At 59.5% G+C, this 101356-nt stretch carries 97 protein-coding genes, 1 tRNA gene and 1 riboswitch (1 of these 99 running past the window's edge); of the genes, 42 read left to right on the forward strand and 56 right to left on the reverse strand.

The window, feature by feature from the left end:
- Positions 1-1033 carry the 5' portion of an aminotransferase gene (locus C8265_RS06815; RefSeq protein WP_108483237.1) on the reverse strand. It extends 332 nt beyond the left edge of the window, so 1033 of the gene's 1365 nt are visible here — the first part of the coding sequence; it begins with the start codon at positions 1031-1033; its stop codon lies beyond the left edge, outside the window.
- Positions 1034-1394: 361 nt separating this feature from the next.
- Between C8265_RS06815 and C8265_RS06820 the strand changes: the two genes are divergently transcribed.
- The 3 genes from C8265_RS06820 (at position 1395) to C8265_RS06830 (ending at position 5787) form a co-directional block, all read left to right on the forward strand.
- On the forward strand, positions 1395-2285 hold the full coding sequence (locus C8265_RS06820) for a DMT family transporter (RefSeq protein ID WP_108483238.1): 891 nt from the start codon (positions 1395-1397) through the stop codon (positions 2283-2285).
- Between the two features lie 117 nt (positions 2286-2402).
- Positions 2403-3911, forward strand: coding sequence for a LysM peptidoglycan-binding domain-containing protein (locus C8265_RS06825; protein WP_126623150.1), 1509 nt, complete (start codon positions 2403-2405; stop codon positions 3909-3911).
- Positions 3912-3984: 73 nt separating this feature from the next.
- Positions 3985-5787 carry an ABCB family ABC transporter ATP-binding protein/permease gene (locus tag C8265_RS06830; protein ID WP_206050298.1) on the forward strand — a complete coding sequence of 601 codons (1803 nt, stop codon included), beginning with the start codon at positions 3985-3987 and terminating at the stop codon, positions 5785-5787.
- Positions 5788-5843: 56 nt separating this feature from the next.
- On the opposite strand, the gene C8265_RS06835 is transcribed toward C8265_RS06830, so the two are convergent.
- Both C8265_RS06835 and C8265_RS06840 read right to left on the reverse strand, forming a co-directional pair.
- Positions 5844-9470 (reverse strand): efflux RND transporter permease subunit, encoded by a 3627-nt coding sequence (locus C8265_RS06835; RefSeq protein ID WP_108483241.1) that lies wholly within the window; start codon positions 9468-9470, stop codon positions 5844-5846.
- A complete protein-coding gene (locus C8265_RS06840; protein WP_108483242.1) occupies positions 9467-10702 on the reverse strand; it encodes an efflux RND transporter periplasmic adaptor subunit in 1236 nt (411 codons plus the stop codon). The genes C8265_RS06835 and C8265_RS06840 overlap by 4 nt, the downstream gene beginning before the upstream one ends.
- A 213-nt stretch (positions 10703-10915) precedes the next feature.
- On the opposite strand from C8265_RS06840, the gene C8265_RS06845 reads away from it, so the two are divergent.
- From C8265_RS06845 to der, 3 genes are all read left to right on the forward strand, one after another.
- A complete protein-coding gene (locus C8265_RS06845; RefSeq protein ID WP_108483243.1) occupies positions 10916-11569 on the forward strand; it encodes a hypothetical protein in 654 nt (217 codons plus the stop codon).
- A gap of 80 nt (positions 11570-11649) precedes the next feature.
- Positions 11650-12966, forward strand: a complete 1317-nt coding sequence (locus C8265_RS06850; RefSeq protein WP_164512288.1) for an outer membrane protein assembly factor BamB family protein — start codon at positions 11650-11652, stop codon at positions 12964-12966.
- Between the two features lie 48 nt (positions 12967-13014).
- Complete coding sequence (gene der / locus C8265_RS06855; protein WP_108483245.1) at positions 13015-14493, forward strand: ribosome biogenesis GTPase Der; 1479 nt, start codon at positions 13015-13017, stop codon at positions 14491-14493.
- 51 nt (positions 14494-14544) lie between these two features.
- On the opposite strand, the gene C8265_RS06860 is transcribed toward der, so the two are convergent.
- Together C8265_RS06860 and serS are read right to left on the reverse strand one after the other, a co-directional pair.
- Positions 14545-15237 carry a hypothetical protein gene (locus tag C8265_RS06860; RefSeq protein ID WP_108483246.1) on the reverse strand — a complete coding sequence of 231 codons (693 nt, stop codon included), beginning with the start codon at positions 15235-15237 and terminating at the stop codon, positions 14545-14547.
- 78 nt (positions 15238-15315) lie between these two features.
- Positions 15316-16599, reverse strand: a complete 1284-nt coding sequence (gene serS, locus C8265_RS06865; protein WP_108483247.1) for a serine--tRNA ligase — start codon at positions 16597-16599, stop codon at positions 15316-15318.
- Between the two features lie 301 nt (positions 16600-16900).
- Here serS and yajC point away from each other — a divergent pair, with 301 nt between their 5' ends.
- The 9 genes from yajC to C8265_RS06910 all read left to right on the forward strand — a co-directional run bounded on the left by yajC (position 16901) and on the right by C8265_RS06910 (position 23111).
- A complete protein-coding gene (gene yajC / locus C8265_RS06870) occupies positions 16901-17224 on the forward strand; it encodes a preprotein translocase subunit YajC (protein ID WP_108483248.1) in 324 nt (107 codons plus the stop codon).
- Between the two features lie 26 nt (positions 17225-17250).
- Positions 17251-18912 carry a protein translocase subunit SecD gene (secD, locus tag C8265_RS06875; protein WP_108483249.1) on the forward strand — a complete coding sequence of 554 codons (1662 nt, stop codon included), beginning with the start codon at positions 17251-17253 and terminating at the stop codon, positions 18910-18912.
- Between the two features lies 1 nt (position 18913).
- On the forward strand, positions 18914-19876 hold the full coding sequence (gene secF / locus C8265_RS06880; protein WP_108483250.1) for a protein translocase subunit SecF: 963 nt from the start codon (positions 18914-18916) through the stop codon (positions 19874-19876).
- Positions 19877-19951: 75 nt separating this feature from the next.
- The gene (locus tag C8265_RS06885; RefSeq protein ID WP_108483251.1) at positions 19952-20305 is read left to right on the forward strand and encodes an Mth938-like domain-containing protein; all 354 of its coding nucleotides are present in this window, start codon (positions 19952-19954) and stop codon (positions 20303-20305) included.
- A 4-nt stretch (positions 20306-20309) separates the two neighbouring features.
- Positions 20310-20915, forward strand: coding sequence for a heme ABC exporter ATP-binding protein CcmA (gene ccmA, locus C8265_RS06890; protein ID WP_108483354.1), 606 nt, complete (start codon positions 20310-20312; stop codon positions 20913-20915).
- A complete protein-coding gene (gene ccmB / locus C8265_RS06895) occupies positions 20912-21568 on the forward strand; it encodes a heme exporter protein CcmB (RefSeq protein WP_108483252.1) in 657 nt (218 codons plus the stop codon). The genes ccmA and ccmB overlap by 4 nt, the downstream gene beginning before the upstream one ends.
- 133 nt (positions 21569-21701) lie before the next feature.
- Entirely contained in the window at positions 21702-22430 is a 729-nt protein-coding gene (locus C8265_RS06900; protein ID WP_108483253.1) for a heme ABC transporter permease, read from the forward strand.
- Positions 22427-22582 (forward strand): heme exporter protein CcmD, encoded by a 156-nt coding sequence (gene ccmD, locus C8265_RS06905; protein ID WP_108483254.1) that lies wholly within the window; start codon positions 22427-22429, stop codon positions 22580-22582. The genes C8265_RS06900 and ccmD overlap by 4 nt, the downstream gene beginning before the upstream one ends.
- On the forward strand, positions 22575-23111 hold the full coding sequence (locus C8265_RS06910; protein WP_108483255.1) for a DsbE family thiol:disulfide interchange protein: 537 nt from the start codon (positions 22575-22577) through the stop codon (positions 23109-23111). Before ccmD ends, C8265_RS06910 begins: the two co-directional genes overlap by 8 nt.
- A 272-nt stretch (positions 23112-23383) precedes the next feature.
- On the opposite strand, the gene acnA is transcribed toward C8265_RS06910, so the two are convergent.
- On the reverse strand, positions 23384-26167 hold the full coding sequence (acnA, locus tag C8265_RS06915) for an aconitate hydratase AcnA (RefSeq protein ID WP_108483256.1): 2784 nt from the start codon (positions 26165-26167) through the stop codon (positions 23384-23386).
- Between the two features lie 231 nt (positions 26168-26398).
- Here acnA and C8265_RS06920 point away from each other — a divergent pair, with 231 nt between their 5' ends.
- A complete protein-coding gene (locus tag C8265_RS06920) occupies positions 26399-27091 on the forward strand; it encodes a DUF1223 domain-containing protein (protein ID WP_108483257.1) in 693 nt (230 codons plus the stop codon).
- On the opposite strand, the gene C8265_RS06925 is transcribed toward C8265_RS06920, so the two are convergent.
- The 3 genes from C8265_RS06925 to purB form a co-directional block, all read right to left on the reverse strand.
- Positions 27039-27968, reverse strand: coding sequence for a lysophospholipid acyltransferase family protein (locus tag C8265_RS06925; protein ID WP_108483258.1), 930 nt, complete (start codon positions 27966-27968; stop codon positions 27039-27041). The genes C8265_RS06920 and C8265_RS06925 overlap by 53 nt on opposite strands.
- A 214-nt stretch (positions 27969-28182) precedes the next feature.
- Positions 28183-29280 (reverse strand): flagellar motor switch protein FliG, encoded by a 1098-nt coding sequence (locus C8265_RS06930; protein ID WP_240610999.1) that lies wholly within the window; start codon positions 29278-29280, stop codon positions 28183-28185.
- 420 nt (positions 29281-29700) lie between these two features.
- Positions 29701-31005: an adenylosuccinate lyase gene (gene purB, locus C8265_RS06940; RefSeq protein ID WP_108483260.1), complete on the reverse strand. Its 1305-nt coding sequence runs from the start codon at positions 31003-31005 to the stop codon at positions 29701-29703.
- A 78-nt stretch (positions 31006-31083) separates the two neighbouring features.
- On the opposite strand from purB, the gene C8265_RS06945 reads away from it, so the two are divergent.
- A complete protein-coding gene (locus tag C8265_RS06945) occupies positions 31084-31539 on the forward strand; it encodes a DUF6314 family protein (protein ID WP_240611000.1) in 456 nt (151 codons plus the stop codon).
- A 13-nt stretch (positions 31540-31552) separates the two neighbouring features.
- The gene (locus C8265_RS06950) at positions 31553-32158 is read left to right on the forward strand and encodes a biotin transporter BioY (RefSeq protein ID WP_108483261.1); all 606 of its coding nucleotides are present in this window, start codon (positions 31553-31555) and stop codon (positions 32156-32158) included.
- Between the two features lie 152 nt (positions 32159-32310).
- Here C8265_RS06950 and C8265_RS19460 read toward each other — a convergent pair whose 3' ends face one another.
- The 4 genes from C8265_RS19460 to gap (C8265_RS06960) form a co-directional block, all read right to left on the reverse strand.
- Positions 32311-32472, reverse strand: a complete 162-nt coding sequence (locus tag C8265_RS19460) for a hypothetical protein (protein WP_164512277.1) — start codon at positions 32470-32472, stop codon at positions 32311-32313.
- Positions 32473-32717: 245 nt separating this feature from the next.
- On the reverse strand, positions 32718-33719 hold the full coding sequence (gap, locus tag C8265_RS06955; RefSeq protein WP_108483262.1) for a type I glyceraldehyde-3-phosphate dehydrogenase: 1002 nt from the start codon (positions 33717-33719) through the stop codon (positions 32718-32720).
- Between the two features lie 134 nt (positions 33720-33853).
- Positions 33854-33994, reverse strand: a complete 141-nt coding sequence (locus tag C8265_RS19465) for a hypothetical protein (RefSeq protein WP_164512290.1) — start codon at positions 33992-33994, stop codon at positions 33854-33856.
- Between the two features lie 30 nt (positions 33995-34024).
- Positions 34025-35029: a type I glyceraldehyde-3-phosphate dehydrogenase gene (gap, locus tag C8265_RS06960; protein ID WP_108483263.1), complete on the reverse strand. Its 1005-nt coding sequence runs from the start codon at positions 35027-35029 to the stop codon at positions 34025-34027.
- Between the two features lie 130 nt (positions 35030-35159).
- Between gap (C8265_RS06960) and C8265_RS06965 the strand changes: the two genes are divergently transcribed.
- Positions 35160-35534, forward strand: a complete 375-nt coding sequence (locus C8265_RS06965) for a DoxX family protein (RefSeq protein ID WP_276308495.1) — start codon at positions 35160-35162, stop codon at positions 35532-35534.
- A 46-nt stretch (positions 35535-35580) separates the two neighbouring features.
- Here C8265_RS06965 and tkt read toward each other — a convergent pair whose 3' ends face one another.
- Positions 35581-37602: a transketolase gene (tkt, locus tag C8265_RS06970; RefSeq protein WP_108483264.1), complete on the reverse strand. Its 2022-nt coding sequence runs from the start codon at positions 37600-37602 to the stop codon at positions 35581-35583.
- 211 nt (positions 37603-37813) lie between these two features.
- Between tkt and C8265_RS06975 the strand changes: the two genes are divergently transcribed.
- The 3 genes from C8265_RS06975 (at position 37814) to C8265_RS06985 (ending at position 39398) form a co-directional block, all read left to right on the forward strand.
- Positions 37814-38272 (forward strand): hypothetical protein, encoded by a 459-nt coding sequence (locus C8265_RS06975; RefSeq protein ID WP_108483265.1) that lies wholly within the window; start codon positions 37814-37816, stop codon positions 38270-38272.
- Entirely contained in the window at positions 38265-38681 is a 417-nt protein-coding gene (locus tag C8265_RS06980) for a cell division protein ZapA (RefSeq protein ID WP_108483266.1), read from the forward strand. Before C8265_RS06975 ends, C8265_RS06980 begins: the two co-directional genes overlap by 8 nt.
- A 60-nt stretch (positions 38682-38741) precedes the next feature.
- Positions 38742-38888, forward strand: a riboswitch (FMN riboswitch).
- 75 nt (positions 38889-38963) lie between these two features.
- The gene (locus C8265_RS06985) at positions 38964-39398 is read left to right on the forward strand and encodes a 6,7-dimethyl-8-ribityllumazine synthase (RefSeq protein WP_108483267.1); all 435 of its coding nucleotides are present in this window, start codon (positions 38964-38966) and stop codon (positions 39396-39398) included.
- Positions 39399-39518: 120 nt separating this feature from the next.
- On the opposite strand, the gene grxD is transcribed toward C8265_RS06985, so the two are convergent.
- The 3 genes from grxD to C8265_RS06995 are packed head-to-tail and all read right to left on the reverse strand — an operon-like array spanning position 39519 to position 40248.
- On the reverse strand, positions 39519-39878 hold the full coding sequence (grxD, locus tag C8265_RS06990; protein ID WP_108483268.1) for a Grx4 family monothiol glutaredoxin: 360 nt from the start codon (positions 39876-39878) through the stop codon (positions 39519-39521).
- Positions 39875-40009 carry a hypothetical protein gene (locus tag C8265_RS19900; protein ID WP_276308496.1) on the reverse strand — a complete coding sequence of 45 codons (135 nt, stop codon included), beginning with the start codon at positions 40007-40009 and terminating at the stop codon, positions 39875-39877. The genes grxD and C8265_RS19900 overlap by 4 nt, the downstream gene beginning before the upstream one ends.
- Positions 40006-40248 (reverse strand): BolA/IbaG family iron-sulfur metabolism protein, encoded by a 243-nt coding sequence (locus tag C8265_RS06995; RefSeq protein ID WP_108483269.1) that lies wholly within the window; start codon positions 40246-40248, stop codon positions 40006-40008. Before C8265_RS06995 ends, C8265_RS19900 begins: the two co-directional genes overlap by 4 nt.
- A gap of 177 nt (positions 40249-40425) precedes the next feature.
- On the opposite strand from C8265_RS06995, the gene C8265_RS07000 reads away from it, so the two are divergent.
- Entirely contained in the window at positions 40426-40734 is a 309-nt protein-coding gene (locus tag C8265_RS07000; protein ID WP_108483270.1) for a putative quinol monooxygenase, read from the forward strand.
- Here C8265_RS07000 and C8265_RS07005 read toward each other — a convergent pair.
- The 11 genes from C8265_RS07005 to C8265_RS07055 form a co-directional block, all read right to left on the reverse strand.
- Positions 40720-41616, reverse strand: coding sequence for a NaeI family type II restriction endonuclease (locus C8265_RS07005; protein ID WP_108483271.1), 897 nt, complete (start codon positions 41614-41616; stop codon positions 40720-40722). The two genes, C8265_RS07000 and C8265_RS07005, sit on opposite strands and share 15 nt — an antisense overlap.
- On the reverse strand, positions 41616-42575 hold the full coding sequence (locus tag C8265_RS07010; protein ID WP_108483272.1) for a DNA cytosine methyltransferase: 960 nt from the start codon (positions 42573-42575) through the stop codon (positions 41616-41618). Before C8265_RS07010 ends, C8265_RS07005 begins: the two co-directional genes overlap by 1 nt.
- Positions 42576-42635: 60 nt before the next feature.
- On the reverse strand, positions 42636-43361 hold the full coding sequence (kduD, locus tag C8265_RS07015) for a 2-dehydro-3-deoxy-D-gluconate 5-dehydrogenase KduD (protein ID WP_108483358.1): 726 nt from the start codon (positions 43359-43361) through the stop codon (positions 42636-42638).
- A gap of 72 nt (positions 43362-43433) precedes the next feature.
- Entirely contained in the window at positions 43434-45086 is a 1653-nt protein-coding gene (locus C8265_RS07020; RefSeq protein ID WP_108483273.1) for a glycerol-3-phosphate dehydrogenase/oxidase, read from the reverse strand.
- Complete coding sequence (locus C8265_RS07025) at positions 45079-46617, reverse strand: FGGY-family carbohydrate kinase (RefSeq protein ID WP_108483359.1); 1539 nt, start codon at positions 46615-46617, stop codon at positions 45079-45081. Before C8265_RS07025 ends, C8265_RS07020 begins: the two co-directional genes overlap by 8 nt.
- Positions 46618-46677: 60 nt before the next feature.
- On the reverse strand, positions 46678-47133 hold the full coding sequence (derI, locus tag C8265_RS07030) for a D-erythrulose-4-phosphate isomerase (RefSeq protein WP_108483274.1): 456 nt from the start codon (positions 47131-47133) through the stop codon (positions 46678-46680).
- 11 nt (positions 47134-47144) lie between these two features.
- The gene (locus C8265_RS07035) at positions 47145-47915 is read right to left on the reverse strand and encodes a triose-phosphate isomerase (RefSeq protein ID WP_108483275.1); all 771 of its coding nucleotides are present in this window, start codon (positions 47913-47915) and stop codon (positions 47145-47147) included.
- The gene (locus tag C8265_RS07040; protein WP_108483276.1) at positions 47912-48883 is read right to left on the reverse strand and encodes a sugar-binding transcriptional regulator; all 972 of its coding nucleotides are present in this window, start codon (positions 48881-48883) and stop codon (positions 47912-47914) included. The genes C8265_RS07035 and C8265_RS07040 overlap by 4 nt, the downstream gene beginning before the upstream one ends.
- A 23-nt stretch (positions 48884-48906) precedes the next feature.
- Positions 48907-49839 (reverse strand): sugar phosphate isomerase/epimerase family protein, encoded by a 933-nt coding sequence (locus C8265_RS07045; protein WP_108483277.1) that lies wholly within the window; start codon positions 49837-49839, stop codon positions 48907-48909.
- A 1-nt stretch (position 49840) separates the two neighbouring features.
- The gene (locus tag C8265_RS07050; protein ID WP_108483278.1) at positions 49841-51352 is read right to left on the reverse strand and encodes a glycerol-3-phosphate dehydrogenase; all 1512 of its coding nucleotides are present in this window, start codon (positions 51350-51352) and stop codon (positions 49841-49843) included.
- Positions 51349-52923 carry an FGGY-family carbohydrate kinase gene (locus C8265_RS07055; RefSeq protein WP_108483279.1) on the reverse strand — a complete coding sequence of 525 codons (1575 nt, stop codon included), beginning with the start codon at positions 52921-52923 and terminating at the stop codon, positions 51349-51351. The genes C8265_RS07050 and C8265_RS07055 overlap by 4 nt, the downstream gene beginning before the upstream one ends.
- Before the next feature lie 233 nt (positions 52924-53156).
- Here C8265_RS07055 and C8265_RS07060 point away from each other — a divergent pair, with 233 nt between their 5' ends.
- The 5 genes from C8265_RS07060 (at position 53157) to C8265_RS07080 (ending at position 59077) form a co-directional block, all read left to right on the forward strand.
- Positions 53157-53801: a DUF2291 family protein gene (locus tag C8265_RS07060; RefSeq protein WP_108483360.1), complete on the forward strand. Its 645-nt coding sequence runs from the start codon at positions 53157-53159 to the stop codon at positions 53799-53801.
- Positions 53801-55342 carry a sugar ABC transporter ATP-binding protein gene (locus tag C8265_RS07065; protein ID WP_108483280.1) on the forward strand — a complete coding sequence of 514 codons (1542 nt, stop codon included), beginning with the start codon at positions 53801-53803 and terminating at the stop codon, positions 55340-55342. The genes C8265_RS07060 and C8265_RS07065 overlap by 1 nt, the downstream gene beginning before the upstream one ends.
- Before the next feature lie 23 nt (positions 55343-55365).
- Entirely contained in the window at positions 55366-56409 is a 1044-nt protein-coding gene (locus tag C8265_RS07070; RefSeq protein ID WP_108483361.1) for an ABC transporter permease, read from the forward strand.
- A 94-nt stretch (positions 56410-56503) separates the two neighbouring features.
- Positions 56504-57451: a D-ribose ABC transporter substrate-binding protein gene (locus C8265_RS07075; protein ID WP_108483281.1), complete on the forward strand. Its 948-nt coding sequence runs from the start codon at positions 56504-56506 to the stop codon at positions 57449-57451.
- Between the two features lie 171 nt (positions 57452-57622).
- On the forward strand, positions 57623-59077 hold the full coding sequence (locus C8265_RS07080; RefSeq protein WP_108483362.1) for an aldehyde dehydrogenase family protein: 1455 nt from the start codon (positions 57623-57625) through the stop codon (positions 59075-59077).
- A gap of 8 nt (positions 59078-59085) precedes the next feature.
- Here C8265_RS07080 and C8265_RS07085 read toward each other — a convergent pair whose 3' ends face one another.
- Positions 59086-61272, reverse strand: a complete 2187-nt coding sequence (locus C8265_RS07085; protein ID WP_108483363.1) for a fused MFS/spermidine synthase — start codon at positions 61270-61272, stop codon at positions 59086-59088.
- A gap of 211 nt (positions 61273-61483) precedes the next feature.
- Here C8265_RS07085 and C8265_RS07090 point away from each other — a divergent pair, with 211 nt between their 5' ends.
- Together C8265_RS07090 and C8265_RS07095 are read left to right on the forward strand one after the other, a co-directional pair.
- Positions 61484-61972 (forward strand): GNAT family N-acetyltransferase, encoded by a 489-nt coding sequence (locus C8265_RS07090; protein WP_108483282.1) that lies wholly within the window; start codon positions 61484-61486, stop codon positions 61970-61972.
- A 65-nt stretch (positions 61973-62037) separates the two neighbouring features.
- Positions 62038-62114: transfer RNA gene (locus C8265_RS07095), tRNA-Asp, on the forward strand.
- A gap of 110 nt (positions 62115-62224) precedes the next feature.
- Here the strand turns inward: C8265_RS07095 and mazG are convergent.
- On the reverse strand, positions 62225-63049 hold the full coding sequence (gene mazG / locus C8265_RS07100) for a nucleoside triphosphate pyrophosphohydrolase (protein ID WP_108483283.1): 825 nt from the start codon (positions 63047-63049) through the stop codon (positions 62225-62227).
- A gap of 61 nt (positions 63050-63110) precedes the next feature.
- Here mazG and C8265_RS07105 point away from each other — a divergent pair, with 61 nt between their 5' ends.
- The 6 genes from C8265_RS07105 to C8265_RS07130 all read left to right on the forward strand — a co-directional run bounded on the left by C8265_RS07105 (position 63111) and on the right by C8265_RS07130 (position 68737).
- Positions 63111-64274 (forward strand): M20 aminoacylase family protein, encoded by a 1164-nt coding sequence (locus C8265_RS07105; RefSeq protein WP_108483284.1) that lies wholly within the window; start codon positions 63111-63113, stop codon positions 64272-64274.
- A 120-nt stretch (positions 64275-64394) separates the two neighbouring features.
- Complete coding sequence (gene speB / locus C8265_RS07110) at positions 64395-65363, forward strand: agmatinase (RefSeq protein WP_108483285.1); 969 nt, start codon at positions 64395-64397, stop codon at positions 65361-65363.
- A gap of 36 nt (positions 65364-65399) precedes the next feature.
- Positions 65400-65861, forward strand: a complete 462-nt coding sequence (locus C8265_RS07115) for a DUF1499 domain-containing protein (protein WP_108483286.1) — start codon at positions 65400-65402, stop codon at positions 65859-65861.
- A gap of 81 nt (positions 65862-65942) precedes the next feature.
- Entirely contained in the window at positions 65943-66992 is a 1050-nt protein-coding gene (prfA, locus tag C8265_RS07120; RefSeq protein WP_108483287.1) for a peptide chain release factor 1, read from the forward strand.
- Positions 66989-67843: a peptide chain release factor N(5)-glutamine methyltransferase gene (gene prmC / locus C8265_RS07125; protein ID WP_420818847.1), complete on the forward strand. Its 855-nt coding sequence runs from the start codon at positions 66989-66991 to the stop codon at positions 67841-67843. Before prfA ends, prmC begins: the two co-directional genes overlap by 4 nt.
- A gap of 207 nt (positions 67844-68050) precedes the next feature.
- A complete protein-coding gene (locus C8265_RS07130) occupies positions 68051-68737 on the forward strand; it encodes a DUF4167 domain-containing protein (RefSeq protein ID WP_108483288.1) in 687 nt (228 codons plus the stop codon).
- A 3-nt stretch (positions 68738-68740) separates the two neighbouring features.
- Here C8265_RS07130 and rsmA read toward each other — a convergent pair whose 3' ends face one another.
- Genes rsmA through lptF form a run of 6 tightly spaced genes read right to left on the reverse strand, consistent with a single transcriptional unit; the run spans position 68741 to position 76211 of the window.
- Positions 68741-69592, reverse strand: coding sequence for a 16S rRNA (adenine(1518)-N(6)/adenine(1519)-N(6))-dimethyltransferase RsmA (rsmA, locus tag C8265_RS07135; protein ID WP_108483289.1), 852 nt, complete (start codon positions 69590-69592; stop codon positions 68741-68743).
- A 51-nt stretch (positions 69593-69643) separates the two neighbouring features.
- Complete coding sequence (gene pdxA, locus C8265_RS07140; protein WP_108483290.1) at positions 69644-70624, reverse strand: 4-hydroxythreonine-4-phosphate dehydrogenase PdxA; 981 nt, start codon at positions 70622-70624, stop codon at positions 69644-69646.
- A complete protein-coding gene (locus tag C8265_RS07145) occupies positions 70621-71850 on the reverse strand; it encodes a peptidylprolyl isomerase (RefSeq protein WP_108483291.1) in 1230 nt (409 codons plus the stop codon). Before C8265_RS07145 ends, pdxA begins: the two co-directional genes overlap by 4 nt.
- A 35-nt stretch (positions 71851-71885) precedes the next feature.
- A complete protein-coding gene (locus C8265_RS07150) occupies positions 71886-74006 on the reverse strand; it encodes an LPS-assembly protein LptD (protein WP_164512291.1) in 2121 nt (706 codons plus the stop codon).
- The gene (gene lptG, locus C8265_RS07155; RefSeq protein ID WP_108483293.1) at positions 73999-75093 is read right to left on the reverse strand and encodes an LPS export ABC transporter permease LptG; all 1095 of its coding nucleotides are present in this window, start codon (positions 75091-75093) and stop codon (positions 73999-74001) included. Before lptG ends, C8265_RS07150 begins: the two co-directional genes overlap by 8 nt.
- Positions 75090-76211 carry an LPS export ABC transporter permease LptF gene (lptF, locus tag C8265_RS07160; protein ID WP_108483294.1) on the reverse strand — a complete coding sequence of 374 codons (1122 nt, stop codon included), beginning with the start codon at positions 76209-76211 and terminating at the stop codon, positions 75090-75092. Before lptF ends, lptG begins: the two co-directional genes overlap by 4 nt.
- Before the next feature lie 134 nt (positions 76212-76345).
- On the opposite strand from lptF, the gene C8265_RS07165 reads away from it, so the two are divergent.
- Both C8265_RS07165 and C8265_RS07170 read left to right on the forward strand, forming a co-directional pair.
- A complete protein-coding gene (locus C8265_RS07165; RefSeq protein ID WP_108483295.1) occupies positions 76346-77809 on the forward strand; it encodes a leucyl aminopeptidase in 1464 nt (487 codons plus the stop codon).
- Position 77810: 1 nt separating this feature from the next.
- A complete protein-coding gene (locus tag C8265_RS07170) occupies positions 77811-78269 on the forward strand; it encodes a DNA polymerase III subunit chi (RefSeq protein ID WP_108483296.1) in 459 nt (152 codons plus the stop codon).
- A 6-nt stretch (positions 78270-78275) separates the two neighbouring features.
- Here the strand turns inward: C8265_RS07170 and C8265_RS07175 are convergent, their stop codons facing one another.
- The 3 genes from C8265_RS07175 to C8265_RS07185 are packed head-to-tail and all read right to left on the reverse strand — an operon-like array spanning position 78276 to position 81349.
- On the reverse strand, positions 78276-78851 hold the full coding sequence (locus C8265_RS07175) for a retropepsin-like aspartic protease family protein (protein WP_338065773.1): 576 nt from the start codon (positions 78849-78851) through the stop codon (positions 78276-78278).
- Between the two features lie 35 nt (positions 78852-78886).
- Positions 78887-79501: a MarC family protein gene (locus C8265_RS07180; protein ID WP_108483298.1), complete on the reverse strand. Its 615-nt coding sequence runs from the start codon at positions 79499-79501 to the stop codon at positions 78887-78889.
- Positions 79502-79504: 3 nt separating this feature from the next.
- Positions 79505-81349 carry an ABC-F family ATP-binding cassette domain-containing protein gene (locus C8265_RS07185; RefSeq protein WP_108483299.1) on the reverse strand — a complete coding sequence of 615 codons (1845 nt, stop codon included), beginning with the start codon at positions 81347-81349 and terminating at the stop codon, positions 79505-79507.
- Between the two features lie 132 nt (positions 81350-81481).
- On the opposite strand from C8265_RS07185, the gene ndk reads away from it, so the two are divergent.
- Entirely contained in the window at positions 81482-81904 is a 423-nt protein-coding gene (gene ndk, locus C8265_RS07190; RefSeq protein WP_108483300.1) for a nucleoside-diphosphate kinase, read from the forward strand.
- A gap of 68 nt (positions 81905-81972) precedes the next feature.
- Here the strand turns inward: ndk and C8265_RS07195 are convergent, their stop codons facing one another.
- Positions 81973-82302: a TfoX/Sxy family DNA transformation protein gene (locus C8265_RS07195; protein WP_108483301.1), complete on the reverse strand. Its 330-nt coding sequence runs from the start codon at positions 82300-82302 to the stop codon at positions 81973-81975.
- 343 nt (positions 82303-82645) lie between these two features.
- On the opposite strand from C8265_RS07195, the gene kce reads away from it, so the two are divergent.
- Together kce and C8265_RS07205 are read left to right on the forward strand one after the other, a co-directional pair.
- On the forward strand, positions 82646-83572 hold the full coding sequence (gene kce, locus C8265_RS07200) for a 3,5-dioxohexanoate:acetyl-CoA acetone transferase (RefSeq protein WP_206050301.1): 927 nt from the start codon (positions 82646-82648) through the stop codon (positions 83570-83572).
- Positions 83573-83646: 74 nt separating this feature from the next.
- Positions 83647-84117, forward strand: coding sequence for an Lrp/AsnC family transcriptional regulator (locus C8265_RS07205; protein ID WP_108483303.1), 471 nt, complete (start codon positions 83647-83649; stop codon positions 84115-84117).
- Here C8265_RS07205 and C8265_RS07210 read toward each other — a convergent pair.
- The 12 genes from C8265_RS07210 to uxaC form a co-directional block, all read right to left on the reverse strand.
- Positions 84114-85181 carry an ABC transporter ATP-binding protein gene (locus tag C8265_RS07210; protein WP_108483304.1) on the reverse strand — a complete coding sequence of 356 codons (1068 nt, stop codon included), beginning with the start codon at positions 85179-85181 and terminating at the stop codon, positions 84114-84116. The two genes, C8265_RS07205 and C8265_RS07210, sit on opposite strands and share 4 nt — an antisense overlap.
- Positions 85182-85186: 5 nt before the next feature.
- Positions 85187-85969: an ABC transporter permease gene (locus C8265_RS07215; protein ID WP_108483305.1), complete on the reverse strand. Its 783-nt coding sequence runs from the start codon at positions 85967-85969 to the stop codon at positions 85187-85189.
- On the reverse strand, positions 85966-86937 hold the full coding sequence (locus tag C8265_RS07220; RefSeq protein ID WP_108483306.1) for an ABC transporter permease: 972 nt from the start codon (positions 86935-86937) through the stop codon (positions 85966-85968). Before C8265_RS07220 ends, C8265_RS07215 begins: the two co-directional genes overlap by 4 nt.
- Positions 86938-86994: 57 nt before the next feature.
- Positions 86995-88104, reverse strand: coding sequence for an ABC transporter substrate-binding protein (locus C8265_RS07225; RefSeq protein ID WP_108483307.1), 1110 nt, complete (start codon positions 88102-88104; stop codon positions 86995-86997).
- A gap of 40 nt (positions 88105-88144) precedes the next feature.
- On the reverse strand, positions 88145-89197 hold the full coding sequence (locus tag C8265_RS07230) for an NAD/NADP-dependent octopine/nopaline dehydrogenase family protein (RefSeq protein ID WP_240611003.1): 1053 nt from the start codon (positions 89195-89197) through the stop codon (positions 88145-88147).
- Between the two features lie 4 nt (positions 89198-89201).
- Entirely contained in the window at positions 89202-89783 is a 582-nt protein-coding gene (locus C8265_RS07235) for a peroxidase-related enzyme (protein WP_108483309.1), read from the reverse strand.
- Positions 89780-90253 (reverse strand): hypothetical protein, encoded by a 474-nt coding sequence (locus C8265_RS07240; RefSeq protein WP_108483365.1) that lies wholly within the window; start codon positions 90251-90253, stop codon positions 89780-89782. Before C8265_RS07240 ends, C8265_RS07235 begins: the two co-directional genes overlap by 4 nt.
- Positions 90253-91740 carry an NAD(P)-binding domain-containing protein gene (locus tag C8265_RS07245; protein ID WP_108483310.1) on the reverse strand — a complete coding sequence of 496 codons (1488 nt, stop codon included), beginning with the start codon at positions 91738-91740 and terminating at the stop codon, positions 90253-90255. The genes C8265_RS07240 and C8265_RS07245 overlap by 1 nt, the downstream gene beginning before the upstream one ends.
- 48 nt (positions 91741-91788) lie before the next feature.
- Complete coding sequence (locus C8265_RS07250; RefSeq protein ID WP_338065774.1) at positions 91789-93126, reverse strand: MFS transporter; 1338 nt, start codon at positions 93124-93126, stop codon at positions 91789-91791.
- The gene (locus C8265_RS07255; RefSeq protein WP_108483366.1) at positions 93126-94586 is read right to left on the reverse strand and encodes an aminotransferase class V-fold PLP-dependent enzyme; all 1461 of its coding nucleotides are present in this window, start codon (positions 94584-94586) and stop codon (positions 93126-93128) included. The genes C8265_RS07250 and C8265_RS07255 overlap by 1 nt, the downstream gene beginning before the upstream one ends.
- A 117-nt stretch (positions 94587-94703) precedes the next feature.
- Entirely contained in the window at positions 94704-96161 is a 1458-nt protein-coding gene (locus C8265_RS07260; protein ID WP_108483312.1) for a mannitol dehydrogenase family protein, read from the reverse strand.
- On the reverse strand, positions 96158-97564 hold the full coding sequence (uxaC, locus tag C8265_RS07265) for a glucuronate isomerase (RefSeq protein WP_108483313.1): 1407 nt from the start codon (positions 97562-97564) through the stop codon (positions 96158-96160). The genes C8265_RS07260 and uxaC overlap by 4 nt, the downstream gene beginning before the upstream one ends.
- A gap of 148 nt (positions 97565-97712) precedes the next feature.
- Between uxaC and C8265_RS07270 the strand changes: the two genes are divergently transcribed.
- Positions 97713-98426: a phosphatase PAP2 family protein gene (locus C8265_RS07270; RefSeq protein ID WP_108483314.1), complete on the forward strand. Its 714-nt coding sequence runs from the start codon at positions 97713-97715 to the stop codon at positions 98424-98426.
- 79 nt (positions 98427-98505) lie between these two features.
- On the opposite strand, the gene rnk is transcribed toward C8265_RS07270, so the two are convergent.
- From rnk to C8265_RS07290, 4 genes are all read right to left on the reverse strand, one after another.
- Positions 98506-98943 carry a nucleoside diphosphate kinase regulator gene (gene rnk, locus C8265_RS07275; RefSeq protein WP_108483315.1) on the reverse strand — a complete coding sequence of 146 codons (438 nt, stop codon included), beginning with the start codon at positions 98941-98943 and terminating at the stop codon, positions 98506-98508.
- Positions 98944-99000: 57 nt separating this feature from the next.
- Positions 99001-99441 carry a GreA/GreB family elongation factor gene (locus C8265_RS07280; protein WP_108483316.1) on the reverse strand — a complete coding sequence of 147 codons (441 nt, stop codon included), beginning with the start codon at positions 99439-99441 and terminating at the stop codon, positions 99001-99003.
- Positions 99442-99751: 310 nt separating this feature from the next.
- Positions 99752-100768: a tRNA dihydrouridine(20/20a) synthase DusA gene (dusA, locus tag C8265_RS07285; protein ID WP_108483317.1), complete on the reverse strand. Its 1017-nt coding sequence runs from the start codon at positions 100766-100768 to the stop codon at positions 99752-99754.
- A gap of 389 nt (positions 100769-101157) precedes the next feature.
- Positions 101158-101356, reverse strand: a 199-nt coding sequence (locus tag C8265_RS07290) for an integrase core domain-containing protein (RefSeq protein WP_164512292.1), incomplete at its 5' end; no start/stop codon positions are given.

Here is a 101356-nt window from a genome sequence, read left to right on the forward strand (position 1 = left end):
CGTTTTCCACCAGATCAATTGCTTTCAGCGCAATGGCACAGCCAACCGGGTGGCCCGACGCGGTGAAACCGTGTGGAAATTCCTCGATCGTTTCAACGGCCGCTTGCAAGCGGTCGCTTAACTCGGGGCCCAGAATCACCGCGCCCATGGGGAAATATCCGGCGGTCAGGGCCTTTGACGATATGATCGCATCTGGCATGAAACCATAGGTCTGACAGCCCCACATTTCGCCGGTGCGGCCAAATCCGGTAATCACCTCATCGGCCACCAACGGGATGCCGTGTTTCTTCAAAATCGGCTGGATCGCCTGAAAATATCCATCGGACGGCGGAATAACGCCGCCCGCCCCCATTACCGGTTCGGCGACAAAGGCGGCGATGGTATCGGCACCTTCGCGCGCGATCACGTCTTCCAACTCCTGCGCCAGACGGGCGGTGAATTGCGCTTCGGTTTCGCCCTCGGCACCGTACCGCCAGTAATGCGGGCAGGTCAGGTGGTGAAACCCGTCCAACGGCAGGCCAAACACCGAATTATACGGCTTGCCGGTCATGCTGGCCGATACAACCGTCACCCCGTGATAGCCGTTGATCCGGGTCAGGATTTTCTTGCGCTGCGGCGCGCCTTCGGCAATGCCCAGAAACCACAGCATTTTCACCATGGTATCGTTCGCCTCGGACCCCGAGTTGGTGTAAAACACCTTGCCGCGCTCAAACGGTGACACTTCGATCAGCTTTTCAGACAACATCACCGTTTGGTCGGACATGCGCCCAAAGAACGAATGATAGCCGGGAAACCGGTCATATTGTGCCTTGGCGGCGGCGGCCATTTCGGGATGGTCAAACCCGGCCACCATGTTCCACAATCCGGCATTGGCATCCAGATAGCGTCGGCCGTGTACGTCAATTACATAGGGGCCTTCGCCATGGGTCAGAACCACGGTGCCGCGTTGGGCAATGGTGGGCAGGTCGGTAAAGCCGTAAAATGAATGGGCCTCGGCCCGGGCTTCCCAGCTGTTGGGGGCATCATCGCGCATGGCGAAACTCCTTTTGAGATTGCGCCGACGCTACGCCTGTGCGCGCGCAGGATCAATCGGGGTTGGCGCGGGGTGGCCAAATTTCTTCTGCGGTGGCGGGGATTGCACCATCACATTCGGTCACGTCCCCGTGTGCGGTGGTCGGGCGCGGACGCTTGACCAAACGTGCCGGAATGCCTAGATCAGGGGAAGATCCGCGCGCGATGGCGTCGCGCGCCATGGTCTTCACCCTGCCATCCTGGACGCCCGGATTTTCACCGCCCTTCGGTGGGCGGTTATGATTTGTTGAGGTTTCATCATGTCTCACACTCCGAGCTTGCCCTTTGCCCAGCCGATTCCAGCGATAAAGCCGAGCGCCGGAATGATCTATATGATCGCCGCGATGATGCTTTTGCCGGTGGGCGATACCTTTGCCAAACTGCTCAGCGAAACGTTGAATCCGCTGGGTGTGACCCTGTGGCGGGTTCTGGCGCAGGCGGCATTTCTGGTTCCGGTCAGCGTGATCTTGCGGCGGCGTTTGCAGGGGGCGATGCTTTCGCCCATCGTGGCGCTGTCGGGCGGGCTGTTGGTGATATCCCTAACCAGTCTGATCGCGGCATTTTCGGTGATGCCGATTGCCACCGCCATCGCGATTTTCTTTGTTGAACCTCTGATCCTGACTGTTTTGGCCGGGCTGTTGCTGGGCGAAAAGGCCGGGCCACGGCGTTTGATTGCGGTGGGGGTGGGGTTGATCGGGGCGCTGATCGTGATCCGCCCGGGATTTTCCAGCCATGGCTGGGCGACGGTGCTGCCGTTGATTTCGGCCACGGCCTATGCGTTGAACATGATCGTGTTGAAAACAGCCACGCGCACCCGGTCGGGCCTGACGGTGCAATGTGGCACCACGATCTATGCGGCGTTTGCGCTGGTGATCCTGTCGGGCACCTTGGGTTTGAACGGGTTTTCCGGGTTTACGCCGGCTGTGGGCGATACGGCCACGTGGCTGTTGGTTCTGTGTGCCGGGGCCGTGGCCGCGACCAGTTTCGTTTTCATCGCCGAAGCTTACCGCGCCGCTGATGCCACCGCCCTTGCGCCGTTTCAGTACCTTGAGATCATCATGGCCACCGCTCTGGGGTTCCTGGTTTTCGGAGATTTCCCGGACGCTTTGACGTGGCTGGGTGTGGCGATCATTCTGGGATCGGGCATTTACATCTTTCACCGCGAGGGGCAGTCCGACACCGGCGCGCCGCGGCGCAAACGAGGCGGGCGTTAGGCCCCGGGAAAACCCGGTTTCAGGGCGGTGCGTTTACTGTTTTGACCCCCCCACAGCCTGTTGTTAAGGTGCGCAGGAACACGCGCGCCGATCGGGCGGGCCTTATGGGAAAATATGATGGCAAAGTTTGCGGGCCTGGGCAAAGCGAGCGCGGCGATAGCGGCCACTGCTGCGTTGGGTATTGCGGGATATGTCGTGTTTAAACCCGTCAATCTGGCCGTGCCGGATGCCCCGATGTCGGCGCTTGATCCGGCCCCTGAAATCCCCGGATCGGGGGCTTCGGCGGTACCGCCCCGCACTGGCGGCGATGCCCCGCAAATGGCGGCGCGCCCTGTCGCCCTTGCCCCTGCGCCCCCTGAGGGGGGCGCGCCCCGTATCACTTTGCCCACGCAGGAACCCGAAATCGCATTGATGCCGGATATGGCCCCGGTGCGCCCCACTTTTGATGTGGTGCGGATCGAACCCGACGGCAGCGCGCTGATTGCCGGGCGTGCGGCGCGCGATGCCTTGGTTACTGTCTTGTTGGACGGGGCCAGAATTGCGGTTGAGCAAGCGGATTCAAAGGGCGGCTTTGTGGCGCTTGTGTCCATCGCGCCGGCGGCTGCGCCGCGGGTTTTGTCGTTGAGCGCAAAACTTGGCACGGTTGAAACCGCGTCGGATCAAACGGTGATCGTCGCCCCCGCGATGCAAGAGATGTTGGCATTGGCCACAGCCCCGGCCGGGGCGCCAGAACCGCCCGCCGGGCCGCGCCCGCCCGCCCGGGTAAACGCACCACCGCCAAGCCGCCCACAGCAGGACAGCCCGCCAGATTCCGCGCCCGAATTGGCCGAAACCGCGCCACGATTGGCGTCTGTCGACGCGCCCGAACCCGGGCCAACGCCAACAGCCCGCATTCCCGATCCGGCACCGGCGCCGGTGCAGAGCGGGGAATTGCCAACGCCCGGCGCAGGCCCCGCGCCAGATACCACAACCGCTGTACCCGGCGGTGTGCGTGCGGGGCGCGCGCCCATCGCGCCACCCCAAGCCGTGATGAGCGATCCGATCACCGGGCCAAACGCCGACATCGGCCCGATGCTGACCGCCCAACCGGCCCAGGCCCCGCGCCTTATCGTGGCTGATCAGCTGGGTCTGCGGGTGATACAGGATCCGGGCGATGCGCCACAGGCGATGGATAACGTATCGATTGATACCATTACCTATGATCCATCGGGCGCGGTCATTTTGGGCGGGCGTGGTGCGGCGGCGGCCTATGTGCGGGTGTATCTGGATAATGATCCTATCCGCACCACCCAGATCAACGAAGACGGCCAGTGGCGCGCGCAATTGCCGCAGATCGACACCCGGGTTTACACCCTGCGCGTCGATGAGATTGAGGCCGACGGCGCCGTGATATCGCGCACCGAAACGCCGTTTCAACCCGAAGCGCCCGAAACCGCGATGGCCGCCGCACACACCGACACGCCGGTGCAGGTTGTCACGGTGCAACCGGGTTTTACCCTGTGGCGGATCGCCCGTGAAAATTATGGCGAAGGGCAATTATATGTGCGGGTATTTGAGGCGAATACTGACAAGATCCGCGATCCCGATCTGATTTATCCCGGGCAAATTTTCACCGTGCCGGAATAAACTCACCGCCTCTGGCCAATGGTGGCCGCGCGGCCTAGATTGCGCCGGTTCCAAACATTTGCGCCGAGGCCCCATGAGCACATCGCCCGATCCCGAAACCAGTGGTATCAATGTGATCCGCCGCGTTATCCCGTATCTCTGGCCAGAAGGGCAGGGGTGGGTGAAACGGCGGGTGATCTTTTCGTTGATCGTTCTGGTTCTTTCAAAACTCATCGCCGTCGGCACGCCGTTTTTCTACAAGGCGGCGGTTGACGCGTTGTCGGGCGATGGCACCGATGCGGCCTGGATGCTGGGCATGGGGGCGGTGGGGTTGACCGTGGCCTATGGCGTGGCACGCCTGCTGAGCGTCGGGTTTCAGCAGTTGCGCGATGTGATTTTTGCCGCGGTCGGGCAACGCGCCCTGCGGCAATTGGCGTTGGAAACGTTCAACCACATTCACCGCCTTTCCATGCGCTATCACATCACCCGCAAGACCGGCGGGTTGAGCCGGATCATCGAGCGCGGCGTGAAGGGCGTGGAATTCCTGTTGCGATTCTTGCTGTTCTCCATCGGGCCGCTGGTGTTGGAACTGTTGATGATCGCGGTGGTTTTGGCCTGGGTGTTTGACATCTGGTATCTGGTGGTCGTGTTTGTGACGATCGCGCTTTACACTTGGTTCACCTTTGCGGTCACGGAATGGCGGGTGAAAGTCCGCCGGATCATGAATGCCCAGGACACAGATGCCAACCAAAAGGCGATTGACAGCCTTTTGAATTTTGAAACGGTAAAATATTTCGGCGCCGAAACCCGCGAAGCAGAGCGTTACGACAGCGCCATGGAAAAATACGTGGCCGCGGCGCTGACCACGTCCTATTCGCTGGCATTCCTGAACTTTGGCCAATCGGTTTTGATCACCGGTGGTTTGGTGGCGGTCATGGTGATGGCGGCCATGGGGGTGTCCAGTGGTGCGTTGACCGTTGGCGATTTTGTCATGGTCAATGCCTATATGATTCAGATCACCTTGCCGCTTAATTTCCTGGGTTCGGTTTATCGCGAAATTCGCCAGGCTCTGGTGGATATGGGCGAAATGTTCGGCCTTCTGGAACAGCCCGCCGAGGTTCAGGACAAGCCCAACGCCCCTGCGCTGAACGTCAGCGGCGGCGCGGTTTCGTTAAAGGACGTGACATTCGGCTATGACGAGGCGCGCCCGATCCTCAAGGGGATATCGCTTGACGTGCCGGCGGGGCAGACGGTGGCGATTGTCGGCTCGTCGGGGTCGGGCAAATCAACCATCGGGCGGCTGTTGTTCCGTTTTTACGATGTGAACGCCGGCAGTCTGACGATTGATGGCCAGGACGTGCGCGATGTGACGCAGGACAGCCTGCATGCACAAATCGGCGTGGTGCCGCAGGATACCGTGCTGTTCAACGACACGATCCGCTATAACATTGCCTATGGTCGCCCCGAGGCCAGCTTTTCCGAGGTTGAAGACGCGGCAAAGGCGGCGAAGATCCACGATTTCATTCTCAGCCTGCCCGATGGGTATGACACCACAGTGGGTGAGCGTGGCCTGAAACTTTCTGGTGGTGAGAAACAGCGGGTGGGCATTGCGCGCACGCTGCTGAAGGATCCGCCGATCCTGTTGCTGGACGAAGCCACCAGCGCCCTGGACAGTGAAACCGAACAGGATATTCAACACGAATTGAAAGGGTTGGGCCGGGGCCGCACCGTATTGGTTATCGCACACCGTTTGTCGACGATTGCCGATGCCGATCAGATTGTGGTGTTGGAAAACGGGATCATCGTGGAACGTGGCACCCATGACGCGCTGCTGGCGGCGCAAGGGCGCTATGCCTCGTTGTGGTATCGTCAGGAAACCGAAGAAGACGCCGCCTGACGAGCCATGCAGGGGGCGGCGATTACTGCCCCCTGCAAACGATCCGGTTGCGCGACCTATTCCGCCGCGCGCAGAGCCGGGGTTGGGATGTCGTGCACCGGCGCAGGTGCGTCGGTTTCCCAGATGATTTCGGGCGCGCGGATTTTGCGGGCGGCGCGATTGTTTGACAGATCGCGCGCCGACTGCCCCCGCCGCCGCGCCAAAGCGCCCAGACCGCGCACCGAGCGATACGCGCCCTCGGAAATCCAGACCCGCAAGGCCAACATCGACGGAGTGAACACCAACGTCAGCATCGTGGCAATGCCAAGGCCAAACACCACCGCCGTGGCCAGTTGTTTCCACCACAGCGCGGTTGGGCTGTCGATCGAATAGCCGCCGCCGATGAAATCCAGCGACAGTCCAAACATCATCGGGGCAAGCCCGGCCATGGTGGTGATCGTTGTCAATAAAACCGGGCGAATCCGGTCTTCTGCGGTGCGCACGATTGCCTCGATCCGGGGCATATACCGGCTGTATTCCTGATAGGTATCGATCAGCACGATGTTGTTGTTCACCACGATCCCGGCAAGCGCGACAATGCCGGTGCCGGTCATGATGATCGAAAACGGCTGGTTCATCACCAACATGCCAATCAGACAGCCGGCGGTTGACAGAACCACCGCCAACAATACCAGAACCGAATTATAGATGCTGTTGAACTGCGCCAGCAGGATGATGAACATCAGGCACAGTGCGCCCGCAAATGCCTTCATCAGGAATGCACCGGATTCGGCTTGATCCTCCTGTTCGCCGGTCCATTCCCAATCAACCGAGGCGGGCAGGGGCGTTTCGGTTTCCAGCCATTTGGTCAGGGTTTCAATACGTTCGTTTGCATTCATCGCCACGTCGCGGCTGGCACCGCCATCATCGGTGACGGTTTTGGTCAGGCCGGGTGCAACATCGGCCTTTACGTCAAAAAACCTCTGCTGGCCGATCCGGTCGATCTGGCCCAGTTTTGCCACGGGTTTGCGGGTGATGAAATTGGACAGCGGAATCAACCCATCGGCGGTGCGCACCTTCAGGTTGTCCAGGGTTGACAGAACCCGGTCCTTTTGTGGCAGACGCACGCGAATTTCGATTTCTTCGTCTGATGTGGGCACGCGCATCGTATCAAGCAATATCCCCCGCGTCACCAATTGCACCATGCCGCCCACGGTCACCACATCGGCGCCGTACCGCCCGGCCTGTTCCACATCGACATCAATCTGCCAGTCGATCCCGGGCAGGGGGCGGCTGTCTTCGATATCGGTCAGCCCTTCGGTTGTTTCAAATTTCGCCCGGGCCAGGGCGGTGGCGGTTTGCAGCTCTTCCCAGTTGTTGCCGCTCAGGCGCAGATGCACCGGTTTGCCCGATGCCGGACCCATGGCAAGGTTCAGCACCTCGGTCTGGATGCCCGGAACGGTGGCGAGCCGTTTTTGCAGATCGGCAATGACGGCGTCACCGTCCAATTGATCCAAGGTTACGTCGCCGGGGTGGGTGCGGGCGTATTCTGGCCGGTCTTCCCATGGGATCAGCTCGATCTGAATCTGACCGATGGCATCCAGCGGTGTCGCCGCCCCGCCATTGTTCGAACTCAGCCCGCCTTCGCCCGCAAAGGCAAAGGCGTTGTCGATCCCTTTGGTTTCAAGTGTGATCGCCTCGACCTGGCGCAGCAATTCGTCTTTTTCGGGAAGAGACAGATTGCCGCGTGCCTTGACATAGACGATCGCCTGTTCCGGTTCGGATTCAACAAAGAACTCAACGCCGTTGTTGTTGGCGGCGAAATAACCAAAGGTGGAGATCACGAAAAAGATCACTGCGCCAATCGTCAGCACAGGCATCACCGGATTGCCTGTGATGAATTTGATCGCGTGGCCAAACAGCGTGCGTTTGCGCCCCGACGCCACGCGTTTGGGCGCGCGGCGAAATTTGACCGAATCCAGCAGAATACCCGTAATCATTGCACCAGCCACAAACAGCAGCGGCCCAACTGCTTTCATCAGCGCGCCGGGCAGGGTGGCCGATTCCCACGGCATCACAGCGAGATTTGGAAACAGATAGGTGGGGTTAAGCGTCTGCATCGCGCCGCTAAACACCAACAGCCCCGCAGGCACCAACAAGGCGGCGCGCACCACCCATGGCAACAGACCGCGCAGGATGGTCGACGCGCCATCAAACTGGCGCGATATCCGGCCCGCAACGCCACCCAGCACCGGCAGATAAATCAGCGCCACCACCAAAGAGGCAGACAGCACAAAAATCAACGTCACCGGCAGCATGCCCATGAATTCCCCCGCCACACCGGGCCAGAACAGCATCGGCAGGAACGCGCAAAGGGTGGTGGCGGTCGAGCTGACGATGGGCCAGAACATCCGCTTGGCCGCTTCGGTAAAGGCCGCCATCGGGCCTGCGCCCTCATCAATCCGGCGGTCGGCATATTCAACCACCACAATGGCGCCATCCACCAACATGCCCACGGCCAGGATCAGGCCAAACATGACGATGTTGGAAATTGTGATGCCCATGGCGCCCAAAAGCACAAAGCACAGCAAAAACGATGTGGGAATCGCAAATCCGACCAACAGGGCCGAGCGGATTCCCAACGCGGCCAAAACCACGATCATCACCAGGGCAACGGCCGTTAGAACCGACCCTTCCAATTGCGATACCATCGATTCAACCTGACGTGATTGATCATTGCTGGTGCCCACAGTGATCGCTTCGCGCAGATCGCTGGGCCATTCGGCGCTGACTTTTGCCACCTCTTCCTTGACCAGGGCCGAGGTGTCGATCAGGTTGAACCCCTTGCGTTTCACCACCTGAAGCGCGACGGTTTTCTGGCCGTTGAACCGCGCTGTGCCGGTGCGGTCTTCAAATGTCAGGCGAATGTCGGCCAGATCGCCCAGTGTCACCACACGATCACCGTTCACCTTGACCGGCAGATTGTAGATGTCTTGCTGTTTCTCGAATGACGACGGGATTTTCACCGAAAACGCGCCGTTTTCGGTTTCAACTTCGCCCGCTGCGATCAGTTGATTGTTGTTCTGAACAACCGAAATCAACTCATTCGCGGTGACGTTATATGCCTCAAGCCGCAAAGGATCGATGATCACCTCAAGCATTTCATCGCGATGCCCGGCCAATCCGGCCTCAAGCACGGGTTCCAGAGATTCCAGCCGATCCTGCAAATCGGTCGCCACGCGCAACAGCGTGCGTTCGGGCAAGGCCCCGGTGAGATTGACAATGATGATCGGAAATTCGGAAAAGTTGATTTCATTGATCGAATATTTATCGGCCCCGGTCGGGAACCGTGCCTCGACCGTATTCATCCGGTCGCGCACATCGGCCAGAATCTGGGATTTGTTCCAGCCGAATTCAAACTCCAACGCCACCCCGGCATAATTTTCGGCCGCGGTGCCGGTGATTTTTTTCAAACCATCCAGATCCGACAATTCGGTTTCCATCGGTTTGACCAACAGTTTTTCGCTGTCCTCGGCGGAAATGCCGGGAAATTGCACCGACACGAACAGCGCCGGAATTTCGATGTCGGGCTCGCCCTCTTTGGGCAGTTGGCTATAGGCCAGACCACCCGCAACGAGCGACAAAACGATAAACGCCAGGACCATCCGCGCGCGGGCGGCGGCCCAATCGATCATACCGGTCATTGGCCCACCTCGGCCTGATTGGCACGATATGTGGGTTTGATCGCCACACCGTCGGTCACATATTCCTGACCCACCACAATTGCGGCAACCGTATCGGGCAGGCCGGCCACCCAAACCCCATCAACCGTGTCGCGCAACACGCTGACAGGCACGAATTTGGCGGTGTCGCCGATATCGACAATGCGCAGGCCCAGATCACCATTATCGTTCAGTGTCAGGGCCGAGGGCGGCATCAGATGCGCCATGCGCCCATCGGATTGAATGATGATCTCAACGGTTTGTCCGTCGCGAATGGTCAGGTCGGGGTTGGGCACTTCAACCTCGGTGCGAAATGTGCGGGTATTGGAATCAGCGCTGCGCGACAGGAACGTGACACGCCCCACCACATCAATTCCCGACGCCAGCCGCGCCCCGGCCATCGCGCCAACGCGCACCTTGGCGACTTCGGTTTCGGGCACAAAGCCAACCAATTTGATCGGGTCCAGTTGGATGACCGTGGCGCAAAGCGCGCCGGGTTGCATCAGGGTGCCCAATTCGGCGGTATCGGTTTCCAACAGCCCCTCGAACGGTGCAAAGATGCTGAGGCGCTCGATCTCTTTTCGCGCGGCGGCCACTGCGGCTTCGGCGCTCTGCACCCCGGCGCTGGCTGATTCCAGGCCAGATTTTGCCGCCTGCACCGCGGCCCGGGCCGATTCGACCGCGGCGGCGGTTTGCGCCACCCGGGTTTGCGAGGCAAAGCCGCCCTCACTCAGTTTGCGCGCGGCGTTGTCGTTGATCATCGCCTCTTGCAGGCGCGATTCCGCTTCGGCCACGCGCGATTGCGCCTCGGGGCCGCGGGCGCGCGCCTCGCTCAGGCGGGCCTCGGTTTCGGTCAGTTGCGCCTCGCGGGTGCCGGGATCAAGTTGGCACAGCAACTGGCCTTCGGTCACGAACGCGCCTTTGCGCAAGGGGGCCGAGGTGATGCGCCCATTGGTTTCGGCGCTGACCGTGACCTGCCGCGCGGCTTCGGTGCGGCCCCGCAATAAAACGGCACTGTCAATTTTTTGCGCGGTTGAGCGTAACGCCACAACAGAAACGGCGCGGGCGCCTTCATCGGGGGCGTCCCCGGCTGTGGCGGTGTCTACGGCAATAGCTTCGTTTTGGGCAAATGCCAAAAGCGCGGGACGTTCGAAAACCAATAAATACAGCGCACCCGCAACCAGCAGTGCAGTGAGGATCGAGAAAAAACGCATCAAGGCCTCGTTCAGATCATAACAATTTAAAGTATGGTGGGGGGCGTTTATGCCGTTGGGTGTGTTATCTAAAGGGGTGTACGCTAAACTAATCGGTTCAGATTAATGTTTTCTGCATCCGTGCACAACGTTTAACGCCCCGCTGCTTTGGGGCCTTGGCAATGATGCCCCCGTCGCGGTAAGACACCCGCGACCGAAAACGGGGGATCCTGCGTGAGCAACACTGACAGTTTCGTTGAAGAGGTAACCGAAGAGGTGCGCCGTGACCGCCTGTTCGGGCTGATGCGGCGCTATGGCTGGATCGCGATTACCCTTGTGGTTCTGCTGGTTGGCGGGGCCGCCTATAACGAATGGCAAAAGGCCCGCACCCAGGCCGCGGCACAGGCGTTTGGCGATGGTATCCTTGCCGCGCTTGAGAAAAACGATCCTGCGCAGCGCCGTGCCGCCCTGGCCGATGTGGCCACGGCCACGCCACGTCAGCAGGCGCTTGTGTCGATGTTCATGGCGCAAGAGGCCGAACAGGACAGCAGCGATGTAACCACATCCCTCGCCGCGCTGGCGGATGAGGCGGATTTGCCGCAGATATACCGGGAATTGGCGCTGTTGAAATTCGTGATGCGCGCCGACAGTGGGTTGACCCCGGATGACAAGATTTCACGCCTGACCCCGCTGACCATTCCCGGCGCGCCCTATCGCCTGTTGGCGCTGGAGCAAATCGCGCTGGCCGAGGTGGAAAAAGGCGAATCCGATGCCGCATTGACCCGGCTTCAGGGGATACTGGCCGAAGATCAGGTCAGCCAAGGCTTGCGCCGCCGCGTTTCTCAGTTGATTATCGCACTTGGTGGGACGCTGGACGACGCGGCCTGAACGACGGCCCGCACAAGGGCCGCAGCACATTACGGCGCAGGGGCATTTCCCCGCCGCGCACGAGGGCAGGAGAGGCACAGATGGGACTGAGCAAACCGATGCTGGCGGCACTGGGCGCGCTAGGGTTTTTGGCGGCCTGTGGTGATCCTGAATTGATTCTCACGGGCGAACGTCTTGATCCCCGCGCCGATCTCAGTGGCGATGCCATGGTCGATGCGCCCGCACCGTCAACGGCGATCACCCTGCCCGCACAGGTGGTCAACGCCAGTTGGACCCATACCGCAGGCAGCCCGAGCCACACCATTCAACATCCCGCCCTTGGCAGCACCCTGAACCGGGCCTGGAGCGTGAATATCGGCGAAGGCAATTCGCGCCGTCACCGCATTACCGCCGCCCCGGTCGTGGCCGACAATCGCGTGTTCACGGTGGACAGCCGCTCGACCGTATCCGCCCACACGACATCTGGCGCGCTGCTGTGGTCGGTCGATCTGACCCGGGCGGGTGAAAACACTGACGATGCGTCCGGCGCGGGCCTTGCGATACAGGGTAACCGTTTGTTGGTTACCACGGGCTTTGGCGATTTGGTGGCGTTGAACGCTGCCACCGGCGCGCGCGACTGGATTCAGGAGCTGGATGCCGCGCCGGCAGGGGCGCCAACCGTGGTGGGTGATCTGGCCTATGTGGTCACGCGCGACGCCATCGCCTGGGCCATCGATATCAACACCGGCCGAATCGCATGGACATTGCCCGGCACACCCAGCGCTTCTGGTGTTGTCGGAGGGGCCGCGCCTGCGGTGACCGACCGTCTGGCGATCCTGCCGTTTGCCAATGGCGAACTGGTGGCGGCGCTGCGCGGTGGCGGCACCGGTGTCTGGAACAGTTTCGTGGCCGGTCAGCGCAAGGGTCAGGTATATGCACGGGTGTCAGACATCACCGGCGATCCGGTGGTCAGCGGCGACCGCGTTTACGCAGGCAGCCCGTCAGGGCGCACGGTTGCCGTGGATCTGACCACGGGTGACACCCTGTGGTCGGCGACCGAGGGCGCCATGGGCCCGGTCATTGTTGCCGGTGGTGCCGTGTTTGCGGTGTCGGACAAGGCCGAACTGGTGCGTCTGGATGCAGAAACCGGCACCCGGGTCTGGGGCACCGAGCTGCCGTTTTTTGTCAAAGCCGCAGCGCGCAGTCGCAAGGCAATCGTGGGCAATTATGGGCCGGTGTTGGCCGGTGGCCAGCTTTGGGTCGGGTCGGGTGACGGGCTGTTGCGCGCGTTCAATCCCGAAACCGGGGCGGAAACCGGGCGGGTCGCGCTGCCCGATGGGGCGGCGAGCGCCCCGATCGTGGCCGGTCGTACTTTATACATTGTTTCTCAGGACGGGATGCTTCACGCTTTCCGTTGACTGCGTTAGGGTGTAGACGGCGTTCTTCCTTTCCGCCGTGAGGGCATTATGAATTTTACCCTGGCCATCGTTGGCCGCCCGAATGTGGGCAAATCCACGCTGTTCAACCGTCTGGTCGGCAAACGGCTGGCTTTGGTCGATGATCAACCCGGCGTCACCCGTGATCTGCGCGAAGGGGCCGCACGTCTGGGCGATCTGCGCTTTACCGTGATTGATTCGGCCGGCCTGGAAGAGGCAAGCGATGATTCGCTTCAGGGCCGGATGCGGCGGTTGACCGAACGTGCCGTTGAGATGGCCGATGTCTGTCTGTTTGTCGTCGATGCGCGCACCGGCATTTTGCCGGCGGATGAGGTTTTTGCCGACATTCTGCGCAAAAAGAATTCGCACGTGATTTTGGCCGCAAACAAGGCCGAAGGCCGCGCCGCCGATGGTGGTGTGATCGAGGCATATTCCCTGGGCCTGGGCGAGCCGATCCGCATGTCTGCCGAACATGGCGAAGGCTTGAACGATCTGTACGAACAACTGCGCCCCCTGGCCGATCAATTTGCCCGGCGCGCCGCCGAAACCGCCGATGAAGCGCCGGAAATTGATGTGGATGTTGATGACGACGCGCCGCGCATCCCCACGAAAGCACGCCCCTTACAGGTGGCAGTGGTGGGGCGGCCCAATGCCGGTAAATCCACGCTGATCAATCAGTTTCTGGGCGAAGAGCGTCTTTTGACCGGCCCCGAAGCGGGCATCACCCGTGATGCAATTTCGGTCAATATGGATTGGCCGGGGGCCGATGGTGTGCCTGTGCCGGTGCGCCTGTTTGACACAGCCGGGATGCGCAAAAAGGCCAAGGTGCAGGAAAAGCTTGAAAAGCTGTCGGTGTCTGACGGTCTGCGCGCGGTAAAATTTGCCGAAGTCGTGGTGGTATTGCTGGATGTTGCGGTGCCGTTCGAACAGCAGGATCTGCGCATTGCCGATCTGGCCGAGCGGGAAGGCCGCGCCGTTGTTGTGGCCGTGAACAAATGGGATATCGAAGACGATAAGAACAACAAGATCAAGATGTTGCGCGAATCGTTCGAACGTTTGCTGCCGCAGTTGAAAGGCGCGCCATTGGTTACGGTGTCGGCCAAGACCGGCAAGGGGTTGGATCGTCTTCAGGCCGCCGTGATCAAAGCCCATGAAATTTGGAACCGCCGCGTCACCACGGCACAGTTGAACCGCTGGCTTACCGGCATGGTCGAGGCGCATCCGCCCCCCGCGCCCGGTGGGCGGCGGATCAAGCTGCGGTATATGACACAGGCCAAAACCCGGCCCCCCGGATTTGTGGTGATGTGTTCCTATCCCGATAAAATGCCCGCTAGTTACGAGCGGTATCTGGTCAATGGTTTGCGTCTGGATTTCGATATGCCGGGCACGCCGATCCGGCTGTGGTTTCGCGGGCAGGGCGAGGACAACCCCTATAAGAACCGCACGAAGAGCACGCCATCACGCCTGCGCAAGCATCTTGGCAAAGGGCGCGCCGACGATAAAGGATAGTGAAAATCGAACATTTCGGGCGGGTTCAATTAAACATTTCCGCCCGAGATATCACTTTTGCTGCAATCTTAGCGCGGTCAAGACAGCGATCAGCGCGCCACCACCCAATGCCAGCGCCGTCAGGGCCCAGGACTGCGCCCAATTCTGCGCCGCGACAGCGATCAGCGCCCAGACGACAGCAGCGCCATAGGCCAGGCTGGGCCGGTGGCGGATGACCAACGCGGCCAAGGCCAGCGCGCCCAAAAGACAGACAACCGACGCCGTCGTTTCCGACATCCAGCCGTATCCGGCAAACAACAGCCCCACCGCCACGAAACTGGCCGCGGTCAGCCACCCGGCATACAGCCCGATCGGCGCCTTGGCCCATAGTGTGTCGGTGGCCGGGGCGCGATCAAACGCCGCCAATGCGGCCAGAAGCATGATCCAGATCATCACGGTGGCGATGATCGGGCTGATCAATGCCACAGGCAGCCAGGCCGCCCCAACCGCAAGTGACAGCGCAAGCGGCAAGCGCATCGGCTCCCACGTGGTATCTTCGCGGCGTTTCCACAGGCCGAATATGGCGCTGACGATCAGCCACAGATAGATCGGCCCCCAAATCGCAAAGGCATATCCGGCCGGTTGCACCGGCGGATCGATTTGCGGAATTGGATAGCGGTCAGGATCAAAGCCGCCAAATTCGGGGTTGAGAAAGGGCGAGATGGCAAAAGCCAAAGCCGCGAGAAGCAGGATGATCGATTTCATTTTGTTAAACCTAGTCCCGGTCGGCGGACGGTCAATATCGTTTGGCCATCCGCCCGTTTTTCACGGATATTGGTGCGGTTATTCGAATACGCCCTCAGCGGTGATCCGGGTTTTGCCGCCCAGATAGGGGTGCAGGGCATCGGGCAGGGTAACAGACCCATCGGCCTTTTGCCCGTTTTCCAGCACCGCAATCAGGCAACGCCCCACCGCCACCCCGGACCCGTTCAGCGTGTGCACATATGCCGGTTTGCCATCGGTTTTGACCCGTGCATTCATCCGCCGCGCCTGAAAATCGCCGGTGTTCGAAACTGAACTGATCTCGCGATAGGTATTCTGGCCGGGCAACCACACCTCAAGATCGTGGGTGCGTCGCGCGCCAAACCCGGTGTCGCCTTCGCACAACAGCATCACCCGATAGGGCAGGCCCAGACGCTCCAGCACATTTTGCGCGCATTCGGTCATGCGCTGATGTTCGGCCTTGCTGTGTTCTGCCGCAGTGATGCTGACCATTTCGACCTTTTCAAACTGGTGTTGGCGCAGCATGCCGGTGGTGTCCTTGCCGGCACTGCCCGCCTCAGAGCGGAAGCACAGCGAATGCGCGGTCAGCCGGATCGGCAGTTGATCGGCCTCAAGCGTGGTGTCGCGCACGGTGTTGGTCAGGGTGACCTCGGAGGTGGGAATAAGCCACCAGCCGTTTGTGGTTTGGTAACTGTCATCTGCGAACTTGGGAAGCTGGTTGGTGCCATACATCGCCTCTTCGCGCACCAGAACCGGGGTGTTGGTTTCCTCAAGCCCGTGTTCGGTGGTGTGCATGTCCAGCATGAATTGCGCCAGGGCCCGGTGCAGCCGCGCCATGGCGCCACGCAGCACCACAAACCGGCTGCCCGACAGGGTGGCGGCGGTGTTGAAATCAAGGCCCCGCGCGGCAGGCAGTTGATAATGTTCGACCGGTTGAAAATCAAAACTGGCCGGGGTGCCCCAGCTGTGGATTTTCTGGTTGTCGGTGTCATCGCGGCCCGGCGGCACGTCATCGTCCATGATATTGGGCAGCGTCAGCAGAAGATCGGCCAGCTGTTGATCCAGCGCCTTGGCCTGGGTCTCCATATCGCTGACTTCGGTTTTTTTGGCGGCAACCGTGGCGCGCAACTGTTCAAACAGTGCCTCATCGCCCGCTGCCTTGGCTTGCCCTACCTGTTTGCTGGCGGCGTTCTGTTCGGCCCTGGCGGTTTCGGCGGCGTGAATTGCGGCGCGGCGGGCATTGTCAATGTCCAATACCTGCGCCGACACGCCCGTCAAACCCCGGCGCCCCATGGCGGCCTCAAACGTTTCGGGATGTTCGCGGATGGTGCGGATATCGTGCATGGCTAAAGTCCTGTTCCGAGTCGGTTTTGCGGGTTATGGCGCGGATTTGCGTGGGGTGTAACCGATTTTCCGCAGCAAACCCGCCAAATCCAACGATATCTCACAATGGGGCAGGTTGGTCATTTGTAAACCTGTGTCGGAGCGCCAAAGCCACGCGTGCCGCTCTGACGGGGTCACATGCGCGGTGAATTGCAAAAAATCCGCCGCGCCCCTTGCTTGCCAAGCCATTCACCCACAGATAGGGTGCGCGACGATGCGAATGGGGCCCTCGGGCCTTGGCTTTTTATCGAGGGACCAAACCATGTTTGTAACGCCTGCTTATGCGCAAGCGGCCGGAGGCGCCGCCAGTGCCTTTACCAGCTTTGTACCACTGATTCTGATCTTTGCGATCATGTATTTCCTGTTGATCCGCCCTCAGCAGAAAAAGCTTAAAAATCATCAAAAGATGGTCGCAGATCTGCGCCGGGGCGATCAGATTGTCACCGCTGGTGGGCTGATTGGCAAAGTGTCCAAGGTCAAGGACGATAGCGAAGTCGAGGTTGAACTGGCCGAAGGCATCAAGGTGCGCGTTGTCCGTGCGACGATCAGCCAGGTTTTGAACAAAACCGAACCTGCCGCTTCTTAATCTACTGATAACAAGGGGCGTCTTTGATGCTGACGATTTCGGCCTGGAAGCGATTCCTGATTTGGGTGGTGATTGCCACAGGGCTTATCTTTGCGCTGCCCAACGGGTTTTATACCCGGGTTGAGCGGCACAATGATGCCTTGGCCGAGATTGAGCAGTTGGGCGCCACCCCCGCCCGGCAAGAGGCGGTCGCCGCCTGGCCCAACTGGATGCCTGCGACCCTTGTGAACCTGGGGCTGGATTTGCGCGGTGGCGCGCATCTGCTGGCCGAGGTCAATGTAACCGAGGTGTATGCCGACCGGTTGGACGGTATGTGGCCCGAAGTGCGCGACGCTCTGCGCGACGCCCGTGATCAGGTCGGTACAATCCGGCGGATCGAAAGCGATCCTGACGTTCTGGCTTTGCGTATTTCACAACCTGAAAACATGGCGCGCGCCTTGGAAATCGTTCGCGCTTTGGCGCAACCCGTGGTCACGCTGACCGGTGCGGGCGCGCGTGACATCGTGGTCGCGGGCGAGAATGACGTGATCACCGTGCGCCTGACCGAACAGGAACAGGCCGCCACCGACGATCGCACCATGAAACAGTCGGTGGAAATCATCCGCCGCCGGGTCGATGAGGTGGGCACGCGGGAGCCGACCATTCAACGCCAGGGTGCCGACCGTATCCTGATTCAGGTGCCCGGCATCGGCAGCGCGGGCGAGTTGAAAGAACTGATCGGAACCACCGCACAATTGACATTTCATCCCGTCGTTGGCCGCACCGCCGATGCCGCACAGCGCCCCGGCGCGCGGCAGGTGATTTATCCGTCGATTGATGAGCCGGGCGTGTTCTATATCATGGAACAAACTCCGGTCGTGACCGGCGAAGAATTGGTTGATGCACAGCCCAGTTTTGATCAAAATGGACGTCCGGCGGTCAGTTTCCGGTTCAACCCCAGCGGTGCGCGTAAATTCGGCGATTACACGGCCGAAAATATCGGATCACCCTTTGCCATCGTTCTGGACGAAGAGGTAATCAGCGCGCCGGTGATTCAAAGCCATATTCCCGGCGGCAGCGGCATCATCACCGGGCAGTTCGGGGTTGAGGAATCAACGAACCTTGCGGTTTTGCTGCGTGCCGGGGCCTTGCCCGCAGGCATGACATTTCTGGAAGAACGCACCATCGGCCCCGAACTCGGCCAAGACAGCATCAACGCCGGGCGGATCGCGTCAATCGTGGCCTTCTCTGGCGTGCTGGTCTTTATGGCGCTAAGTTATGGATTGTTCGGCATTTTTGCCAATATTGCATTGATCCTGAACGTGGGTCTGTTGTTCGGCTTGCTCAGCATGATTGGCGCGACGCTGACGTTGCCCGGCATTGCCGGCATCGTGCTGACCATCGGCATGGCGGTGGATGCGAACGTATTGGTGTTTGAACGTATCCGCGAAGAACTGAAAACCGCCAGAGGCCCGGCGCGCGCGATTGAGTTGGGTTATGAAAAAGCGCTAAGCGCGATTGTGGATGCCAATATCACCACATTCATCATTTCGGTGATCCTGTTCACCCTTGGGTCGGGGCCGGTTCGCGGATTTTCGATTACTTTGGGGCTGGGCATCATGACATCGGTATTCACGGCCATTTTCGTCACACGATTGTTCGTCGTCATGTGGTTTGAACGCCGCCGCCCTAAAACGATTGAGGTTTAAGATGCGTCTGCGCCTGGCCCCCGACAATACGAATTTCGATTTCTTCAAACACCGCAAGCTGACCTTTGGCGGCTCTTGTGTGGCGATGGTTTTGTCTGTTGTCGTCTGGTTGATGATGGGTCTGAACTTTGGCATCGATTTCAAGGGCGGCACCACGATCCGTACCGAAAGCGTACAGGTGGTGGATGTGGGCGCCTATCGCGCAGCCCTTGATCCTCTGGATCTGGGCGATGTCACGATAACCCAGGTGTTCGACCCAACCTTTGGCGCAGATCAGAATGTGGCGATGATCCGCATCCAATCCCAGGATGGACAGGAAAGTGTCGGCGCCGATCTGGTGGTGGCTGTCGGTGAGGCGCTGAAAACGGTTGATCCGACGATCACCTTTCCGTCGGTTGAATCTGTTGGCCCAAAAGTATCGGGCGAATTGATCATGACCGCGCTTTTGGCAGTGGGCGTGTCGTTGGCGGCGATCCTGTTTTACATCTGGTTGCGGTTTGAGTGGCAGTTTTCGGTAGGCGCGGTTTTTGCCCTGTTTCATGATGTCATTCTGACTGTGGGGATATTTTCACTGCTGCAAATCCGGTTTGATCTGGCAACCATTGCCGCGCTTTTGACGATCATCGGGTATTCGATCAACGACACCGTGGTGATATTTGACCGGCTGCGCGAAAACCTGATCAAATTCCGCAAGCGGGATTTGCAGGACGTGATGAACCTGTCGGTCAATGAAACCCTCAGCCGCACATTGATGACTTCGGGCACCACCCTGTTGGCGCTGATTGCCCTTCTTATTCTGGGCGGCGATGTTATTCGGGGCTTTGTCTTTGCCATTACCTGGGGTGTTGTTGTCGGAACCTACAGCTCGGTTTTTGTGGCCAAGAATGTGGTGTTGATGTTGGGTGTCAACCGTGATGACAAGCCGGCCGACAAAGGCAACCAATTCGCCGATATCGAGGCCTGACAGGACCAGCCAAACAGCGATCGGCATTCTGAGCAAGAAACAACCAGCGGCACGTTAAGCGGAAAGGGCGATTTCATGCGATTGAACGAGATAAAATTCGACGACGCACGCCCGATTGATGGGTATGGCCCCGGTTTTTTTCGGGTGGCTGGACAGCTGTTTGAGGGTGACGTGTTTGTGTCGCCCAGCGGGGTTCAGCCGTGGGATGGTTACGGCGATGCCGCCATGCTGATCCGGGCGCGGGATGAATTGGATGTGGTTTTCATTGGCACAGGGGGCGAGGTGGCCCATGTGCCAACCGCCTTTCGCGCCGCGCTGGAAGAGGCGGGATTGGGCGTTGAAACCATGGCCAGCCCGGCCGCATGCCGCACCTATAACGTGCTGCTGAGCGAGGGGCGCCGGGTTGGCGTGGCCCTTTTTGCCGTCTGATCCAATTCTGTCCCTGCGCGCGATTGCGGTGACGCGGGGCGGTGTGCCTGTCCTTTCCGACGTATCCTTTGATCTGGGCGCGGGCGAAGCGGTGATTTTGCGCGGGCCAAATGGATCGGGCAAAACGACCCTGCTGCGCACGATCGCCCGATTACAACCGCCGCTAAGCGGCGAAATCTTGGGCGAGGTCGATGACATCGCCTATGCCGCCCATGCCGACGGGATCAAGGGCGCGCTGAGTGTTGCAGAAAACCTGCGGTTCTGGGCGGATGTGTTCGGAACCGGTGCGATTGACGCGGCATTGTCTGCGTTTGATCTGCGCGGGTTGCGCGACCGCGCGGCGCAACACCTTTCGGCCGGGCAAAAGCGCCGGTTGGGTCTGGCGCGGTTACTGGTCACGGGCCGACGGATCTGGGCATTGGACGAGCCGACCGTTTCGTTGGACGCGGCCAGTGTCGCATTGTTTGCCGATGCGTTGCAGGGGCATCTGACGGCGGGGGGCGCGGCGATAATCGCGACCCATATCGATCTGGGGTTTGATGCACGGGTGATTGATGTGTCGGCGTTTCGCGCCGTGGCGTGCGATGATTTCGACGGTGCATTCCTATGATTCGTCTGGTGTTGCGCGATCTGGCCCTTGCGGTGCGGGCGGGGGGCGGTTTTGGCCTTGGCCTTGCGTTTTTTCTCATTGTGGTGGTGTTGGTTCCGTTTGCCTTGGGGCCGGAAACCACGCTGTTGGCGGTAATCGCACCGGGGGTTTTATGGTTGGGCGCATTATTGGCCTGCCTGCTGTCGCTCGACCGGATTTTTGCGTTGGATTTCGAAGACGGTACATTGGATTTGCTGGCCTGTGCGCCAGTGCCGCTTGAGGGGGTTGTGGCCGCCAAGGCCGCGGCCCATTGGATCACGACGGGCCTGCCGTTAACCTTGGCGGCCCCGATCCTGGGGGTGTTGTTGAATCTGCCGGGGCCGGGATTTTGGTGGTTGGTGATATCACTTGCGATCGGCACGCCGGCATTAAGCATGATTGGCGCATTTGGCGCGGCGCTGACGGTGGGTTTGCGGCGCGGCGGGCTTTTGCTGTCTTTATTGGTTTTGCCGCTGTATGTGCCGACCCTGATTTTTGGTGCCGAAGTGGCGCGGCGCGGCGCGGTTGCGATGACCTTGGAGGCGCCGCTGTTGTTGCTGGCCGGAATTACCTTGGGGGTTCTGGCGCTGCTGCCCTTTGCCGCAGCCGCGGCATTGCGGATCAATTTGCGGTGACAGGCATTGGGTTTGCCGCTTTATAGGCTAAATATCGGTCTTGTGGTGATTTGGGTCTTGGCCTTTGGCGGGGAAGTTGAAAGCAGAAATTTGCAGGGTTGAGTGCCCTTGGTGTGCAGAGTAGGGAAGAACCATGTCATTGTGGGAATATGCCAATCCGGCCAAATTCATGGGCCTGAGCGCGCGGGTTTTGCCCGTTGTTGCAGTGCTGTCTGGTGTCTGTCTGGCGGTTGGGTTGATCTGGGGGTTCTTTCTGACGCCCGATGATTTCCGTCAGGGATCGACCGTGAAAATCATCTACCTGCATGTGCCCTCGGCAATGATGGCGATCAATGCCTGGGTGATGATGCTGGTTGCTTCGCTGATCTGGTTGATCCGCCGACATCACGTAAGCGCCTTGGCGGCCCGGGCGGCGGCGCCAGTGGGCATGGTGATGACCCTGATTGCCTTGGCCACAGGGGCGATTTGGGGGCAACCGATGTGGGGCACATGGTGGGCGTGGGATCCGCGGTTGACCTCGTTTCTGATCCTGTTTCTGTTTTATCTGGGCTACATCGCCCTGTGGGAAGCGATAGAAGACCCAGACACAGCGGCAGATTTGACCAGTGTTCTGTGCCTGGTCGGGTCGGTGTTCGCGGCGCTTTCACGCTATGCGGTGAATTTCTGGAACCAAGGGTTGCACCAGGGCGCGTCGTTGTCCCTCGACAAGAAAGAGAATGTGTCCGATGTGTTCTGGTTTCCGCTGTTGGTGTGCATTGCGGGGTTTGTTTTGTTGTTTCTGGCGCTGGTGTTGATGCGCACCCGCACGGAAATCAGGTCGCGGCGGCTTCATGCGCTGCGCATGCGGGCGCGGATGGGATGATGCCGGACTTGGGGAAATATGCGGCCGAGGTTTTGACGGCCTATGGGGCGTCGGCGGTTTTGATCGTGGCGCTGGTTTGGATGAGCTGGGCGCGCGGCGCCAAGGTGAAACGACAGTTGGCCGAGGCCGAGAAAGAGGCGCGCAATGGCTAAGTTCTCTCCGCTGATGGTGGCGCCGCCCCTGATTTTTGCCGGGCTGGCGGCAATGATGTTTTTCGGCATGTATCGTGATGACCCCGACAGCCTGCCTTCGGTGTTTGAAGGCAAGGCGGCGCCGGAAATCGCGGCCGAGCCGTTGGGCGATCTGGCAACCTTCGACCGTTCGGTTCTGAACGAGCCGGGCGTCAAGATCGTGAATTTTTTTGCCAGCTGGTGCGCGCCGTGCCGGGCCGAACACCCGGCCTTGATTGAGCTGGCGAAGACGGTGCCGGTTTATGGCGTCAATCGCGATGTGACCGAAAAAGATGCCATGGGGTTTCTTGACGAATTGGGAAATCCCTACAAGGCGGTGACCTATGATCCGGGCGGGCGCAAAAGCCTGGATTGGGGCGTTTACGGTCTGCCCGAGACATTTGTGATCGATGGTAAGGGCAACGTCGTGCTGCGCTTTGCCGGGCCTATCCAGCGGGTCATGGACAGCACGATTTGGCCCGCGGTGCAAAAGGCCGGTCAGCCGGAATAGGCGAAGAACGCCATCAACCCAAGAAATAACAGTGTTTCCATCAACGGCAGCGGCATGTCTAGTCGCCGAGTTGCCGCGCGAATGCGGTTTATTTTTGTCATCATCGCCCCCAAGCGTGTCACATTTACCTTAACGTGTTGTTACCGGAAGGCGAGTAAACAGAGTGTTTCTAAGTTGGGCACGCAAGAGTTTGCCGATTTTCGGCGATAGAGCGTGAAAATGAAAAGGGCCGCCCAATGGGGCGGCCCTTTGTCGTTTGGTGCGGCGAAAAATCAGCCCGCTTTGGCCAGATTGCGCAGCACATAATGCAGCACACCACCGTTTTCGATATATTCGATCTCGACCGCTGTATCGATCCGGCTCTTCAAGGTGATTTCCTTTGTCGTGCCATCGTCATAAGTGATCGTGCAGGGCACTGTCGATTGCGGTTTGATGTCCCCCTCAAGCCCGGTGATCGACACGGTTTCCGTGCCCTTCAGGCCCAGGGATTTGCGCGTATCGCCGCCGGTAAATTCGAACGGAATAACGCCCATCCCAACCAGGTTTGACCGGTGAATCCGCTCAAACGATTCGGCGATTACGGCCTTTACGCCCAACAGTGCCGTACCTTTTGCCGCCCAGTCGCGCGACGATCCGGCGCCGTATTGTTCGCCCGCAAAGATCACCAAAGGCGTGTCGTTGTCCTGATGTGCCATGGCAGCGTCATAAATCGACATCTGTTCGCCATCCGGCCCCACGGTGTATCCGCCTTCGACACCGTCCAGCATTTCGTTTTTGATACGAATGTTGGCGAATGTGCCGCGCATCATCACCTCGTGGTTGCCCCGTCGCGATCCATAGCTGTTGAATTCACGCGGTGGCACCTGACGATCGACCAGGTATTTCCCGGCGGGCGTGGTTTCCTTGAACGACCCGGCGGGCGAGATGTGATCGGTTGTGATCATATCGCCCAGAATCGCCAGAACCTTGGCATCTTTTACGTCGCTGATCACGCCTGGGTCTTTGCTCATGCCCTGGAAATAGGGCGGGTTCTGAACATAGGTGCTTGAGGCGGGCCAATCATAGGTCTGGCTGTCGGTGGTTTCCACGCTCTGCCATTTTTCGTCGCCTTTGAAAACATCGGCGTATTTCGATTGGAACGCGTCGCGGGTCACAGTTTTTTCGACCAGTTCGGCAATTTCAGCGGTGGTTGGCCAGATGTCTTTCAGGAAGACATCATTGCCGTTCTGATCCTGGCCCAGGGGCTGTGTGGTGATGTCGATATTCATATCGCCCACCAGTGCATAAGCCACGACCAGAGGTGGTGATGCCAGATAGTTGGCGCGCACGTCGGGCGAAATCCGCCCTTCAAAGTTGCGGTTGCCCGACAGGACCGACACGCCGATCAGGTCATAATCATTGATCGCCTTGCTGATTGCAGGCTCAAGCGGGCCCGAGTTGCCGATACAAGTGGTGCAGCCGTATCCGACCAGGTTAAAGCCGATGGCATCAAGGTCATCCTGCAATTCTGCCGCCTCAAGATAGGCAGAAACCACCTGTGATCCGGGCGCGAGCGAGGTCTTGACCCACGGTTTGCGGGTCAGGCCCAAGGCGCGCGCCTTGCGGGCGACAAGACCGGCACCGATCATCACATAGGGGTTTGATGTGTTGGTGCAGGATGTGATCGAGGCGATCACGATTGATCCGTCATGCAGCTGATAGGGCGCATCGCCGTTCATCTGTGCAACGAATCCGCGCTGATGATGGCCGACATCGCCGGGAATATCCTGTGGCGCAGGCTGGCCACCTTCGCCTTCCCAGCGCACTTTTTGTTTTTCGGGCGCACGTTTGCCTTCGCGCTCGCCTTTGATGTACTCCGCAAAGCTGCTGGCGGCTTTGGTCAGGGCGATATGATCCTGCGGGCGTTTGGGGCCGGAAATCGCAGGAACGATGGTCGACATGTCGAGTTCAAGGGTGTCGGTATACACCGGTTCGTACCCCGCACCGCGCCACATGCCGTTGGCCTTGGCATAGGCTTCGACCAGGGCGATGGCGTCCTGATCGCGGCCCGTGGTGTTCAGATAGCGCAGCGTTTCGTCATCAATGGGGAAGAAACCGCAGGTTGCCCCGTATTCGGGGGCCATGTTGCCAATCGTGGCGCGGTCGGCCAGGGGAACGTTGTCCAACCCATCGCCATAGAATTCAACGAATTTACCGACGACGCCCTTGGCGCGCAGCAGTTCGACCACCTTCAACACAAGATCGGTGGCGGTGGTGCCTTCGGGCATTGCGCCGGTCAGTTTGAACCCGATTACCTCGGGAATCAGCATCGAAATCGGCTGGCCCAGCATGGCGGCCTCGGCCTCGATCCCGCCAACGCCCCAGCCCAGAACAGCGGCGCCGTTGACCATGGTTGTGTGGCTGTCGGTGCCGACCAATGTATCGGGGTAAGCAACCTGCGCGCCGTTCTGATCGGTGTCGGTCCAGACGGTTTGCGACAGATATTCCAGGTTTACCTGATGGCAAATGCCGGTTCCCGGCGGCACAACGCGGAAATTGTTGAACGCCGACTGGCCCCATTTCAGGAACGTGTAGCGTTCCATGTTCCGCTCATATTCGCGGTCAACGTTCAACTGGAACGCGCGCGGCGTGCCAAATTCGTCAATCATCACCGAATGGTCAATGACCAGATCAACAGGGTTCAGCGGGTTGATCATTTGCGCATCGCCACCCAGCGAAATGATCGCATCGCGCATCGCCGCCAGATCGACAACCGCCGGAACGCCGGTGAAATCCTGCAACAAGACGCGCGCCGGACGATAGGCGATTTCACGGTTGGTTTTGCCACCATTTGCGGCCCAATCGGAAAATGCCTTGATGTCATCCACCTGAACGGTTTTGCCATCTTCGAACCGCAACATGTTTTCCAACACCACTTTCAAAGCGGCGGGAAGGCGCGAAAAGTCGCCCAAGCCTGCCTTTTCGGCAGCCTCGATCGAGTAATAAGAATAGGTTTTCCCGCCAACGGTAAGGTCCGTGCGGGTTTTGGCGGTGTCTTGTCCAACCTGGATGGTCATGGAATGCTCCAATACGACAGTGGCTAAAATTTCGTGCAGGATAGGCCAGTCCGGGCCGTTTTCCAACAGTGTCTGGCGTTGTATACCATTGCACACCGCAAACTGCCAGAGGGGAATCGCTCTGAACTATCGGTTGTTGCGGTGGAGTCTGTCACGTCTACTCTCTAAACCTTGATTGGTCATTTCAAGACGGGTTGGATAGGCACAGATGAGGCCAAGAAAGGGCATGGTATGCGAAATCTGATTGCAGCGGCGATGATGATCCTGGGGGGCGGCGGTTTCGCCCATGCCGAGGATCAACCCGTTGTGGTCGAATTGTTTACCTCACAAGGGTGCTCATCCTGCCCGCCAGCCGATAAATTGCTGGGTGAACTGGCGGGGCGTGATGATGTGATCGCGCTGGCGCTGCATGTCGATTATTGGGATTACATCGGTTGGAAGGACAAGTTCGCCAAACCGGCGTTCACCAAGCGGCAGAAATTTTATGCCAAGGCCGCAGGCGCGCGCACGATTTACACGCCTCAGTTGATTGTCGGTGGCAAGGATCACGTGGTCGGATACCGCCCGATGGAGGTGGCCGAACTGATTCAGGCGCACCGCGCCGCACCCGACCCCGTGATGATTTCCGCCAGCCGCGAGGGCGGTACCGTCCGGGTTGAGGCGCGGGTTGTCGGTACGATTGCGGGCAAGATGGTGGTGCAACTGGCGCGGTTTTCACCGAACGAAACCGTTGAAATTCAACGGGGTGAGAACGAAGGCAACACCTATACCTATCATAATATCGTGCGTGACTGGGCGATTCTGGGCGAATGGGACGGCGCCGCGCCCCTGACGCTTGACGCGCCGGTTCCAGACGGGCCCGTGGCGATCATTATTCAGCAGGCGGGGTTCGGTCCGGTTGTCGGGGCGGCGCGGCTCGACTGACTTTTCGGGCGGCGAGGCGTGCCTGTTGTTGCGGTTTCCAACGGCGATGAATCCAGAACCATTGTTCCATATTTTTGCGCACCATCCGCTCAAGGCTATCATTCAACGCTTGGGTGATGCCCTCAGGGTCGCTCAGGGGAATCGGCGTATCCACGACCATCTCAAAGCTCAGGCCATCGGGCTGACGCACCCCGTAGATCGGAATCACCACCGCGTTGTATTTTATCGCCAATTCGGCGGCCGATAGGGCGGTTGGCGCGGGTTGGCCGAAATATGTAAGCTGGCCACCTTCAGATGCATAAACATCAATCAGGATACCGATGCTGTTGCCCTTTTTCAAATGGCCAACATAGGCCGCCAACCCCTTGCGGGTGGCGGGAAAAACCGGACCCGCAATATCACCCAGCGCACGCACGTAATGATCGTTGAACTTGCGATTTTTCATCTCTCGGTACAATCCGGCCAGGGGATACCCCTGATGCACCAACGCCGCGCGCGGTGCGTCGTAATTGCCGAAATGGCCGGTAACCAGAACGGTTGGTCTATTTTCGGCGCGGGCCTGTTGCAGCGCCGCCAGTCCGGGGCCGGTGAGGGGGGTGTTTTTCACCCGGTTCTTGAATTCCTCACCTGAATAAAGCTCGATCAATGTACGCCCCGCATTGTCGGGCACCGCGCGCATCAGGCGCTTGACCTCGGTTTCGGGCAGATCGGGCAGAACATGGGCAAGGTTCGCGCGCACCCGTTTGTCCCATCCGGCCAAAGGCGCGACGATCCGGGATACGATCCAACCCATCATCGGGATCCGATACCGGTAAGGCACCGCCAAAGCCGCGGCCAAAATCGCGCGGATCGCAAGGTTTTGAAAAGTATCACGCATGAAAAGTGAATTCGCTTTGGCCCAGGGTCAGGTCCGCCAAACATAAGGCCGGGGACCAACGGCCACAATGGGACCGCGCCGATTGACCTTTGCCAGACAAGACAACCGCGCAGGATTCTATCGGGCGTTTTGGTCCATCGGAGGATACCTGCGGATCAGCCTTGAAACCCTGCAATGCATTTGTAACAACGCAGACCGTTGCAGTTCACTGCTCTCATTCATCCTCCTCCGCAAGCACCAGTTGAATTTCACCACTGTCGACCAGGGCACGAATGGCGGTGATTACTTCGGTTTGGGCCGCTTCTGCGACTTTTGTCTTGATCGGGCCCATTTCCTCGGCCTCGTCGCGCAGGGTGGCAGCAAGGCGTTTTGACATGTTTTGCAACAGGAATTCGACCGCGTCCTTGGTATCGGATGATACGCTTGCCACAATAATCACCAGACTTTCCTGAGGCACGTTGCGCAAAACAGCGGGAACATCCAGCGGTTGAATGCGGTCGGGGATATCGGCAAATGTGAAAATCGCCCGCCGCACTTCGTCGGCGAAGGCGGCGTCATCCTCGCTCAGCCCATTCAAAACCTCATCCCGTGTCGCGCTGGCCGATACGTTAAGGATCGCACCCACACGGGCCACCGCGCCGGTGGTAAAGGCACGGGGTGGTTCGGCCTTTAACTCGGCCGCCAGCGATAAACCGATTCGGCGCACGGTATCGGGATCAACATCCGCGGTTTCCGACATGGCAAAGGTAAGGCGGCGCGCCTTTTCTCCGGGTAATTTGCCCAGAATTTCGGCCGCTTTCGCAACCTTCAGTTTCGACAAAAGCACTGCGCCCACCTCGGGCGACTGGCGTTTCAACAGGGGCAGCAGTTGGTCGATTTCAAAACTGGCCAGACTTTCCCAGGGATCGTTGAACCACACCATCCCGGCCTGTTTGCGCAGGCGCGCGGCCATATCGGCACTGATCACGCCGCCCAGAATACTGAGCGCGCCTTCCAATCCGCCGGGAAATACCAATCCGATACTGTCCAGCTCGTTTGCGAATTCTTCGATTACCGATTTGAGGGTGGCGCGATCGACATAGCGCATCTGACTCATCTGCGTTGTCAATTCGGCCTGCAAAGGTTCGGGCAGATCGGCCAAGGGCAGGCTGGCCCCCTCGGCCAACAACAGGCGCACCACGATGGCGGCCTTTTGCCGCCGTGAAAGAGACGGGCCGGTGCGGATACCGGTCAGGCGCCCACCGGTGGGGCGTACCGATGCAGACGCCGGAACGCCGGATCGGGAATTGGGCAGGGTCAGTTCGGTTGTCACACATCGGGCCTTTGCCTGGGGTCTGGATACATCCAATCTGTGACAGCATTGGGTTAACAGGCCGTTTGCAAAGCCGATTCAATGTCGGTGAAAAATCTTCTGGCGGATAAATTCCTTACCCACCAGAAGGCCAAATCGCCGATCCGGCTGTTCAACTTGTTGTTGGCGCGACACAGGTGCCCGTGGCATTGTCCAGAATCATCCCATCTGCACAGGAAATCGACGCCTGCTGTTTATGATCGTACCCCGCGCACCCCGAAGCGACGGCAAACGTAGGGGCCAGCGCCAAAACAGAGGCGGCGAGAAGCGTTTTTAAAATCATCGTGCGTGTTCCTTTTCGTTTGTTGTTGTCGATAAAGAACATTAGCACGAAAATGACATTTCCCCCACGTAAACTTGGGGCGAAATGTCATAATCACATCAGCCTTTGAAAACCCGGGCAAAAATCGTGTCTACATATTTTGTGTGATACCCGATATCGAACTTTTCCTCGATCTCGGCAGGGGACAGCGCCGCCGTCACCTCGTCGTCGGCCAAAAGCTCGGTTTTGAAATCGGCACCCTGTTCCCACACTTTCATCGCGTTGCGTTGCACCAGTTTGTAACTGTCTTCGCGGCTGACCCCGGCTTGGGTCAGCGCCAGAAGAACCCGCTGACTCATCACCAACCCACGGAACTGATTCATATTTTTCAGCATGTTGTCGGGGTAAATCACCAGTTTGTCGACCAGCCCTGTCAGGCGCGCCAAGGCGAAATCCAGGGTGATTGTCGTGTCGGGGCCGATGTTACGTTCGACCGATGAGTGAGAAATGTCGCGTTCGTGCCACAGGGTCACGTTTTCCATCGCGGGTATCACCGCCATACGCACCAGGCGCGCCAATCCGGTCAGGTTTTCTGACAGGACCGGATTGCGTTTATGGGGCATCGCGCTGCTGCCCTTCTGACCTTTCGAGAAGAATTCTTCGGCCTCCAACACTTCGGTGCGCTGCATATGACGAATTTCGGTGGCGATGTTTTCGATGCTCGACCCGATCACGCCCAGGGTGGCAAAGAATGCCGCGTGGCGATCACGCGGGATCACCTGGGTTGAAATCGGCTCGGGCGTCAGGCCCAGTTGTTCACACACATGTTCTTCGACCGCGGGGTCGATATTGGCGAATGTGCCGACCGCACCGGAAATTGCGCCTGTGGCGATTTCGGCCCGGGCCGTGGCCAGACGGGTGCGGTTGCGATCCATTTCGGCGTAAAACCGCGCGAATGTCAGACCCATTGTGGTGGGTTCCGCATGAATCCCGTGGCTGCGCCCGATGCGCACGGTGTCCTTGTGCTCATACGCTCGGCGTTTCAGCGCGTCGAGTAACGCATCAAGATCGGCCAGCAAAATGTCGGTTGCCCGCACCAGTTGCACGTTGAATGTGGTATCCAGCACATCAGAGCTGGTCATCCCCTGATGCACGAACCGCGCTTCTTTTTCGCCAATGATTTCGGCAAGATGGGTGAGAAACGCGATAACGTCATGCTTGGTGACGGCCTCGATTTCATCAATCCGCCCGACGTTGAATTCAACATCCTTGGCTTTCCAGACGGCGGCCGCACTTTGCGCGGGAATCACGCCCAGTTTGGCCTGAGCATCACAGGCGTGCGCCTCGATCTCGTACCAAATGCGGAATTTGGTGGCGGGTGACCAGATGTTAACCATTTCAGGGCGAGAATAACGGGGGATCATTGGCGTGGCCTTTCCGGTGGCAAAGGGGTTGGGCGGGTCATAAACTGCGCAACCTATGGCCACAAGGGAGGGCGCGGTTTGCAGCAGGCTTTGATCGGGTTGGCCGATTTTATCGGGCTGTGGCGCATTGAGCGCGACATCGAAGATCGACGCGCCGGTAATACCGCCCGGTTCAAGGGGCAGGTGCGGTTTGAACCCGGTGATAGCGGGCTGATTTATGATGAAACCGGACAGTTGTATATGCCGGGGCAGGGGGCAATCACGGCGACGCGCCGGTATTTCTGGCGCCAACAGGAGGGTGAGATTGCGGTTTCGTTTGAAGATGGCCGGGCCTTTCACCGCTTTGATCCGGGCGCGGTTCAGCCAACCGCAACCCATGTCTGCCCGCCCGATACCTATCGCCTCAGCTATGATTTCGCGGCGTGGCCGGTTTGGTATTTGCGCCATGATGTAACCGGGCCGCGCAAATCTTATAGTATGCGCTCTTGCTACGCGCCTTGTGCTGGTGCAGAAACGTCGGCAAAGTCGGTTTAACAGGGGCGAAGATATGGCCAATTCTATGACAGATCGTGTGCTGGTCGAGGCGGTTCTGCCGTCACAGGGCGCACAATTGCGGATCAAACAGGCGGTGCTGGTGGTGCTGGGCATCGCGGCGTTGGCGGTAATGGCCAAGATCAAGGTGCCGGTGCCCGGCAGCCCGGTTGCCATTGGCATGGGCACGTTTGCCGTGCTGTCAATCGCGGCGGCCTATGGCCCGCGTCTGGGCCTGACCACGATCCTGGGATACATGCTGGTGGGCGCGCTGGGCTTTGACATCTTCCAAAGCTCGACCGCCGAGTTGACCGGCCTGACCTATATGACAGGCAGCACCGGTGGTTATCTGGTCGGATATGTCGTGGCCACCTTGGCGATGGGCCTGCTGGCGCAGCGCGGTTGGGATCGTTCGGCCGGCTGGATGGCGGCGGCGATGGTGGTCGGCAATGCGTTGATCTATGTGCCGGGTCTGGTCTGGTTGGGCCAACTTTATGGGTGGGATCAACCGATCCTGGCATGGGGTCTGACACCGTTCCTGTTGGGTGACGCGCTGAAGCTGGGTCTGGCGGCGATTATCCTGCCGGGCCTTTGGGCATTGGTCGGTCGCGCGCGCGGCTGAAACGCATTCAAGGTTTGAAAAAGGGGCGTGGCCGATGGCTGCGCCCTTTTTGTTTGGGGTGGCGGCAGCTTGCCAAACCCTGAAATGCGAAACGGGCAAGCGGTGTGGCTTGCCCGTTTCATGGTTGCGAGGGGTCAGGCGGGTTGTCCCGCTCAGGCACCGTACACGGCCCGGCGCGCGATTTTTTCGGCGTCGCCCCGATAGATATCGAGATCAAGCGCCACATCAATCGGCAAGGCTGACAGTTCTTGTGCGGTGCGGCGATATGCGGCGCGTTTGGCGGCGGCGGTGCGAATGGCCCGAAACATTTTCATCATGATCATCCTATGAAACGTTGCACAGGCTCTGATCGCCTGCCCATCGCATATGGACTGTGTGTTAGCGCCAAACAATGGAGAGATCGGGGAAGCCGATATGCAGATTCTGCATTGCAGCGCGAATGCGCGAAACTGCGCCAAATTGGGGGCGAAACCGCCGACAGACAGATGATCAATTGCAGACGGCAAAAGGGCCGCACATGGCGGCCCTAACGTAAGATTTCACGCGAGATGGTGAAGAATTACAGGAGTTTGCCCATCGCAACGGCTGTATCGGCCATGCGGTTGGAAAAGCCCCATTCGTTGTCATACCAGGTCAGAATCCGCACCATGTTGCCATCCAACACCTTGGTCTGGTCCAGATGGAACACCGAGGAATGTGGATCATGGTTGAAATCCGAGCTGACCAACGGTTCGTCCGTATAGCCCAACACACCTTTCAATGCGCCATCGGCGGCGGCGCGGATGGCATTGTTCACCTCGTCCACGGTGGTGGCGCGGCTGGCCTCAAACGTCAGATCCACGACCGATACGTTGGGGGTGGGCACGCGGATCGCCACACCATCAAGTTTGCCGTTCAGTTCGGGCAGAACCAGGCCCACGGCCTTGGCCGCACCGGTGCTGGTTGGAATCATCGACAGCGCGGCAGCGCGCGCGCGATACAGATCCTTGTGCATCGTATCCAGCGTCGGCTGATCGCCGGTATAGCTGTGGATCGTGGTCATGAAGCCTTTGTTGATGCCGATGGCATCGTTCAACACCTTTGCGACGGGCGACAGGCAGTTGGTGGTGCACGATGCGTTTGACACAATCAGGTCATCGGCGGTCAGCGTGTCATGGTTGACGCCATAAACGATGGTCTTGTCGGTATCCTTGCCCGGTGCCGAAATCAGAACCCGCGATGCGCCGTTTTCCAAATGCGCCTGACACGCCTCTTTGCTGGTGAAAATACCGGTACATTCCAGCACGATATCGACATCGCCCCAGGGTAGATCGGCAGGGTTGCGCAGAGCGGTTACCTTGATCGGGCCGCGGCCCACATCGATGGTGTCTTCTGTGGTTGTGACGGTGGCGGGAAACCGGCCATGCACCGAATCATAGCGCAACAGGTGGGCGTTGGTTTCCACCGGGCCCAGATCGTTGATTGCGATGACTTCGATATCGGTGCGGCCCGATTCGATGATCGCGCGCAAGATGTTGCGCCCGATGCGTCCGAATCCGTTGATGGCAACTTTGACGGTCATGAAAAGCTCCTTTTGCATAAATGCAGATGGCGCATCCCCCGCCACGAGGATCGCAGCAGAGGGCGTTTGTTAAACGCTAACATCTCGATTTTCGCAGAAAGGTCAACCAAAAGAGCGGGATCGCACGCCCGCCCTCATCGCCAAAAGGCGAGATAATCAATCAAGCCGACAAATTTCTGGCCCAGATACACGATCATGCCACTGTCGAGCCACAGATCAAGCCCGATCAGACCCAGAATCAAGAACCCCAGGCCAATCGCGATTGAATTTGTCATATCGGCACCCCCGGGGGCACCATGGCCCGATCAATGAAGAAGACGGCCCATCGTGCCGGCCACATCGGCCATGCGGCAGGAAAAGCCCCATTCGTTGTCATACCATGCCAGAACCCGCACCGTGCGACCACCCACAACCTTGGTCTGGTCGGGCGCAAAAACACAGGAATAGGGCGAATGGTTAAAATCAATCGAAACCTTTGGTGCGGGATCATAGCCCAGCACGGCGCCCATATGCCCCGCTGCGGCTTCGGCCATGATTGCGTTGACATCGGCAACCGTCACATCGCGGCCCGCCTCAAACGTCAGATCGACGGCGCTGACGTTGGGGGTGGGTACGCGCAGGGCGGTGCCATCCAACCGGCCGTCAAGTTCTGGCAAAACCTCGCCCAATGCCTTGGCCGCACCAGTGCTGGTGGGAATCATCGACATCGCGGCAGCACGGGCGCGGTACAGATCATCATGGCGCCGGTCCAGCGTCGGCTGATCGCCGGTATAGCTGTGAATTGTGGTCATGATGCCGCGTTCAATGCCGATAGCATCGTTCAACACCTTGGCCAGCGGTGCAAGACAATTGGTGGTGCATGATCCGTTTGACACCACATGATCGGTCGACAGCAGACTGCGGTGGTTGACCCCATAAACCACGGTGCGGTCGGCGTTTTTGGCCGGGGCCGAGACCAGAACGCGCTTGGCACCCCGACCCAGATGCACGGCGGCCTTGTCACGGGCGTTGAATTTGCCGGTGCACTCCAACACCACATCGCAGCCGTCCCAATCCAGTGTTTCGGGATCATAGGTTGACGACACCTGGATCGGCCCGCGTCCCAGATCCAGCGCATTGCCCTTGACCGAAACTTCGCCCCGGAACGCGCCGTGTATGCTGTCATAGCGCAGCAGGTGGGCGTTGGTTTCAATCGGGCCGGTGGCGTTGATCTTCACCACCTGCACATCGTTGCGCGATGCCTCGTGGATATGGGCGAGGGTGGCGCGGCCGATGCGGCCAAAGCCGTTGATACCTATGGTGACGGTCATTTGGTTGCTCCTGTCGGTTTGTCGCCATTGGTATACAATGGTGGTACGGCAAAAATAGGGCCGAAGAACAAGGCGTTAGCGTAAACATCAAGGGTTAGCGATACCGCTAGCGTCGGACAGGAGGGGATTTGTGATCACAAAAGAAAGCGCGATCGAAAAGACGTTGCACAGGGCAGGGCGGGTTTTGCTGGCGCTGTTGTTTTTCGCAGGGGCGATGCAAAAGATGGCCAATCCCGACCCGGCGATGGGCCTGCTGATCGCCAGGGGGTTGCCCGGATGGCTGATCTGGCCCGCTTTGGTTTTCAATGGTGTGGCTGGGGTGGCTTTGATCGCCGGTTGGGCGCTCCGCCCGCTCGGGCTTGCCTTGGCGGCCTACTGCATCTTTACCAGCTGGTTTCACTTTATCCCAAGTGATCCGTGGCAAATGTCGATTTTGGTGAAAAACTGGGCGATTGCTGGTGGATGCCTGATCCTTGCAGCAGGGGCCAGCGGCCGAAACCGCTGAAAACCCCGGTGTATCGCCGCCCCAAACATCGGGGCGGCGACAGGTATTACAGGCCCAACAGGCCGCGCACCTTGGCGGCTGTGTCCTCGGCGGTGATGCCGAATTTTTCAAACAGGGTTTCCGCCGGTGCCGAAGCGCCAAACCCTTCCATTCCGACAAAATCGCCCTTGTCGCGCTTGCCACGCTCACCAAACAGCCACTTGTCCCAACCAAACCGACCGGCGGCCTCAATCGCAACGCGCACCGGCCCCGCGGGCAGTACTTTGCGACGATACGCTTCGTCCTGCGCCTCGAACAGTTCCCAGCAGGGCATGGAAACGACGCGCGTGCCGATCCCCACGGATTCCAGCAAATCGCGCGCTTCCATGGCGATGGATACTTCAGACCCCGTGGCCATCAGAATCGCCTGACGCTTGGCGGTTGCTTCGGCCAGAATATAGGCACCCTTGGCGGTCAGGTTGTTGGTCTTATGCTCCAACCGCACGGTCGGCAGGTTTTGGCGCGACAGACACAGAACCGAAGGTGTCTTGTCGCTGGTCAGGGCCACTTCCCATGCTTCGGCGGTTTCGATGCTGTCGGCGGGGCGGAACACGTTGGTGTTGGGCGTGGCGCGCAACATCGCCAGATGTTCCACCGGCTGGTGGGTTGGGCCATCTTCGCCCAAACCGATGCTGTCATGGGTCATGACATAAACCGCAGGCACGCCCATCAGCGCCGAAAGCCGCATCGCGCCGCGCGCATAATCGGTGAAACACATGAATGTCCCGCCATAGGGGCGCACACCGCCGTGCAGCGCAAGCCCGTTCAGCGCCGCCGCCATGCCATGTTCGCGGATGCCATAATACACATACCGGCCCTTGCGGTTTTCGGGGCTGAACGTGCCCAGATCAGCGGTAAGCGTGTTGTTCGATCCGGTCAAATCCGCCGAGCCGCCAAAGGTTTCGGGCATGATCGGGTTGATCACCTCCAGCGCCATTTCGCTGCTTTTGCGGGTCGCGACCTTTGGCGCGCTTTCGCTAAGTTGTTTTTTCAGCGCGCGAATCGTCGATGACAGCTTTTTGGGTGCCTCACCGGCAACCATCCGGTTGAACATCGCCTGGCGACTGTCCGACAGATCGGCCAAACGGTCGTTCCATTCGGCAACTTCGCTATCACCTTTGCGCCCCACGTCCTCCCACCAGGATTTGATGTCGGCGGGAATTTCGAAGGGTGCATAGGGCCAGCCGTAAACTTCGCGCGTGTCGGCGATCAGTTTTGGATCGGTCAGCGCACCGTGGCCTTTGCTGGTATCTTGGGCCGAAGAACCCAGCGCGATATGAGTCTTGCAGGCAATCATCGACGGTTTGCCAGATTTCTTGGCGGCAATGATCGCGGCGTCGATTTCTTCGGGGTTATGGCCATCAATCGACTGGACGTGCCAGCCCGACGCGGCAAAGCGTTTCACCTGATCGGTGCTGTCAGACAAAGAAACCGGCCCGTCGATGGTGATGTTGTTGTCATCCCAGAACACGATGAGTTTCGACAGTTTCTGATGCCCGGCCAGCGCGATGGCCTCTTGGCTGACGCCTTCCATCAAACATCCATCGCCTGCGATGACGTAGGTATAGTGATCGACGGTTTTCTTGCCGAATTTCGCACGCAGCACTTCTTCGGCCATGGCAAAGCCCACCGAATTGGCCAGACCCTGACCCAAGGGGCCGGTCGTGGTTTCGATGCCCGCGGCATGGCCATATTCGGGGTGACCTGCGGTGATTGCGCCCCACTGGCGGAAATTCTTGATCTGCTCCAACGTCATGTCCTTGTACCCGGTCAGGTGCAAAAGACCGTACAGCAACATCGATCCGTGGCCTGCTGACAGGATGAACCGGTCACGATCGGGCCAGTTGGGGTTGGCGGCGCTGAATTTCAGGTGCTTTTCAAACAGCACCGTTGCCACATCGGCCATGCCCATGGGCATCCCGGTATGGCCCGAATTGGCGGCGGCCACGGCATCCATGGCCAACATGCGCAAGGCGGCGGCGCGGTTCCAGTGATCGGGCGCATTGGCGCGCAGGGTGGCAATATCCATGAAACTATCCTGTGTTTAAACAACGGTGGCGTTAGCGCAGGTCATAGCAGGTGACAGGCCAAGATCAAGCAGACCAAGGGGTTTGATAGAGCAAATCCACGGTTGGGGGCTGAATTTTGGTTTGACTTGGGGTTAAATGGTTGCGAGCGCAGTAAAATGATTCGGTTTGCGTTTTGGGCCGGGTCGACACGTAAGGTTAAAGGACAGTGTCATGCATGACATGAGTGAGCTTGAGCGCCGGATTTCCGCCGCGCTTGATCGGATATCCATCAACGTGGCCACGTTACAGCGCCCGGCACCCGCCCCCGATCCGGTAAAAGAGCCGGAACAAGACGATTTGCCCCCGGCCAGCGAGTTGCAAGCCGATCTTGAGGCCGAGCGCGCCGTTACCGCCCAATTGGAAGAGCGTGTGCGCGCCATCAAGGAAAAACAAGACACCAAGGTTGCAACGCTGGAAACCGATCTTGAGGCAGCGCGCAACCGTATTGCCGCGCTCGAAGCGGAAAACACCGATTTGCGTGAGAATACCAGCAAGGGCGACGACGACGGCGATGACAGCTTGCGCGCCCAGTTGGCCGCCCTGAAAGAACAGCGCGCAACCGAACGCGCCGAATTGGCCGAACTTCTGGCCCACCTGCAACCCATCGTCGAGGAGAGCGCCAGTGCCTGAGATCAAAGTCGTTATCGGGGGGCGCACCTTTGATGTGGCCTGCCAGGAGGGCGAAGAGCATTATCTGCAATCCGCCGCCCGGATGCTGGACACAGAAGCCGCCGTGTTGGTGGCGCAAATCGGGCGTCTGCCCGAAAGCCGGATGTTGCTGATGGCGGGGCTGATGTTGGCCGATAAAACCGCCGGCATGGAAGAGCAGGTGCGCGCCAGCGAAGCCACCATCGCCCAGTTGCAAGCGCAACTCACCCAATCTCAGGCCGAGGCGCAGACGTTGCGCAACGCTCCGCCCCCCCCGGCAGAAAAGGTCGAAGTGCCGGTCATCCCCGCGGCGTTGGTTGAATCCATGGCCGAAATGGCTGCCCGCGCCGAGGCGATCGCGCAGGACGTCGAAGAGCGCGCCAATACCTGACCGCGCCGGCGGTATGGGCACCAAACCCCTTGCACCGCGTAAGAATTTCGATCATCTAGCCCGTGTTCTCAGGGCGGGGTGAAATTCCCCACCGGCGGTAAGCAGCGTGAAACCTGCAAGCCCGCGAGCGCCTTTCATTAGAAAGGGTCAGCAGATTGGGTGCAATTCCCAGGCCGACGGTCACAGTCCGGATGAGAGAGAATGCGCAACCGCCCCGTTTCAACGGGCCGCGCTGCGCGTGATCGCCTTGGGTGACGTGTCGTTGCAAAAGGAGACAAACCCATGACACACACCCGATACGCCTTTATTCAGGCCCGCTGGCATTTTGATATCGTCAGTCAGGCCCTGGTTGGGTTTCAGCAAAAAATTTCGCCGGATCAGATCGATGTTTTCGATGTGCCCGGCGCATTCGAAATGCCGCTTTTGGCGCGCACCTTGGCCAATACCGGCAAATATGATGCGGTGATCGCCGCAGCTTTGGTCGTTGACGGCGGCATCTATCGCCACGAATTTGTGGCCCAGGCGGTGGTCGATGGCCTGATGCGGGCCGGATTTGACAGCGGCGTGCCGGTCTTGTCGGTCTCATTGACGCCACATGCGTTTCAGGAAACCGATCATCACATCGCCATTTTCAAGGATCACTTTGTGAAAAAGGGCCAAGAGGCCGCCGATGCCGCCCTGTCCATCACCAAGTTGCGCGCGGAAATTTCGGCCTGAGCGGGATTTTGCCCCGGTGTTACAACGCCTTCAACGTCAAAAGCCCAGGCACGGAACCTGGGCTTTTTCTTGCACTAAATATCCAAATCCGACGGCGGCAACCGCCTGCGACGAAACCGGTTATCCGTTGGCTTCGCGAATCTTGTCTGCCGCGTCCTTGTCAAACGTCACGCCCTTTTGGGTAAACAACGTGTCCAGTTCGCCCGACATGGTCATCTCCGTGATGATGTCACAGCCACCGACAAATTCGCCTTTGACGTACAGCTGCGGGATGGTGGGCCAGTCGGAATAATCCTTGATGCCCTGGCGCACGGCTTCGTTTTCCAACACGTTTACATCGGCATACTCCACGCCCATGTAATTCAAAACACCGGCCACGCGCGATGAAAACCCGCATTGTGGCATGGTCTTGTTGCCCTTCATGAACAGCACAACATCGTTGGAGGTGACGGTTTGTTTGATCTGGTCTTCTGCACTCATGTCTTTGTGTCCTTTTTGCGGGCGGGCTGTTTGCCCTTGATATAGGGACGCAGCGCGCCATAGGTGATGACCCCGACCAGGGCGATGGCCCCGTAAATCGGCCACCCTTCCAAAATCAGGTTCAGGCTCAATCGGGGGCCTTTGTGGTCAGGGCAAGGGCGTGAAGTTCGCCGTTTGATCCATCCATCTTGCCTTTCAGGGCCGCGTATACGGCGCGCTGTTGTTGTACGCGGTTCATGCCCGCGAAGGATGCATCGATCACTTCGGCGGCGTAATGGTTTCCGTCGCCACGCAGATCGGTGATGGTCACCTTGGCGTTGGGGAATGATTCAAGGATCAAATCCTCAATTTCTTGGGCTAACATGGCCATGGGGGCATCCTTTACTGCAGTTACGTGCAATCTATGGCGGCAGATCGCGCGCTTCAAGGTGATAGGAGAAGACATCCGATGCAAGGGCGCATTCGGTCGCTGATTGGCGCGAAACCCCGCGACATTCCAATCGCAGTTTCGTATGACTTGACCGAACCGTAATCTTTAGGAGCTTTCATGACCCAATCTGTGCATGTTGTCGCCGTTTTAACCGCCAAACCGGGCAAGCGTCAGGCGATGCTTGATGCCTTTGCTGAAAATCTGCCGGCGGTTTTGGCCGAAGACGGTTGTATCACCTATGTGCCAACGGTGGACGCCCCGGAATCAGGCGCGCCCTATGGGCCTGAAACCGTTGTTGTGATCGAAGAATGGGCCAGCGCCGCCCATCTTGAGGCGCACCGCGTTGCCCCACATATGCAGGAATTTAGTGCCAAGATCGGCGATTGGGTGGCGGACAAGGCGGTTCATATTCTAACTGCCGGCTAACGGATGCCCATGATCCGAGGCCCGCGCGATGGCCTGGGCGTCGCGCGGGCGGTGTGAAATGAACGCATCACCCGGGCAGCGCGACAGGCCCAGCGCGCGGATCAATGGCTGATCGTACTGCCCCGATAACAGAACAATCCCCTCACGCGCCAGAATGTCGCGGGTGCCGCGCCCCTTGTCCGACCGGATTCGGCGCATGAAGTCATGCTGTCGCGCCACCGCCTGCACCACATCGCGGGTGATCGGGCGATCCTGAATCAGGCGGAACAGGGTCGCCATGCGGGCATTGCCGGTCTGGCCTGCGAAAATCTGCGCAATGGCCGGTTCGGGCACCGTGCGCCAGAAGTTCGGCGGATAGGGGTGATGTTTCAACAGCCACAGGATGTTGGCAAACCCTTGGGCAGAAACAGATTTCTTGGCATCCTTGTTTTGCCCCGTGGTCAGGTTTTCGGCCCGCGCCACAAACAGGCCCAGATAACACAGCGCCCGCGCCTCATCGGCGGCCACCAGAATACAGGGGTGATTCACCGCCTCGGTCGGGATCATCCAAGTGTTGCCCATGGTGTTTTTGATATCCACATCATGGCCCAGAATCACCGTATCCAACCGCCCCTTGGGCAGTGAAAGCAGCGCGCGCAATTCGATCTCGACCCGTGTGCCGATATAGGTTTTTTCGGTCTTTTCCAGATCGTCATATGATCGCCGCCCGGTTTTCGCGGTCATGATCACATCATCGACACAGCCGCGCAGCATGGCGGCAAATCCGCTGGCCAGTGCGGCGCCACCGCCCGCGCGGCGCGTGATGTCATCCGCCAAGGCGCCCAACAGCGCATAATCCGGGTGGCCCGGCGCAATCAAACTGTCGGGCAGGGCGCGTTTCATCAGGCCGAAACAGCGTGCAGCATCCGTTTGCGCAGGGCGCGCGCCACCTGTTTGCCCACGGCCGCCGCCACGGGCGGGGGAAACGCATTGCCGACCTGCCGGTATGCGTTGGTTTTGGCCCCGGTAAAATGCCACTCATCGGGAAAGCCCTGAATCCGCGCCACCATCGGCACGGTCAGGCGCGGCATGCCGTTGTGAAACGGATCGGGCGCTTCGGGCGCGATGGTGCGCCCCTCAACCCCCAGACTGGCCCAGGCGGCGCGTGCGCGCGTCGGCCCCAGATCCGGCCCGCCGTGTTTTTTGCTGCCCCCCACGATGGTCGGGGCGATTTCATCGGCCTTGGCGGCCCAATCCTCGGCCCCGCGCCAACCGCGCGCCGCCATCATATCGATCAGGGTTTTGCCAACCGTGGGGGGATTGTGCCGGTTCGGCTCTGGCCAATCAAACAGATCGGCGCGCTGTTTTTGCAGCGCCACAATCACCACCCTTGGGCGCAATTGCGGAACCCCATAATCGGATGCATTCAGCAGCCGCCAATCGGTGGTATAGCCCAATTTATCCAACTGCACCTTCAGCTTTTCACGATAATCGTGAAACACCGCATCCAGAAATCCGCGCACATTTTCAATCATCACGGCGCGGGGGCGGGCGGCGTCGATAATATCAATCGCATCGTTAAACAGATTGCGCTCGTCCTGTTCGCCCAATTGTTTGCCCGCCACCGAAAACGGCGGGCAGGGCAGGCCCCCCGCCAACAAATCAAGGCCCGCGTGATCGGCGGCGCGGTCTTTGAACAGGCGCACATCTTGTTCCAGCACGTTCCATTCGGGGCGGTTGTGACGCAGGGTGTTGCAACAGTGTTTGTCGATCTCAACCAAGGCAGAATGGCCAAATCCGGCGGATTCCAGGCCCAAAGCTTGCCCGCCGGCACCGGCACATAATTCAACAGATGTCAGCATTTGCGCCACCCCTTTGTTCCGCCTATGTTCTTAGCGGCCCAATCACACGCTCGCAAGGGGCTAGCGCGCCATCCACCCGCCATCCACGCTTACCACTGTGCCGTGAATGTAATTTGCCGCGGACGATGCCAGAAACACGGCGGTTTGTGCGATATCATCGGGTCTGCCCCATCGCCCGGCCGGGATTCGTTCCAGGATGGCGGCGTTTCGGTCCGGATCGGCGCGCAGGGCGTCGGTGTTGTTGGTGGCGATGTAACCGGGTGCAATGGCGTTGACGTTGATGCCTTTGGCCGCCCATTCATTGGCCAACACCTTGGTCAGGCCCGCAACCCCGTGTTTTGACGCGGTATAGGCGGGCACGCGAATCCCGCCCTGAAACGACAAAAGCGAGGCGATATTCACGATCTTGCCCGCCCCGCGCGGCAGCGCCGCCTTGGCGAAGGCCTGTGAGGTAAAGAACACCGCCTTCAGGTTTACATCGATCACCGCGTCCCAATCGGATTCGGAAAAATCCACGCTGTCGTCGCGCCGGATAATGCCCGCGTTGTTGACCAGAATATCAATGGGCCGGTCGGCAAAAATGCCTGTCGCTGCCATCGGATCGGCAAAATCCAGGGTCAGGGCCTCGGCGCTGTCGATCTGCGCCACCGTATCGGCGCAGGATGATCGCCCGGCGCAAATCACATGCGCCCCGGCCCGCCCCATGGCAATGGCGATGGCGCGCCCGATGCCGGTATTGGCGCCCGTGACCAAGGCGGTTTGCCCGCTCAGCGAAAAGGGGTTCATTGCCATTCCTCCGATAATTCCCGCCAAAGCAGAACAGCACACCCGTGCCCCGTCAACCCCGCCGATGTTTGGTTAAACCGTGATCCCATGCCGTTGGGCCAATGTTGCCCGCGCGCGCGTAAGTTCCGCATCGGCGCGTGCATCATTCCACCCCAAGGCCCGGGCGGTGATCTGGCAGATTTCCTGCAAAACCGGCGTGGTCATTTGCCCGGTGATCGCCAAAGGCGTGCGGCGCAGCACGATGTCCTCCAGATGGTGCACCTGTTCGTTTTGCGCAATCCAGGTGATTTCTGCCGCGCTGAATCTGGTGGTCGCGATATAGTCAGGCCGGCCATTTTCGGCGAGAGCGATCTTTTTTGCAGTGGTGCCGTAGCGGTGCAACAGGTCTGAAATACGCTCGGGATCTGCGCCCGATTGTTGTGCCAAATCGGCCACCCATGCTGTGCGCTCGGCTGTGGTGCGCGGCATGTTGCGCCCGCCGCCTATGGGCAAGGCATCGGTTTTGATGTGCCGGACCTTGCCCAAATGTTCCAGAATCGTATCGGCCACGTCAGCCGCAAAGGCGCGATACGTGGTCCATTTCCCCCCGATCAGTGACACAATCGGAAACGGACGCCCATCCGCTGCCGGGGCCAAAGGTGCCGAATGATCCCGGCTGATCAGACCCGGCGCAATACCGGCGGAATTGGGCAAGGGGCGAATGCCGGCATAGGAAAACACGATCTGATCGCGGCCAAATTCCAGCCCCGGCAGAAGTGTTTTCAGACTGTGCAGGAAATAATCGGTTTCGGTGTCGGTGCAATGGGCGGCGTCGGGGTTGTCATCGGGAAGATCTGTCGAGCCAACCAGCGCCTTGCCCAGAAACGGAAACACCAACAGGATCCGGCCATCATCGCTTTCGAAATAGATCATCCGCCCGTTTAATTGGCGCAGCAATTCCGGGTGGTCGATCAGGATGTGTGATCCTTTGGTTCCGCCAATCAGTGCCGTTTCCATACCCAGCCGGGCATTCACGGTATCAATCCATGGCCCGGCGGCGTTGACCACCATATCGGCCCGAACCGACAATGGCGCACCGTCCGGCCCGGTCAACTGCACCACACCGTCTCTTTGCCCCACCAGATCGGTCCAGTTCATCGCGCGCGATTGCGGACTGGCGGCGATGCCATCCTGCACCAGTTCCAGAACCAGACGTTCGGGCGCGGAAATCGCCGCATCGTGATAGGTGCCGACGGCGACGATATCAGGGGTGAGGGCCGGAATTTCCGCCAAGGCGCGGCGTCGGCTTAGCATTTTATGCATCGGCATTTGCCGCGCCCGCGCGCCATAAAAATCATATAGGCGCAGACCGATTTTCACCAAGATCGCGCCGCGGTTGCGCGGTGCGGTTTTTGAGCCGAAAAATGTGCGGATCGCGGGCCAGATGCCTTTGGTCCAGGAATAAATCGGAATGATGGTGGGCAGCGGCGTCACCAAATGCGGCGCATTGCGCAACAGCAGATTGCGCTCATAGGTCGATTCCGCCACCAGCCGGAATTCACCGGTTTCCAGGTATTTCAATCCGCCGTGAATAAGCCGCGAGGGTGCGGCACTGGTGCCCGAGCCATAATCGCCCTTGTCCACGATCAAACAGCGCAATCCCTGTTCGCATAAATCGCGAAACAGGCCCGCGCCGTTGATGCCCGCGCCAATGATCAGCACGTCGTAATGTTGGGTTTCAGTCATTTGATGTCCTGCGCCCTTTGGCCTCAAGCGTGTTCAGCCGGTCCCACGTATCGGGCAGGATATCGGCCAGGTTTTGATAGGCGGCATAGCGTGTTTCGTATTCGGCCACGCGGTCGGGCCGGGGGTGATATGTGGTTGAAATGGCGTCTAAATCACGCGGATCGGCATCAAACTGGGCAAACGCCCCGACCGCCGCGCCCGCACACAGGGCCGCGCCCCAGGCTGCCGCCTCATCTGTGGCAGATGTGGCAACCTGCATTCCCAATATATCGGCAAACAACTGCGCCACCACCGGATTGCGCGCGGCGCCCCCGGTCAGGCGCGCGGTGTCGGTGGGAAAGGTGGCGCGCAGCGCGTCGATATGATGGCGGTGGTTGAACACGATGCCTTCCAACAGCGCGGCAAGGATATCGCCGCGATTATGCCAGCCGCGCAGGCCGAAAAATCCGGCACTTGCCGCCGCGCCATAAGGCGAGCCGAACAGGAACGGGTGGTAAATCGCCGATGAGGCCCGCGCCAGCGCGTCGTCGATTTCAGGGGCCAGAAGGGCGTGTATCGTTTGCCCACGGCGTTCGGCATTGGCGCGGTCAGTGGCGCAAAATGTATCGAGAAACCAATCGTAATTGGTGGTTGAGGCGGGGGAGATCGCCATATTGTTCCACACCCCCGGCCGCACCCCATTGCGGCAGAACCACCGCGCATCGGGGGTGGGGGTGTCTGACACCGCTTCGTTGATCGAATAGGTGCCCGCGACAATGCCCATGACGCCGGGTGTATGCCCCCCGATCCCCAAAACCGAGGCGGTGACATCATGCAATCCGGCGGCCACGGGCGTGCCTTGGGCCAATCCGGTTTGCGCGCTGGCGGCCTCTGACACGGTGCCAATGATTTCGGCGGAATGGGCCACATCGGGCAGGGCGGGGGCGATAGACTGCAGCCCGAACAGCGCCAAAGCGTCGGGCGTGTAATTTTGCGTGCGCATGTCGGTAAACGACGTGCTGGCCTCGGTGCGGTCGGTGCCGATGCTGTCGGTCAGGCAATACCTCAGCCAATCCTTGCAAGCCATCACATGGGCGATTTTGCCAAACCTTTCGGGCTCTTCCCGCTGTATCCAGGCTAACAGCGCCGAGGGGGCCGACACATGGGGCATCTGCCCGGTCAGGGCCAGGCTTTCGCGGTCAATCCCGGCGGTGTGCCAATCGCCAATCACATCCGCCGCGCGACTGTCGAGCGACAGGATCGCATTGCCCAACGGCGCGCCCTGTTGATCAAGCAGATAAATGCCATCGCCATGGGCGGTGGCCGCCACGGCCAGAATATCGCTGGGGTGTGTGCCGCTGTCTGCTAAAACCTCGCGAATGGCGTCGGCGGTCTGGTGCCACAGATCCATCATATCGCGTTCCACCCGGCGGGGTCCGGGCATGATCTGACGCACATTGCGCCGCACCACGCCCAGTTGCCGGCCTGCCGTGTCAAATACAACGGCTTTGGTGACAGTCAGGCCACTGTCGATTGCCAGAATACGGGCCATTTTACGGCTCCTGATTTTGGGCGCGGTCCCGGTATGGAACCGCGCATTGTTTCGCAACATTCAGCCTTTGGTGTATTTCGCACCCACATCATCAATCGCGGTGACATTGCCCGCCGATCGGCCCTGGGGGTCGAATGTTGCGTTCAAAAAGGCATCGGCGATGTCCTTGGCCAATTCCGCGCCAATCACCCGCGCGCCCATGGTTATGATCTGGGCGTTGTTCGATGTGGCGGCTTTGCCGGCGGAATAGGTATCGTGGCACTGCGCGGCGCGGATGCCGGGCACTTTGTTGGCGGCGATTTGCACGCCGATGCCGGTGCCGCAAACCAAAATCGCCCGGTCAAACGCCCCGTCGATCACCGACGACGCCACCCGATCAGACAGGTTGGCGTAAAACTTATCGCCCTGCCCATCGACGCGCGACAGGTCCGACACCTCGTGTTGGTCTTTCAGATGCTCGGCCAATATTTGCGCCAGACCTTCGCCTGCGCTGTCTCCTGCGATGGCAATTTTCATGGTGTTTCCTTTCAGTTAAGAGTTGCGGCACATTTGGTCAGAATGTCGAGGTATCCCTCGACGTTCCAGGCCGAGCGCCCGATGAACAGCCCGTCGATATGTGGGCATTGAATAAGTTCTTCGCAGTTTTGGGGATTGACCGATCCGCCGTAAAGGCACGGCACCTTTTGGCCCAGAACATCCTGCGCCACGGCAATGATTTCGCCTTGGCGCGCATCGGCATAATCGGATGTGGCCGGAATACCGTTTTCGCCAATCGCCCACACCGGTTCATAGGCCAGCAGGATCGGGGCGGATTTCTGTGCGTCGCTCAGTTTTCCCAATGCGCCGCGCACCTGGGTTTCCAGAACCGCGCGGGCCTTTCCCGCCTCGCGATCTTCCAAGGTTTCGCCAATGCAGATCAGCGGGATCAATCCGTGGCGCACCGCCGCTTCGGTTTTCAGACCCACGGTTTCATCGCTTTCGCCAAAATGTTCACGCCGTTCGGAATGGCCCAACTCGACAATGTCCAACCCGCAATCGGTCAGCATCGGCGCCGAGATTTCGCCGGTCCAGGCCCCCTGATCGGCCCAGTGCATGTTTTGTGCCCCAACCTTGACCGATGTATCGGCCAGGATCTGTTTCACCTCGCGCACGGCGGTGAACGGCGGGATCACAAAACGTTGGATGCGCGCATCGCTGTCGCTGTCGGCCTTGGCCAGTGCCTTGGCAAAGGCCTGCGCCTCGGCCAGGGTTTTGTTCATTTTCCAACTGGTGCCGATCCAATACTGCGGTTGGGTCATGGGGTATCCTTTTCTTCTAACAACAAGGCTTTGGCCGTTCGCTCATCGGTTATCAACCCCGACAACCGCCCGCTTTTCAACACCGCGCGCAGGGGGGCAATTTTTTCGGGGCCACCGGCCAAGGCGACAATGCGATCCTTGCGCCCATCGCCCAGTGATACCGCCAAGGTGCGCGATGTCAGCGGCGTTTCAAGGGCGCGCCCGTCACGATCAAAGAAATGGCCCAGCATTTCGCCCACACCGCCGGCCTTGGCGATTTCCTCAATCTCGGATGGTTCGATCATGCCTGATGTCACCAGTTGGGTTTCGGCCTTTACCGTGCCGATGCCGACAATTTTCAGTGGCGCGTTTTCGGCCAGATGAAACACTTCTTTCACACCGCGCTGGGCCAGCAACACCTCGCGATCCTCCGAGGTGTTGGCGAAAAACGGCACCGGCATCACATAGGCCCGCGCGCCGGTTTTTTCGGCCAACAGATGCATCACATCATGGGGGTTGGCGGCGAAATTGCGGGTCAGCCCGCCCAATAACGACACGAAATTCAGCCCCGTGGTGTTAAACCGGGGCAGGGTGCGCACCGCTTCGGCCAGGGTGCGGCCATGGCCGATACCGATGGTTTTTTCCTCACCGCTTTCAAGCCAGCGGCGCAACCGTGCGGCCCCTTTCAACCCCAAGGTGCGCAGGGGCAGACCGTCTTCCTCAAGGTCGGGGGCGATTTCGCAGGTATCGAGGGCGTAGCGGTCTGTCATCGCCTCTTCCAGCTCGATACATTCGATGATTTCGCCCTCAATGCTGACCTTGACCGCGCCATCGGCCACGGCGCGCGCAATCAGGCGGTGCGCCTTGACCGACGGCACGCCCAGCCGTTTGGCCACCTCGCCCTGGCGCAACCCACCGACATAATGCAACCAGGCGGCGCGAATCGCCAAAGACTGTTCTTCGTCGACTGACATGCGATCACGGGCCATTGCGCCATGTTCCTATCTGCGGATTACAGGTTCAGATCCTGCGCGCCACTGTCGATATGGGGCGCCCAGAATGCCACGCTTTCGGCGATCTGTTCGATCACCTGGCGGTCATTGGGTTCGCGTTCCTTGAACGAAAGTTCCAGACAGATTTCATTGTCCACCGCCCCGCCTTCGGCAAAGGCTGCCAGCAAAGGTTCGGGTTGTATCGAGCCCTTGGCGTTGAAAGCGGCGGTAAACGGGCGGTGGCCGGATTTATCCATCATCGATTGTTTGATATGGATGATCGGGCTGATTTTCGGCACGGCACGCGCCCAGGCATATGGATCGGTATCGTCGGGATTGGGCGATGTGACATCGCCGTGGTCGATATCGGCCATCATCCACATTGGAATCGCCATGTCGGCGGCGGTTAGACGGTCTTGCAAAGCAATGGCCGACGCGATGGTTTCACCAAATTCGCGCCCCACGCTCATCGGTTCCCAAAACAGGTATTTCAGGCCCGCCGATTTGGCATGGTCGGCCACCTCGGCCCAACAGTCGATGGCGATCTTGATCAGATCTTCGCGCCGCGCCGGATCGTCATAATCGCGATAGGTGAAAATCGCGAATTGGGTGCCGACGGAATCGGCCCCCAAATCACCCACGATATCGGCAAATGTCTTGAACCAATCGACATAGTATCGCCGCACATCGGCATCGGGATGGCCGAAATGGTTTAGCCGCCCATAGGGCCCGGTCATCCCCGAAGTCACCCGCGCGCCGGTGCGGTTAAGGGCGCGATCCATATCGCGGGTCAGGCGGCGGATCACCGGGGCGGGCCAACTGGGGTTGATGAATTCATGGGTCAGTTGAATATCGCGGATCCGGATATCGCGCGCGATGGCGGTGATCAGATCATCGGGTTCGGCAAAGCGGTTGACCAAGGGGTTGGTGTTGAGGGAAAGCGTCAGTGTCATGTTATGCTGCCACTCCATTGGCCGCGTTGAACCAATCGGCGAACGCCTGTTGTTCCGCCTCGCTCAGGTGCAAGCGGTGTTTGGTGCGCCGCCACAGGATGTCTTCGGCACTCAGCGCCCATTCTTGCGCCATCAGGTATTTAACCTCGGCCTCGTATAATGTGCCGCCGAAATGGCGACCCAGACCATCCAGCGTGGTGGCATCGCCGACGATATTCGCAATCCGGGTGCCATAGAGCCGCCCGTAATGACGGCGCAAATCCTGGGGCATCCAGGGATAATTTGCCTTCATCGTGTCGCGAAAGCTTTCGTAATCGGCATTGGGCATGTCGCCGCCGGGCAGGGGGGCGTGATCGGTCCAATCCTTGCCCATTTCGGGAAAGAACCTTGCAATCTTGTGCATGCCGCGCTCGGCCAGTTCGCGGAAGGTGGTGATTTTGCCGCCAAAGATGTTCAGCATCGGCGCGCCGCCGGTTTCCTCAAGATCGAACACATAATCGCGGGTCACGGCCGATGGATTGCCCTTGCCATCGTCAAACAGCGGCCGCACGCCAGAGAACGAGGTTTGCACATCGGCGCGAGTCAGCTTTTCCTTGAAATACCGGTTCACGGCATCGATCAGATATTGAATCTCATCCTCGCCCGCGGTCACATCTTCGGCGCGCCCCTCATAGGCCATGTCGGTGGTGCCGATCAACGCCTTGTCGCGCTCGTACGGGTTGATGAAAATCACCCGCTTGTCGTGGTTTTGCACCAGATAGGCCTGTTCGCCCTTCCAGAATTTCGGCACGATGATATGGCTGCCCTTGACCAGCCGCACATTGCGCGTCGAATTTGACCCGGCCACGCGGGTCAGAACATCGGTCACCCATGGCCCGGCGGCGTTTACCAATACCTTGGCTTCGAATGTGCGGGTCTGGCCGGTTTGGCTGTTGGTTGTGGTCACATGCCACACCCCGTTTTCGCGCCGCGCCGAAGTACAGGCCGTGCGCGTCAGCACCGTGGCACCGCGTTCGGCGGCATCGACCGCATTCAGGATCACCAATCGCGCATCATCAACCCAGCAATCTGAGTATTCAAAGCCTTTGGTGTATTTATCCATGATCGGCGCGCCTTCTGGGTCGCGGCGCAAATTCAATGTGCGGGTGCCGGGCAATTTTTTGCGCCCGCCCAGATTGTCATACAGAAACAGGCCCAAACGTACCAACCACGCCGGGCGGTCTGTGGGGCTGTGGGGCAGGACAAACCGCATCGGCCAGATGATGTGGGGTGCATTGTTCATCAGGATTTCACGTTCGATCAATGCCTCGCGCACCAGACGAAATTCGTAGTATTCCAGATATCGCAGCCCGCCATGCACCAATTTGCCCGACCGTGACGATGTGCCTTGCGCCAGATCATCCTTTTCACACAGGACAACGCTTAATCCCCGGCCTGCCGCATCGCGCGCAAACCCTGCGCCGTTGATGCCGCCGCCGATGACGAAAAGATCGACCTTGGTTGTGTCTGTCATGCGCTTGCTCCTTTGACGCTCCGCTGTGCGGCCAGACTGCCCCAGATCGGGGGCAGGGCCGTGCGCGTGGTGCTGTAAGTTTGAAATAGACTGTCATATGTTGCCACCAGCGGGGCATCGGGTGGCTCGGGCGTGCCCAGCAGGGGCGTTGTCCACTCACCGATACAGGTATCCATATCGGGGTATGCGCCAATCGCCACGGCGGCCATCATCGCACAGCCCGCCGCCCCCGCCTCATCGCGCGCCGAGACGCGCACCGGCACGTTCAGCGCCCCGGCCAATATCCGGCGCAATCCGGGCGAGCGTGCCGCGCCCCCGGTCAGGCGCAATTCTGACGGCATCGCGCCCATGGCGGCGTAGCAATCGCGGGTGGCCAGCGCCAATCCTTCGACAATGGCGCGGATGATATCGGGAAACCGGTGGCCGGCGTTCAGCCCGATCAGGCTGGCGCGGGCATCGGCATTGACAAACGGCCCCCGCTCGCCCGCCTCAGAGATATAGGGGTGATACAGGATTTGCCCCGGCGGCGCGCTGTCAAGCCAGCGATCCAGGTGTTTGACCAAATCGCCATGGCTGGGGGCGGAGCCAAATTCGCCCAACAGATCGCGCGCCATCGACAAGGCCCAGTCGATGTTCAGGGTCGCCGCCATGTTGGTTTGCACCTGTGTCACCCGGTCGGGTGCGGGCAGACAGATCACATATCCCGTCCCTTGGGCGTTCAGATGCACATCGCCCGATGTCACGGCACGCATATGCACGCCGGTTGATCCGATGGTTGAACAGGCGGCACCGGTATCGCCCGTATAAACGCCGGCGCCAAGGGCGGTCATCACCATATCGACATAGCCTAACGACACCGGCGTGCCCGCCAACAGGCCCGTCGCCTTTGCCGCGTCGGCGGTCAGGGGGAATGTGGATTGGGTTCCGTCGATAATTTCGGGCAACAGATGGCGGCGGCCGGACAGGCCCAGTGCATCAATCACCGTATCGTTATATTGCCGGGTGCGAAAATCGCCAAAGGTGAAACTGGCCTCGGATGGATCGGTGGCGCGAACGCCGGTCATGTTGAGAAACAGCCAATCCTTGCAATGCAGTGCCGCCTCGGCCCGGTCCAACAATTCGGGGTGGTGGGTGTGCATATGGGCCATCTGCGTGCCCTGCTGGCAGGTGTTCAGCCCGGTGCCGGTTGATTCGAATCGCGCGCGTTCGGTCGCGCCCGCCGCCAACCGCGTCACCGTGGGCGCAGCGCGGGCATCCAGCCACAGCCAGGCATCGCCCACCGGCGCATTATCGGCACCCACCAACCAAGTGCCATCGCCCTGACCGGTGATCGCCACCGCCGCCGTGCGCCGGGCCAGGTTTTCAACCTTGTCGGCCAATCCGCGCAGAGCGGTGGCGCAATCGGCCCAAGTGCGCGCCAGATCTTGGGTTGCCGCTCCGTCTGCGCCCATCACATAGGTGTTGCGCACCGCCGAAGTGGCAATTTGGCGGCCCGCCAGATCAAAGGCGACAGCCTTGATCACCGACGTACCCGCATCAACGCCAATGATCAGTTTCGCAGTTTCCCCCATTGTCGGCCCTCTTGCATCTCGGTGTGTATCGGCGCGTGCCATCCTGTCTTAACCAGAACGCTATCACGAAATTTTCAGCTAGTGTGAATTTTTTTGCAGACAACGTAAATTTTTTCAAATAGGGTTGCGATAAGCGCGGCATATATTTTCGCCGCAAGGTGCCAATCGGCAACCGGGCGAGGAGGCCCGCGATTGGCGCACGAACAGGCAGGGGGAGCGTGAGCGATATGGTCATGACAGACACCGCAACGACAACGAACAAGGCCGGGCGGCGCAAGATTATCGTCGCCGCCGCCATTGGCGTTCTGGTCGCCGCAATCGCGCTTGATACGGCTGTGGTTCAGATCGGATCAGATGCCGATCTGCGCCAACAGGCGTTCGATCCTGATCGTTTTGGCCAGGACGCCTTTCCCGACATTCGCGATGGTGTGATCGCCCGCGCGCCCGACGCGACCACTTTGGCCACCGCCCTTGCCGCCGATAAAAGCGCCGCAGTGGCGGAGTATGGCACCACGGCGGGCGCGTTTCCGGTGTTGCCGGTGCAATTTACCGGCGTAGTGGGCGAAGGCAAATCCGGGATATTCGCGGTGACAGTTGATGGAATGCCTGAGGGCACCGGCATTCGGGTGCAAACCGGCCCGGCGATCAACGGCACCGAATTGCGCGATATTTCCGGCGATATCGAATTTGGCGCCTTCACCAATCAGATCGAATACCAAGACGCAGGTGCCGGCATCAACCGGGCGATGGCGGCGCAGGTGTTGGCAGATCTGGATCGTGACACGCTGAGCGGCAAAACCATCACGGTGACCGGGGCGTTTACCATGATAAACCCCAAGAATTGGCTGGTGACGCCGGTGGCGTTGGAGGTGCAGTGATGGCCGCCGCCCCGGTTTCAAATACCACGCCCGACACCAAAGAGGTCGTGTTGGCCGCGCGCAACGTGGCCAAAAGTTTCGGCGCGGTTCATGCGTTGAAAGGCGTGAATTTCGATGTGCATCGCGGCCAGGTGACAACCCTTTTTGGCGAAAACGGTGCCGGAAAATCCACCCTGATGAAGGTTCTGTCGGGCGTTCATACCCCCACCAGCGGTGAGTTGATTCTGGATGGGCAGCCGGTTGAAATCACCTCAACCGTCGTGGCGCAGGAATTGGGCATATCGATCATCCATCAGGAATTATCGCTCGCTCCGAATATGAATGTGCGCGACAATATCTTCATGGGCCGCGAAATCACTGGCAAATTCGGTGTGGATTACGCCGAGGAAGACCGCCAGACCCGCGCCCTGATGAAAGAACTGGAAGAAGACATTGATCCGCTGACCCTGGTTGAGGATCTGCGCCTGGGCCAACAACAGATCGTTGAAATCGCCCGCGCACTTTCGGTCAATTCGCGGGTTCTGATCATGGATGAACCCACTTCTGCCCTGTCGGCGACCGAAGTTGAGGTGCTGTTCAAGGTCATTCATGATCTCAAGGCGCGCGGCGTCAGCATCGTTTACATCTCGCACCATCTGGAAGAGGCGCTGACCATCACCGACCACGCGGTGGTATTGCGCGACGGCGTGATGACCGCCTATGCGCCGCGCGCCGAAATTGATCTGGAATGGATCGTGCGCAACATGGTGGGCGATAATTTTGATCTTGGCACGCCGCCCGACAGCACCTTTGGCGATGCCGCGCTGGAACTTCAGGCGCTGTGCGTCGGGGCCGCATCGGGCAGTGGTCTGGCCGTTGATCATTTGGATCTGACCGTGCGGGCCGGTGAAATCGTGTGCATTTACGGGCTGATGGGGGCCGGACGCACCGAAATGATGGAATGTGTCGCGGGCCGTTTGGCACCAATCAGCGGCAACATTTTGTTGCACGGCCGCGATATTGCCAAACTTACCATTGCCGAACGCATCGCCGCCGGCCTTGTTCTGGTGCCCGAAGACCGGCAGCGCGATGGATTGGTGCAAACCATGACCGTCGGGCGCAACCTGTCTTTGGCCTCGATCCGGAATTTCACCAGCGGTTTGTTTACCGATGCCAAGGTCGAAAACGAAATCGTCAACCGGTCGATCAAAGAGGTGACGGTGAAAACCGATGGCCCCACCGCGCCGATTGGTTCACTGTCGGGTGGCAATCAGCAAAAGGTGGTGATCGGTAAAATGTTGGCCACGAAACCTTCGGTGATTTTACTTGATGAACCCAGCCGCGGCATCGACATCGGCGCCAAGGCCGAAGTGTTCAAGATTCTGGCAGACCGGGCCAAGGCCGGGATGGCGGTGGTTTACACCACATCCGAAGTCACCGAATGCCTGTCGATTGCCCACCGGGTGATTGTCATGCGGCGCGGCAAGATCGCGGCCGAATTCACCCACGACACAACCAAAGAGTCAATCATGGCCGCCTCGGGCGAAAGCCTGGTGGCATGAGCGAATTGCAGGGGAAAACCAAAATGTCGGACGCAAACACAGCGCCAGCAGCGGGCAAAAAATCCGGCGGCTTCAATCTGGTGCATTTGCTGTTGGAAGGGCGGGCGTTTTTCGCCCTGATCCTGATCATCGCAATCTTTTCGGTTCTGTCGGCAAATTATCTGTCGGTGTCGAACTTTTTGATCATGACATCGCAGGTGGCGATTTTCGGCCTTTTGGCTGTGGGCATGTTGCTGGTGATCCTGTCGGGGGGGATTGACCTTTCCGTTGGCTCAACGCTGGCGCTGTGCGGCGTATTCGCCGGGTATCTGATGCAAGGGATCGAGCTCGAGGCGCTGGGCGTGATCCTGTATATGCCGGTTTGGGCCGTGTTCATCTGCACCTTGGCGATGGGCGCGTTTGTTGGCGTGGTGAACGGCGTTCTGGTTGCGTATTTCAAGGTGCCGGCCTTTGTGGCCACTTTGGGTACACTTTATGTGGCCCGCGGCGCAGCCTTGTTGATGACCAATGGTCTGACCTTCAACAACCTCTCGGGCGATCCGTCTTTTGGCAATACCGGGTTTGAATGGCTCGGGTTCAACCGCCTTTGGGGGGTTCCGATCAGCATTTTTGTGCTGACCGCCGTGGCCGTGGCGACGCATCTGTTGCTGACACGCTCGCCATTCGGACGCTGGCTGTATTCCACGGGCGGCAACGCCAAGGCGGCAGAATTGTCGGGTGTTCCGGTGAAAAAGGTTCAGATCTGGGTTTATGTCCTGTCGGGCGTGTGCGCCGCCATCGCTGGTATCGTGCTGAGTTCACAGCTGACCTCGGCCGGACCGACCGCCGGCACCACGTATGAGTTGACCGCGATTGCCGCCGTTGTGGTTGGCGGCGCGTCCTTGATGGGCGGGCGCGGCACGGTGCAGGGCACATTGCTGGGCGCATTCGTGATTGTGTTTCTGGGCGCGGGCCTCGTGATTACAGGCGTTTCGTCTTACTGGCAGACCGTTTTTACCGGCGCGGTTATCGTGTTGGCCGTGATGCTGAATTCCATCCAATACGGGCCCAAAGCCAAATCAGGCTGACAAAGGCCCACCAAATTCGTCTGTGTGCAGGGCAACGACCCTGCCGCGAAAAACGCCGAAACCCGGCATAGATCGATCAAAGGGAGAAGACACCATGATGAAATTAACCAAACGCACATTGCTGGCCGCCGCGACTGCGCTGCCGCTGATGGCAAGCTCGGTTTGGGCCGAGGGCCTGATCTCGATCATTGTTACCGATCCGGCCAACCCATACTGGTTCACCGAAGGCGAAGTCGCCAAGGCAACCGCCGAAGAATTGGGATACGAGGCCAACGTGACCGCCCACAAGGGTGACACCAACGTCGAATCCAACCTGATTGATGCGGCGATCACCAATGGCGCCAAGGCGATCATCCTCGATCCGGCCAATGCCGATGGGTCGGTTGGTGTTGTGCGCAAAGCCACCGAAGCGGGCATTCCCGTGTTCCTGGTAAACGCTGAAATCAACGAAAGCGGCATCGCGATTGCACAGCTGGTTTCAAACAACGCTCAGGGCGCGGCCTTGGGTGCCGTCACCTGGCAGGAAATGGTCGGAGACGAGGCGAAATACGTCGAATTTTTCGGCAATCCGTCCGACAACAACGCCGCCACCCGGTCAAACGGCTATAACACCGTATTGTCGCAGTACCCCGGTTTGGAAAAAGTGGCCGAAGAAGTGGCCAACTGGGACCGGACCCAAGGGTACAACAAGATGCAGTCGATCATTCAGGCCAACCCTGAAATCGATGCGGTGATTTCGGGCAACGATGAAATGGCTCTGGGCGCCATTGCCGCGCTGAAGGAATCCGGCAAATTGGAAGGCGTCGTCATCGGCGGTTTCGACGGTTCGCCCGATGCGGTCGAGGCCGTGAAAAGCGGTGAAATGGCATATACCGTGCTGCAGCCCGTCGCCGTATTTTCGCGCGAAGCGGTCATTCAGGCCGATCACTACATCAAAAATGGCACCGCCATGGTTGAAAACGAAAAGCAGCTTTTCGATTGCCTGCTGATCACACCTGAAAACGTCGCCAACTATACCGCGCCGTTCACACTGTCGAACTGAGCCTTGCCAAATTGACGACAAAAGGCGCCCTTTGGGGCGCCTTTTTTGTGGCTTGGGCGGGGTTTGGCAAATCGTCTTGCCGTTCGGGCGCAAACCGATGACATTGGGCCAGTCACAAAATGGGCGGTTGCGCCCGTTTCCAATTCTTACAAAGAGCGTTCCGGCAATCCCATGACCATAAAACCTATGAACATCGATCCGACACATTGCTTTATCGCGGGGCGATGGGCGCCATGCGAAGGCGGCGAAACCCTTGCCCTGAAAAATCCGTCTGATGGCACGGTTCTGTGCCAGATTGCGCGGGGCAGTGCGGCGGATATCGATCGCGCCGTGCAGGCGGCCCAAACCGCGCTGGATGGCCCGTGGGGAAAGATGACCGCGCCCGAGAGGGGCCGGATTTTGCAAAAAATCGGCGCGATTGTTTTGGAAAACGTCGAAGAACTGGCGCGTTTGGAAGCGTTGGATGTGGGTAAGCCGCTGAAACAGGCGCGGGCCGATGTGTTGGCCTTGGCGCGGTATATGGAATTTTACGCCGGGGCCGCCGATAAATTGCACGGCACCACGATTCCCTATCTGGATGGCTACACCGTTTACACCCTGCGCGAACCCCATGGTGTGACCGGCCATATCATCCCGTGGAATTACCCGATGCAGATCATCGGCCGCTCGGTCGGGGCGGCGCTGGCCACGGGAAATGCCGCCGTGTTGAAACCCGCGGAAGAGGCGTGTTTGACCGCGCTGGCCTTTGGCGAAATCGCGCGCCAGGCCGGATTGCCCGACGGGGCGCTGAACGTGGTGCCGGGCCTGGGGGCCGAGGCAGGCGCGGCGCTGAGCGAACATCCGGGCGTGCATCACATTTCATTCACCGGCTCGGTCGGCGTTGGCAAAATGATTCAGCGCGCGGCATCCGATCACATCGTGCCGGTGACGTTGGAATTGGGCGGGAAATCCCCGCAACTGGTGTTTGACGATGCCGATATTGAAGCCGCTTTGCCTTTTCTGGTGAATGCCGGGATTCAGAATGCCGGGCAAACCTGTTCCGCCTCATCGCGTATTCTGGTGCAAGAGGGGGTATATGACGAGGTGGTGCGCCGCATGTCAGAGCGGTATAGCGCGCTGCGCTGTGGCCCGGCGATGGATGATCTGGATGTGGGGCCGGTTGTCTCGGCCCGTCAAAAAGACATTGTTGAACGCTATATCGCCCAAGGTGGCGATCTGCGGCAAGTTGCGCAAGGGCAGGTCGCCGACGATGCGCCCAAAGGCGGCGCCTATGTGCGGCCCACCCTGTTTGCCGATGTGCCGCCAACCCATGTTTTGGCGCAACAGGAAATATTTGGCCCAGTCCAAGTGATTATCCCGTTCAAGGATGAGGCCGAGGCGGTTGCCATCGCCAACGGCACCGATTTCGGTCTGGTCGCCTCGGTCTGGTCGCGCGATGGGGCACGGCAGATGCGGCTGGCGCGGGCCTTGCGTTCGGGTCAGGTGTTTTTGAACAATTATGGCGCGGGGGGCGGCGTTGAATTGCCATTTGGCGGCACCGGTCTTTCGGGCCATGGGCGGGAAAAAGGGTTTGAGGCCCTGTATGGCTTTACCACCTTGAAAACCGTTGCCGCCTATCACGGTTAGACTGCTCCTTACTCAAGGATCGACAAAAGATTGGCGTAATTGTCTGTCCAAACCCTTTCACCATCACTGGTGAGAGGCGCCCATCGGCCATCCCCCGCCATTTGCCCAAGGTCGGCATCGTGGCGGGCAAACATCACAACGCGCGAGGGGCTGTCAGCAGGATCTTGGGCGCTTTTTCCGGGATAATGTTGGATGCGCGCGGCCAGACCCAAGGCGGCAGCACTGCGCGCCAGGGGGCGGTGAATCGCATAATAACGGTTGGAAATATGGTACACCAACACACCGCCGGGGTTCAGGCGCGACAGGTATAACTCCATCGCCTCGTGCGTCGTCAGATGCACCGGCACGGAGTCGGATGAATAGGCGTCAATCACCAGAATATCGTATCGCGCATCTTTTTGTTGGGCCAGCACCACACGGGCATCACCCAGATGGGTGGGGGCATTGGCGGCGCAGTGCGACATGAAGGTGAAATAATCAGGGTTGCGCGCCACCCGGTCAACCACGCGGTCAATCTCGTAAAATTGCCACTCTTGATGGGGCAGGGCGTAACAGGCCAGCGATCCAACCCCAAGGCCGACGATCCCGACCGATGTGGCGGCCTGACCGATATCCGATGTCATAACCTGCGCCATGGGGCCGTTTTTGTGGTAATAATACAACGGTTCGGGCCTTTGCCCGTCGAAATCCGCCAAACGCTGCGCCCCGTGCACCGTTGTGCCGTTGGAATACAGCCTGAGCGCGCCTTCGTCGCTGACCTGATGGGTGCCAAAAAAGCTGCGGTCGCGAAAATGGGTGGTGTCGGGAATGAACGTTGCGCCGACCAGGGTCAGTGTTGCGGCAGCAATGGCCGCCGCCAACAAAGTTTTGCGCAACAACAGCGCCACACATCCTATCAGGGCGACCAATCCAAGCGAAAGCATGGTTGCGTCTTTCACCCCGAAACTTTCAACCGCGACGATGATTGGCAACACTGCCCCAAGGCCAACCAAAACCCCCATTCCCGCCACTTGCGGGGAAAGTTTCATCCGGCCCGACAAAACCAACAGCGCCGCGATCAGGGTGGTCACGCCGCCCTCATACAACCCATCAAAGAGTGCTGGCGCGATGATCGAATTGAACAGCCCACCCAGCGCACCGCCCACCGACATGATCAGGTAGAACACCGTCAGATGTGCCGCTTCGGGGCGGGTGTCATACAGCCGTCCGTGGCAAAACAGGGCCACCGCGAAAAAGCTGGCGATCAATGCGCCAACGCCGAACCATGATAAATGCGCGCCGAACACCTTGGTGAAAATCAGGCCCAGCACCGCCAAGGCGGCCAAATACCCGATGCGCAGCACCCCCGCGCCGAAAACGGGCCTTTGCGTGAAGGTAAATACAAAGCTGAGCAAATACAGCGCCAAAGGCACGACCCATACCATGGGGATTGACCCGATATCGGTGGCAATCTTGGTGGTGGCGGCCAACATCAGGGAGGACGGGACAAAGGCCAATACCAGCCAGATGCCGATCTGTCGCAGGGTCAGTGGCAAAGCAGCCCGTTTCGGCGCGCACGTTACCGACCCGCGCGCGCAAAGCCCCGACAGCATTAAAAACCCACCCAGCGCCATAAACCCGTACATCCACCCCGTACCGATTCGATCCGCGCCCAGCCACGGTTCGGCCACCAACGGGAACGCCAAAAGCGCGATCAGCGACCCAAGATTTGATGCGCCGTACAAGAAATACGGATCATCCGCCGATGGCCCGCCCGACGTGCCATACCACCGTTGGATCAACGGCGCATTGGCCGACAGCACCGCAAACGGAACCCCGACCCCGGCGGCAAACAACAGCAGGGTTTGCCAGGTGGCCGATCCGCTGGCGTCATATGACCACCCATCGGGAACCGACAGGGGCAGGAACAGCAGCGCCAGTGCCCAGATCGTGATATGGCACGCCATCTGGGCGCGCACAGGCACATATCTGGTCAACAGATGCGCATAGAGGTATCCGCCGATCAGCACCGATTGAAAAAACAGCATCGCCGTCGTCCAAACCGCAGGCGCGCCGCCAATCTGTGGCAAGACGATTTTGGCAAACAGTGGTTGCACGAAAAACAGTAGCGACGCCGACAAGAAGATTGTCGTGGTAAACAGCACCGGAGTAAGTGAAATCCGATGGGTGCGCGCGGGTGTGTCTGTGGTGTGCATGCCGGACCTGTTGGTTGATTCCGTTATCGGCATCCAACCGTTAAAATTGGGTAACATTGCGGCGTGGAAAAGGTGATATTCATGTTTGTTGGCCGTTTCAGCCCGCAACAGATGGTTCGGGCCGGTGTTGATGACCCGCTGGGCGATTGGCAAAGCGCGGAAATCCCGTTAGCGGTGGATCATCCTGATCCATTGTTTTGTTGAGGCTTTGATGATCCTTCGCCCTGCTACCCCTGCCGATTTGCAAGATTTGCACAATCTCCACCACGCCAGTTGGGCCAGCGCGTATCGCGGCATGGTGCCAGACGGGGCCTTGGGCGCGCCGCTTGATGATCATATGGGGCGGGTCTGGGCTGAACTGCCCGGCGGCATTACCGTCGCCCATGACGGCACCCGCCTGATGGGGTTTGTGCGGCTGAAACCCAATCAGGGCTGGCCGTATATCGACAACCTGCATGTGGCGCCCGATTTGCGCGGGCACGGCATTGGCGAAAGTTTATTGAAGGCCGCGGCCACCCAGGCGGAACAGGGGCGGATGTGGTTGACGGTTTTGGCGGTAAACCACGGTGCTCGCAGATTTTATCGCCGAATGGGCGGGCAGGAAGGCGCGCAGATGACCGAGATTCTGTTGGACACATCGGTGGCAACCTATCCGGTTATTTGGGGGCATTTGGCGCCGTTGATACGTGGCGCAGAATAATTGTTAAAAAACCTGTCTGAACCGCTTGACCCCCCCGGCGGTATTCTTTAATCCCCACCTCATGCGCGGTTGTAGCTCAGTTGGTTAGAGTACCGGCCTGTCACGCCGGGGGTCGCGGGTTCGAGCCCCGTCAACCGCGCCACTTACCCCTTCATGTTGAAGTTTAGATTTCAGCATGGGGGGTATTGGCTTTTGCGCCACTCCCTTGTCAGTGTTACTTGTTGATCTTGGATCGTTGCGGGCGATGCTGCGCTATGTTTCTGCGCGCTCGTCTGCCTTGGCCTGATCCCACAACGCATCCATTTCCTCCAAGGTGGCCTCGTCACAACTGCGCCCCTGGGCGTGCAGCGCTGACTCGATATATGCAAACCGGCGGGTGAATTTCGCGTTCGTGCCGCGAAGCGCGGCCTCGGGGTCGACATTCAGGTGGCGCGCCAGATTGGCCATGACGAACAGCAAATCCCCCATTTCATCGGCCACCGCGTCCGGGTTCAGAGAATCGCGCGCGGCAACCAGCTCTTGCGCCTCTTCCACCAGCTTATCCAGAACCTGCGTTGTTTCCGGCCAATCAAACCCCACACGCGCCGCCCGATTTTGCAACTTTACCGCCCGCAACAACCCCGGCAGGCCAAGGGCAACACCATCAAGCGCGCCGCGCTGGGCCTGACCGGCCCGTTCGCGGGCTTTTTGCGCCTCCCAATCCCTGGTTTGTTGTTGGGGCGATTTATCGCGGGATTCGTCGCCAAACACATGGGGATGGCGGTTGATCATCTTGTCGGCAATCGTATTGACGATATCATCAAAGGTGAAATGCCCGGCCTCGGCGGCCATCTGGCCGTGATAGACGGCCTGAAAAAGCAGATCGCCCAGTTCGCCCTTTAGATCGGTCATATCACCGCGCTCGATTGCGTCGGCAACTTCGTAAGCTTCTTCAATTGTGTAGGGCGCGATGGTTTGAAAATTCTGCACGATGTCCCACGGGCATCCGGTTTCGGGATCGCGCAGGCGGCGCATGATTTCAACCAGACGCGAGATATCGCGCGGATAGCTATGAATCGGATCGGAACGATTGGTCATTTACGCGGCCTTGTTTCTTGGTCACGCTATACTTTTGAGACAGTGCTGCGCAGGAGTCCATATGCCCGTCGTCAACCGCATCGCAGATTTTGCCGAAGATATGACAGCCTGGCGCCGATGGCTGCATCGCAACCCCGAGCTGGGGTTCGATCTGCGCAAAACCGCCGCGTTTGTGGCGCAAAAGCTGCGGGATTTTGGTGTGGATGAGTTGCACCAGGGAATTGCGCAAACCGGCATGGTGGCGATCATCAATGGCCAGAGCAGCGGGCCAACAATCGGATTGCGCGCCGATATGGATGCCTTGCCGATCCACGAGGAAACCGGTGTTGATCATGCCAGCGAAACGCCGGGCGCGATGCATGCCTGCGGCCATGACGGGCACACCACCATGCTGTTGGGCGCGGCGCGCTATCTTGCCGAAACCCGGCGGTTCAACGGGCGGGTGGCATTGATTTTTCAACCTGCCGAAGAGAACGGCGGCGGCGGGCAGGTGATGGTGGACGAAGGCATCATGGACCGGTTCGATATTTCGCAAGTGTTCGGAATCCACAACGCGCCCGAACTGCCCGAGGGAACGATTCATACCAACGCCGGCGCGGTGATGGCGGCGGTTGATGAATTTCGCGTGACAGTGAATGGCGTGGGAGGCCACGCGGCCTATCCGCAGGATTGCGTTGATCCGATTCCGGCCCTTGTGGCGATGGTGCAGGGGTTTGACACCATCGTGGCCCACAACAACCGGCCGGTGGATGATCTGGTGGTGAAGGTGACGCAGATACATACCGGCACGGCCAATAATGTCACGCCGCCGGACGCCTGGTTTTCGGGGACGGTGCGCACGTTTGATCCGGCTGTGCAGGAAATGGTGATCGCGCGAATGAATGCGCTGGTCAGCGGCACCGCGGCCGCCTTTGGCGTGAGGGCGGATTTGGCATATGAAAACGGGTATCCGGCAACCATCAACACGGCAGAGGCCACCGCATTTGCATTGGATGTGGCGCGCGATGTTGTGGGGCCGGATCGGGTGGACGGTGCCATGGTGCGGATGATGGGGGCCGAGGATTTTTCGTATATGTTGAATGCGCGGCCGGGGTGCTATTTGTTTCTGGGGCAGGGGGGCACTGCGTTTTGCCATCATCCGGCCTATGATTTCAATGACGCGGTTGCGCCGATTGGCGCGTCGTTTTTTGCCCGTCTGGTGGAGCGGGCCTTGCCCGTGCGATAACGCCCCCCGAAGCGTCGCCCACCCACCCACCCCGCCGCTTCGGGGGGCGTGGGGTGGGTTTGGCAAATGTCGGAGCCTCCGGCGGGGATATTTTCAGCAAGAAAAAGACAGGATTACGAAATGGCATTGGAAGATGCGAAAAGTCAGGTTGATGTGGCCTTTAGCCGGGACGAGCGGCGTGGGCTGGCGTTTGAGAATGCGTTTGGCGGCGCGACGTCGTTTTTGCGGCGGGCCTATACCAAGGATTTGGCCGGTGTGGATTTGTGCATCACCGGCGTGCCGTTTGATCAGGCGGTGACACACCGCCCCGGCACAAGGTTCGGGCCGCGCGCGATTCGCGAGGCAAGCGCGCTGCAGGCGTTTGATCCGCCCTATGGCTGGGGGTTTGATCCGCTGAGCGAATTTGTGATCGTGGATCACGGCGATATGGCGTTCGATTATGCCGATACCGCCAGTTTTCCGGGGTTGGTTGAGGCGCATATCGGGCGGATTTTGATGGCGGGACCGGGCACGGTAACCTTGGGTGGCGATCACTTTATCACCTTGCCGATCCTGCGGGCCTATGCGGCGAAATATGGGCCGATGGCGGTGATACAGGTTGATGCCCACAGTGATTTGTGGGCCGATGATGATATGTCGCGGATCGACCACGGCACATTCATGTATAAAGCCGTGAAGCTGGGTTTGGTTGATCCCAAACGCTCGGTTCAGATCGGGATTCGTACGGAATGCCCCGATTATCTGGGAATGAACGTGATTGACGCCGCAGAGGTGCATCGGATCGGCCCCGATGCGGTGGCACGGCAGGTCAAGGAAATTGTCGGTGATGCCGCCACATATCTGACATTTGATATTGATGGGTTGGACCCGGCGTTTGCACCGGGCACCGGTACGCCCGTCTGGGGTGGATTGGCCAGTTGGCAGGCGGCGGCATTGATGCGCGGATTGGCAGGGATCAACCTGGTCGGGGGCGATGTGGTTGAGGTGTCACCACCCTATGACACCACAGGCGCCACGGCCATTGCAGGCGCCCATGTGGCGACCGAGTTGATATGCCTTTGGGCATGGAACCGGCGGCAGGGCGGATGATTTGAAAGATCAGATGAATTTTAAGCGATGTACGGAATGAAAATGGTTTTGGTGTGGATAATCGCTGCGGTGATGGTTGTCGTCGTGGCATTTGGCGCATGGGTGCGTCTGGCCCCCCTTGATGCGGCGCGCTTTCACACCGATCCGGTAAGTGCCGAGGCGCCGGGTGATGCCGGATGGTTGGTGCGCCCCGAGGGAGGGGATGCGGCGTGGCCCAGGTTTGATCGTGACGCGGCGGCACTTTTGGCGGCATTCGATACGGTGGCGCGCGGCACACCCCGTACCACGGCAATTGCAGGCAGCCTGGCCGAGGGGCAGATCACCTATGTCACACGATCGCGGATTTGGGGGTTTCCCGATTACACGACGGTGCGCGCCGTGCCGGTGAACGGCGGCGCGACCCTGGCGATTTTGGCCCGGGCGCGATTTGGAAAATCGGACATGGGTGTCAACCGCGCCCGTGTTAAGGCGTGGTATGACGCCTTGAGCGGGTCCTGAGCCGTTTCAAAAGACATCGCGCACGGTGCGTTTTACCCAACCCCTCTTGACCAAAAGCCATTCCTGCGCGATGGCAGGGGGATGGTACCCCTTGACCGCCTTGCGCAGATCACCGAACGTTTTGAATATCTTGAGGCTGCGATGTCGCAGGCCGGGGGCGATGTTGCCGCCCTGGGCCGCGAATACGCCGAATTGCGCCCTGTGGTGGCACAAATCGATGCCTATCGTGCCCTGCTTGATGAGTTGGAGCAGGCCGAAGAGATGCTGTCAGACCCGGAAATGCGCGCCTTGGCCGAAGATGAGCTGCCCCGGCTCAAGGCGCAGCGCCCCGCATTGGAAACCGCACTGCGTCTGGCGCTCTTGCCCCGGGATGCCGCCGATGCCCGCCCCGCGATTCTGGAGATCCGCCCGGGAACTGGCGGCGATGAAGCATCGCTTTTTGCCGGTGATCTGCTGCGCATGTATCAGCGGTTTGCAGAAAATCGGGGATGGCAGTTTGAAATCATTTCCGAACAACAGACCGAACTGGGCGGCATCAAGGAAGTGATCGCCAATGTGCGCGGCGAAGGCGTATTTGCGCAGATGAAATATGAATCGGGCGTGCACCGGGTGCAACGGGTGCCCACCACCGAATCGGGTGGGCGGATTCACACATCGGCGGCCACCGTGGCCGTATTGCCCGAGGCCGCCGATGTCGACATCGATATCTCACCCCAAGATATTCGCATTGATACCATGCGCGCCAGCGGCGCCGGGGGCCAGCATGTGAACACCACCGATTCGGCCGTGCGCATTACCCATATTCCCACTGGCATTGTCGTGGTCAGCGCCGAAAAATCCCAACACCGCAACCGTGAAATTGCCATGGGTGTGCTGCGCGCCCGGCTTTACGATGCCGAACGCCAGAGGGTCGACAGCGAACGCAGCGCCGATCGCAAATCGCAAGTGGGAAGTGGCGATCGAAGTGAGCGGATCCGCACCTATAATTTTCCTCAGGGGCGAATGACCGATCATCGTATCAATCTGACCCTCTATAAACTGGATCAGATCATGCAGGGCGATTTGTCTGACGTGGTCGAAGCGTTGGTGGCCGATGATCAGGCCCGCAAACTTGCCGAGTTTGAAGGGTGACACTGGACGGTGCGCACTACCGTGATCTGTTGCGCGCTGCCACCTGTGCACTGGAACAGGCGGGAATTGACGGCGCGCCGCGCGATGCCCGGCTGCTGTTGGCCCATAGTATCGGGGTTGCGCCGGGGCGGCTGACCCTAATCCTGGGCGATAGCGTTAGTGAACAGGCACGCGATAATTTTCAGGGTGCAATTCAGGCGCGGCTTGCGCGAAAACCGGTGTCTCATATTCTGGGCCGCAAAGCATTTTGGGAGGGCGAATTTGAGGTGACCCAAGACACCCTTGCGCCACGTCCGGAAACGGAAACCCTGATAGAACATGCACTTGCCAAGCCGTTTTCAACCATTCTGGATCTGGGTACCGGCACGGGTTGCATTGCGATTTCGCTGTTGATGGCGCGGCCTGAAACCCACGCGACGGCCTGTGACATTTCGCCTGCCGCCTTGGCCGTGGCAGGGCGCAATGCCACACGTCATGGGGTGCAAGACCGCCTGACCCTGGTGCAATCGGATTGGTTTTCAAACCTGACCGGGCGGTTTGATCTGATCGTGTCAAACCCGCCCTATATTGCCGCGGCCGAAATGCCGGGCCTTGCCCCCGAGGTGCGTGAATTTGACCCGGATCTGGCGCTGACCGATCATGGCGATGGTTTGACCGCCTATCGCGCGATCACCGAACGCGCGATGGCGCATCTGACCCCCGAGGGGCGGCTGTTGGTTGAAATCGGCGCGACCCAAGGCGCGGCGGTGCAAAATCTGTTTGCACAGGCGGGGTTTGGCGCGATCAGGTGCTTTCCTGATCTGGACGGGCGTGATCGTGTTGTCGGCGGATTCGCCGCTACAACGGCATAAACGCCTTGAAACTGCGCTTTTGATGCAAATTCTGCTTGTCATTTAACGGGGGGCGTGTTTTTAAAGGGGGGCAAAGTCGGGGATGCTCTGCTCGCTCCCCCTTGTTTATCGCCCGCAATATCGCATTTGATCCGGTTTCGCCTAATGATGGGGCGATGTGTGCCAGGATCGAACGTGGCCCAGAATATAGCCTGGAATCAAAACATAATGAGATCTTCCAAGTCCCGGTCCCGGAACAAAAGTAACCGTAGCAATAACAATAACAATCGGTCCAGCGTGAATATCGTGAACCGGGTGTTTGACAGTTCCGGCCCCGAAAGCAAAGTGCGCGGCACGCCGCAGCAAATTATTGATAAGTATAATCAATTGGCGCGCGATGCGCAGTTGAGCAATGATCGTGTCGCGGCTGAAAATTTTCAGCAGCACGCAGAACATTACCTGCGTCTGCTCAGTGAGGCGCAGCGCGAAATCGACGCCCGCCGCGAACAAGAGGCCGCAGCACAAGCGCAGCGTGATCGCCAGCATCAGCAGAACCAACAGAATCAGCAAAACACCCAGCCCGATTCCCAACAACAGCCCCAGCCGCAGGCAGAAAAACCTGCCCAGGAACAGCCTTCCGGGGATGGCGCACAGCCCGCCCAAGCCGAGGCCGATCAACAGCCGCGCCCACCGCGCCGCGCCCGCACGCCAAGGGCCGAGAAAAAGTCAGAGCCGCGCGATGATGTGATCGAAACGGAAAACTCCGGCGATTCCGGTCTGGTGGACACCCCCGAAAGCAAGCCGAGCAAACCGCGCCGCACCCGTGCCAAGCCAAAGCCAAAGGCCGACACCCCTAAGGAAAGCGTGCAAGCAGCGGATGAACCCGCCCCAGACGCGCCAAAGGCCGCCGAATAAACCTTAGGGTGCCAGCGTCCGGGCAAGGGCGCAAAACTGCTCCAACGACACCTGTTCGGCGCGCTGCGTGGGCGCAATCCCCGCAGCGATCAGGCGGTCTTCAATGTCGGGTGCCGCGCCTTTCAGTGCGGCGCGCAACATCTTGCGCCGCTGATTGAAGGCCATCGCCACCACCCGGAACAATACCTTGGATGGGGCCGGAAATCGCGGTTCATCCAAGCGGTCAAAATGCACGACCGCAGAATGCACCTTGGGCGCCGGGGTAAATGCCTCGGGCGGCAGCGACATGACAATGCGCGGCGTACTGCGCCATTGGCTGAGAATGGCCAACCGGCCATAGGCCTTGCCCCCTGGTTGTGCGATGATCCGCTCGGCGACTTCGCGTTGAAACATCAGGGTCAGACTGCTCCAGAAGGGGGGCCAGTCTTCGTCGCGAGGGCCAGGATCAAGCCATCGCACCAATAATTCGGTTCCAACATTGTAGGGCAGGTTGGCGACCACCTTGATCGGCGGGGTCAGCAGCGCGCGGACATCCACATCCAATGCATCCCCCTCAACCACCTGCAATCTGCCGCCCGAAACGGCGGCGATTTCGCCCAATGCGGCCAGGCACCGGGGGTCTTTTTCCACCGCCAGAACCCGGCGCGCGCCGTGCAACAACAGCCCGCGCGTCAGGCCGCCGGGGCCGGGCCCCACCTCCAACACGTCACACTGGCTCAGATCTCCCGCTTGGCGGGCAATCTTTTCCGTCAGGTTAAGATCCAGCAGAAAATTCTGCCCAAGCGATTTTTTCGCCGCCAGATCATGGGCCGCCACCACTTTGGCCAATGAGGGCAGGCCATTCAAATCACCCATCCCGTGCCCTTTCCGTTTCTAAAAATATCCTCCCCGAAGGGCCGCTCTCGTTCAACGCGCCGCGCGCGATTGCGCCATCTGTTCGGCCATCCGCAGCGCCGCAATCAGGGATGACGGATCGGCGATGCCTTTCCCGGCGATGTCATAGGCGGTGCCATGATCGGGCGATGTCCGGATGAACGGCAGGCCCAATGTGACATTGACGCCGCCGGCAAAATCCAGCGTTTTGATGGGGATCAGCGCCTGATCGTGGTACATGCATACCGCCGCATCATACCCGGCGCGGGCCTTTTCATGGAACATCGTATCTGCCGAAGCCGGGCCAGTGATCGCCATGCCTTCGGCACGCAACGCTGCGATCACGGGGGCGATCATGGCAATTTCTTCATCGCCCATGGTGCCGCCTTCGCCGGCGTGGGGGTTCAATCCGGCCACCGCAAGGCGCGGCATATCGAGGCCGAAATCACGGATCAGGGCCGCGTGGGTGATGCGCAGGGCGTCGCGCAGCAATTCAGGCGTCAGCGCGGCAGGCACATCGGCAAGGGCGATGTGAATCGTCACCGGCACCACGCGCAAGGCATCGCAGGCCAACATCATCACCACCCGGTCAACCCCCGCCAAGGCGGCCAGATATTCGGTATGGCCGGGATAGGCAAAGTTCGCCCCGTCCTTCAGCGCCTTTTTATGAATCGGATTGGTACACAGCGCCGAGGCGGCACCCTTTTGCACCAAATCAACGCCACGCGCGATTGCATCGATCACCCCTTGGGCATTGGCGGGGTCGGGTTGGCCCGCAATGGCGGGGCCGGCAAAATCGTGGCGCAGCACCGGCAGGGCGCGGGTGCTGGCCGGAATCGCATCACCGGGCGTGTCGATCAGGGCCGTTGGCGTGCCCACGGGCAGATGTCGTGGGTCGCCAATGTAAAAGAACGGCAACCGCGCACCAAGCTGGCGCCATGCGGCGGCGGCAATTTCGGGGCCAACGCCGGATGGATCACCACAGCTAAGTGCAATGGGGGCGCGCGCGTTCATTCGATGCGGATCGTGGCATTGGCGCGCAATTCCGCCAGATAAGCCGACGCCATGGAGGACAGCCGTTGATTGAGAAGGCGCAAACGCACCGCATCGCGGTCTACGGTTTCGTCTTCGGTTGCGGCGGCGCGCCGGTTGCACAGCATGAGAAACACCAGGGTCTGGCCATTGTCGCGGGTCAGCCCGGTGGATACTTCGTTTTCGTCCAGCTTGGCCAGTTCCAGCGCGACATCGCCGGGCACGGCCCCTGCTGCCACGGTTGATCGCTGCAACACACTGGGTGGCAGACCCTTGGCGACGCCATAAAGATCATCGCATGTATCCACCCGCGCCTGAATGCGCGCGGCTTCGGCCAGCGCGGCTTCCGACCGGCCACCGGGGATGTAAAACGCCGCATACTCCACCTCAAGGGTATCGGGCGTTGCGGCGTCGACCTCTTCCAGTGCGCGCAGTTGAAACAGCGCCACGGCGTTGGGGATGGAAATCGGGTCGGTCACTTCGCCCGGGCGCAAGGTCAAAATCCGTGCGGCGACGGTGGGCGGCAGATTGCCGATGGGCAACCATTCCAACCGGCCCCCGGCCCCGCGTGACGGCGATGCGGAATATGACCGCGCCGCACTGGCAAAGGCGGGCAGGGTGGTGATGCGCGTAATTTCTTTTGCCCGGTTTTGCGCGGCGGCGGCGGCGGCGGGCGTATTGGCAGGGAGGATGATTTCGCTCAGCAGAACGCGCACGCCCGGCGCGGTTGCCTCGCGTTTTATTGCGGCATCAACATCGGCTTGGGTGATGTTGGCGCGCCCTTGGAACCGTTGGCGGATGACCTCGCGCCAGGCCAGCCCGACGGCGACGAAATCACGGAAACTTTCCACCTCGATGCCATTCTGGGTCAGGGCGGTAATGAAATCTTCGCGGCTCAGGTTGGCGCGGCCGGCAAATTCGGTCATGCCCTCGGCGACATTTTCGGCCTTTACGGTAATGCCCAGACGTTTGGCAACCTCAAGCTGCAAGCGTTCCTCGATCAGGTTTTTCAGCGCAACCTCTTGCGGATCGCCGGGCGAGCCGAACAATTCTAACATCCGCGCCCTTTGATCCCGCTCATAGGCGGTGATGACCCGTTCGTTCACTTGCGCCACCGGGGCAAACAGGTTTTGTGCCTGGGCGACGGGCGCGGTCAGCGCCAGCAGCGCCACAGTGGCGGCCCAGCGAGACAAGGATAGGATGGTCATCGGCAGTATGCTCCCTCAGATCATGCCGGTCGGTCTTATTTCGTGCAGACGCGGCGATAGGATTCGTTGTTGCGGCCAGACCCAAAGCCCGCAAGCGAGACATTCAGGCCAAAGTCCGTACTTGAGGCCACATTAGTGGAGGATGTGAACCGACGCGAGACCGAAACATCAACCGTCAGACATTCTGACCGGTATTCCAGGCCAAAACCGGCTTTGGCGGCGCGGTCTTCGACCAGATCAAACCGCCCGTCAATCCGCCCGGTCCAATGGCGCGACAAACGCTGTGCGGCATCGATGGTCAGTTCGTGGGTGATGTTGGGGCGGTTTTCGGCGGGCTCGGCCTCCATCCAGACATAGGATGAGCCGATCGCGGTGCGGTCATTTTGCCAGGCCAGGCGGGCTTCGTTTTTGGTAAAGCTGAAATCGTCTTCGAACAGGGCGCGATTGGTCAGTGCCAGCCGGTCACCGATGCGCAATTGCGTCGCCGCCAGCCAATTGGAGGTCTCGCCCGACAACCCGGTGCCCGGCGCGAACTGGGTGTTGATTTTGCTGCGCACCACCCGCCCCACGGTCATGCCAAGGGTCCAGCCGGCGGGGTCATACCGGGTCCAGCGCAGGCCGATATTGGCGCGCAGGCCTTCTTCGCGCGCGTCTTCGCCGGGAAAGCGGGACAGTGAAAACAGATTGCCTTCGTCAAATTCCACCAGAACGGAATCTTCGTTTGGCACGGCATTGCCGCGGGTTTCGGACCATGCAAGCTGGATCACCGGTTCCAGCAGGTGATAGGCGCCGCCTGTTTCGGTTCGCTGGAATGGCCAGCGCAATTCAAGGCTGGCGCGCGGGGTGAACACGCCGGTGTTGGTGGCAAATGCGCTGTCCTGGCGGGTGTCATAGATGGCGGTGGCAAATCCGACGCTGCCGGTGGCCAACATCCCGTTGCGCAACGCCACCGTGCGGCGATAATCAGCGGCCATGCCAATGCGGCTGACATCGCGCCCCGCGCCCGACAGATTGGAAGACCGGGTCAGGCTGGCCGCATCCAGCCCCAAGAGAAATTCACCGCCCCAGGCCGCCACCCGGCGTTCATAGCTGATGGTGGAAAACGTGCGCGGCAGTTGATCGCGGATCGGTATTTCGGTCGGGCGCAGGGTGCGGAAATCGGTAACGCTGGCGCGAAACAGATCGTTGCGCCGCGCCCGTGTCAGGCTGATTTCACTGTCCAGTCTGTCTTTGTCGGAATAATCATAGTCGAGCAGATAATTTTCATCGGACACGATTTCAAAATCGAAATTCAGGCGGAATTCACGGGGCAGATTGAAACTGCCGGCGCCGAACATGTAATATCTTTTCGTGCCTCGGCTTAGGGTGTCATCGGTGATCGCGCCGTCAAAAGTGATATCGCCACTGGCGAATGCCTGGCGATACTGCACCTCAAGGGTGTTGGTGGCCGTACTGACATAGGGGGTCAGGGTCAGATCGGCATGATCGCCCAGTTTCAGAAAATAAGGCAGTTTCAGCCCGGTTTTCAGGGTCGAAGAGGTGCGTAGCGACGGCAGCATGAAACCGCTGGCGCGTTTCAATGTCGGGTCTGGCAGGCGCAGCCGGGGGGCGTAAAAGATCGGCACACCCAAAAGGCGAAATTGTGCCTGATCGAAATACAGCTGCCGTTCCTGGCTGTCATGAATGATCTCGCGGGCGCGGATTTCCCACACGGGTGTGGGGTTGTTGGCGCAGACCTCGCAAGACGAGGCAACCGAATCCGACAGCCGCGTGTAACGCCCATCGACCCGGGCAATTTCATTGGCGGCCAGTTGCAACTGTTGATCCAGAACCAACCGGGCGGATTGCAAAATGCCGTTGCGCAGATCTGCGTCAAGTTCGGCGGTGCCGGCCAACAGGATGACGCGCCCGTCACCCTCGATCAGGGTGATTGGCCCCTCAATACGCAGGGCATCGCCAGCGCGCGAATAGGTCACGCGCGTGGCCCGCAACCGGGTGTCGCCATAAAGAATTTCGATATTGCCCGAAGCGACCAAGGTATTTTGCCGGGTCAGTTCGACCCGGTCGGCCACCAGCGTCGCCGCATCCTGGGCCAGAACGGGCAGGGGCGCGCAAAGCAACAGCAGGATCAGCCACAGGCGCGCCACGTCAGCCATCCTCCCAGTGGAGCAATAGCCCAAGGGGCAGCAAAATTGCCGCCACAGGCGGGCCCCACGCGGCCAAAAGGATTGGTAACTGCCCATTCTCCCCAAGGATTTGCGCGAAATTGCGGATGAAATAAAGAGAAAATCCCATGCCCAGTGCCATCATGACCATCAAACCGGTGCGTCCGAACCGCGTGTGACGCATGGTAAATCCAGCGCCCACCAATACCATTGCCACCAAAAGCAGGGGCAATGAAAGCTCCATATGCAGCCAGACCAGATGTTTGCGGGCCGAAAATCCGGCGGTTTCCAGTTGGTCAATGAAACCGGGCAAATCCCAGATCGGAATGGCCGAAGGGGTGGCGAAACTGTCCAGAATCTGATTGCGGGTCAGGTTTGAGGGTAGGGTATAGGTTTCGTGCAACGTGGCATCACGTTCGGGGTTGGCGCTGCTGAATTGCCATTCCTTGACGTTGGTCAACTCCCAGGCATCGGTGCCCAACCGCGCTGATTGCGCCTCAAGTCGCAGCATCGGCCCGCCTTGGGCGGCAAAGGTGATAAAGCTGACGTTATACAGTTGGGTGCCGTCCAGATTGGCCCGTTCGGCGCGGATCACGGTTTGGTTTTGACCATCGCCCTGGCGCAACCACAGGCCTTCGCGACTGATCGACAGGACGCTGGACGGGGTGGCGGCATAGCGGCCGGCGCTTTGCTCGTATTGTTTCGATGTCGCGGCAACGATCGGGTTGAACACGGTAATTGCCAGCACGCCAATGACAAGCGCAACGATGATCGGCGCGTTCAGGCTGCGCAGGGCCGACCGCCCCGAGGCCCGGGTCACCACCAATTCGGATGTGCGCGCAAGGGTGAGAAACAGCGTCAGCGTGGCCAGAATCATGACCAAAGGCAAAATCCGGTACAGGCTTTCGGGCACATGCAACAGCGCAAGCCCGACCAGATCGATGAAACGCACGGCGTCACTGTCAAATCGGCGCACCTGATCGACCAGATCCAGAAGCAGCAGAATGGTGGTGAACACCCCCAGCACGCCCAGAAACGTCACCGCAAACCGGCGGGCAAAATACAGATGCAATGTCATGTCGCCACCCTGCGCATTCGGCGAAATACACCGGGATGCGCCGCAATCCATAAAAATACGATGGCCAGGATCATGCCAAACACCGCGGGCGCATAGGCCAGCGGCCACAAGGCCAGCGGCCGCGCCACATCGGTCACGGCGTTGTCAAACAACTGTATCACGATCAGGCACAGGATCGCGCCAACAACCTGTTTCCACACCCCAAAACGTGAAAAACCGCCCATCAACAGCACTGCAAACCCGACCAAGGGGGCAACAAACCCCAACAGGGCTTCGGTAATCCGGGCGTGCCCCTCATAATACAGGGTGGCGGTGGTTTGTCCGGTTTCGGCGGCCAGCGCATCGGTGGGGGATAAAAGCTGAACAGTGCCGAGTTGTCGCACGGTACGCGGTCCAACACTGGGCAGATCAACCAACGCCCCCACATCAAAGGCAAATTCCTGAAATCGGGTGGTGGACAGGCGGTTGTTCTGTTTGCTCAGGGTTTGCACCATGCCCTGAAACATCAACAATTTCGGCCCCGCATCACTGCGCAGCAACAGGGCGCGCTCAGCCGTATAGGTGGCGCGCTGACCCTGTTTGCGCGCGTCAGACAGGAATATATCGCGCAATTCGCCATCGGTGGTGATTTCGCGGATGTAAAAGGTGACGCCCTCGGCGGGATGCAGGAATTCGCCCTCACTCAGCAATCGCGCGGTCACGTTTTCCGAAATTTCGGCGCTGCGTTGTGTCAACTGCCCGATTGAGGCGGGAATCAACACATGGCTCAGCACCGACATGAAAATTGCCACGATGACGCCAAACACCAACACCGGGCGCGCCATGCGCCATGGGCTGTATCCTGTGGCCTGAATGACAACCAGTTCGCTTTCGTTGCTCATCCGGTTGGTGACATAGATCGACGCGGCAAAGGCCGATACCGGCAACACGATGCGGATCACATTGGGCAGGCTGAGTGCGGTGAATTCCAGAAACACAAAGGCCGATTGGCCATTGGCAATCAGTTGATCAAACAGCGATACCGCGCGGTTCACCCAATAAACCAACACCAGAACCAATGAGAAAAAACCAAAGACCCACATGAATTGTGACAGCATATATCGGTCGAATCTGGCCACCCGTATTCCCCCGGTTCTTATGCCCGCTTTGCCCACCTTAGACGATGGCGGCGGGGGGGAAAACTCCCTTCTGGTCAATGGGCGGATCGGCGGCTAGGTTCTGTCGCAACATGAAATTTACAAGGAATTCTGCCATGACCACGCCTGCCGCCCTATCGTTTGTTGCCGTTGATCTGGATGCCATCGCCACCGCACCGGGCCGTGTTGTGGTGTTTGCCGATGCCACCACCGTGAACGGGCCTGCAGGCCGGGTTGATGATCTGACCAAAGGCGCGGTGTCGCGGTTTTTGAAAAGCGATGCGTTTGAAAAGCTTGACGAGGGCGCGGCGGTTGATCTGGCCTGGCCCGTGGGTATGGCGGCAGACGCGGTGCAGGTTGTGAAACTGGCCCCCGGCACAACAGGCGAAGCGGCGCGTCAGGCCGGTGTTGCCATCGGGCGCGGCGCGGGGACTGATCCGGTGCTGATCCTGGCCGATGGTCTGAGCGGGATTGAAGATGTCGCCTTGGGTGCGGTTTTGCGCGCCTATGATTATACCGATCAAAAGACCGGCGATGCCTTTGCCGCAGGTGCAATCACTGTGATGACCGCGAAACCCGATGATCTGGCCGCCGCCGCCGACACAATCAGCGCCCGGGCACAGGGGGTATTTTTCACCCGTGATCTGGTGAATGCCCCGTCCAACGTGTTGACCACCACGGAATTTGCCACCCAACTGGAAGGGTTGCGCGATCTTGGGGTGAAGGTTGAAGTATTGGACGAGGCCGAGTTGGAAGAGCTGGGCATGCGCACCCTGCTGGCCGTGGGCATGGGCAGCGAAAGCCCCAGCAAAGTGGTGGTCATGCAGTGGAAAGGCGGCAAGGATGAGCCACCCTTTGCCTTGATCGGCAAGGGTGTGGTGTTTGACACTGGCGGTATTTCCATCAAACCCGCTGGCGGCATGGAAGATATGACCATGGATATGGGCGGCGCGGGCGTGGTGGCCGGCGTTATGAAAACCATCGCCTTGCGCGGTGCAAAAGCCAACGTTGTCGCCTTGGTTGGTCTGGTTGAAAACATGCCCGATGGCCGCGCCCAACGCCCCGGTGATGTGGTGAAATCCATGAAGGGTGACACGGTTGAGGTGATCAATACCGATGCCGAGGGCCGGTTGGTTCTGTGTGATGTGATGTGGTACGCGCAAGAGCGGTTCAAACCCTGTGGCATGGTCGATCTGGCCACCCTGACCGGCGCGATTGTTATCGGGTTGGGCCATGACAACGCCGGAGTGTTTTCCAATGATGACGCGTTGTGCAACGGTTTTCTCAAGGCGGCGGGCGCCGAGGGCGAAGGCGCGTGGCGCATGCCCTTGGGCAAATCCTATGCCAAACAGCTGAAATCGCGGGTTGCCGATGTGAAAAACGTGGGCGGGCGGCCCGGCGGATCAATCACCGCTGCGGAATTTCTGCACCGGTTCGTGAAAGACGGCACGCCATGGATTCACCTGGACATTGCCGGTGTCGCCTCAACCTCGGATGAAAGCGTTTATGCCCCCAAGGGCGCGTCGGGCTGGGGGGTTCTGTCGCTGGATCGTCTGATCGCGGATGGTTACGAGGGATAGCATGGGCGCTGCCTTTTTCTATCATCTGACCGAACGCCCATTGGAAGATACCTTGCCCATGCTGTTGGGCAAGGCGCGTCAGGCGGGCTGGCGGGTGTGCGTGCGCGGGGCCAACCCGCGCCGCATGGATCAATTGGATGAACGTCTGTGGACCCACGGCAGTGACCCGTTTTTGCCACATGGCCAGGCGGGCGGCGAATTTGACGCCGATCAGCCGATCTTGTTGACGACAACGCCGCATATGGCGAATGCGGCGCAATGTCTGATGACCATCGAAGGCGCCGATGTGACCCCCGAAGAAGTGACAGCGCTAAAGCGGGTGTGCGTGTTGTTTGACGGAAACGATCCGGCCGCGTTGGACAAGGCCCGCGCGCAATGGCGCAGCCTGACCAAAGCCGGGTGCAGCGCACAATATTGGAGCGAAGCTTCGGGCCGATGGGAGAAAAAGGCCGAAAGCTGAGCCGCCCTAGCGTTCCAGAATCAAACGCCCGCCGGAAATTTCGATCCGGCCATACCTTTCAAGATAGCGCATTCCCAAAAGCGAGCCGAACATCTCACCGCCATTGACCGACGCGCCAACATTGCGATCAACGAAACCGCCCAATGTGACGCTGTCCAACGTGACCTGGGCAATTGGCACCGTGCCATTGGCGGTTTGCGCCCGGCCCAGATAGGCAAGGCGCGTGGGGTCAATGCCCGCCGCTTTCGCGTCTTGCTGGCTTAGCACGATGTCGGACGCCCCGGTGTCAACGACAAACCGGATCGGGGCGCCATTGATGGCAAGGCTCAGGTGATAATGGCCGTCGATGCCGCGCGGTACCTCAATCCTTGTGCCATCGACAACGCTTTGACGCGGGATCACATCATCGCGCATATCGTCCCACAATCCGGCAGCGGCAATCACACCGACAAATATCAGACCCCAGATCAACCCCTGTTGCAGCGTTTTGCCAAGGTTGCGCCGGTTCGAAATGACATAACTGCCGCCAATCGCCAGCAGCAAAAGCATGAAATACAGGATCTGTCCAAAGCTATCATCCATCATGAATCAGAGATAGGCGCAGACCGCATAAATTGCTAGGCGACGATCAGCGCGCGCACGCCATCCACAACAAATTGCACCGAAAGCGCGGCCAGCAACATGCCCAACAGCCGGGTGACCACGTTCACCCCCACAGCGCCCAAGGCCCGCTCCAGAAGACCCGCAGCAAGGAACAGAACCAGGGTCATCAACAGGACCGACGCCATCACCAGATGCACCAGCACCAGTGCCAGAATATCGCCCCCGGTTTGCCCGGTCAGCAGGATCATCGTGGCAATCGCACCCGGCCCGGCGATCAGCGGCGTGGCCAGGGGGAATACCGATGGATCGTCTTCGTTGGCATCGGCCTGACCCTGGCGGCGTTCGGTGCGCCGTTCAAACAACATATCAAGTGCGGTGAGAAACAGTAAAATACCACCGGCAATGCGAAAGGCGGGCATCGAAATGCCGACAAAGCCCAATACCGCCTCGCCAAACAGGCCAAACAGCGTCAGCAACAACGCACCGATCCCAAGCGAGCGAAACCCGATTGCGCGCCGCCGGGCCGACCCGCTGCCGGTGGTCAGGGCCACGAACAGCGGCGTCAGACCGATCGGATCAATCACCACGAACAGGGTCACAAATGCGGTGACGTAGAATGCGAAATCCATCGTCTAACCCTTTGTTGCGTCGAGTTTTTCCAGTGATTTCATCCACAGGCCCTCGGCCCGGTCCAGGGCCTCCATCACCTCGGCGTATTTCTTTTGCCACACCTCGGCCTCGCCCAGTTTTTCGGGCTCGTACAGGGCCGGATCAGCCAGCTTTTTCGCCAGCTTGTCGCGCATATCCGACAGTTTGTTCACCCGCTCTTCGCCGCGCTTTACATCCGATCTCAGGGCCGAAATATCGGCCTGACTGGCCTGTTTTACCGGTTTGGGTTTGCTTTTTTCGGCGGGCGCGTCGGACGACAGCAGCAATTTGCGATAGCTTTCCAGATCATCGTCATAGGGGGTTACGCGGCCATTCTTCACCAACCACAACCGATCGGCGACCAAGGACAGCAGGTGCATATCGTGGCTTACCAGAATAACCGCGCCGGAATAGGCGGTGAGCGCCTCAACCAGTGCCTCGCGCGATTCCATATCCAGGTGGTTGGTCGGCTCATCCAGGATCAACATATGCGGCGCGTCGATTGTGGCGATCAGCAGCGACAGGCGCGCCTTTTGCCCACCCGACAGACGGCCCACCACGGTATCAACCTGGGCCGCGTTCAGGCCAAAACCGGCCAGACGGGCGCGATGGCGGGCCGGTGTTTCCTTGGGCCGGTACAGGCGCATATGATCCAGCGGCGTTTCATCGGCGCGCAATTCGTCCAGCTGGTGCTGGGCAAAATATCCAACCCGCAGTTTGCTCGATTTGGTCAACCGCCCGCCCATGGGTTGCAGTTTTCCTGCCAACAGTTTGGACAGGGTGGATTTTCCTTCGCCGTTGCGCCCCAACAGGGCGATGCGATCATCCTGATCAATCCGCAGTGACAATTTGGAAAGAACCGGCGTTTCGGTATAACCAACGCTGGCAGATTCCATATTGACGATGGGCGGCGACAGTTCTTCGGGCTCGGGGAACGAAAAGGCGCGCAAGGCGGCCTCTTGCGGGCTGGAAATGGTTTCCAGTTTTTCAATCATCTTGATCCGCGATTGCGCCTGTTTTGCCTTGCTGGCCTTGGCGCGGAACCGGTCAACGAAGCTTTGCAGATGGGCGCGGCGCGATTCAACCTTGGTGCGCTGGGCATCGGCCACGGCCAGACGGGCGGCGCGGGTGCGCGCGAATGTGTCATAGTTGCCGGTGTAAATCGTCAGCTGTTTGTCTTCGAGATGCAAAATATGGCTGACCGCGCGGTTCAACAGACCCCGATCATGGGAAATCACCAAAACCGAATGGGGATAACGGCCCAGATAATTTTCCAGCCACAGCGCGCCTTCCAGATCAAGATAGTTCGTCGGCTCATCAAGCAGCAACAGATCGGGGGCCGAAAACAGCACCGCCGCCAGCGCCACGCGCATCCGCCAGCCGCCCGAAAATGCCGAACAGGGCATCAATTGTTCTTCGTGGGTGAACCCCAGGCCGCGAAGAATGGATGCGGCGCGCGCCTCGGCGCTCCAGGCGTCGATATCGGCCAAGCGGGCCTGAATTTCGCCGATCCGCGCACCATCGGTGGCGGTTTCGGATTCGGCCAACAATTCGGCGCGTTCGGTATCGGCGGCCAGAACCGTATCGATCAATGATACTTCGGAACCGGGCACCTCTTGCGCGACACCGCCGATCCGGGCCTTTGCAGGCAGGCGGATTTCACCGCCCTCCAGCACCAGTTCGCCGCGGATCAATTTGAACAGCGTGGTTTTACCCGTGCCGTTGCGCCCGACGATGCCAACTTTGTGGCCTCCGGGAATGGCTGCACTGGCGCCCTCAAACAGGGGGCGGCCTTCGACGGAATAGGTGATGTTATCAATTGTCAGCATACCGGCCCCTTTGCCAGTGCCAACCGGTGGCGTCAATCACGCCTTTTCATGGCGCCGCGCCCGTGTTAGCAGAACGCCGGATTTACAGGGGCCGACACAGGGTTGGCCCCCCGTTAGAAAAAGGCACCCATCATGGCCACTGAGCGCACGCTTTCAATCATCAAACCCGATGCCACCAAACGCAACCTGACCGGCAAGATCAACGCCAAGTTCGAAGATGCCGGTCTGCGCATCATCGCGCAAAAGCGTATTCACCTGACCAAAGAACAGGCTGGAAAGTTCTACGAAGTGCACGCATCGCGCCCGTTCTATGACGAATTGTGCGAATTCATGGCGTCGGGCCCCGTCGTTGTGCAGGTGTTGGAAGGCGAAGGCGCCATCGGCAAAAACCGCGAAGTCATGGGCGCCACCAACCCCGCCGATGCGGCCCCCGGCACGATCCGCGCCGAATTTGCCGAATCTGTTGGCGAAAACTCGGTTCATGGGTCAGACGCCCCTGAAACCGCCGCCGAAGAAATCGCATATTATTTCTCGGGTCTTGAATTGGTCGGCTGATTGCCACCTGTCCTGACGGATCGGGCGCGCCCATTCACGGCGCGCCCTTTTTGTTTGTGCGGGAGTGATTATTTGCGCGCCACAACGCCGATTTGATTCAGCATCGCCTCAAGCGCGGATCGATCGCTGATTTTGTGGTTGGTCTTCAGCGCATCAAACCGCACGCGCAGGGCGTCTTTTTCGGCCCCTTTGCAATCGTTCCATGGCCGCCCCTGAAGACCCATTTCCAACACATAATAACTGATGAAATGGGCGCGGTGGCCGCTTTCCAACAAACGGCCATAGGCGGCATCACACCCCAATTCACGCAACTGTTCGGCGCTGGTGATTCCTGCATCGCCAAAGGCCTGTTCCATGGCAGGGCCAAGATTGCGGATGGTCGAAATGGGTGTGTTCATGCCCAAGCTTACAAAATCAACCCGGGCATGAACAAGATCAGATCGCGGCCCAATCGGTAAACCGCAGTGGCGGTGTTGGTTTGGGCTGTGGGGCGGGCTGTTGCGGGCTGGGGGATTGAGGGCGGACAGACATGGGATATTTCCTGTGATATGTCGGGTGCGTGAGGTTCAGCGTTGCCGACAAACGGGGCGATTCTGCGACGTTAAAGCAGCCTTTTGGCAGCGATATCGCGGGAAAGATATGGCAGTTATCCACATAGGCCATTCCTTGCCCATGGGCCAAAACACTTGATCTTGTGGGCAATAATACTGCCAACTGGGTGCAGGTTTTCAGGGGGGCATCATGCCACGCAAAGTTATCATCACCTGCGCCGTGACCGGTGCGATTCATACGCCTTCGATGTCGGATGCCCTGCCGATCACCGCCGAACAAATCGCCGATGCCGCCGTGGGCGCGGCACAGGCGGGCGCAGCGATCATCCATCTGCATGCGCGCGATCCGATCACCGGCCGCCCCGATCAGACCGCCGAGGGGTTCACACCATTTTTAAAGGTGATCAAGCAACGCTGTGACGCGGTGCTGAATCTGACCACGGGTGGGTCGCCCTTTATGAAAGTGGCCGAACGGATTGCCCCCGCCGCCGCCCACCACCCCGAGGTGGCATCGCTGAACATGGGGTCGATGAATTTTGGCCTTTATCCGATGCTGGATCGGTTCACCGATTTCAAACACCCGTGGGAGCGTGAATTTCTCGAAGGCTCGCGCGATCTGGTGTTTCGCAATTCTTTTCAGGATATTGAGTTTGCGATTGAAACCTTGTCAGCCACCGGCACGCGGTTTGAATTTGAATGTTATGATATTTCGCATCTGTATAATCTGAAACATTTCTATGATCGCGGTTTGGTCAAAGGGCCGTTGTTCATTCAATCGGTGTTCGGGCTGTTGGGCGGAATTGGGGCGCACCCCGAAGACGTGGCGCATATGAAACGCACGGCAGACCGGCTGTTTGGGGATGATTACCAATGGTCGGTTCTGGGGGCGGGGCGGCACCAATTGACCATCGCGGCGATGGCGGTGGCGATGGGGGGCAATCTGCGCGTCGGGCTGGAAGATTCGCTGTGGGCGGGGCCGGGCAAAATGGCCACCAGCAACGCCCAACAGGTAACTCTGGCGCGCCAGATCATCGAAGGGCTGGGCCTGACCGTGGCCAGTGCCGATGACGCGCGTGCCATGTTGGCGCTGAAAGGCGGCGATCAGGTGGGGTTCTGATCGCGCCCTCTGGACAGGTGTGGCATTTGCCACCAAAACCCGCCAGATATGCGATCATATGATAGGGGCGCGCGATGAAACTTGATCGGATCGACACCTTGATCCTTGATGCGTTACAGCGCGACGGCGCGCAATCGCAACGGGATCTGGCCGAAACCGTGGGCATTTCGCAAAACGCCTGTTGGCGACGGGTCAACCGATTGCGCGATGAGGGGGTGCTGCGCGGCACCACCGCCCGGCTGGATATTTCGAAACTGGGCCTTGATCTGATCGTGTTCATGCTGGTGCGCACGCGGTTTCACGACAAGGCGTGGTCGGCCAAATTTCTGCAACGGGTCGAATCGATCCCTGAGGTGGTTGAGGTGCACCGCATTGGCGGCGAATGGGATTACCTGATCAAGGCGATCACATCGGGCATGGGCGGCTACGACAAGGTGTATCAGGAATTGATCAATTCACTGGAAATCGAAAAGGTCACCGGCCTGTTTTCGATGGAGCAGATGTTGGGCGACCGTGTGATCCACGTGCCGCCCACCAAGGATTAATCCGCCAGGATAATCATATCATCGCGGTTCCAGCCCAGCCAGACTTCGCTGCCGGGCAGATATGCGGTGCTGTCGTTTTCCGGCGCGGTGGCCAGCAGTGTGGCGCCGGGGGTCTTTACCTCGAACATGCGGCGGTTGCCCTTGAACAGGCTGTTCACCAGTCGGCCTGATACGACATTGTCATGGCTGGGTTTTTCGGGCGAAATCTGCACCCGTTCCAACCGGATCGAGGCATGAACAGGCTGGCCCGGCGTGCCTTTTTGCGCGATCCCGGTCAGGGTTTGCCCCTGCCACTCCATCGCCCCCGTACCGTTTGAGACTGTGCCCAACTGTCCCTCTAACATATTGGTTTCACCGATAAATTCAGCCACAAACCGGGTTTTCGGGCGCAGATACAGATCTTCGGGTGTGCCGTCCTGTTCGATCTTGCCGCCATTCATCACCACGATGCGATCTGACATTGTCAGCGCCTCGTCCTGATCGTGGGTGACAAAGAAAAACGTCTTGCCGGTGCTGCGCTGGATTGATTTCAGCTCAATCTGCACCTGGGCGCGCAACCGGGCATCCAAAGCCCCCAAGGGTTCGTCAAGCAACAACAGATCAGGATCAGGGGCGAGGGCGCGCGCCAGGGCGGCACGTTGGCGTTGGCCGCCCGAAATCTGATCGGGAAAGCGGTCAATCAGCGGCATCAATTCCAGAAACGATAGAATTTCGGTGATCCGCGCGTCAATCGCGCTGCGCCCCATGCCTTTCAGCTCTAGACCAAAGGCCACGTTTTGGCGCACGGTCATATGGGGAAACAGGGCGTAATCCTGAAACACCATGTTCACCTTGCGCCGGTTTGGCGGCAGGCGGGTGACATCCTGACCCGACAGATACACCGTGCCGCTGTCGGGCCGTTCAAACCCGCCCAGAATCCGCAGGGTGGTTGATTTTCCACAGCCCGACGGGCCGAGGAACGTCACGAATTCGCCGCGCTTGATCTTGATATTCATCTCGTCCAGGGCGGTGATTTTGCCAAATTTCTTGGTTACCCGGTCGATATGGACCACGTCATCGGTCATTGATTTTATCCCTTGTTCATCCGGCGCATTGACCGTTCGGCCCACAGGCCCAAAATAGCGGTGACAATCAGCACCAGCGTGGAAATCGCATTGATTTCCGGCGACATCCCCGAGCGCAGTTTCGAAAACAGCAGCACCGGCAGCGTGGGTTCATAACTGCCCAAAAAGAACGAACGCACAAAATCATCAAAGCTGAGCAGCAGTGAAAACACCGCGCCGCCCACCATCGCCGGTTTCAGATAGGGCACGGTCACCCGCAAAAACGCGATCAACGGATCGGCGCCCAGGTCTTGCGCGGCCTCTGTATGGCTGCGCGGCATGGTGCCCAGACGTGCACCCACGACCAGGGCGACAAAGGGCACGTTGTGCACCGCATGGCCAAATATGATTGCGACCATGCCGGGATCCAGTTCAATCAGCCGAATGTAGATGCGAAACGAAATCGCCGAAATGATGCCCGGCACCACAGCGGGCAACATCGTCAGCGCGAATACCACGCCGCGCCCCCAGAATGATTTGCGCGCCAACAGCACCGCCAGCCATGTGCCCATGACCATGGAAATCGCGGTGCTGACCACCGCCACCAACAGGGAATACCCGGTGGCCGAGACGAATTCGCCATTGGCAATCGCCTGACCGTACCAATCGGTGGTCCAGGATCGGATCGGAAAGCCGATGAATTTGCTGTCCTTGAAACTCATCGCGATCATGATGGTGATCGGCAGGAACAAATAGATCGCAAAGCCCCAATAGGCCATGGACATGAAAAGGCGGGTGTGGCGGGTCACCGGTGCTTTTCCTTCTGCAACATTTTGATAAGGCGATTGAAAACCATGGTGATGGTCAGCGCGGTGATCAGCATGATGATGCTGAACGCGGCGCCCGTGGGCCACCTGTCACCGGCGACGTGAAAGAACCCGGCGATGGTTTCGGCAAAGGTGGTTGTGGATGGGCCGCCAAACAGTACCGGCACCGCATAGATCCCGGTTGAGATCAGGAAAACCAGGGTGCAACCCGACGCCACACCATCCAGCGACAGCGGCAGGGTGACGCGCCAGAACCGTTTCAACGGACCCGCGCCCAGATCGGCGGCGGCCTCGGAAAAGCTCTGCGGGATTTTCTCCAACGCGGAATACAGCGGCAGCAACATGTAAAGCGCGGTCAGATAGATAATGGCGAAACTGACGGCAAAATTGGTGTACATGAACGGGATCGGCCGATCGATCAGCCCGACAGCGCGCAACGCCAGGTTGATCGCGCCATTGTTGCCCAACATCAGCATCATCGCGTATGACCGAATGATCTCACCCGCCCAAAACGGGATCAACAGCAGCATCAGGAACAACAACTGGTTGTTGCGTTTCACATGGCGCGCCAGAAAATAGGCCACCGGATACACAACCACCAGGGTAATCAGGGTCAATGACAGGCTGAACACCAGGGTGCGCATGAACGGCGCAAAAAACAGCTGATCCTTGAAGAACAGTCCATAATGTTCGGTTGTGAACTGCGGTGCGATATCGCGGGTGGGCGGATAAGCATCCAACAGGCTGACGCGAAACATCTGTAACAGCGGGCCAAGATGGGTCAGCAACACCCACAGGATCGGAATAACCGCCAGCATGGCAAATTGCCGACCCGGCGATGACAGCATCGCATCGGAAAACCGTCGGTAACTGGGGGATGTGGCGACGCGACCCCAAAAGGGCATGTCGTTTCTGTCGCCCGGTGGGGGCGTTGTGTCAGACAGACTCATCTGGTTGCTTTCTGCGAAATGGGATGGGGCGGCATGTGCAACGCCGCCCCAGAAGGATCAGGCGGCGCGCACTTCTTCGACAGCGCGATCAACCAGAGCGTATTTCATCTCGTTCGCTTCGGCGCGGAAGAATTGCAGGCGCGACAGCTCTTCCTCGGGGAAGGATGTTGCGGCTTTTTCCTCATCGCTCAGGTGGTCGGATGCGCCCTTGTATGTGCTGATAAAGCCCGACTGGCGGCTCATTTCTGCGCCATATTCCGGCTTGGACATCAGGAAATCCAGGAAAGTATAGGCGTTGTCGGTGTTTGGCCCACCCTGGGCGACGTTCAAGGTGTAGACAAACCCATATGATCCCTCTTTCGGGATGGTCATTTTCACCGGGAAACCATCGGCGATCAGTTTGGCAATCGGGCCGTTCCACGAGTGGGCGACGCTGACATCCTGATTGATGAACATCTGCTGAATTTCAGCACCGGCATCGTAATATTTACGCACCTTCGATTTATTCTCGATCAGGAAATCGCGGGTTTCGTTGACGATGCGCGCGGCCTCTTCGGGGTCATCCATATAGGCGACCATGTTGCCGTCATAGCCCAGATACAGCATCACGATGCTGAACATATCCTGCAGGATATAGGCGTTCTGCCCGGCCCATTCATCGCTGAACATCGTGTCCCAGCTGCTGGGCTGATCGATGGTGGCCATATCGCTGTTATAGGCCATGATTTCTGCACCGCTGAGGATTGGCACGCCCCATTTGTTGCCACTTACGGTTGACCAGTCGGATTCCGAGAATACCGGATTGATCGCACCCCAATTTGACAGGCGCGATGTATCGAGCGGCGCAATCAGATCACTGTCGATGAATTGCAAGAACCGGTGCCCGGCCACAGTGACGATATCGGCGGTGGGCGACTGACGCTCGGCCGCCATCAGGTTGAACTGTTTGCCCTGATCATCGACAAGACGCATGTTGACCTTGATCCCGGTTTCATCCTGAAATTGATCGACAAAATCACCGGGCACAAAGCCATCATAGGCCCAGACGTTCACCTGACCGGCCCCTTGGGCCGAAGCGGTGCGCAAATAGGCGGGCGATGACAGGATCAGGCCTGTCGCGGCGGCGGATTTGATAAATCCGCGGCGGTTTTGAATCAGTTTGGTCATGGTCGCTCCCGTTGGTTGTTTCGTTTTTTTTGCCCACGCCTTAGGCGGCGCAGAGTGCTTCGAGCGCGTCCCGGTCTATCCGGTCGAACCCGAGTGCTTGCAGCAGCGTGTTTTCGCTGCGGAAATCCCGGCCATACATGGCCGATAAAATATCAATCCCGGCGTCATGCAACGGGGTGGGTACCCCGGCGATTTTGCCCATCCGCGCGGTGGTGACAAGGCCGTAAGGCACATCTTCGGTCACATATCGGCTGTCGGCGGTGGCTGGGCCGGTTCCGCCGGTGCCTTTTTGCGCCATTTCCTGATTCATATCCGAGATTGAGCCGACAGGCACATGGAACGACAAATGGAAATGTTCAAAAATCGTGCGCACCTCTTTGCCGAACGCTTTTGCAATGGCGAGGCGTTCCAGATCCAGCGCCTCAAGCAGGCGGCCGACATTGGGCGTGACATTGGCGCCCTGGCTCCAGGTTTCGCCGTGTTCCATCCGGGTCATGTTGCCCAGGGCAATGCCCAAATGGTTTTGCGGGTTCAGGTTTGACAGCATGATCGCGATCAACCCGTCGCGCACCACGGCGACATCGCCAAACAGGGTTTGAAACGTGGCCAGCGCGGCATCGGTTGCCGATTCCGGCAGGACACAGATATCGACACGCTGGCGCACGGTGTTCACCTGTGCCGTTGTCAGGTCGGGTTGGCGGCCTGTCACCATGGTGGTGCCCACGGCAACAATCGGCACTTTTCCATCGGTCAGTTGCCGCAGATACAGCGCGCCAAACGCGCCATGCGAAGAAATGATCACCGTGTGATCGGCGGTCAGATGCGGCGCGATCTGATCCATCACCGCCTTGTGACCATAAAGCGGCAGGGCGATTACGATCACCGGCGCGCGGCACAGGGCGGCGGCATCCTCGGCCACGGCAACGGAAAATTCACCGGTAATCGCGCCCTCGGCGGTAATCGGCGTGCCTTTCGCAATCTCTGCCGTGCGCGCGCCGCTGGGCGACCACACCATGGCACTGTGACCACGATTAACCAGATGCACCGCTGTGGCAAAGGCAACCGACCCGGCGCCGGCAATTCCAACATTCATCGTCTTATCCATTCTTTCTTACCGGATCACCCAACACATGCATCAACCGATTGGCCCAGCCAAACAGCGCCGATGACAGGATCAGATCCAGAATTTCGGCTTCGTCCAGGCCCGCATCGCGCACCGCTTGCACATGGGTTTCATCGGCCACGGGCGGAGTTTGCGCCAAAGCATAGGCAAAATCAAAAATCGCCCGATCGCGCGGCCCCAGATCGGCCTTGGCCCCATTGGTAAACAGCGCATCGGTAACGGCGGTGTCTTTTTCCAATTGTGCGTGCCGGTCGGCGTGAACCGCAGCGCAATAGATGCAATGATTGACCATCGAGGCGGCCAGTGCCGAAAGCTCGCGCTCGGCCCGGCTCATCCCGCCTTTGTCATACATGATGCCGTTAAACAGCGGCGAGCGGACCTTCAGCACCTCAACATCATGGGCCAGGGTCAGAACGTAATCCGACACTTTGGTGTTGCTGGGCGTGACTTGCAGCGCATCCAGTTGTTCGGGCGTTGCGCTGTCCAGCGAAACGGGGGTCACCCGGGGTTTCCAGGCGGGAACACTGCGGGTGAATTTTGTGATCACATTGCTCATGCCTTGCCCCCCAACAAACGCAACCCGGCCAATACCCGCAATTGATACGCAAGAAAAGCATTCAATTCGCACAGCCGGACGATATCGGCATCACTGACCCCGGCTGATTGCAAGTCTTTGATATCTTGGGCGTTCACATCGCGGGTTTGCTGGGCCACCCGATCCATGAAGGCACAGACATGGGCCAACCCTTGATCGCTGCCGTCGTTTTGGGGGTCGGCAAGGTTGGCCAAAGTGCTGTCGTTGATTTTCGATCTATAGTGTTCTGCGGCGTCGGGTTCATCATGCTGCGCCGCAATTCGTGCGGCCAAAGCATGGCGCAAATCATGTGACCACGCGCCGGTTTCACGCGGGGTCAGCACGGCATTTTCGGCACCCTGGGTGGCGGCAACGATGCTGGCGCGTCCGTCAAGTGCGGTGGTCACCGCGCCGGTGGTCGGGCCAAGCAGGTTGGTTAATGTGCTGGTCATCATGCCACCTCTTCGGTCGAAACGGTTGTGCCGGGCAGGGGGGTTGCCACCCATTCTGACCCGTCCAATTCGGGCGTGTCATAGGTTTGAATGTCGTCCCAATGCTGCGTCACATCTTCGATATAGAACTTGGCCGAAATTTCACGCGCGAGGGTGTGCGCCCCTTCCGACACGCCCGGAATATCGCCCGAAACCTTGCCCATGCTGGCCGTCGCGCCATAGTTGAAACAATAGACATTGTTCAGCCACGGTGCCGCGCCGGGGGTTTTTTCGCGAAACGTGAAATCGGGGTTCAGGTAGGGAAATTGCGACAGATCGCGGTTCGCCTCGCCCGCCGGGGGCGTATACATATCGGCCCACAGGGCGATGTCGTCGCGCGCCGGGCCAAATTCGGCCCGCGCCATCGGATCGGTGGCAAAACCTGTGCCAAGGATCACGAAATCCGTTTCAAGCGTTGCGCCCTTGTCCATATGGATCGTCACCGCGTCGCCATTCAAGCTTAGCCGTTCAACCGGATGGCCAAAGTGGAAATAGGCATTGTCATGGCGCGATACGCGCATCGTCGATCCGTGGGGCGGGGGCGTTTGGGTCACAAAGGAATAATTCATGAACCGCCAGCGCCATTCATCGGGCAGCGTGCCATAGCCATGGGTAAAGCCGGGGCTGCCGATGCCCATCATTTTGTTGATTGTCGGCATTTCGGCGCGGCGGATCACGTGGCGCACTTCGGCGGCCCCGTGTTCCAACGCCTCGGCGGCATTATCGATGGCTGAGGCACCAACGCCGATCACCACCACACGTTTGCCCTTTAGCGCGTTGAAATCAATCTCATCGGCGCTGTGCGCCCAATGGGTGCCGCGGGTCAGGGGGCGCACGAAATCGGGGATGTTGGGCACGCCCGTACCATCGCGCCCGGTGGCCATGATCAGTTTGCGCACCAGGATACTGTCTTCATCCGCGCCGCTGAGATGCAGGCGCAACAGATCGCCAACCGGTTCGATCAGATCAACCGACACACCGTTTTCGACAGGAATATCAAGGGCCTGACGATACCATTTCAGGTATTCCATCCACATGGGGCGCGGGATTTTATCCAGCGTGTTCCACGCCTCGGTGCCATGCTGGGCGCGATACCACGCCTGAAATGTCAGCGCGCCATGGCCAAAGGCCGGCCCAACCAGTTGTTTGGGCGAGCGGAGCGTTTCCATCCGCGCATAGGTCAGCCATGGGCCTTCGCGCCCCTTTGGGCTGCGATCCAGCACGCGAATACGTTCGATTCCGGCGGTGCGCAGGCCCATCCACGCGACCATGCCGCACATGCCCCCGCCCACGATCACCACATCTGTAACGGGTTCATCGCCCACGGTTTTGCCCGGCACCCAGGGTTTTCCGGGCCAGCACAGGTGGTTCAAATCCTCGTGTACCCGGGTTTCAAGGGTGGCAAGCCCCGCGCCATCAAGCGGAAAAGAGGGGGTGACGTCAGACATGGTGACTCCTTGTTTCGCAGGGCCGGGTTCTGGACCCGGACCGATGTATCATTGGGCCAACCGCAGGTCACGGGCGGCCCATTTCGGGTGCAATTCATCCACATGAAACACATGGCTGTGCTGATGGCCGGGGCCGGTGGGGGCCACGGCGCGCAAATGTGGATGATCGGCGGGCAATTCGGGGTGGGCATGGGTGTGCTGTTCGGGGTCATTGGCAGGCCACAACCACAAAGCCACCAGCGCGGTGGCGCCGCACGCTGCGCCCAGAACGACAAAGGCAACCGACAGATCCAGTGTCGTGGCCAGCCACCCGGCCAAGGGATAAGCCAGCAGCCATCCGGCGTGCGACAGTGAAAACTGCGCGGCAAACACCGCCGCACGGTTTTCATCCGCTGCCGAACGGACCAGAACCAAACCACCCGGTGTCAGCGTCAAAGACGCCGCAGCGCCAAACCCGGCCCACAGGGCAAACAGCCCCACCAGCGGCAGGTTCAGCAGGATCAGCGGCGTCAGCGCGGCAAACCCGAACGCCCCGGCAATGATCACGCGGCGCTCATCAATGCGGCGGATCAACCGGGGCACAATCACGGCCATCGCCGCACTGCCCAATCCAAAACCGGCCATCAAGGTTGGATAAGATGTTTCAACCTCACCAAACCGCGATCCGGCATAGACGACGGTGTTGATCAACACCCAAGCCATCGCCAGGGACAGGCCGAAATGCGCCGCCAACAACCCCTGAAGCCGGGGGGTGTTCAGGTAAATCCTGATCCCCCGGGTGGCCCGGTTCCAGAATGGGGCGGGCACTTTGGGCTGGGCGGCGGCCAAGGGCGCGCGGGTCAGGCACAGGATCGAGGCGGCAAAACACATGCCCGACAAGGTGAACAGATACGGCGCGGGAATGACCAAAAGCGCGGCGCCCACCAAAACCGGAGTCAGCAAAACCTCGCCGGTTGAGGCGAGGCGCGACAGGGACAGCGCCTGTGTATAGGTATCCTTGTCGGTCAGGATTTGTGGGATTACCGCCTGAAACAACGGGGTATAGGCGGCGGATGCGGCGAAAAACAGAAACGTCAACGCCGCCACTGCGCCCCATTGGCCGATAAATGCCAGCGGCAGCACCAACGCCAGCCGCAGCACATTCAGCCCGATCAGGGCAGGCCGGCGCGCCACGCCAACCAGCGCCGCCTCGGCCACGGGCGCCAACAAGACATAGGCGATCATTTTCAAAACGAAAATCGCACTCAGCAACATGCCCGCCTGGGCCACCCCGCCCAACCGGTACGCCGCCAGCGACAGCGCCGCCGTCAACAGCCCAATCCCCATCAAGGACAGGATCTGCGCGGCAAAAAGCCAGCGGAATATGGGGTGGTTCAGGGCGTTCATCATGCGGATGCTAACGTCTCGGTTTCTGGTTTGGGCACAAAGCGGCCTCCGGCGGTGTCGGCGACATACTGATTGATATACTGATGCGCGTTGCGGGCCAGATCATCAACCGCATTGATCACGAAATCTGCCTTTTCATCGGTCATCAGCGCCGACAGGTTCAGCCGCACCCAGCCTGGCTTTTCGGTTTCGCGCCCGGTGGCCAAGGCCTGCATCACCGCGTTTGAATCGGCTTCGGTGATCGCCAGCAGGCGGTGCGCATAGCTGCCCGCACAGGCACAGCCGCCGCGCGCCTGAATGCCATGCACATCCGACAGCATCCGTGTGAACAGCTGATGATGCACCAATCCGCCCGCCCCGTCGCGCACTCGGAACGAAAAGATCGGCAGGGCATCGGCGGTGCGTGTGCCCAGCATTTCGATATACGGATTGTCGCGCCACACCGCGTCGGCACGGGCGCGCAATTCGGTCTGGCGATGGGCCAGCCATTCGTCGCCCAGCGCCTCTTTCACGATCAGGGCCAGACCGGTGCGGATATCGCCCACGACGTTGGGCGTGCCGCCTTCTTCGCGTGCGCTTAGATGTTCGGAATACTGATGCCCCCAGGGCGATACAAAGCTGACCGTGCCGCCCCCCGGCAGGGTGGGTGTGGTGCGCCGCGCAATGGCATCGCGCACGATCATCAATCCGGTCGATCCCGGCCCGCCGGGAAATTTGTGGGGCGAACAGACGATTGCATCCTTGGCGTGATCGGTGCCGGCATCCATGGTCATCGGCACATAGGGCGCGGCACAGCCATAATCCCAGATCGCAAGCGCGCCGTGGGATTTGAGAACACGTGTCACCGCCTGTGTATCGGTCAACGCCCCGGTTACATTGCTGGCTGCGCCAAATGCGCCGACAATCACGGTGGCGCCTTGTGCAGCGCGCAATTCGGCTTCTAATTGCTCCATGCAGGGGCCACCATCGGCGGCCTCGCCAATCTCAATCACATCGGCCCCGGTTTCGCGCCAAGGCAACAGGTTTGAGTGGTGCTCGTACGGCCCCACCAACACCACCGCCCGTTCGCCGCGCGCCACGATGCCTGACAAATCCAGAAGCATCGCCAACCGATTCAACCCGGCGGTTGACCCCGATCCGCAGAACACCACCGACGTGCCATCGCCCGCGCCGGTGATCCGGGCGATTTCGGCGCGTGCCTCTTCGCGCAGCGCGGTAGAAAACGCGCCGCAATAAGAGGCGCGCGTGTGGCTGTTGGCGTAATAGGGCAGCACCTGTTCAAGGATGAATTCCTCAATCTGGCGCAGCGCCCGCCCCGAAGCGACATAATCCGCATAAACCAGAGGTTTTGCGCCATAAGGCCCGTGCACCTTGGCGTTCTCACCGATCAACCCTTGGCGCAGCGCGGCGGGCAGATCGGGCTGCATCAACTGGGCACGAAATTCAGATAACAGGCCCATTTGGTGCTCCTTTACTGACAAAAACATATATGTGTCATTGTGCCGCAACGCCAGCAAAGGATCATCCCCGAAAATTTGGGTATTCGATGCGGTATTGGGTCATATGATCGGTTTATCTCAAATATCGGGTTGGAATATTGCAATGTTGTGTAAAAAACGTTCAACGCTGTTTTGCGCGCCGTGTGCCGTGAGATCGCTGTAGGCGGAAATCAGTTGCGATTGAAACGTGGTGTTGCAGGCCAGGGCCGGATCGAACACCTGCTCAACTGCCAACAGCGCGCGCACCTTGTCTGCCGTGGTTTTGGCGCTGTCGCTGGTGCGGCGCAAAAGCTCGGCTAACGGGTCTTTCACCGTGATCGGCGCGCCTTTTTCATCAATGCCGCCGACATAGCGCATCCATCCTGCCACGGCCAAGGCCAGACCGGGGCAGGGGCGATTGGCGGCGTGATTGTCGGAAATCGTGGCCAAAATCCGTTGCGGCAGTTTTTGCGACCCGTCCATGGCGATTTGCCAGGTGCGATGCTTTATCGCCGGATTGGCATAGCGGGTCAGAAGGGCGGCGGCATAGGCGGTAAGGTCTTCGCCTTCGGGCTGGGGGACTGTGGGCAGGATTTCGTGCTGCCACAGATATTGGCACAGGCGCGCAAACGCCGGGTTGGCCACGGTTTGCGCGATGGTGTCATACCCGGCCAGATAACCGAGATAAGCCAGGGTGGAATGGGTGCCATTCAAACACCGCAGTTTCATGGTTTCATGGGCCGCAACCGACGCCACGCAGTGCGCGCCCACCGCATCCCAGGCGGGCCGCCCTTGGGGGAAATGATCCTCGATCACCCATTGCCTGAACGGTTCGTGCTGCACGCAGGCGGGGTCATTGTATCCGGTGCGCTTGGCAAGGCGCGCGATGTCATCGGGGATGGTTGCGGGGGTGATCCTGTCCACCATCGTGGCGGGAAAGGCGACGGTATCGGCAATCCACCGCGCCAGATCCGGGTCGCGCGCCCGCGCGAAATCCAGCACAATCTGCCGGGTCAGTGCGCCATTATCGGGCAGGTTGTCGCAAGACATTACCGTGAATCCCGGCTGCCCTGCTTTGTGGCGCTGTGCCAAGGCCGCCACCAAAAAACCAGGCGCAGAACGGGGCGCGCCGCCTGCCAAATCATGGGCGATATCGGGGTGCGACAGATCCAGTCGTCCGGTGGCGGGGGCGTGGCAATATCCCTTTTCGGTGATGGTCAATGACACGATGCGCGTCTGGGGCGCGGCCATGGCATCAACCACCGCGCCGGGGTTTTCGGGGGCAACCAGAATACCGCATATCGCGCCAATCACCCGGTCGGATGGCCCATCCGGGGCCAATGTGACCGAGGTGAACACGCCCTCTTGTGGTGCCAGTTGATCGCGGGCTGTCGGGCTTTTCAGGCTGACGGCGATGATGCCCCAATCACCGGGGGTGTGGGCCATGGCATCTTCGGTGAATACAGCGTTGAAGGCGCGGAAAAAAGCGCCCGGCCCAAGGTGGACGATGCCGGGTTTCGGGGCGGGCGTGGTGCGCGCAAGGCGGGGATCGGTCATAGGGAATACGCCGCCTTGGCCAGACGGTAAGTCAGATCACGGGCCACCTGTTGCGCCTCGTCTTCGGGCAGGCGTCCGGTGGCCACGAGATTGGCCAGATAGGCGCAATCGGCGCGGCGGGCCACATCGTGGCGCGCGGGAATCGAACAAAACGCGCGGGTGTCATCGTTGAACCCGACAGTGTTGTAAAATCCACAGGTTTCGGTGGTAATTTCGCGAAACCGCCTTATCCCTTCGGGGCTGTCAAAAAACCACCACGGCGGGCCAAGTTTTAACGCCGGATAAGCCCCGGCAAGTGGTGCCAGTTCGCGCCCATAGGTGGATTCATCCAGCGTAAACACGATGATGCGCAGATCACGCTGCATCCCGACGGCATCCAGCATCGGTTTCAGGGCGCGCACGTAATCAGTGCGCATCGGAATATCGAACCCTTTGTCACGGCCATGGGCGGCATAGACCGGGGCAGAATGATTGCGGTGCGATCCGGCATGAATTTGCAGGGTCATGCCATCCTCCACACTCATCCGGGCCATTTCAGTCAGCATCTGACCGCGAAAGGCATCGGCCTCATCAGTGGTGCAGGTGCCATTCATGGCCTTTTCAAACAGGGCTGCGGCGGTGGTCTGGTCGAAATCTTCGGTGCGGGCGGTGGCATGGCCGTGGTCAGAGGCGGTGGCCCCATGGGCGCGAAACACCGCGCGCCGCGTGCGGTGGGCGGCCAGATATCCGGCCCATGTGGTGGTCTTTTCGCCGGTCAGCGCGCCGAACTGTTCGATATTCTCGGCAAAGCCGGGCGTTTCGGGGTCAATCACCGTATCGGGGCGATAGGTGGTGATGACGCGGCCCGGCCAATCGCTGTCGGCGATCATCCTATGCCAGCGCAGATCGTCAAGCGCGCCTTCGGTGGTGGCAAGGGCCTCGATATTGAACCGCTCAAACAGGGCGCGGGGGGCAAACCCAGGCAGGGCCAATTGCCCATCAATGTGATCGTAAATCGCATCGGCGGTGTCAGCCGTGAGTGGGGTATCAACGCCGAACACATGTTCAAAACTGTGGTTCAGCCACATCCCTGACGGCGTGCCGCGAAACAAATGCATGTGGGCGGCAAACAGACGCCAGATCTTGCGCGGATCACGTTCAATCGCGCCGCCATCGCTGCGGGCCACGCCCAGATCGGCCAATGCCACCCCCTGACTGACCAGCATCCGAAACACGTAATGATCTGGAATCACGAACAATTCGGCGGGGTTGGGAAACCGTTTGTTTTCGGCAAACCAACGGGGGTCGCAATGGCCATGGGGGCTGAGGATGGGTAAATCCCTGACGCTGTCATACAGCCGCCGGGCAATGGCGCGGCATGTCGGATCAACAGGCAACAGGCGGTCGGGGTTGGTCGGGGGCATGGCGGGCCTTTGATGCATCACGGTCGCAACAGACGTACGCCATGCCCGCCCCTCGGTCAAAGCCGATGACGGGGTCGGTGGTTTTGTGGTGGCGGGTTTGGGCCAAAACCGGCATGTTCGCGCCAGAAACGGTAATGGGATATCTGCGATGAAACTGAACGTGAATATGGAATTGATCCGCAGGTTTGCACCAAACGGTCAGATCATCGCATTGGGTTTTGTCGCGGCTGCGGTATGGGGGTTTTCGGAACTCGCCGAGGCGGTGATCGGCAATGAAACCCGAAGCTTTGACACCAACGTCATCTTGATGCTGCGCAGCGCCGGTGACCCTTCTGATCCGATCGGGCCGTCCTGGATTGAGGAATTGGGCCGCGATATCACCGCGCTGGGCGGCACCGGGGTGCTGACATTCCTGACGCTTGCCGTGTCGGGTTTCTTGTGGTTGCGCGGCGAACGCCGCTCGATGGTGTTTCTTTTGCTGTCGGTGGGCACGGGAATCGCCCTGAGCACCGCATTGAAGCTGGGGTTTGACCGGCCGCGCCCCGATTTGGTGCCACACGGATCGGCGGTTTATACCGCCAGCTTTCCCAGTGGTCATTCGTTGATGGCAGCCCTTGTTTATCTGACCCTGGCGGTTTTGGTGATGCGCACGGTCAAACAGCGCAGGATGCGGGCCTATCTGGCGTTTTTGGCGGTTCTGGTTGTGGTTTCGGTGGGGATCAGCCGGGTTTATATGGGCGTCCACTGGCCAACGGATGTGCTGGCGGGCTGGACCGTCGGGGCAGGGTGGGCGATATTTTGCGCGCTGGTCGCAACCTGGCTGGAACGGCGCGGCCAGATCGACCCCGAGGTGCCGTTCTGACCGGCGGGCGCGCGAAACACAAAGCGCGGCCTGACCTGTGGGCCAAACCGCGCTTTGTGCATTGTCGTCTGTCAGCGGTTCAGTTGCCGTTGACGGCTTCGGGCTCAACCTTGATCACAGTCAGGGTGCGCCGCTGATCATCGCGGGTATCCCAATAAAATGCCGCGCCTTCGGCAAGGCCCAGCAACGCCACGCCAATCGGCGTCATCACCGATACGCGCTGACGGGCAATATCGGCATTTTCCGGAAACACCAACGTGATCGATTTTTCCTGACCGTTGGATTCATCGCGATAGGTTACCGTGCTGCCGATGCCCACGACGGTTGTGGGCATTTTTGCCGCTGGCACAACCTTTGCGCGGCCGATTTCATCCAACAAACGGTTGGCAAGAACCGGATTTCGCTGCATCGCGCCTTCGGCCAATCCTTCGATATGTTTAAGATCATCCGCATTGATGACGATCTTGGGCGCGCGCCCACGCGGGACTTTGACGCCTTCAGTGATCTGGCCTTGCATAGAATTGCTCCTTTGATGAGCGGGAAAAACAGGTTGGTCGAATTCTTTCGGTGCGGGCTAGCCGTGTTGTGCCACGCCCAGCACAGAAACCGTGGTCACGGTGCCATCCGCCCCGGTCAACGATGCGGTTTGCCCGATAGACATACCGATCAGCGTGGCCCCCAAGGGTGAGGTTACGGGAATCACTCCGCTCAGATTGCCGGCGCGCGCCCGATGGCTCAGAAGGCCCGATTGCGCCGGATTGCGATCAACGGCGTAAATCACCCGCGATCCGCCAATCACCACATCATCCGGTATGTCACCGGTCAGCCGCTTTGCCGACTGCATCTTGTGGCGCAGGATGCTGGGCAAAACCGACATATCGCCGATATCGCACATGTTCAGATGCTGTTCGATCTGCGACAGGTCGTCTTCGGCCAATGCTGCCTTGGGCAGGTCTGAGTTTTCCAATGTCGGATGCGGCTGTGTTTCGCGGTGGGGGACGGGGCGATTGGTCATGGTGCCTCCTCAGACGGTTTACGTCATATGTTCACGTTGATGTTGATAACAGTGAGGAGCCCCGGGAGGTTGGACAAGCGCAGGCGCGCCTAGACCGCCCGGGGAAAGGGGCGGTTCAGCAGTAGGAATCGAAAATGATCTGCATGTACCAACATGAAAAGAATGTAGGAAGGCAAATGGGCAAAGTCAACTGTCACGGCTGGCCGCCCGTTGCTTCGCATGCGCCCGCCCAAAACGGCGGTGCCTTGTGTTTATCAAAACAGTGGTAAATGATCCAGATTGATTTTCGTCAGGGTTTAGCCGCGATAATTCAGGCGTCGATCTGTGCCTCTGATACGGCGGCCAATGCGGCGCGCACCACCTCTAATCCGGCGCCGGGGCGGTGCGCCTGATCCGACAGCGTGCGCCGCCAGGCCCGTGCGCCCGGTTGCCCGGCAAACAGGCCCAACATATGGCGGCTGATCTGGTTCAGCCGCCCGCCTGTCGCCAGATGTGCCGCGATATAGGGTTCCATCGCCGCCACCACTTCGGTGCGCGACAAGGGGGTGTGGGATGCTGCAAAAACCCGGCGGTCGGCATCACTCAGGATATCATAGGGCTGATGATAGGCGGCGCGTCCGATCATCATGCCATCAAGGCCCCGTTCGATCAGGCCAAGCCCCTGATCCAGATCCGTAATGCCGCCATTCACCGAGATATGCAGATCCGGGAACGCCGCCTTCATCGCCACCACCAGATCATAATTCAAGGGCGGAATGTCGCGGTTTTCCTTTGGGCTGAGCCCTTTCAACCATGCCTTGCGCGCGTGAATCTGTACCCGGCTCACACCGGCCGATTGCACCTGCTGCAAAAAGTCGGGCAAAACCGTTTCGGGCACCTGCTCATCCACGCCGATGCGGCATTTCACGGTGATCGGCACATGGCCCGGCACCGCCGCAATCATCGCCGCCACACAATCGGCCACAAGGCCGGGTTGTTCCATCAGCACCGCACCGAAGAAACCCGATTGCACCCGGTCAGACGGACAGCCGACGTTAAGGTTGATTTCATCATACCCCTCATCCGCCCCCAACCGCGCCGCCACCGCCAATTCCGCCGGATCAGAGCCGCCAAGTTGCAACGCCACAGGATGTTCGGTTTCGCCAAAACCCAACAAATGCACCGCCCCCCCGCGCACCAAAGCCGGGGCCGTGACCATCTCGGTATACAAAAGCGCGCGCCGCGACAAAACCCGATGAAACGCCCGACAATGGCGATCGGTCCAATCCATCATGGGTGCCACAGAGAGGCGGGCAGCACTGCAAAGCTCAATTTTCACTTGTTTCATTGTTCTTCCAACTGGCGACACACTGCTGCTTTGGGGGCTCAATAGCTGCGATTGCCGTCGTTTCCGGCACGAGAGCCTACAAATGTAGGCCCGGCAGACGTCCTGTAGGCCCGAGGCTCGACCGCTTAGCACCTCGCAGGCGCCAATGCAAAGGACTGGCATCCGTTCGCCTCAGAGGACCGCCGCGCAATCCCATGCACGCATCGGTTCCTCTGGACCACCGGAGAATTTTTTTCTGCGACCTGATGAACCGACTTCCCTCCCGCAAAACACAAACAGAGAAAGTCATCCATGGGACAAATCATCGAACGCAAACGGAAAGACGGAAGCTCCACCTACACTGCCCAAGTTTGGACCTGTCACGCTTTCATGCCGCTCCGGTTGCTCACTTAAGCGACCTTTCGTTCGAAGGCCAAGGGGCTTTTCCATCCCAAGGCTGAGTGCCGCCGGCGTGGATTGTAGAAGCCGTTGATGTATTCGAAGATGGCCATCTCAGCATCGCGGCGTGTTCGCCAGGACCGCTGCCACAACATCTCAGCTTTGATTGTCTTGAAGAAGGTTTCGACGGCAGCGTTGTCGTAGCAATTG

The sequence above is a fragment of the Oceaniglobus ichthyenteri genome, from assembly GCF_003057885.1.
GTDB lineage: Bacteria > Pseudomonadota > Alphaproteobacteria > Rhodobacterales > Rhodobacteraceae > Oceaniglobus > Oceaniglobus ichthyenteri.

Coding starts and splice junctions, on each gene's coding strand:
- C8265_RS07005 (WP_108483271.1), bottom strand. CDS start 41,616: ATGAAACGCGCCCTGCCCGACAGTTTGATTGCGCCGGGCCACCCGGAT.
- C8265_RS07225 (WP_108483307.1), bottom strand. CDS start 88,104: ATGACCAAACTGATTCAAAACCGCCGCGGATTTATCAAATCCGCCGCC.
- C8265_RS06920 (WP_108483257.1), top strand. CDS start 26,399: ATGCGAAATCTGATTGCAGCGGCGATGATGATCCTGGGGGGCGGCGGT.
- C8265_RS07260 (WP_108483312.1), bottom strand. CDS start 96,161: ATGACCGATCCCCGCCTTGCGCGCACCACGCCCGCCCCGAAACCCGGC.
- C8265_RS07205 (WP_108483303.1), top strand. CDS start 83,647: ATGAAACTTGATCGGATCGACACCTTGATCCTTGATGCGTTACAGCGC.
- dusA (WP_108483317.1), bottom strand. CDS start 100,768: ATGAAACAAGTGAAAATTGAGCTTTGCAGTGCTGCCCGCCTCTCTGTG.
- gap (WP_108483262.1), bottom strand. CDS start 33,719: ATGACCGTCAAAGTTGCCATCAACGGATTCGGACGCATCGGGCGCAAC.
- secF (WP_108483250.1), top strand. CDS start 18,914: ATGCGTCTGCGCCTGGCCCCCGACAATACGAATTTCGATTTCTTCAAA.
- ccmB (WP_108483252.1), top strand. CDS start 20,912: ATGATTCGTCTGGTGTTGCGCGATCTGGCCCTTGCGGTGCGGGCGGGG.
- C8265_RS07195 (WP_108483301.1), bottom strand. CDS start 82,302: ATGAACACACCCATTTCGACCATCCGCAATCTTGGCCCTGCCATGGAA.
- C8265_RS06950 (WP_108483261.1), top strand. CDS start 31,553: ATGGCCAATTCTATGACAGATCGTGTGCTGGTCGAGGCGGTTCTGCCG.
- C8265_RS07245 (WP_108483310.1), bottom strand. CDS start 91,740: ATGTCTGACGTCACCCCCTCTTTTCCGCTTGATGGCGCGGGGCTTGCC.
- C8265_RS07035 (WP_108483275.1), bottom strand. CDS start 47,915: ATGACCCAACCGCAGTATTGGATCGGCACCAGTTGGAAAATGAACAAA.
- C8265_RS06850 (WP_164512288.1), top strand. CDS start 11,650: ATGGGACTGAGCAAACCGATGCTGGCGGCACTGGGCGCGCTAGGGTTT.
- C8265_RS07000 (WP_108483270.1), top strand. CDS start 40,426: ATGACCCAATCTGTGCATGTTGTCGCCGTTTTAACCGCCAAACCGGGC.
- grxD (WP_108483268.1), bottom strand. CDS start 39,878: ATGAGTGCAGAAGACCAGATCAAACAAACCGTCACCTCCAACGATGTT.
- lptG (WP_108483293.1), bottom strand. CDS start 75,093: ATGACATTGCATCTGTATTTTGCCCGCCGGTTTGCGGTGACGTTTCTG.
- C8265_RS07065 (WP_108483280.1), top strand. CDS start 53,801: ATGGCCGCCGCCCCGGTTTCAAATACCACGCCCGACACCAAAGAGGTC.
- C8265_RS07220 (WP_108483306.1), bottom strand. CDS start 86,937: ATGAGTCTGTCTGACACAACGCCCCCACCGGGCGACAGAAACGACATG.
- C8265_RS07150 (WP_164512291.1), bottom strand. CDS start 74,006: ATGGCTGACGTGGCGCGCCTGTGGCTGATCCTGCTGTTGCTTTGCGCG.
- C8265_RS07040 (WP_108483276.1), bottom strand. CDS start 48,883: ATGGCCCGTGATCGCATGTCAGTCGACGAAGAACAGTCTTTGGCGATT.
- C8265_RS19465 (WP_164512290.1), bottom strand. CDS start 33,994: ATGACAAATTCAATCGCGATTGGCCTGGGGTTCTTGATTCTGGGTCTG.
- C8265_RS07115 (WP_108483286.1), top strand. CDS start 65,400: ATGAAAATGGTTTTGGTGTGGATAATCGCTGCGGTGATGGTTGTCGTC.
- speB (WP_108483285.1), top strand. CDS start 64,395: ATGGCATTGGAAGATGCGAAAAGTCAGGTTGATGTGGCCTTTAGCCGG.
- C8265_RS07255 (WP_108483366.1), bottom strand. CDS start 94,586: ATGGGCCTGTTATCTGAATTTCGTGCCCAGTTGATGCAGCCCGATCTG.
- C8265_RS07105 (WP_108483284.1), top strand. CDS start 63,111: ATGCCCGTCGTCAACCGCATCGCAGATTTTGCCGAAGATATGACAGCC.
- C8265_RS07280 (WP_108483316.1), bottom strand. CDS start 99,441: ATGACCAATCGCCCCGTCCCCCACCGCGAAACACAGCCGCATCCGACA.
- ccmD (WP_108483254.1), top strand. CDS start 22,427: ATGATGCCGGACTTGGGGAAATATGCGGCCGAGGTTTTGACGGCCTAT.
- C8265_RS06925 (WP_108483258.1), bottom strand. CDS start 27,968: ATGCGTGATACTTTTCAAAACCTTGCGATCCGCGCGATTTTGGCCGCG.
- C8265_RS07145 (WP_108483291.1), bottom strand. CDS start 71,850: ATGACCATCCTATCCTTGTCTCGCTGGGCCGCCACTGTGGCGCTGCTG.
- C8265_RS07080 (WP_108483362.1), top strand. CDS start 57,623: ATGACCATAAAACCTATGAACATCGATCCGACACATTGCTTTATCGCG.
- C8265_RS07250 (WP_338065774.1), bottom strand. CDS start 93,126: ATGAACGCCCTGAACCACCCCATATTCCGCTGGCTTTTTGCCGCGCAG.
- C8265_RS07240 (WP_108483365.1), bottom strand. CDS start 90,253: ATGACCAGCACATTAACCAACCTGCTTGGCCCGACCACCGGCGCGGTG.
- C8265_RS07090 (WP_108483282.1), top strand. CDS start 61,484: ATGATCCTTCGCCCTGCTACCCCTGCCGATTTGCAAGATTTGCACAAT.
- C8265_RS06825 (WP_126623150.1), top strand. CDS start 2,403: ATGGCAAAGTTTGCGGGCCTGGGCAAAGCGAGCGCGGCGATAGCGGCC.
- C8265_RS07020 (WP_108483273.1), bottom strand. CDS start 45,086: ATGACTGAAACCCAACATTACGACGTGCTGATCATTGGCGCGGGCATC.
- C8265_RS06840 (WP_108483242.1), bottom strand. CDS start 10,702: ATGCGTTTTTTCTCGATCCTCACTGCACTGCTGGTTGCGGGTGCGCTG.
- C8265_RS06885 (WP_108483251.1), top strand. CDS start 19,952: ATGCGATTGAACGAGATAAAATTCGACGACGCACGCCCGATTGATGGG.
- C8265_RS07185 (WP_108483299.1), bottom strand. CDS start 81,349: ATGCTGACAATTGATAACATCACCTATTCCGTCGAAGGCCGCCCCCTG.
- secD (WP_108483249.1), top strand. CDS start 17,251: ATGCTGACGATTTCGGCCTGGAAGCGATTCCTGATTTGGGTGGTGATT.
- gap (WP_108483263.1), bottom strand. CDS start 35,029: ATGACCGTCACCATAGGTATCAACGGCTTTGGCCGCATCGGCCGCGCC.
- acnA (WP_108483256.1), bottom strand. CDS start 26,167: ATGACCATCCAGGTTGGACAAGACACCGCCAAAACCCGCACGGACCTT.
- C8265_RS07055 (WP_108483279.1), bottom strand. CDS start 52,923: ATGGGGGAAACTGCGAAACTGATCATTGGCGTTGATGCGGGTACGTCG.
- purB (WP_108483260.1), bottom strand. CDS start 31,005: ATGATCCCCCGTTATTCTCGCCCTGAAATGGTTAACATCTGGTCACCC.
- derI (WP_108483274.1), bottom strand. CDS start 47,133: ATGAAAATTGCCATCGCAGGAGACAGCGCAGGCGAAGGTCTGGCGCAA.
- C8265_RS06975 (WP_108483265.1), top strand. CDS start 37,814: ATGCATGACATGAGTGAGCTTGAGCGCCGGATTTCCGCCGCGCTTGAT.
- C8265_RS07180 (WP_108483298.1), bottom strand. CDS start 79,501: ATGGATTTCGCATTCTACGTCACCGCATTTGTGACCCTGTTCGTGGTG.
- der (WP_108483245.1), top strand. CDS start 13,015: ATGAATTTTACCCTGGCCATCGTTGGCCGCCCGAATGTGGGCAAATCC.
- C8265_RS07045 (WP_108483277.1), bottom strand. CDS start 49,839: ATGACACTGACGCTTTCCCTCAACACCAACCCCTTGGTCAACCGCTTT.
- C8265_RS06985 (WP_108483267.1), top strand. CDS start 38,964: ATGACACACACCCGATACGCCTTTATTCAGGCCCGCTGGCATTTTGAT.
- kce (WP_206050301.1), top strand. CDS start 82,646: ATGCCACGCAAAGTTATCATCACCTGCGCCGTGACCGGTGCGATTCAT.
- yajC (WP_108483248.1), top strand. CDS start 16,901: ATGTTTGTAACGCCTGCTTATGCGCAAGCGGCCGGAGGCGCCGCCAGT.
- serS (WP_108483247.1), bottom strand. CDS start 16,599: ATGCACGATATCCGCACCATCCGCGAACATCCCGAAACGTTTGAGGCC.
- C8265_RS07270 (WP_108483314.1), top strand. CDS start 97,713: ATGAAACTGAACGTGAATATGGAATTGATCCGCAGGTTTGCACCAAAC.
- C8265_RS07060 (WP_108483360.1), top strand. CDS start 53,157: ATGACAGACACCGCAACGACAACGAACAAGGCCGGGCGGCGCAAGATT.
- C8265_RS06910 (WP_108483255.1), top strand. CDS start 22,575: ATGGCTAAGTTCTCTCCGCTGATGGTGGCGCCGCCCCTGATTTTTGCC.
- C8265_RS07025 (WP_108483359.1), bottom strand. CDS start 46,617: ATGGCCCGTATTCTGGCAATCGACAGTGGCCTGACTGTCACCAAAGCC.
- C8265_RS07050 (WP_108483278.1), bottom strand. CDS start 51,352: ATGACAGACACAACCAAGGTCGATCTTTTCGTCATCGGCGGCGGCATC.
- prfA (WP_108483287.1), top strand. CDS start 65,943: ATGGTACCCCTTGACCGCCTTGCGCAGATCACCGAACGTTTTGAATAT.
- pdxA (WP_108483290.1), bottom strand. CDS start 70,624: ATGAACGCGCGCGCCCCCATTGCACTTAGCTGTGGTGATCCATCCGGC.
- C8265_RS06835 (WP_108483241.1), bottom strand. CDS start 9,470: ATGACCGGTATGATCGATTGGGCCGCCGCCCGCGCGCGGATGGTCCTG.
- C8265_RS07170 (WP_108483296.1), top strand. CDS start 77,811: ATGGGCGCTGCCTTTTTCTATCATCTGACCGAACGCCCATTGGAAGAT.
- C8265_RS07175 (WP_338065773.1), bottom strand. CDS start 78,851: ATGGATGATAGCTTTGGACAGATCCTGTATTTCATGCTTTTGCTGCTG.
- C8265_RS07070 (WP_108483361.1), top strand. CDS start 55,366: ATGTCGGACGCAAACACAGCGCCAGCAGCGGGCAAAAAATCCGGCGGC.
- rsmA (WP_108483289.1), bottom strand. CDS start 69,592: ATGGGTGATTTGAATGGCCTGCCCTCATTGGCCAAAGTGGTGGCGGCC.
- C8265_RS07075 (WP_108483281.1), top strand. CDS start 56,504: ATGATGAAATTAACCAAACGCACATTGCTGGCCGCCGCGACTGCGCTG.
- C8265_RS06860 (WP_108483246.1), bottom strand. CDS start 15,237: ATGAAATCGATCATCCTGCTTCTCGCGGCTTTGGCTTTTGCCATCTCG.
- C8265_RS06830 (WP_206050298.1), top strand. CDS start 3,985: ATGAGCACATCGCCCGATCCCGAAACCAGTGGTATCAATGTGATCCGC.
- C8265_RS19460 (WP_164512277.1), bottom strand. CDS start 32,472: ATGAAAATGTTTCGGGCCATTCGCACCGCCGCCGCCAAACGCGCCGCA.
- C8265_RS07235 (WP_108483309.1), bottom strand. CDS start 89,783: ATGAGCAATGTGATCACAAAATTCACCCGCAGTGTTCCCGCCTGGAAA.
- mazG (WP_108483283.1), bottom strand. CDS start 63,049: ATGACCAATCGTTCCGATCCGATTCATAGCTATCCGCGCGATATCTCG.
- uxaC (WP_108483313.1), bottom strand. CDS start 97,564: ATGCCCCCGACCAACCCCGACCGCCTGTTGCCTGTTGATCCGACATGC.
- C8265_RS06900 (WP_108483253.1), top strand. CDS start 21,702: ATGTCATTGTGGGAATATGCCAATCCGGCCAAATTCATGGGCCTGAGC.
- C8265_RS07230 (WP_240611003.1), bottom strand. CDS start 89,197: ATGAATGTTGGAATTGCCGGCGCCGGGTCGGTTGCCTTTGCCACAGCG.
- C8265_RS07210 (WP_108483304.1), bottom strand. CDS start 85,181: ATGACCGATGACGTGGTCCATATCGACCGGGTAACCAAGAAATTTGGC.
- rnk (WP_108483315.1), bottom strand. CDS start 98,943: ATGCAAGGCCAGATCACTGAAGGCGTCAAAGTCCCGCGTGGGCGCGCG.
- C8265_RS07130 (WP_108483288.1), top strand. CDS start 68,051: ATGAGATCTTCCAAGTCCCGGTCCCGGAACAAAAGTAACCGTAGCAAT.
- C8265_RS06820 (WP_108483238.1), top strand. CDS start 1,395: ATGATCTATATGATCGCCGCGATGATGCTTTTGCCGGTGGGCGATACC.
- C8265_RS07165 (WP_108483295.1), top strand. CDS start 76,346: ATGACCACGCCTGCCGCCCTATCGTTTGTTGCCGTTGATCTGGATGCC.
- kduD (WP_108483358.1), bottom strand. CDS start 43,361: ATGAACCCCTTTTCGCTGAGCGGGCAAACCGCCTTGGTCACGGGCGCC.
- C8265_RS07085 (WP_108483363.1), bottom strand. CDS start 61,272: ATGCACACCACAGACACACCCGCGCGCACCCATCGGATTTCACTTACT.
- C8265_RS06995 (WP_108483269.1), bottom strand. CDS start 40,248: ATGGCCATGTTAGCCCAAGAAATTGAGGATTTGATCCTTGAATCATTC.
- C8265_RS07010 (WP_108483272.1), bottom strand. CDS start 42,575: ATGCTGACATCTGTTGAATTATGTGCCGGTGCCGGCGGGCAAGCTTTG.
- tkt (WP_108483264.1), bottom strand. CDS start 37,602: ATGGATATTGCCACCCTGCGCGCCAATGCGCCCGATCACTGGAACCGC.
- ndk (WP_108483300.1), top strand. CDS start 81,482: ATGGCCACTGAGCGCACGCTTTCAATCATCAAACCCGATGCCACCAAA.